The sequence below is a fragment of the Nocardia sp. NPDC050799 genome (genome assembly GCF_040654015.1).
Taxonomy (GTDB): Bacteria; Actinomycetota; Actinomycetes; order Mycobacteriales; family Mycobacteriaceae; genus Nocardia.
The window spans coordinates 1-113,543 of sequence record NZ_JBFAHF010000004.1 but is presented as its reverse complement, the minus strand read 5'-3'; the positions used below and the strand labels follow the sequence as shown (position 1 = coordinate 113,543).

The 113,543-nt window shown below is 68.1% G+C and carries 106 protein-coding genes, 5 pseudogenes and 1 riboswitch (1 of these 112 running past the window's edge); of the genes and pseudogenes, 50 read left to right on the top strand and 61 right to left on the bottom strand.

Annotation, left to right across the window (positions count from 1 at the left end):
• The 5 genes from AB0H42_RS06065 to AB0H42_RS06045 all read right to left on the bottom strand — a co-directional run.
• Positions 1 to 111, bottom strand: partial view of a DUF1990 domain-containing protein gene (locus AB0H42_RS06065; protein WP_357050520.1) — the beginning only. 417 nt of this gene lie to the left of the window's left edge; only the first 111 of its 528 coding nucleotides appear in the window; the start codon lies at positions 109 to 111; its stop codon lies off the left edge, out of view.
• A gap of 70 nt (positions 112 to 181) precedes the next feature.
• Positions 182 to 451, bottom strand: coding sequence for a hypothetical protein (locus AB0H42_RS06060; RefSeq protein WP_357050517.1), 270 nt, complete (start codon positions 449 to 451; stop codon positions 182 to 184).
• The gene (locus AB0H42_RS06055) at positions 448 to 1,341 is read right to left on the bottom strand and encodes a hypothetical protein (RefSeq protein ID WP_357050515.1); all 894 of its coding nucleotides are present in this window, start codon (positions 1,339 to 1,341) and stop codon (positions 448 to 450) included. Before AB0H42_RS06055 ends, AB0H42_RS06060 begins: the two co-directional genes overlap by 4 nt.
• A gap of 421 nt (positions 1,342 to 1,762) precedes the next feature.
• Positions 1,763 to 2,311: a VOC family protein gene (locus AB0H42_RS06050; RefSeq protein ID WP_357050512.1), complete on the bottom strand. Its 549-nt coding sequence runs from the start codon at positions 2,309 to 2,311 to the stop codon at positions 1,763 to 1,765.
• Between the two features lie 112 nt (positions 2,312 to 2,423).
• Positions 2,424 to 3,326: an alpha/beta hydrolase gene (locus tag AB0H42_RS06045; protein ID WP_357050509.1), complete on the bottom strand. Its 903-nt coding sequence runs from the start codon at positions 3,324 to 3,326 to the stop codon at positions 2,424 to 2,426.
• A 53-nt stretch (positions 3,327 to 3,379) separates the two neighbouring features.
• Between AB0H42_RS06045 and AB0H42_RS06040 the strand changes: the two genes are divergently transcribed.
• Together AB0H42_RS06040 and AB0H42_RS06035 are read left to right on the top strand one after the other, a co-directional pair.
• On the top strand, positions 3,380 to 4,066 hold the full coding sequence (locus AB0H42_RS06040; RefSeq protein ID WP_357050506.1) for a TetR/AcrR family transcriptional regulator: 687 nt from the start codon (positions 3,380 to 3,382) through the stop codon (positions 4,064 to 4,066).
• A 211-nt stretch (positions 4,067 to 4,277) separates the two neighbouring features.
• On the top strand, positions 4,278 to 4,838 hold the full coding sequence (locus AB0H42_RS06035; RefSeq protein ID WP_357050503.1) for a GNAT family protein: 561 nt from the start codon (positions 4,278 to 4,280) through the stop codon (positions 4,836 to 4,838).
• Between the two features lie 13 nt (positions 4,839 to 4,851).
• Here AB0H42_RS06035 and cynR read toward each other — a convergent pair.
• Positions 4,852 to 5,490: pseudogene (gene cynR / locus AB0H42_RS06030) on the bottom strand (transcriptional regulator CynR); the annotation flags it as partial.
• On the opposite strand from cynR, the gene AB0H42_RS06025 reads away from it, so the two are divergent.
• From AB0H42_RS06025 to AB0H42_RS06015, 3 genes and pseudogenes are all read left to right on the top strand, one after another.
• On the top strand, positions 5,377 to 5,742 hold the full coding sequence (locus AB0H42_RS06025) for a hypothetical protein (protein WP_357050500.1): 366 nt from the start codon (positions 5,377 to 5,379) through the stop codon (positions 5,740 to 5,742). The pseudogene cynR and the gene AB0H42_RS06025 overlap by 114 nt on opposite strands.
• Positions 5,661 to 5,846, top strand: a pseudogene (locus AB0H42_RS06020) (ankyrin repeat domain-containing protein); the annotation flags it as partial. The gene AB0H42_RS06025 and the pseudogene AB0H42_RS06020, both read left to right, overlap by 82 nt.
• A 250-nt stretch (positions 5,847 to 6,096) precedes the next feature.
• Complete coding sequence (locus AB0H42_RS06015; RefSeq protein WP_357050497.1) at positions 6,097 to 6,522, top strand: DoxX family protein; 426 nt, start codon at positions 6,097 to 6,099, stop codon at positions 6,520 to 6,522.
• A 109-nt stretch (positions 6,523 to 6,631) separates the two neighbouring features.
• Here AB0H42_RS06015 and AB0H42_RS06010 read toward each other — a convergent pair whose 3' ends face one another.
• The 7 genes from AB0H42_RS06010 to AB0H42_RS05980 form a co-directional block, all read right to left on the bottom strand.
• Positions 6,632 to 6,763, bottom strand: a complete 132-nt coding sequence (locus AB0H42_RS06010) for a hypothetical protein (RefSeq protein WP_357050494.1) — start codon at positions 6,761 to 6,763, stop codon at positions 6,632 to 6,634.
• A 383-nt stretch (positions 6,764 to 7,146) separates the two neighbouring features.
• The gene (locus tag AB0H42_RS06005) at positions 7,147 to 7,953 is read right to left on the bottom strand and encodes an ESX secretion-associated protein EspG (protein ID WP_357050491.1); all 807 of its coding nucleotides are present in this window, start codon (positions 7,951 to 7,953) and stop codon (positions 7,147 to 7,149) included.
• Between the two features lie 3 nt (positions 7,954 to 7,956).
• The gene (locus AB0H42_RS06000; protein WP_357050488.1) at positions 7,957 to 9,336 is read right to left on the bottom strand and encodes a hypothetical protein; all 1,380 of its coding nucleotides are present in this window, start codon (positions 9,334 to 9,336) and stop codon (positions 7,957 to 7,959) included.
• An 11-nt stretch (positions 9,337 to 9,347) separates the two neighbouring features.
• The gene (locus tag AB0H42_RS05995) at positions 9,348 to 9,725 is read right to left on the bottom strand and encodes a hypothetical protein (RefSeq protein ID WP_357050486.1); all 378 of its coding nucleotides are present in this window, start codon (positions 9,723 to 9,725) and stop codon (positions 9,348 to 9,350) included.
• 11 nt (positions 9,726 to 9,736) lie between these two features.
• On the bottom strand, positions 9,737 to 10,279 hold the full coding sequence (locus tag AB0H42_RS05990) for a DUF3558 domain-containing protein (RefSeq protein WP_357050483.1): 543 nt from the start codon (positions 10,277 to 10,279) through the stop codon (positions 9,737 to 9,739).
• A gap of 189 nt (positions 10,280 to 10,468) precedes the next feature.
• Positions 10,469 to 10,690 carry a DUF397 domain-containing protein gene (locus AB0H42_RS05985; protein WP_357050480.1) on the bottom strand — a complete coding sequence of 74 codons (222 nt, stop codon included), beginning with the start codon at positions 10,688 to 10,690 and terminating at the stop codon, positions 10,469 to 10,471.
• Positions 10,687 to 11,583: a helix-turn-helix transcriptional regulator gene (locus tag AB0H42_RS05980; protein ID WP_357050477.1), complete on the bottom strand. Its 897-nt coding sequence runs from the start codon at positions 11,581 to 11,583 to the stop codon at positions 10,687 to 10,689. The genes AB0H42_RS05985 and AB0H42_RS05980 overlap by 4 nt, the downstream gene beginning before the upstream one ends.
• Before the next feature lie 318 nt (positions 11,584 to 11,901).
• Between AB0H42_RS05980 and AB0H42_RS05975 the strand changes: the two genes are divergently transcribed.
• Genes AB0H42_RS05975 through AB0H42_RS05965 form a run of 3 tightly spaced genes read left to right on the top strand, consistent with a single transcriptional unit; the run spans position 11,902 to position 13,492 of the window.
• Positions 11,902 to 12,267 (top strand): hypothetical protein, encoded by a 366-nt coding sequence (locus tag AB0H42_RS05975; protein ID WP_357050474.1) that lies wholly within the window; start codon positions 11,902 to 11,904, stop codon positions 12,265 to 12,267.
• Positions 12,264 to 12,605, top strand: coding sequence for a hypothetical protein (locus AB0H42_RS05970; protein WP_357050471.1), 342 nt, complete (start codon positions 12,264 to 12,266; stop codon positions 12,603 to 12,605). Before AB0H42_RS05975 ends, AB0H42_RS05970 begins: the two co-directional genes overlap by 4 nt.
• Positions 12,602 to 13,492: an NAD-dependent epimerase/dehydratase family protein gene (locus AB0H42_RS05965; RefSeq protein ID WP_357050468.1), complete on the top strand. Its 891-nt coding sequence runs from the start codon at positions 12,602 to 12,604 to the stop codon at positions 13,490 to 13,492. Before AB0H42_RS05970 ends, AB0H42_RS05965 begins: the two co-directional genes overlap by 4 nt.
• 120 nt (positions 13,493 to 13,612) lie before the next feature.
• Here the strand turns inward: AB0H42_RS05965 and AB0H42_RS05960 are convergent, their stop codons facing one another.
• From AB0H42_RS05960 to AB0H42_RS05935, 6 genes and pseudogenes are all read right to left on the bottom strand, one after another.
• A complete protein-coding gene (locus AB0H42_RS05960; protein ID WP_357050465.1) occupies positions 13,613 to 14,419 on the bottom strand; it encodes a TspO/MBR family protein in 807 nt (268 codons plus the stop codon).
• A gap of 130 nt (positions 14,420 to 14,549) precedes the next feature.
• Positions 14,550 to 14,657: pseudogene (locus AB0H42_RS05955) on the bottom strand (Txe/YoeB family addiction module toxin); the annotation flags it as partial.
• A gap of 24 nt (positions 14,658 to 14,681) precedes the next feature.
• A complete protein-coding gene (locus tag AB0H42_RS05950; protein WP_357050462.1) occupies positions 14,682 to 15,095 on the bottom strand; it encodes a hypothetical protein in 414 nt (137 codons plus the stop codon).
• Positions 15,092 to 16,423 carry a polymorphic toxin type 24 domain-containing protein gene (locus tag AB0H42_RS05945; RefSeq protein ID WP_357050459.1) on the bottom strand — a complete coding sequence of 444 codons (1,332 nt, stop codon included), beginning with the start codon at positions 16,421 to 16,423 and terminating at the stop codon, positions 15,092 to 15,094. Before AB0H42_RS05945 ends, AB0H42_RS05950 begins: the two co-directional genes overlap by 4 nt.
• A 14-nt stretch (positions 16,424 to 16,437) precedes the next feature.
• Positions 16,438 to 16,743 (bottom strand): WXG100 family type VII secretion target, encoded by a 306-nt coding sequence (locus tag AB0H42_RS05940; RefSeq protein WP_357050456.1) that lies wholly within the window; start codon positions 16,741 to 16,743, stop codon positions 16,438 to 16,440.
• A 20-nt stretch (positions 16,744 to 16,763) separates the two neighbouring features.
• Positions 16,764 to 16,952, bottom strand: a complete 189-nt coding sequence (locus AB0H42_RS05935; protein ID WP_357050453.1) for a WXG100 family type VII secretion target — start codon at positions 16,950 to 16,952, stop codon at positions 16,764 to 16,766.
• 401 nt (positions 16,953 to 17,353) lie between these two features.
• Here AB0H42_RS05935 and AB0H42_RS05930 point away from each other — a divergent pair, with 401 nt between their 5' ends.
• The gene (locus tag AB0H42_RS05930) at positions 17,354 to 17,833 is read left to right on the top strand and encodes a GNAT family N-acetyltransferase (protein ID WP_357050450.1); all 480 of its coding nucleotides are present in this window, start codon (positions 17,354 to 17,356) and stop codon (positions 17,831 to 17,833) included.
• A 58-nt stretch (positions 17,834 to 17,891) separates the two neighbouring features.
• Here AB0H42_RS05930 and AB0H42_RS05925 read toward each other — a convergent pair whose 3' ends face one another.
• From AB0H42_RS05925 to AB0H42_RS05895, 7 genes are read right to left on the bottom strand one after another with little or no spacing between them, the layout of a single operon-like run.
• Positions 17,892 to 18,512: a TetR/AcrR family transcriptional regulator gene (locus AB0H42_RS05925; RefSeq protein ID WP_357050448.1), complete on the bottom strand. Its 621-nt coding sequence runs from the start codon at positions 18,510 to 18,512 to the stop codon at positions 17,892 to 17,894.
• Between the two features lie 6 nt (positions 18,513 to 18,518).
• Positions 18,519 to 19,325 carry an enoyl-CoA hydratase family protein gene (locus tag AB0H42_RS05920; RefSeq protein WP_357050445.1) on the bottom strand — a complete coding sequence of 269 codons (807 nt, stop codon included), beginning with the start codon at positions 19,323 to 19,325 and terminating at the stop codon, positions 18,519 to 18,521.
• Positions 19,326 to 19,378: 53 nt separating this feature from the next.
• Positions 19,379 to 20,539 carry an acyl-CoA dehydrogenase family protein gene (locus tag AB0H42_RS05915; RefSeq protein WP_357050442.1) on the bottom strand — a complete coding sequence of 387 codons (1,161 nt, stop codon included), beginning with the start codon at positions 20,537 to 20,539 and terminating at the stop codon, positions 19,379 to 19,381.
• A gap of 3 nt (positions 20,540 to 20,542) precedes the next feature.
• Complete coding sequence (locus AB0H42_RS05910) at positions 20,543 to 22,579, bottom strand: biotin carboxylase N-terminal domain-containing protein (protein WP_357050439.1); 2,037 nt, start codon at positions 22,577 to 22,579, stop codon at positions 20,543 to 20,545.
• Between the two features lie 8 nt (positions 22,580 to 22,587).
• The gene (locus AB0H42_RS05905; protein ID WP_357050436.1) at positions 22,588 to 24,186 is read right to left on the bottom strand and encodes an acyl-CoA carboxylase subunit beta; all 1,599 of its coding nucleotides are present in this window, start codon (positions 24,184 to 24,186) and stop codon (positions 22,588 to 22,590) included.
• Positions 24,183 to 25,379 carry an acyl-CoA dehydrogenase family protein gene (locus AB0H42_RS05900; protein WP_357050434.1) on the bottom strand — a complete coding sequence of 399 codons (1,197 nt, stop codon included), beginning with the start codon at positions 25,377 to 25,379 and terminating at the stop codon, positions 24,183 to 24,185. The genes AB0H42_RS05905 and AB0H42_RS05900 overlap by 4 nt, the downstream gene beginning before the upstream one ends.
• Positions 25,331 to 27,046: an acyclic terpene utilization AtuA family protein gene (locus AB0H42_RS05895; protein ID WP_357050431.1), complete on the bottom strand. Its 1,716-nt coding sequence runs from the start codon at positions 27,044 to 27,046 to the stop codon at positions 25,331 to 25,333. Before AB0H42_RS05895 ends, AB0H42_RS05900 begins: the two co-directional genes overlap by 49 nt.
• A gap of 178 nt (positions 27,047 to 27,224) precedes the next feature.
• Between AB0H42_RS05895 and AB0H42_RS05890 the strand changes: the two genes are divergently transcribed.
• The gene (locus AB0H42_RS05890; RefSeq protein ID WP_357050429.1) at positions 27,225 to 27,380 is read left to right on the top strand and encodes a hypothetical protein; all 156 of its coding nucleotides are present in this window, start codon (positions 27,225 to 27,227) and stop codon (positions 27,378 to 27,380) included.
• Between the two features lie 480 nt (positions 27,381 to 27,860).
• Here the strand turns inward: AB0H42_RS05890 and AB0H42_RS05885 are convergent, their stop codons facing one another.
• Complete coding sequence (locus AB0H42_RS05885) at positions 27,861 to 28,538, bottom strand: SRPBCC family protein (protein WP_357050426.1); 678 nt, start codon at positions 28,536 to 28,538, stop codon at positions 27,861 to 27,863.
• A gap of 169 nt (positions 28,539 to 28,707) precedes the next feature.
• Between AB0H42_RS05885 and AB0H42_RS05880 the strand changes: the two genes are divergently transcribed.
• Positions 28,708 to 29,373, top strand: a complete 666-nt coding sequence (locus AB0H42_RS05880; RefSeq protein WP_357050423.1) for a TetR/AcrR family transcriptional regulator — start codon at positions 28,708 to 28,710, stop codon at positions 29,371 to 29,373.
• A 35-nt stretch (positions 29,374 to 29,408) separates the two neighbouring features.
• Here AB0H42_RS05880 and thiE read toward each other — a convergent pair whose 3' ends face one another.
• Positions 29,409 to 30,104, bottom strand: a complete 696-nt coding sequence (thiE, locus tag AB0H42_RS05875; RefSeq protein ID WP_357050420.1) for a thiamine phosphate synthase — start codon at positions 30,102 to 30,104, stop codon at positions 29,409 to 29,411.
• A gap of 183 nt (positions 30,105 to 30,287) precedes the next feature.
• Between thiE and thiO the strand changes: the two genes are divergently transcribed.
• Genes thiO through AB0H42_RS05860 form a run of 3 tightly spaced genes read left to right on the top strand, consistent with a single transcriptional unit; the run spans position 30,288 to position 32,381 of the window.
• Positions 30,288 to 31,385 (top strand): glycine oxidase ThiO, encoded by a 1,098-nt coding sequence (gene thiO, locus AB0H42_RS05870; protein WP_357050417.1) that lies wholly within the window; start codon positions 30,288 to 30,290, stop codon positions 31,383 to 31,385.
• Entirely contained in the window at positions 31,382 to 31,630 is a 249-nt protein-coding gene (gene thiS, locus AB0H42_RS05865; RefSeq protein ID WP_357050414.1) for a sulfur carrier protein ThiS, read from the top strand. Before thiO ends, thiS begins: the two co-directional genes overlap by 4 nt.
• On the top strand, positions 31,623 to 32,381 hold the full coding sequence (locus AB0H42_RS05860) for a thiazole synthase (protein WP_357050411.1): 759 nt from the start codon (positions 31,623 to 31,625) through the stop codon (positions 32,379 to 32,381). Before thiS ends, AB0H42_RS05860 begins: the two co-directional genes overlap by 8 nt.
• Positions 32,382 to 32,491: 110 nt before the next feature.
• Here AB0H42_RS05860 and AB0H42_RS05855 read toward each other — a convergent pair whose 3' ends face one another.
• Complete coding sequence (locus AB0H42_RS05855; protein WP_357050408.1) at positions 32,492 to 33,250, bottom strand: helix-turn-helix transcriptional regulator; 759 nt, start codon at positions 33,248 to 33,250, stop codon at positions 32,492 to 32,494.
• A gap of 626 nt (positions 33,251 to 33,876) precedes the next feature.
• Here AB0H42_RS05855 and AB0H42_RS05850 point away from each other — a divergent pair.
• The 4 genes from AB0H42_RS05850 (at position 33,877) to AB0H42_RS05835 (ending at position 38,017) form a co-directional block, all read left to right on the top strand.
• Positions 33,877 to 34,872 carry an ABC transporter ATP-binding protein gene (locus AB0H42_RS05850; RefSeq protein ID WP_357050405.1) on the top strand — a complete coding sequence of 332 codons (996 nt, stop codon included), beginning with the start codon at positions 33,877 to 33,879 and terminating at the stop codon, positions 34,870 to 34,872.
• Positions 34,872 to 35,639 carry an ABC transporter permease gene (locus AB0H42_RS05845; protein WP_030524754.1) on the top strand — a complete coding sequence of 256 codons (768 nt, stop codon included), beginning with the start codon at positions 34,872 to 34,874 and terminating at the stop codon, positions 35,637 to 35,639. Before AB0H42_RS05850 ends, AB0H42_RS05845 begins: the two co-directional genes overlap by 1 nt.
• A 562-nt stretch (positions 35,640 to 36,201) precedes the next feature.
• Positions 36,202 to 36,966: an adenylate/guanylate cyclase domain-containing protein gene (locus AB0H42_RS05840; RefSeq protein WP_357050979.1), complete on the top strand. Its 765-nt coding sequence runs from the start codon at positions 36,202 to 36,204 to the stop codon at positions 36,964 to 36,966.
• A gap of 376 nt (positions 36,967 to 37,342) precedes the next feature.
• Positions 37,343 to 38,017 (top strand): hypothetical protein, encoded by a 675-nt coding sequence (locus AB0H42_RS05835; protein WP_357050402.1) that lies wholly within the window; start codon positions 37,343 to 37,345, stop codon positions 38,015 to 38,017.
• A gap of 217 nt (positions 38,018 to 38,234) precedes the next feature.
• Here the strand turns inward: AB0H42_RS05835 and AB0H42_RS05830 are convergent, their stop codons facing one another.
• Entirely contained in the window at positions 38,235 to 39,221 is a 987-nt protein-coding gene (locus AB0H42_RS05830; RefSeq protein WP_357050399.1) for a LysR family transcriptional regulator, read from the bottom strand.
• 158 nt (positions 39,222 to 39,379) lie between these two features.
• On the opposite strand from AB0H42_RS05830, the gene dnaE reads away from it, so the two are divergent.
• Positions 39,380 to 42,919 carry a DNA polymerase III subunit alpha gene (gene dnaE / locus AB0H42_RS05825; RefSeq protein WP_357050396.1) on the top strand — a complete coding sequence of 1,180 codons (3,540 nt, stop codon included), beginning with the start codon at positions 39,380 to 39,382 and terminating at the stop codon, positions 42,917 to 42,919.
• A gap of 8 nt (positions 42,920 to 42,927) precedes the next feature.
• On the opposite strand, the gene AB0H42_RS05820 is transcribed toward dnaE, so the two are convergent.
• From AB0H42_RS05820 to AB0H42_RS05810, 3 genes are read right to left on the bottom strand one after another with little or no spacing between them, the layout of a single operon-like run.
• Entirely contained in the window at positions 42,928 to 43,542 is a 615-nt protein-coding gene (locus AB0H42_RS05820; protein WP_357050393.1) for a deaminase, read from the bottom strand.
• Between the two features lie 25 nt (positions 43,543 to 43,567).
• Positions 43,568 to 44,272, bottom strand: coding sequence for a dihydrofolate reductase family protein (locus AB0H42_RS05815; RefSeq protein WP_357050389.1), 705 nt, complete (start codon positions 44,270 to 44,272; stop codon positions 43,568 to 43,570).
• Between the two features lies 1 nt (position 44,273).
• Entirely contained in the window at positions 44,274 to 45,029 is a 756-nt protein-coding gene (locus AB0H42_RS05810; protein ID WP_357050386.1) for an NUDIX hydrolase, read from the bottom strand.
• A gap of 185 nt (positions 45,030 to 45,214) precedes the next feature.
• Here AB0H42_RS05810 and AB0H42_RS05805 point away from each other — a divergent pair, with 185 nt between their 5' ends.
• Genes AB0H42_RS05805 through AB0H42_RS05795 form a run of 3 tightly spaced genes read left to right on the top strand, consistent with a single transcriptional unit; the run spans position 45,215 to position 50,516 of the window.
• Positions 45,215 to 46,573 (top strand): hypothetical protein, encoded by a 1,359-nt coding sequence (locus tag AB0H42_RS05805; RefSeq protein WP_357050383.1) that lies wholly within the window; start codon positions 45,215 to 45,217, stop codon positions 46,571 to 46,573.
• Positions 46,570 to 47,592 carry a glutamate ABC transporter substrate-binding protein gene (locus AB0H42_RS05800; RefSeq protein WP_357050380.1) on the top strand — a complete coding sequence of 341 codons (1,023 nt, stop codon included), beginning with the start codon at positions 46,570 to 46,572 and terminating at the stop codon, positions 47,590 to 47,592. Before AB0H42_RS05805 ends, AB0H42_RS05800 begins: the two co-directional genes overlap by 4 nt.
• A gap of 5 nt (positions 47,593 to 47,597) precedes the next feature.
• Positions 47,598 to 50,516, top strand: coding sequence for a tetratricopeptide repeat protein (locus AB0H42_RS05795; protein ID WP_357050377.1), 2,919 nt, complete (start codon positions 47,598 to 47,600; stop codon positions 50,514 to 50,516).
• Positions 50,517 to 50,743: 227 nt separating this feature from the next.
• Here the strand turns inward: AB0H42_RS05795 and AB0H42_RS05790 are convergent, their stop codons facing one another.
• A complete protein-coding gene (locus AB0H42_RS05790; RefSeq protein ID WP_357050374.1) occupies positions 50,744 to 51,844 on the bottom strand; it encodes a CaiB/BaiF CoA-transferase family protein in 1,101 nt (366 codons plus the stop codon).
• A gap of 142 nt (positions 51,845 to 51,986) precedes the next feature.
• On the opposite strand from AB0H42_RS05790, the gene AB0H42_RS05785 reads away from it, so the two are divergent.
• The gene (locus AB0H42_RS05785; RefSeq protein WP_357050371.1) at positions 51,987 to 52,532 is read left to right on the top strand and encodes a methylated-DNA--[protein]-cysteine S-methyltransferase; all 546 of its coding nucleotides are present in this window, start codon (positions 51,987 to 51,989) and stop codon (positions 52,530 to 52,532) included.
• A 42-nt stretch (positions 52,533 to 52,574) separates the two neighbouring features.
• Positions 52,575 to 52,868, top strand: a complete 294-nt coding sequence (locus AB0H42_RS05780) for a hypothetical protein (protein WP_357050368.1) — start codon at positions 52,575 to 52,577, stop codon at positions 52,866 to 52,868.
• Positions 52,869 to 52,929: 61 nt separating this feature from the next.
• On the opposite strand, the gene AB0H42_RS05775 is transcribed toward AB0H42_RS05780, so the two are convergent.
• Entirely contained in the window at positions 52,930 to 54,729 is a 1,800-nt protein-coding gene (locus AB0H42_RS05775) for a cutinase family protein (protein ID WP_357050365.1), read from the bottom strand.
• 759 nt (positions 54,730 to 55,488) lie between these two features.
• Between AB0H42_RS05775 and AB0H42_RS05770 the strand changes: the two genes are divergently transcribed.
• A complete protein-coding gene (locus AB0H42_RS05770; protein ID WP_357050362.1) occupies positions 55,489 to 56,367 on the top strand; it encodes a TIGR03854 family LLM class F420-dependent oxidoreductase in 879 nt (292 codons plus the stop codon).
• 316 nt (positions 56,368 to 56,683) lie between these two features.
• Positions 56,684 to 57,157 carry a hypothetical protein gene (locus AB0H42_RS05765; protein ID WP_357050359.1) on the top strand — a complete coding sequence of 158 codons (474 nt, stop codon included), beginning with the start codon at positions 56,684 to 56,686 and terminating at the stop codon, positions 57,155 to 57,157.
• A gap of 18 nt (positions 57,158 to 57,175) precedes the next feature.
• On the opposite strand, the gene AB0H42_RS05760 is transcribed toward AB0H42_RS05765, so the two are convergent.
• A complete protein-coding gene (locus AB0H42_RS05760; protein ID WP_357050356.1) occupies positions 57,176 to 58,126 on the bottom strand; it encodes a zinc-binding dehydrogenase in 951 nt (316 codons plus the stop codon).
• A 93-nt stretch (positions 58,127 to 58,219) separates the two neighbouring features.
• Here AB0H42_RS05760 and AB0H42_RS05755 point away from each other — a divergent pair, with 93 nt between their 5' ends.
• Positions 58,220 to 58,774, top strand: coding sequence for a TetR/AcrR family transcriptional regulator (locus AB0H42_RS05755; RefSeq protein ID WP_357050353.1), 555 nt, complete (start codon positions 58,220 to 58,222; stop codon positions 58,772 to 58,774).
• 111 nt (positions 58,775 to 58,885) lie between these two features.
• Positions 58,886 to 59,368, top strand: coding sequence for a DUF456 domain-containing protein (locus AB0H42_RS05750; RefSeq protein ID WP_357050350.1), 483 nt, complete (start codon positions 58,886 to 58,888; stop codon positions 59,366 to 59,368).
• Between the two features lie 24 nt (positions 59,369 to 59,392).
• On the opposite strand, the gene AB0H42_RS05745 is transcribed toward AB0H42_RS05750, so the two are convergent.
• Together AB0H42_RS05745 and AB0H42_RS05740 are read right to left on the bottom strand one after the other, a co-directional pair.
• Positions 59,393 to 60,259, bottom strand: a complete 867-nt coding sequence (locus AB0H42_RS05745) for an amidohydrolase family protein (protein WP_357050347.1) — start codon at positions 60,257 to 60,259, stop codon at positions 59,393 to 59,395.
• 71 nt (positions 60,260 to 60,330) lie between these two features.
• Positions 60,331 to 61,719 carry an FAD-dependent oxidoreductase gene (locus tag AB0H42_RS05740; protein WP_357050344.1) on the bottom strand — a complete coding sequence of 463 codons (1,389 nt, stop codon included), beginning with the start codon at positions 61,717 to 61,719 and terminating at the stop codon, positions 60,331 to 60,333.
• 228 nt (positions 61,720 to 61,947) lie between these two features.
• Here AB0H42_RS05740 and AB0H42_RS05735 point away from each other — a divergent pair, with 228 nt between their 5' ends.
• From AB0H42_RS05735 to AB0H42_RS05725, 3 genes are all read left to right on the top strand, one after another.
• Positions 61,948 to 62,418 carry a hypothetical protein gene (locus AB0H42_RS05735; RefSeq protein ID WP_357050341.1) on the top strand — a complete coding sequence of 157 codons (471 nt, stop codon included), beginning with the start codon at positions 61,948 to 61,950 and terminating at the stop codon, positions 62,416 to 62,418.
• Between the two features lie 63 nt (positions 62,419 to 62,481).
• Positions 62,482 to 62,594: riboswitch (SAM riboswitch) on the top strand.
• A gap of 17 nt (positions 62,595 to 62,611) precedes the next feature.
• Positions 62,612 to 63,028, top strand: a complete 417-nt coding sequence (locus AB0H42_RS05730) for a rhodanese-like domain-containing protein (RefSeq protein WP_357050338.1) — start codon at positions 62,612 to 62,614, stop codon at positions 63,026 to 63,028.
• Entirely contained in the window at positions 63,025 to 64,239 is a 1,215-nt protein-coding gene (locus AB0H42_RS05725) for an O-succinylhomoserine sulfhydrylase (protein WP_357050335.1), read from the top strand. The genes AB0H42_RS05730 and AB0H42_RS05725 overlap by 4 nt, the downstream gene beginning before the upstream one ends.
• Positions 64,240 to 64,277: 38 nt before the next feature.
• On the opposite strand, the gene AB0H42_RS05720 is transcribed toward AB0H42_RS05725, so the two are convergent.
• Positions 64,278 to 65,054, bottom strand: a complete 777-nt coding sequence (locus AB0H42_RS05720) for an HAD-IIA family hydrolase (RefSeq protein WP_357050976.1) — start codon at positions 65,052 to 65,054, stop codon at positions 64,278 to 64,280.
• 292 nt (positions 65,055 to 65,346) lie between these two features.
• On the opposite strand from AB0H42_RS05720, the gene fgd reads away from it, so the two are divergent.
• Positions 65,347 to 66,357 (top strand): glucose-6-phosphate dehydrogenase (coenzyme-F420), encoded by a 1,011-nt coding sequence (gene fgd / locus AB0H42_RS05715; protein WP_357050333.1) that lies wholly within the window; start codon positions 65,347 to 65,349, stop codon positions 66,355 to 66,357.
• A gap of 498 nt (positions 66,358 to 66,855) precedes the next feature.
• Here fgd and AB0H42_RS05710 read toward each other — a convergent pair whose 3' ends face one another.
• Positions 66,856 to 67,440 (bottom strand): MspA family porin, encoded by a 585-nt coding sequence (locus AB0H42_RS05710; RefSeq protein ID WP_357050973.1) that lies wholly within the window; start codon positions 67,438 to 67,440, stop codon positions 66,856 to 66,858.
• 750 nt (positions 67,441 to 68,190) lie between these two features.
• Between AB0H42_RS05710 and AB0H42_RS05705 the strand changes: the two genes are divergently transcribed.
• Genes AB0H42_RS05705 through AB0H42_RS05685 form a run of 5 tightly spaced genes read left to right on the top strand, consistent with a single transcriptional unit; the run spans position 68,191 to position 75,665 of the window.
• Positions 68,191 to 69,600, top strand: a complete 1,410-nt coding sequence (locus AB0H42_RS05705; protein WP_357050330.1) for an FAD-binding oxidoreductase — start codon at positions 68,191 to 68,193, stop codon at positions 69,598 to 69,600.
• A complete protein-coding gene (locus tag AB0H42_RS05700; protein ID WP_357050327.1) occupies positions 69,483 to 70,736 on the top strand; it encodes an FAD-dependent monooxygenase in 1,254 nt (417 codons plus the stop codon). Before AB0H42_RS05705 ends, AB0H42_RS05700 begins: the two co-directional genes overlap by 118 nt.
• Positions 70,737 to 70,776: 40 nt before the next feature.
• Positions 70,777 to 72,351 (top strand): DHA2 family efflux MFS transporter permease subunit, encoded by a 1,575-nt coding sequence (locus AB0H42_RS05695; RefSeq protein ID WP_357050325.1) that lies wholly within the window; start codon positions 70,777 to 70,779, stop codon positions 72,349 to 72,351.
• A 9-nt stretch (positions 72,352 to 72,360) separates the two neighbouring features.
• A complete protein-coding gene (gene pta, locus AB0H42_RS05690) occupies positions 72,361 to 74,433 on the top strand; it encodes a phosphate acetyltransferase (protein WP_357050322.1) in 2,073 nt (690 codons plus the stop codon).
• Positions 74,430 to 75,665: an acetate kinase gene (locus AB0H42_RS05685; protein ID WP_357050319.1), complete on the top strand. Its 1,236-nt coding sequence runs from the start codon at positions 74,430 to 74,432 to the stop codon at positions 75,663 to 75,665. The genes pta and AB0H42_RS05685 overlap by 4 nt, the downstream gene beginning before the upstream one ends.
• A gap of 12 nt (positions 75,666 to 75,677) precedes the next feature.
• Here AB0H42_RS05685 and AB0H42_RS05680 read toward each other — a convergent pair whose 3' ends face one another.
• On the bottom strand, positions 75,678 to 77,180 hold the full coding sequence (locus AB0H42_RS05680; protein ID WP_357050316.1) for a PLP-dependent aminotransferase family protein: 1,503 nt from the start codon (positions 77,178 to 77,180) through the stop codon (positions 75,678 to 75,680).
• 61 nt (positions 77,181 to 77,241) lie between these two features.
• Here AB0H42_RS05680 and AB0H42_RS05675 point away from each other — a divergent pair, with 61 nt between their 5' ends.
• Positions 77,242 to 77,451, top strand: coding sequence for a hypothetical protein (locus AB0H42_RS05675; RefSeq protein ID WP_357050313.1), 210 nt, complete (start codon positions 77,242 to 77,244; stop codon positions 77,449 to 77,451).
• Positions 77,452 to 77,518: 67 nt separating this feature from the next.
• Here the strand turns inward: AB0H42_RS05675 and AB0H42_RS05670 are convergent, their stop codons facing one another.
• From AB0H42_RS05670 to AB0H42_RS05660, 3 genes are all read right to left on the bottom strand, one after another.
• A complete protein-coding gene (locus AB0H42_RS05670; protein ID WP_357050311.1) occupies positions 77,519 to 78,076 on the bottom strand; it encodes a hypothetical protein in 558 nt (185 codons plus the stop codon).
• A gap of 70 nt (positions 78,077 to 78,146) precedes the next feature.
• Positions 78,147 to 78,443 carry an excalibur calcium-binding domain-containing protein gene (locus tag AB0H42_RS05665; RefSeq protein WP_357050309.1) on the bottom strand — a complete coding sequence of 99 codons (297 nt, stop codon included), beginning with the start codon at positions 78,441 to 78,443 and terminating at the stop codon, positions 78,147 to 78,149.
• Positions 78,444 to 78,687: 244 nt separating this feature from the next.
• Positions 78,688 to 81,051, bottom strand: a complete 2,364-nt coding sequence (locus AB0H42_RS05660) for a hypothetical protein (RefSeq protein ID WP_357050306.1) — start codon at positions 81,049 to 81,051, stop codon at positions 78,688 to 78,690.
• Positions 81,052 to 81,136: 85 nt separating this feature from the next.
• Between AB0H42_RS05660 and AB0H42_RS05655 the strand changes: the two genes are divergently transcribed.
• Complete coding sequence (locus AB0H42_RS05655; protein WP_357050303.1) at positions 81,137 to 81,580, top strand: DUF3151 domain-containing protein; 444 nt, start codon at positions 81,137 to 81,139, stop codon at positions 81,578 to 81,580.
• 68 nt (positions 81,581 to 81,648) lie between these two features.
• On the top strand, positions 81,649 to 82,764 hold the full coding sequence (locus AB0H42_RS05650) for an FUSC family protein (protein ID WP_357050300.1): 1,116 nt from the start codon (positions 81,649 to 81,651) through the stop codon (positions 82,762 to 82,764).
• Positions 82,765 to 83,081: 317 nt separating this feature from the next.
• Here AB0H42_RS05650 and AB0H42_RS05645 read toward each other — a convergent pair whose 3' ends face one another.
• Together AB0H42_RS05645 and AB0H42_RS05640 are read right to left on the bottom strand one after the other, a co-directional pair.
• Positions 83,082 to 83,861: a site-2 protease family protein gene (locus tag AB0H42_RS05645; RefSeq protein ID WP_357050297.1), complete on the bottom strand. Its 780-nt coding sequence runs from the start codon at positions 83,859 to 83,861 to the stop codon at positions 83,082 to 83,084.
• 130 nt (positions 83,862 to 83,991) lie between these two features.
• On the bottom strand, positions 83,992 to 84,651 hold the full coding sequence (locus AB0H42_RS05640) for a hypothetical protein (RefSeq protein ID WP_357050294.1): 660 nt from the start codon (positions 84,649 to 84,651) through the stop codon (positions 83,992 to 83,994).
• A 200-nt stretch (positions 84,652 to 84,851) separates the two neighbouring features.
• Here AB0H42_RS05640 and AB0H42_RS05635 point away from each other — a divergent pair, with 200 nt between their 5' ends.
• Positions 84,852 to 86,141, top strand: a complete 1,290-nt coding sequence (locus AB0H42_RS05635; RefSeq protein ID WP_357050291.1) for an adenylosuccinate synthase — start codon at positions 84,852 to 84,854, stop codon at positions 86,139 to 86,141.
• A gap of 4 nt (positions 86,142 to 86,145) precedes the next feature.
• Here AB0H42_RS05635 and AB0H42_RS05630 read toward each other — a convergent pair whose 3' ends face one another.
• Both AB0H42_RS05630 and fbaA read right to left on the bottom strand, forming a co-directional pair.
• Complete coding sequence (locus tag AB0H42_RS05630) at positions 86,146 to 87,261, bottom strand: BTAD domain-containing putative transcriptional regulator (protein ID WP_357050288.1); 1,116 nt, start codon at positions 87,259 to 87,261, stop codon at positions 86,146 to 86,148.
• Positions 87,262 to 87,285: 24 nt separating this feature from the next.
• Positions 87,286 to 88,320: a class II fructose-bisphosphate aldolase gene (fbaA, locus tag AB0H42_RS05625; RefSeq protein ID WP_357050285.1), complete on the bottom strand. Its 1,035-nt coding sequence runs from the start codon at positions 88,318 to 88,320 to the stop codon at positions 87,286 to 87,288.
• 208 nt (positions 88,321 to 88,528) lie between these two features.
• On the opposite strand from fbaA, the pseudogene AB0H42_RS05620 reads away from it, so the two are divergent.
• Both AB0H42_RS05620 and AB0H42_RS05615 read left to right on the top strand, forming a co-directional pair.
• Positions 88,529 to 89,083 (top strand): annotated as a pseudogene (locus tag AB0H42_RS05620) (VTT domain-containing protein); the annotation flags it as partial.
• Between the two features lie 216 nt (positions 89,084 to 89,299).
• Positions 89,300 to 89,935 (top strand): annotated as a pseudogene (locus AB0H42_RS05615) (DedA family protein); the annotation flags it as partial.
• 87 nt (positions 89,936 to 90,022) lie between these two features.
• On the opposite strand, the gene AB0H42_RS05610 reads toward AB0H42_RS05615, so the two are convergent.
• Positions 90,023 to 91,213 (bottom strand): glycoside hydrolase family 76 protein, encoded by a 1,191-nt coding sequence (locus AB0H42_RS05610; protein ID WP_357050283.1) that lies wholly within the window; start codon positions 91,211 to 91,213, stop codon positions 90,023 to 90,025.
• 382 nt (positions 91,214 to 91,595) lie between these two features.
• Here AB0H42_RS05610 and AB0H42_RS05605 point away from each other — a divergent pair, with 382 nt between their 5' ends.
• Positions 91,596 to 92,300 carry an RNA methyltransferase gene (locus tag AB0H42_RS05605; protein WP_357050970.1) on the top strand — a complete coding sequence of 235 codons (705 nt, stop codon included), beginning with the start codon at positions 91,596 to 91,598 and terminating at the stop codon, positions 92,298 to 92,300.
• Positions 92,301 to 92,376: 76 nt separating this feature from the next.
• Here the strand turns inward: AB0H42_RS05605 and AB0H42_RS05600 are convergent, their stop codons facing one another.
• The 7 genes from AB0H42_RS05600 to clpB all read right to left on the bottom strand — a co-directional run bounded on the left by AB0H42_RS05600 (position 92,377) and on the right by clpB (position 100,079).
• Positions 92,377 to 92,688, bottom strand: a complete 312-nt coding sequence (locus AB0H42_RS05600) for a DUF4190 domain-containing protein (protein ID WP_357050280.1) — start codon at positions 92,686 to 92,688, stop codon at positions 92,377 to 92,379.
• Positions 92,689 to 92,711: 23 nt separating this feature from the next.
• Positions 92,712 to 93,446, bottom strand: coding sequence for a lysoplasmalogenase (locus tag AB0H42_RS05595; RefSeq protein WP_357050277.1), 735 nt, complete (start codon positions 93,444 to 93,446; stop codon positions 92,712 to 92,714).
• Position 93,447: 1 nt separating this feature from the next.
• Positions 93,448 to 94,506, bottom strand: a complete 1,059-nt coding sequence (locus AB0H42_RS05590) for a beta-ketoacyl-ACP synthase 3 (RefSeq protein ID WP_357050967.1) — start codon at positions 94,504 to 94,506, stop codon at positions 93,448 to 93,450.
• Between the two features lie 93 nt (positions 94,507 to 94,599).
• A complete protein-coding gene (pyrE, locus tag AB0H42_RS05585; RefSeq protein WP_357050274.1) occupies positions 94,600 to 95,148 on the bottom strand; it encodes an orotate phosphoribosyltransferase in 549 nt (182 codons plus the stop codon).
• A gap of 134 nt (positions 95,149 to 95,282) precedes the next feature.
• Complete coding sequence (locus AB0H42_RS05580) at positions 95,283 to 96,299, bottom strand: hypothetical protein (RefSeq protein WP_357050271.1); 1,017 nt, start codon at positions 96,297 to 96,299, stop codon at positions 95,283 to 95,285.
• Positions 96,300 to 96,364: 65 nt separating this feature from the next.
• Positions 96,365 to 97,159, bottom strand: coding sequence for a DUF5666 domain-containing protein (locus tag AB0H42_RS05575; protein ID WP_357050267.1), 795 nt, complete (start codon positions 97,157 to 97,159; stop codon positions 96,365 to 96,367).
• Positions 97,160 to 97,487: 328 nt separating this feature from the next.
• Positions 97,488 to 100,079: an ATP-dependent chaperone ClpB gene (gene clpB / locus AB0H42_RS05570; protein WP_357050264.1), complete on the bottom strand. Its 2,592-nt coding sequence runs from the start codon at positions 100,077 to 100,079 to the stop codon at positions 97,488 to 97,490.
• 334 nt (positions 100,080 to 100,413) lie between these two features.
• Here clpB and AB0H42_RS05565 point away from each other — a divergent pair, with 334 nt between their 5' ends.
• The 3 genes from AB0H42_RS05565 (at position 100,414) to AB0H42_RS05555 (ending at position 103,767) form a co-directional block, all read left to right on the top strand.
• Positions 100,414 to 101,571, top strand: a complete 1,158-nt coding sequence (locus AB0H42_RS05565) for a globin domain-containing protein (protein WP_357050261.1) — start codon at positions 100,414 to 100,416, stop codon at positions 101,569 to 101,571.
• 65 nt (positions 101,572 to 101,636) lie between these two features.
• On the top strand, positions 101,637 to 102,419 hold the full coding sequence (locus tag AB0H42_RS05560; protein ID WP_357050260.1) for an FAD-binding oxidoreductase: 783 nt from the start codon (positions 101,637 to 101,639) through the stop codon (positions 102,417 to 102,419).
• Between the two features lie 238 nt (positions 102,420 to 102,657).
• Complete coding sequence (locus AB0H42_RS05555; RefSeq protein WP_357050257.1) at positions 102,658 to 103,767, top strand: hypothetical protein; 1,110 nt, start codon at positions 102,658 to 102,660, stop codon at positions 103,765 to 103,767.
• Positions 103,768 to 104,055: 288 nt separating this feature from the next.
• Here AB0H42_RS05555 and AB0H42_RS05550 read toward each other — a convergent pair whose 3' ends face one another.
• From AB0H42_RS05550 to dnaK, 5 genes are all read right to left on the bottom strand, one after another.
• Positions 104,056 to 104,259, bottom strand: coding sequence for a helix-turn-helix transcriptional regulator (locus tag AB0H42_RS05550; protein WP_357050254.1), 204 nt, complete (start codon positions 104,257 to 104,259; stop codon positions 104,056 to 104,058).
• Positions 104,260 to 104,312: 53 nt separating this feature from the next.
• Entirely contained in the window at positions 104,313 to 104,744 is a 432-nt protein-coding gene (locus tag AB0H42_RS05545) for a helix-turn-helix transcriptional regulator (RefSeq protein ID WP_357050964.1), read from the bottom strand.
• Positions 104,745 to 104,797: 53 nt separating this feature from the next.
• Positions 104,798 to 105,967 (bottom strand): molecular chaperone DnaJ, encoded by a 1,170-nt coding sequence (gene dnaJ / locus AB0H42_RS05540; RefSeq protein ID WP_357050251.1) that lies wholly within the window; start codon positions 105,965 to 105,967, stop codon positions 104,798 to 104,800.
• 171 nt (positions 105,968 to 106,138) lie between these two features.
• Complete coding sequence (grpE, locus tag AB0H42_RS05535) at positions 106,139 to 106,849, bottom strand: nucleotide exchange factor GrpE (RefSeq protein ID WP_357050248.1); 711 nt, start codon at positions 106,847 to 106,849, stop codon at positions 106,139 to 106,141.
• A complete protein-coding gene (gene dnaK / locus AB0H42_RS05530; RefSeq protein ID WP_357050245.1) occupies positions 106,846 to 108,696 on the bottom strand; it encodes a molecular chaperone DnaK in 1,851 nt (616 codons plus the stop codon). Before dnaK ends, grpE begins: the two co-directional genes overlap by 4 nt.
• Before the next feature lie 500 nt (positions 108,697 to 109,196).
• Here dnaK and AB0H42_RS05525 point away from each other — a divergent pair, with 500 nt between their 5' ends.
• The 3 genes from AB0H42_RS05525 to AB0H42_RS05515 all read left to right on the top strand — a co-directional run bounded on the left by AB0H42_RS05525 (position 109,197) and on the right by AB0H42_RS05515 (position 113,358).
• The gene (locus AB0H42_RS05525; RefSeq protein ID WP_357050242.1) at positions 109,197 to 110,522 is read left to right on the top strand and encodes a hypothetical protein; all 1,326 of its coding nucleotides are present in this window, start codon (positions 109,197 to 109,199) and stop codon (positions 110,520 to 110,522) included.
• 145 nt (positions 110,523 to 110,667) lie between these two features.
• A complete protein-coding gene (locus tag AB0H42_RS05520) occupies positions 110,668 to 112,023 on the top strand; it encodes a S1 family peptidase (RefSeq protein ID WP_357050239.1) in 1,356 nt (451 codons plus the stop codon).
• Positions 112,024 to 112,092: 69 nt separating this feature from the next.
• Positions 112,093 to 113,358 (top strand): S1 family peptidase, encoded by a 1,266-nt coding sequence (locus AB0H42_RS05515; protein ID WP_357050236.1) that lies wholly within the window; start codon positions 112,093 to 112,095, stop codon positions 113,356 to 113,358.
• Positions 113,359 to 113,543: the final 185 nt, after the last annotated feature.

Here is a 113,543-nt window from a genome sequence, read left to right as displayed (position 1 = left end):
GGAAGCTATGGGACGACGCAACCGCAGGTGCTGGTATCCCGGCGGGAACTCACCACTAGTCGCACCGACCTCGGAGTAGGTGAAGGCGGGACCGTCCGGCGATTCGCTCATACCCCGATCCTCGTCGCCGCGAGCCATCGACGCGAGACCGGCAGGCGGACGTCAGGTATCGGTTCGGCAATCATCCGGAACAGTCACGATCGTCCGGATGCAGTTTCGGAAGTATGTCCAAATTTTCGTAATCGATGGGTTCGTAGTCGATAGTGTCGTCGAGCGACTCCGGGCTCTGCTCCCAGCGTGCGATCTCGGCGTCCCAGTCACGGTACGCGGGGTCCTCGGGGCCGATAGTGACCGAGCCGTCGACGTTATCGCCGTCGGGTTCTTGTCCGAAGTAGCGCACAAGGATACGTCCATCGTCGAGACGTCGGGCCAGCGGGTGTTCTTCACTCATCGCGTAATCCCCAATTCTCTCTCCAGAGCCTCGTAAAAGGAAGTCAGATGACGACCCGCAGCGACCGATCCGTAGAACTCTGGTGGCGCGGCGCTGCCGACTCCGTCGGAAATATTTTGCACTGTTTTTTCGCGCCAGGCGATGCCTTCGGCGAACAGCTCCCTTTTCCCGGACTCGCCGGGCCGGGCAAAATATTCAGCGCCCTTCGGGCTCGTGACTTGAATGTGGCGAAGAACCATGGTGTGAAACTGAGAAAACACCGGTTCCTTACTCGGCCTGTCGAGAGCGTCATCGAGGGCGTGGCCGAATTCGTGCGGCGCGGTAGCTTTTCGGGAGTGTTGTGCGTGGCCTACGAGCAACGCCCTGAACCTCTCGCTGTACACGCCGCCGACGTCGTCCCAGGTCGAACCATCGGGCCACGCCGCGGGCTTCTCGTCCCGGGGTCTCGTTGCCGACCAAGCCGCATGGCCGAGGTCGTGCAATCGACCGGAGCCGAGCCAGATCCCCCCATCGGGATATTCCTTCATATGAGCCGCGACAATGCGATGATACCGGTCCGGTAATGATGCCAATGAACGAGCATACTCCTGAGCCCGGGCCGAGCCGTCCACATGATACCGATCGTCGTAAATGCTTCTCAGGTATCGATCGACCGAATCATCTGTCGCATTCGACCTCGCGCCGGAAGCGTCGGCATTTTCAGAACCTCCTTTGCCGAACTGATGACCGCCGTATACATCGGCCTCGGTCTCCAGGTCGACTCCTTGCGTAATACCGCGAAGAAAGGTCTCTCTGTACACTCGGTTTGCGATATGGTCGGACCACTCTTTGAAATTGCCGACCAGTCCTTCGGTAACCCGCGAGGTGGCCCTGGGGATGCTGTTGCTCAATTCGACCTCGCTACCACGATGGGCCCCGGACCGACCCCGGCACCACAGGCGCTCGCAGTTGCGTCTCGGCCTGGGGCGGCCATCGGCGGCCCTGAGCCCGGATATACCGATGATTTCGGCCCCCGGTATCTCCAGGCTTCGATGATGCCTCATGTGGGGGAGTTTTCTGTGGCGAACGAGGGCGGCAGCCGGGCGCGCGCCGCTGTGCCCGAGATCCTGCTCATCGGGTCGGCGTTGCCGGTGACACTCCCGGCGGCGTACTGCGGCCCGAGGCGGCGCCGGCGCGATCGGTGCGAGGACCGCCGGAATCATCTCGGCAATGGCGGATCACGGCCGGCCGGTATCGGGCCTTGCTGGTCGACGCCGACATGACGCACACCGTGGGCCGACGCGTGTACGAGTTCCGTGCGACCGATCCCGGTCAGTCGGCCGCGGGAGCGACGGGCGGGCTGCTGCGCCCGTACCCCCGATCGCTGAGTTCCGCATCGAGGGTCCCCTGCGCCACCCGCATGACCTCGGCATACACCGGTTCCTGCAACCGTCGCCACATCTCGTCGGTGGCGACCTCCTCGACAGGAGCGATCACCCACCAGATATTGCCGAAGGGATCCGCGATCCGGCCGCCGCGCTGCCCGAACGCATCGTTGGCGGGTCGGGTGACGATCCGCCCTCCGGCCGCCGTGGCCCTGCCGATCGCCTCGTCCGCGTCGGGCACGAACACGCGCAGCAGACTCGGCAGCACGGGCCAGTCCTCGTGCCGGTCGAAGGCGAGGACGACGGTGTCGCCGATTCGTATCTCGCCGTGCCCGATCTTTCCGTCCATGGTCGGTACCCGGCCGAGTTCCACGCCGCCGAACACCTGGGCGACGTAATCGAGGAAAGCCCCGGTGTCATCGGTGACGACCCACGGCGCGACGGTGGTGTAGCCCGCGGGCTGGGTGTGTTCCGGCATCTCGATCCTCTCGCTCACTATCGGTACGACAGTGACGGTAAAGGCGATAGCGGTCGGAAACCGTCCTCGATCAGCTACCTCGCGGGCCGGGGCGCGAACGGCGGCCGTGTGAGTGCGCTACGACGATGTCTCAGCGAGCGATTTCGGTACGAAGCTCGGCCAGGGCGCGGGTCAGTTCGTGGATACCGGGGGTTTCGATCGGGTAATGACCGGCGCCGGCCAGCACGGTGAGCTTCTTCGGGGCAGCGATACGTTCGAAGAACTGCGCGCTCAACGACAGTGGCGTCCAGGTGTCGGCGCCGGGATGAACCAGCCACACCGGGCAGGTGGTGAAGTTCTCCGGTTCGACATGTGGCACCGAGGTGAGATAGGTCCGCAGGAAACCCAGCGGCATACGAACTCCTCCGCCCAGGGGATCGGTGGAGACCAATCGGGTCAGCGCCGGGTTGGCGGACATGGCCGGCATATTCGCCATCCACCGGATCGGGACCCCGAGGTTGTCGACGGCGGGGAAGAGCAGCCGCGCACCGTGGCGGCCGAGCCATGGGTGGCGGGCGATCGCGCTGCGAACCTGCGGCATTCGTGGATCGATCAGGCAGGTCGCCACGACCGCGGCGGCCAGACCGGTGCGTGCGGCGGCTTCGTAGGCCAGCATGCCGCCCATGCTGGCGCCCAGGAGCACCAGCGGCCGGGGATCGGCGGCGTGCTCGGCCCGGACCAGGTCGGTGAGGCAGTCCACCCAATCCGGATAACGGATGCGCCGACGCGCGGGAACCCGCGTACGGCCGTAGCCGGGGAGGTCGGGCACCACCACCTCGAAACCCTGTCCGGCCGCCAGCGCCGCGAATGGCCATACCGCCGCGGCGTGCCCGCCGGCGCCGTGCGCCAGCAGCATCCGCGCCGGTGCGTCGGCCCGGACGAGGCGTTCGATGTGCACGCGGTGGTCGCGGTGGTCCCACCAGGTCCGCTCCGGCCGTAGCGCGGGGTCGGGTCGCAGGTCGGCGGGCAGAAAAGCGAGGTAGGAGCTGTGCATGTCACAATAATTCGAGCAATATTCGGTTTTGACAACTCGACTTCGGGACCCCTATGTCCACTCCTCGGAAAACCCCGCGCCAGCAGCGATCACAGTTCACCTTCGATGCGATCCTCGACGCGGCTGCTCGACTTTTCCAACAGCACGGCTACGCGGCGACCACCACCAACAAGGTCGCCGAACTCGCGGGCGTCTCGATCGGCACCCTCTACCACTACGTCCCCAACAAGGACGCTCTCCTCTACGCACTCGCCGACCGCCACCTGCGCGAGGCCACGGCCGCCCTCCTCACCGAGACCACGGCCCTACGCGCCGAGGCGCCGCCCCTGGACGAAACCGTGCACCGCCTGATCACCTCGGTCGCCGACCTACACCGTGCCCAGCCGCGTATGCACCGATTGCTGTTCGAACAGTCACCGCGCACTCCCGAAGGCCTCACCCGGTTGCGCGATCTCGAACAGCGCCTCGCCGCCGAGGTCGCCTACCACCTGCGCCGCCTCGAAGTCGCCGGCGCCGACCCCGATCTCGACGCACTGCTGTTCGTACAAGCTGTCGAAGCACAGGTCCACGGCGCTGTCCTCAACCCGCCGGAAGGCAGAACCGCAGACCGATGCCTCGAGGCAGTGACCGCCTTCTGGACCCGGTCCTTGGCTGATCAGCGGGCCACTACGGCGCCGTGCGCGGCTGGGACGCCATCGACGAGTCCGACACCTTTTCGAACAAGGAGTGGGCCGTACTGAACCCCCCGCCGTGTTGATCCAGCGCTGAGCCCCCGGCGCGCCATTCGGCAGGCGCACCGAGGTGGTCCGCCACGGGTGACCGTCGCCCGAATACCGGCGCTCGGCACCACGACCACACGGTTGCGGCGGGCCGAGGTCGCAGGCGATGCGTCACTCTGTGTGCCGGGAAACCCAGTACTCGGATGGCCGGACTGTGTCATAGCGTCGGAAGGTGAAGCCCATTCCTTTTCCGTACCCCCCGCTGCGTGATGACGAGGTCGAGCTGCGACCGTGGCACGAAAGCGATCTCCCACAGCGGTTCCGAGCCTTCGCCGACCCGCTCTGCCGCCGATTCTCGTGGCCACTGACCGAGCCGCTCACCGAGGCGCACGTACGGAATCGGTTCGCCGAGGAAGAACCGGCGCGGCTGCGGGGCGAAGAACTCTGCCTCGCGGTCACCGATGCCGCCGACCCGGCGGATATCCGGGGCGGGGCCTCCATCTACGACGCCGGCAGATCCGAAGGACGGATGGCGATCGGATACTGGTTGGCACCGCACGCGCGCGGGCGCGGTATCGCCACCCGGACCCTGCGCCTGCTGGCCGGCTGGGCGTTCGACGCGCTCGCAGTCGAACGCCTCGAACTCACCTGTGGTCCGGACAACATCGCATCCCAGCGGGTAGCGCTCCGGTGTGGGTTCGTGCGGGAGGGGCTGCTGCGGTCCCATATCCCGTTCCAGGGAGCACGACGGGACACGGTCGTGTTCGGCTTGCTTCCGGGAGAGTTGACGTAGAACGGCCCGCGCGTCAGGCGATATCCGTGGCCATGGCCGCGAAGGCGCGGGCCGCCGCGGAGTGATAGGCGGTCCGGCGGCGCAGGAGTTCGACTGTGCGGTCGGGCGGGGACGGGGACAGCGTCACCGGATGTAGGTCGGGGTGTGCCCGGGTGATCGCCTCCGGGATGACGGTGGCCAGTGAACCGCGGCGGACGACCTCCAGCAGGGCGCTGATCGAATTCGCCTCCACCACGATATGCGGTGCGATCTCGAATTCGGCCAGATACCTGTCGATGTGCAGACGCGTCGCGAAGTCACCGGTGAGCAGACCCAGTGGCTCGCCGGTGAGCCGGTCGGCCGGCAGTGACCGCGAGGTGGCCGCCAGGTGGTGTCGCGAATCGACGACGAGGACGAGTGCCTCGGTGAACAGCGATGTGTGTTCGATACCGGCGGCATGGTCGCCCGCGAAAGCGATACCGAGGTCGACCCGGTCGGCCATCAGGTCCGCCTCGATCCGGTCCTGAGTGGTTTCTCCGATAGTGATCGTGATTCCCGGGTGAGCGCACCGGAACCGGTGGACGAGGGGCCCGATGAGGTAGCTGGTGAAGGTGGGGGTCATCGCGATCCGCAGCCGGCCGCGGGACAGATCGCGGACATCGTGGACCGCGCGACCCCACTGATCGCCGCCACCAAGAATCGCGCCACCGCCGCCGCGCGGGCCCTCGTCGAGGCGGGCGCCGACGTCGACGCAAAGGACGATCTACAGGACTCGGCCTATCTGTACGCCGGAGCGGAGGGCATCAACGACATCCTCGAACTGACCTCACCCACGGCGCCGACCTGCGCAGCGTCAACCGCTACGACGGCACCGCGCTCATTCCGGCCGCCGAACACGGCCATGTCGGCAAAGTGCGACGGCTGATCGAAGCCGGTGTCGAGGTGGACCACATCAACAACTCCGGCTGGACCGCGCTGCACGAAGCCATCGTGTACGGCGACGGGTCGTCGCGCTATCCGCAGGTCGTCACCGCCTTGCTCGCGGCAGGCGCCGACCCCTCGATCCCGGACAACGCCGGCCGCACCGCGCTGGACAACGCCCGGCGACTCGGCCAGTCGGCCATCGTCCAGATCTTGCGTGATCACCAGACCACCGGGACGAACAACGCTGAGCTCCCCGCGCCGGATCTCCACCAATGCAGGACCCCGCCCGATAGCGACCGCTGCGACCGCGGCCGATGCCGCACTTTCCGATCCTTCTCCGAGAAGGACCCCTGTTATGACCAACCTCCGCAACCTACTGATCCTGCTGGCCAGAGTCGGACTCGGCGTCGTATTCCTCGCCCACGGCTGGCAGAAATTCGTGACCAACGGTATCGACGCGACCCAGCGGGGATTCGAATCGATGGGCGCCCCACTGCCCGGCATTTCCGCGATCCTCGCCGCCGCCATCGAACTCGCCGGAGGCGCGGGCCTGATACTCGGTGTGATCACCCCGGTCTGGGCGGTACTGCTCTTCGCGGATATGGTCGGCGCCTACCTGATCGCGCATATGGGTAACGGCCTGTTCGTGAACAGCGGCGGCAGCGAACTGGTCATCGGGCTCGGCACGGGCGCTCTCCTACTCCTGTGCACCGGCGTGGGCCGTTTCAGCGTGGACAGGCTGCTGGGGGATCGAGCGCCGTGGAACCGCATCAAGTACTGATCCGATCTCCATACGCACCACACCCCTCACTCACCGGCCTCCGCCGACAGTGGAGCCGCACAATGACGGTGGAGTACGACCTCGGACCTGAAGCGCTCGGAACACAGCTTCAGCCGAATCGGAACCCGAAAAGTCCTCCGGTATCGGTCTCGTCGGTCAGGCGAGTGTCGAGAATATAGGGTGCAGAATCGAAAGCGCCTTCACTCTGCGATTCAATACTGGTCAGGAAATCCGAATTCATGGTCACGATGTACTGAAAAGACGAAGCGGATCTCATCGAGGTACTCAATCTCGACGAGGGCGGCCGGAGCACCCGGGAGGAGATCGAGCGGCCGCTGCTGTCTGCGGTGAAGCTACATATCAGTGAGGCGGGCGAAGCTCTGCGGGCCAATGATCTACCCCGCTTGGCATCGTGGTGCTCGCACTGCGATCGCTGCGACCTCGCCGGATTATGTCGCAACCGATCCTGACCGCAATTCCGATTCGACCACCTTCGTGCCATAAATGCGAACCATCGCAGACTCTGAAACCGGGTGGTCGCGTTATCGGGGACTGGTCAGCAGGTCAGGATGAAGTTCGAGTTCAGGCCGGCGGCGGTGGTGTGGCACTCGAGGCGACGCGTGGTCAGAGTTCGTGATCTTCGCGGTAGTCGGTCAGGGTTCGTTCGAGCAGGTTGTGCAGGTGGGCGGACAGTCCGGCGGTATCGGTGGGGACGGCGTGGATTGTGGCGGTGGCACGGACGCGGTAGCGGCCGTCGGGGTAGTCCATGATGTGGAAGTCCCGGGCCGGGGCCGGCCGGTGGTCGTAGGCGCCGCCCGGGTAGACGGCGATATGCGCGACAGTTGAGCGGGGGCGTTCGAAGAAACGGCGAGCCGCGTCGGGCGAAGGCGGGGGTGCGTCATCGAAGAAGGCCGTGAACGGCCGGTCGGCCGGTTCGTCGACTTCCGTGCGGTCCAGCCGGATCTCCGGGCCGCTGCCGCGGGGCACGTCGGAGAAGACGGCGAGGATGCGGCGGGCCAGGGTGTGTGCGGGGACGATCGCGATCTGCACGTCACCGCCACGGTCGGCGTCGGCGGTCGAGTCTTGAGTGAGCAGCACGGCACTTCGGCCGGTGACAGCCGCGTGCAGGCGAACCCGGGCGGCAGGGTCGGCCGTGGCGCGTGGCAATACGGGACGGGCCGCGCCCACGAATCCGGCGATCTCGATACGCGCCTCCGGTTGCACCAGTATCCGCAGCGGGCCGTAGAGGTCTTCGTCGAATACGGCACGTAGCCGGGCGGCCGCGGTCTTGTAGGCGTGTTCGTAGGCGGCGGCGGTCTCCTCGACCGACCGGTATCGCAGCGGATAGGGCAGCACGTCACGGCCGATGGCGTGCCAGAGCACCGTGAATTCGAGCGCCGACAGGTTCCAGGTGCGGCGGGTGGACTCCACTCGCTACTCCCCGAGGACGGGCGGTACGGCTTTCCGGCGGTGTTCCGGATCGAGACCGGTCAGCTCGTCACCGTGCTGCTGGGTGACCAGCGCTTCGGCTATCGCGGACTTCTGCTTCTCTTTGTCGTCCTCGCCTTTACCGCGGGCCCCGGGCGGCATCATCGCACCCGGCGTCGCACCGCGACCCGATGCGGTGCCGGTACTCGTGACCGCCGCACCGGGCCGGCCCACTTCGGAACCGTTGACCGTACGCCCCGGTACCGGTGCGGCCGGAACGCCGGGACCGCCCGGGGAGGTGCCGCCCGGACTGCCGGGAACGGTAGCGACCGGACTGCCCGGGCCGCCGGGGGTGGTGGCCGGGCTACCGAGCGGGCTGCCCGGTCCGGTGGGCACGCTGACGCCGGGGGCTGTGGTGGACGCGGTGGTCGTGTCGAGTCCTGCCGGACTCTCGGTCGTGGCGCCCGGGTCCGCCTGTGTCGAGGACGGGGTCTGGGTTTCGTCCGAGTCCTGTTCGCTGGTTCGGGGTGTGGTCGCGGACGGTTGGGTGCCGTCGCCGGCGGTCGTCACAGGCTGTGCCCCGGTCGAGATGGAGCCGGGCGGGACCGGACCCGGCGGAACCGAACCGGGAGCGTCGGGTTCGTGAACGGGGTTGTAGGCCAGCGGGATACGGGGCTGTCCGGTGTCTCCTTCCCGGATCCCGGGCTGGTAGACGCGTTCGAGCACAGAATAGGTGGCGAGTTCGGCGGCGCTGGTGCGATCGCTGTCCATTTTCCAGCTGGGCCCCGGCACCCAGCTCGCGACGGTGCTGGCCCAGCCGGTATCCGGTGCGGGCTGCACATTCTGTTTGGTCACCTCGACCGCGGATTTCACGACGCCGACCTTATCGGCCACGATTTTGGTCCCGGACACGAGATTCTGTGCCTTCATCACATAATCGGCGATTCCGCCGGCCGCCGCCGCGGCGGAAGCCCCACTCCACGACTCGGCGATGGCTTTGCCGATCGCGGGCCCGAACTCGTTCAGCCCGGTCTCGAGTTTCCCGGCCCGCGCGGTCCACATCTGGTGCAGGGTGTCCATGGCGGAGACGTCGATGGACTGAGCTTTCCGATACAAGTCGTCCAGATCCTCGCTGCGGACATTGCCGAACATCTGTTCCGGGATTCGAGGGTTGTGGAATTCGCCGTCGAAACTATTGTCGGTGAGATCCTGGATACGATTCCGCGCGGCGATCGCCTCGGGACTCTGATCACCATATGCCGCGGCCAGCGCCTGCGCGGCGGCATCCATATCCGCGGAGTCGGCGACCACGGCGCCGAGTGGACCCCGCATCGCCAAGGCCCCCAAATTCACGATCACTTCACCGAACGACGGCAAACCGAACATCTCGCTCCCCCTCAGCCGACCTGGTCGTAATCCTGCGAGTTGCTGGAGTCCTGCTCCTGCACACGATCCAGCGAAACCTGGATGGTATCGGCCATCAGTTTCAAGACCTGTATGTGATCGCGGAGGGAAGTAGCGAGATCGCCGTCACCTGTCGAATCCACTGCTTTCAGTCCGAGTAGCCGGGCCAGTTCTTGGCCGCAGGCGAACTCGCCGAGGCCGCTGACTCGTGCCATCTGCCCAATTCCTTGCAGGCACTCCTGATAGACACCGATCTGGGCTTCGATAGCCGTACGACATCCGACCGCCACCGATTCTTCGAGATACAGTTGCCCGGCCTTCGCCTGATCCGACAAAAATTGCCACTGGGTAATGCTGTCCTCAATACTCATTGCCCCCACCCCTACTTCGCCGGAAATACCGGCACCAGCACTTCCGCCGCCGACAAGGCGATATCACAAGGATCTCTTTCGTCCTCGGTGAGTACCGTTTTGTAGATCGATATCTCTATGGACTGGCCGTTTGCAGGAAAGCTCAAATAGCACATTTCTTCATGACTATCCTCTGCACGTTCGAACCGTACTCCTGACCGGCCGGCAGCCATGACGTCAGCAAAGTCGATGTTGTTCTGATCCTGCTTGGTTTCCTCAATGCTGTGGGTTGTCGCCCAGACTCCGAGCGCATAGTTCCAGCGGACAGCTCTGTCATGCCACGAGCACAACTTCCAGCCCTCGACGTTCTCCACCCCCGAGATCGTGTTGTCCCGAGTCGACGGGTCAACCCCGACCTGCCGCAACACATCGTCACTGATCTGCGTGCACGGGTCCCACAGCGCTTCGGTCGCCACCGAATCCGTGGTCATCGCAGGGGCCGCCGACCCACCGATGGTCGCATCACAGCCACTTACCGCCAGCAGGGCCCCTGCGAGTACCGATACAGTCGTCACTGCCGTCCGTCGTCCCACCACTGCTCCCATCGGCCGCCAGTACTCCGCTCACAGTCTATGACGCGCCCCAGAGCACGGCGGTTCCACCGAACGCCATCGGAAGATGCAGCGCGCACGGTTGCAACCGTGCGCGCGTAACGGAATCATCGGTAGCCTGCGACGGCCTCGCGGGAACCGCCGTCGAAAATCTCAGTGATGGCGCGTCATGAGCGAGACGAATCCACCCGCACGGAGTTCGGTTGCGAAGGCATCCCATGCTCCGGGTGCGAACACCAGGGCAGGTCCGAGGGTGTTCTTCGAATCCCTCACTCCCACCTGACCATCCGTCAACCACGCAACCTCGACACAATCGGTCTGCCCACTACTATGACTGCTCTTGAACCACATCGCTCCGGATAGATCCGTCTTCACGCTTCATACTCCTTCGCAATGTGCCTGAGCAGTTCTCGCGATCGCACTTGATCGTGTGCTGCGCTTCGGATTACCGAAGCAAGCTCATCGTAACGCCGCACATCATCACCGTTCTCGAGATAGAGATCGGGCTTGCCTACACCTTCGAAGTAGACCAGCGGCGGCTCGACTGACCGCCCTCGAGCATCATCGCCGAACGCAAGGATCACGAACGGTCCATGCAACAAACCCTGCGCGCATCCGGCACTGTACGGATGAATCCTGATATCCACGTTCGGACGCTTCCCGACCTCCGCCAGGTAGCGGAGCTGCTCCGCCATCACCTTCGGACCGCCGACCATACGATGTAGCGCCGATTCGTGCAGCAGCAGTTCGAGCCGCACCGGGTCGGCCTTACGGGTCACGATGGACTGGCGCTTCATCCGCAACTCCACCCGGCGTTCGATGTCGTCCGGGATTTCTTCCCGGTAGAAGCTGCTGATCAGCGCACGCGCGTAATCGGGTGTCTGCACCAGGCCGAACACGATTTCCTGATACGAGACGAGTTGTCGCGCTGACGCGGATAGTTCCACGTACATGTTGAACGTGGGATCACTATAGAGCCCCGCGAACGCCGTGTACCACGATGTAACCTTCGCCTGTTCCGCCAGGTCCAGCGCCCGCACCACCTCTTCGCGCGGCACCTCGTACAGCTCGCACAGCGCCCGCACGTCGACCGCGCGAACCTTTTTCGTCTTGGCGGCCTCGATGCGCTGTAGCGCCGCCTGACTCAGCTCCACCAGAGCGGCCGCTTTCGCCAGGCTCAACCCAATGGCCTCCCGGTGTTCCCGTAGAAACCGGCCCAGCTGCCGACGCGGCAGGGTCGATGGTTCCGCCCCCTCGTCACTGGTCATACCGCTACCTCCGTTCGGAAAAACGAATCATTGGGCACCCCGAAATCGAATCATCGCCGGAATCGGATTCGAATCACGTTCTGGGACTACACATCACTTTGGTCCGGACCCGCCGATTCGGCTTGGACCAGCGTATATCCCGTGGTGTGCTGGGGTCCGGAGAACGGGTGACACCGCGGACGGACCCACCGTCACCCGATCCTCGTGAGCTTCACCGAGTTCGGCCGCGACCACCTCCGCGCCCCGCGCGTTCCGTCCGGAAGGTCGCGTACCGACACGTACCCAATCGCCCACGTCTCGAAATACCCGGGAGGACCCGTGCCGTATCCGCATGTCCCAGGCTCATCGGAGCGCCGACCCACCGCCATCGGATTCGTCCGCATCGACATCTCCGCCCACCACGCCCCGCGCCACGCCGACGAAATCCAGCGGCACGCCCGGGAATCCGGCTATCGGTACCTGTACACCGTGCGCCCGCCCCTCGATGAACCGAACCCGCTCACCTATGTTCGCGCGCTCGCCACCGAACTCAAGGCCGAGGTGATCATCGCCTTCGACCTCGGTCAGGTGGATGACCGGCCCGCCTTGATCTGCGATCTCGGATACCGGCTGGAAACCGTCTGCCCGCCCACCGTGTGGGCGGCCGGTACGCCTGTCGCGAGAGCGGAAGGCGGGCGGGTATGAGTGCGTGGGATGCGTTGATCACCACCGCGACCGTGGTGGTCGTGTGCTTTGCGGTGGCCTCCGCGGTGGGCTGCGTATGGCCCGCCGAACCGCCGCGCCCCGCCAACTGTCCCGCACGACGCGTGCGGCACCGGATCTCCGTCACCCCCAAGACGGTGGCGTGGACGTGCGCGCTGCCCGGAACACCGCTGAGCGTCGACGACGCCCACAACGCCATGCGCCACCACCGTGCGCACGACTGCCTCCGGAAACGCGCCGCGTTCGCGACCCTCATCGTGCACGGCTGCGTGACCCCCGACCCCGCCCGCCGGCCGTATCGGCAGAAAGCACTCTTGTGAACCACGTAATCGTCACCGGGGGAGCCGGTTTCCTCGGTTCACATCTGTGCCGCCGTCTCCTCGCCCGCGGCGACCGCGTCACCGCAATCGACAATTTCGGCACCGGGCGGGCCGCGAATATCGCCGATATGACCGGCCACCCGCGCTTCACCCTGCGACCCACCGACACCACGGCCTTCAGCGCATTCACCGGCCTCGACGAGGCCACCCATATCGCGCACCTCGCCTATCCCGGCAGCCCCGTCGCCGTCGCCCGCGACTGGGCGGCAGTCCTGCGCGCGGCCTGCACCGGAACCCTCGCCGCACTCGACCTCGCCGCGGCCCACAATGCCCGCATCGTTCTCGCTTCCGGCCCCGCCCCCGCAAGCGAACCGGTGCGCACACGCCGGGCCGCGGCATTCGCCGCCCACCGGACCGGCCACCACCTGATCGAAACCGCCGCGCACCACGACCGGCGCGCCGATATCGGCATCGCCCGGTTGTTCGAGGTCTACGGGCCGGGCCTGCCGCCGGGCGACGGACGCGTCACCGCGACGATCTGCGCCGCCGCGCTACGTGCCCAGACCCTGTACCTCCCCGACAACCCGATACTGTCGTTCGTCTACATCACCGATGCGGTCGAGGCTCTCGTCACGATGCTCGACACCAATATCCGGGGCCCGATCGATATCGCCGGCCCCATGCTGGAAGTTCGCGAATTCGCCCGCACCGCCATCACGCTCGCGGGCACCGGTTGGCTGGAATGCACCTCGTCCGTTGCCGACCCCGGCACCCCCATCCCGAACCTCGACCGCACCCGCGACAGCCTCGGCTGGCAACCTACCACCGATCCGGCTACCGGCCTGCACCACACACTGGACTGGATGCGCACCTACGTCGGTAAGTGATGTGGCTATTGCGCTGCGGCCGCCCGCGGCACCGGACAGCCGACTCGGCCCCGGTAGCCGGCCACAAAGCTGTGGACCTCATCGTGCGGGTCACTACAACCAAGGCCGGGTGGCCGACGCTCATGAGGTCGGTGACGCCAGGGCGGCATTCCTTCGCCCGAGCCCGGCCGAAACAGTGGCCAGCGCCACCACCGCGGCGGCGGCGACCGCGACACTTCCCACCACGGCCGATTCCGGAACCTCGGCGAAACGGGCGACCCCGATCCATGCAAGTCCCCAGATCATGGCGAGCGCGAACGCGACCCGCCCGCCGCTGCGGAAAGCCAATGCGGTCCCGACCGCGGCCGCGACCACCAGCACCACCACCGCCCACGGCTCCGCGCCGAGACCGAGGCCACCGACGCCCCCGGCTTTCAGCGCTGCGGCGATATTCGCCACCGTCGCGACGATGACCCACCCGAGGTACAGGCCCATCACGCCGTCGAGCAGCACGGCTTCGACGCGGCTCGCGGGACGCGATCGCAGGCAGCGGGCGAAAATCACCGCCAGCGTCGCGAGCAGTGCGAGAATCACCACGACACTGACGTAGATCCAACCGAACTGCACGGTGGCGATCCACACCGCGTTCAGCAGCAGCGACAGGGCGATCAGCCACCACAGGTCCCGTACCCGCGGGTTCCCGCGCTGCGCCGGCAGCGCCTGCCAGACCGCGAGCGCGAGGAACCCGATATACAACAGCGACCAGATGGCGAAGGCCGTCCCGGCGGGAGCGACGAAGGTGGCGTCGGCCGCGAGCGCCCCGTCGGCGGCCTCGGCGATCGGCGTACCGCCCAGCGCGCCCGAACCGATCACCGCGGCGACCACCGCGATCACGGCAGCCGCCACGAGCAGTAGCTGCCTGAAAATATCGGATGTCCGGTCGGTCATGGGGCTCGTATGCCCGTTCGCCGCGTAACCAATCACCGGTGTCGGACATCTGCGAGCTGCTGCGAAGACGTCGTCGCCGAAGAGCTTCCGCGGCGAAGCCATCGACGCGAGCCGGGCCGCGGGCAGTGCGTCAGTAGTGGTACCGGGCCTGGGCGATAAGGATGTTTTCTCCGGCGACTGTATACACCAGACGGTGTTCGTCGTTGATCCGGCGAGACCAGTACCCGGACTTGTCGCCAGGCGAATCAGGACTGGGGCGCTCCTATGCACGCCCGCGTAGCCTCTTCAATTGTTGAAACCCGATAGATCCATTATCTGAAAGGTCGCCGGCAACTGGCTCGATCATTTCCAGTATCTCCACCTCCCCGCTGGCATCCAACTCGTAGAGCCTGTTTGCAATATAATCCGCATCAGGATCGTCACGTCGCCGCCCGATTTCGTCCAGGACGAGAAAAAGTCCCTTCAATCCGCCAAGCCTCGCCAGTACATCGGCAGAATCGACCTGCATCGTGACGACCTCGTCGTCCAGCATCTCGTGCAGACGTCCGACAGCGCTGTCTTCTTGAATGAAGTTTGCGAGCTCATAGATGGCGGCGTCCCTGGTGAGACCATCCGGGCTCCTGGAGTTCGACAACGCGACCTCCAGGCTGACGGCGTTCTTGTCGGGATGGGTCACGGGATCTCCTCGGGCAGAGCGGGGCGCACGGTATCACTGAGCGTCTTGGCGAATATCTCGCCGGTCTTGGGATTCACATTTTTCTGCACTTCGACAATATGTGGCACCGGTATATATTGTCCTGTCTTCTTGTCCAAATGGGGCTTCCCGGTGAGATCGACTCGGCTGGTTGCCACGCCGTCCTCGTCATAATATGAGTAGTTCGTTATGTTCCCGTTGGCGTCCTTCTTAACGATATATCCGTTCGGTGGCCCGTTGATGACCGGAAGGTTCCCATTCGTCCACACCTGTGCGGTTGACAGCTTTTGAGCAAGTGTCGGTTGGGAGCCACTGGCATCGATGGCGTCTTCGATGGTTTCGATGAGGTCGTGGATGCGCTCCAGCTTGGCGCGAGTGTGGCCGGTGGAACGGGTCACGGCGACCACCGTCCGCAACCCGGCCGCGGCGACGATACCGCGCAGCGCTTTGACCAGATCGTTGACCAGATCTACGGCTTTGCCGGCGCGGATTGCCGCCACGGCGCTGCCGCCGATTCCGAAACTGACCACCGAGGCGGCGACGGCGAGTGCGAGGGTGATGGCGATCTGCTTCTTCAGTTCGTCGGCGAACTGGGCGAGCATGTCGCGCAACTGCACCTTCATGTTGTCGTGCGCGATTTTCTGGGCCGCGCACGAGACGGCGATATCGGCGAAAGTGGCCAGCAGGTCTTCGGCGGCGATTTTGATTTCTCGGAGATCCTCGTCGATCGACGCCACCTCTGGCGCCGTGACCTGCTGGAACATCGCCGCTGCCCGCTCCAGTTCCACGGGCAGGTTGGTGGCGCCCGGTGCATGGGTCAGGCTGTTCCAGACGGTGGCGGCGGCGTTGAGTTTGTCGGTGTCGCCGTCGGGAACAGGTAGGTCGACACCAATCTTCTTCGCGAGTTCCAGACCGTCGTCGATCAGACCGCTACCCGGACCTCCTGCCGACGGCGGTGGTTGAGCACAGCTGACATAAGCGAAGTGCGGATCAGCCGGTTTCTGCGGCGCGGGGGTTCCGGAGCTGGGGTCGTGATCGCTACTCGCGTAGACGAACCCGGCCTGATTCAGCACCCGGGGATATTTGTCCAGCGCCAGCATCAGCGTGCTGACGAGATTGTTGGTTTCGCGGACCTGATTGTCGTACGAGGTCGCCCACTCCTTGCCCGGTCCGGCGCTGCCCGCCATCGCGTCGGTACCTTTCAACGCCTGCAAGTGCTGGTCGTAGGCGGTGAAGAAGGCGCTCGCCGCCTTGTTCACGATGGTGGCCGCCTCGTAGTAGACGGCCGGGTCCACATTGATGAAGTTCATCTACCGGGCTCGGGCTACCGGGGGCCGAACATCCGCTGGACGGTCTGGATGGCGGTCGTGTAGCGGGTGTGGGCATCGACCGCGGCCTGGCGCATGGCGTCCACCCCCTCACGGACGTCGGTGGCCCCGGCGGACCACTGCCGGAATGCGTCGGCCTGCGCCAGCGCCGTGTCACCGGACCAGGTCTGGTGCAGGGCGGCCATCCGTTGTTCGAGGCCGGTGAGGCTGTCGTTGAGGAAGCCGATGAAATTCGCCGCGCGCGCGGTGAGGTTGTCGAGTTCGTCGAGATCGACTTGGAAGGCCTCGGACGGCTCGGGCATGGTGGTTCCCCCTGGGTAGTTCAGAGATCGAGCGACGGGTAGCTCTGCGAATTACTGTCGTCCTGCTCGACGAATGTCTGTGTGGTGACGCCGAGCAGTTCGGCGATGGTCGCCAACGCCTCGAGTACCTGAACCGCGCCCTGTTTGGTCTCGTCCCAGCCCGCACGATAGGCGGTGGCGGAGTTGCCCTTCCACCTCGAGCACGGCATCGATATCGGTATCGAGATCCTGGAGGGCTTTCACCAGGCTGTCGGCGGTGAGTTGGACGAACTTGCCGGCATCGAGGACATGGTCCGGTACCACCTGAATCGACGGTGTCGAATCTGCCGAGTCGGCCACAGCCTCCCCCTCGATGATCGAACCGCAGCTGTCCCGACAGTACCGGCGGGCAGCCGCGTATCAAAGAGCCGAATTCCCCGCCCGGGCCCTTCAACACGACCGTGCGGGCCGGTCGGCCGCCGTCACCGGCACGGCCTTGGCCGCGGCGCCGATTCTGCCGCGCGGCGGCCCCCGTACTCGCCGGGTCGCCCGACGTCGTCCGGGCTGTGTACGGGCTCCCCGGGCGGGAATTCGATTGACACTGCCGGCCCGTGGGTGAAGTCTGCGCCGCATGAACAAGGCGCGACTGCTCCCGCTGACCGAGGAGAACCTGCACCTATTGCTTGCGCGTGCGGTGGCGGATGCCGACCCGCTCGAGGTGATGCCACCGGTTCCGGGCTCGATCGGCTGGGATCCCGCGGCCAGGGCCGCGTTCCTGGCGTTCCACCGCTCCCGTTCTGTCGCGACGCAGCGGCCGGTGGAGAGCACCTATGTCATCGTGGTCGAAGAGCAGGTCGTGGGTGCGGCGCGGCTCGCGCTGCTGGACGAGGGCCGGCTCGAAGTCGGCGCCTGGATCGGGCAGTCGCACCGTGGCATCGGGATCGGCACCGCGATCATGGACGAACTGTGGGCGCGGGCCCGCGATTCGGGTGCCCGGCAACTCGTGGCCCACACCACCGCCGACAACGGGGCGGCCTGCCGCCTGCTGGACCGTGCGGGCGCCGAACTCACCACATCCGGCCGCGACGTCGGTGCCGTGGTCGAGCTCTGAGGTCGTAGCCGTCGCTCGGCCCGGGGTGCCGCACGAAGGCAACGCCGAATAGGCCGCTTTACCCCGACCCGTCTCGCCCCGGCCTGGCTTCCAGCGCCTCGTGCAAGGTGACCGCCCACTGGTGCACGATCTGTTTGCGGCGGGCCGAATCGTCGGTGAGGACATCGGCCAGACCGAGTCCGCGCGCCAGGTCGAGGGTGGCCTGGACCAGGTGGTGGGCGACCGGGTCGGTGTCATCGACTCCCAGTGCCCGGACGGCGCGGCGGTGGGCGCCGCGACCGAAACGGGCTTCCAGCGGGACGATGCGTTCGCGGAGTGCCGGGTCGGCGGCGGCGTGGGTCCAGACCTGGAGGGCGGCTTTGAACAGCGTGCTGGTGTAGGACTCGACCAGCCCGGCCACCACGGCTTCGGTGCGGGCCAGGCCGGGTTCGGTGACCACCGCGGATACTGCCTGGTCGGTGCGGGTGTCGAACATGTAGGTGAGGGCGGCGGTGATGAGGTCTTCGCGGGTGGGGAAATGGTGCTGGGCCGCGCCCCGGGACACCCCGGCCCGTTCGGCGACCACCGCCACCGTCGCCGCTGCCCAGCCCTTTTCCGCCAGGCAGTCGATGGTCGCCTCCAGGAGCCGCTGCCGGGTGGCCCGGCTGCGGTCCTGTTTGGGTTCGTGGGGTGTCGCCATAGCGGCCTATTCTGCCGAGCGCGTCTCGACGGCCGGGACGGCCCAGCGGGGCGGACGGCGTTGCAGGAACGCGGTCATTCCCTCGATCACTTCCTCGGTGCCGAAGAAACTGCCCGAGCGGGCCGCCAATTCGTCGGCGGAGCGGTCGAATCCGGCCAGGATCGGCGCGGTGGTGAGACGTTTGCTCGCCGCGAGGCCCTGCGGGGAGGCTTTGCGCAGTTCAGCCAATAGTTCGGCGGTCCGGGCGGCCGGGTCGTTCGTCGCCAGGGTGATCAGGCCGATCCGCTCGGCGGTATCGGCGTCGAACTTCTCGCCGGTCAGGAAATAGCGGTCGGCGGCGCGGGGAGTCATCCGGGGCAGCAGGGTGAGCGAGATGACGAAGGGGGCCAGGCCGAGTCGCGCCTCGGTGAGGGCGAAACTGCTGGATAGGCCGGCGACGACGATATCGCAGGCCGCGAGCAGTCCCATACCGCCGGCGCGCACGTTACCGTCCACCCGCGCGATCACGGGTTTCGGGAGTTCCAGGATGGTGCGCAGCAGCCGCACCATCCATTGAGTGCGGATATCGGCGGCGGCGGCGGGGTCGGCGTCCACCGCTTCCTTCAGATCCGCTCCCGCGCAGAAGGTACTGCCAGTATGTGTCAGGACCACCCCGCGCACTGCCGGGTCGGCGGCTGCGCGGTCGAGACCCGCCAGGAGTTCGGTCACCAGACGCGCGGAGATGGCGTTGCGGTTGTGCGGGGAGTCGAGGGTGAGGGTGGCGAACCCCTCCTCGACGGCATAGTCGACGACCCGGGTCTCGGTGTCGGTCACGGCGGCCCTGCCTTTCTGCGAGCCGGGGCGCGGATGCCCCGGACCGCCGGTGTTCAGTAGGACTTCGGCAGGCCCAGCGAATGCTGGGCGACGAAGTTGAGGATCATTTCCCGGCTCACCGGGGCCACCCGCGCGATCCGGGCCGCGCCGAGCATGGCGGCCAAGCCGTATTCCGAGGTCAGGCCGGAGCCGCCGTGGGTCTGGATGGCCTGGTCGAGGGCCTTGATACTGGCCTCGGCGGCCGCGTATTTGGCCATATTGGCGGCCTCGGCGGCGCCCATCTCGTCACCGGCGTCGTAGAGGGTGGCGGCCTTCAGCATCATCAGCCGGGCCAGCTCCAGTTCGATCTTCACCTGCGCCAGCGGATGCGCGATGCCTTGGTGCGCGCCGATGGGGGTCTTCCAGACCGCGCGCTCCTTGGCGTATTCGACTGCCCGGTCGAGGGCGTAGCGGCCGACGCCGACCGCCATGGCGGCGCCCATGATCCGCTCCGGGTTCAGGCCCGCGAACAGCTGCATGAGGGCGGCGTCCTCTTTACCGACCAGGGCGGTCGAGGGCAGCCGGACGTCATCGAGGAACAGGGTGAACTGGTGGTCCGGTTCGATGATGTCCATATCCTGCGGGGTCTTCTCGAACCCGGGTGCGTCGGTGGGGACGATGAACAGGGCGGGCTTGAGCTTGCCGGTCTTGTGGTCTTCGGTGCGGGCCACGATCAGTACTGCCTCGGCCTGGTCGACGCCGGAGATGAAGATCTTGCGACCGGTGAGCAGCCAGTCGTCACCGTCGCGGCGGGCGGTGGTGGTGATCTGGTGCGAATTGGAACCGGCGTCGGGTTCGGTGATGCCGAAAACCATCTTGGCCGAACCGTCGGAGAGCTTGGGCAGCCATTCGGCCTTCTGCTCGTCGGTGCCGTACTTGGTGATGATGGTGCCGCAGATGGCGGGTGAGACCACCATGAGCAGCAGCCCGGCACCCTGTGCGGACAGCTCCTCCATCACCAGCGCCAGTTCGTACATACCGGCCCCGCCGCCCCCGTACTCCTCCGGCAGGTTCACCCCGAGGAAGCCCAGCTTCCCGGCCTCGGCCCACAGTTCGTCCAGCGGTTCGCTCTTCCGCGCCCGGGGCAGCACGTAATCGCGGTAGTTGTACTTGGCGGCCAGCGCGGCCACGGCGGCGCGCAGTTCTTTGCGTTCGTCGGATTCGATGAAGCTCATTGCCTACTCCTGGTTTTCGGTGGCGGGATCCACCACGGCGAGAACGGCACCCACGTCGACCTGCTGGCCGACTTCGACATTCACGGCACTGAGCACACCGTCGGCGGGCGCGGCGATGGTGTGCTCCATCTTCATGGCCTCCAGCCACAGGATCGGCTGACCGGCGGTCACCGAACTGCCGACCGCGGCGCCCAGCCGGATCACGCTGCCCGGCATGGGCGCCAGCAGGGATCCGGTGGCCACCTGGTCGGCGGGGTCGGTGAACCGCGGCAGGCGGCGCACCGACACCGGACCGAGCGCGGAATCCACGCAGACCAGGTCGGCGTAGCGGGCGACGGCGAATTGCCGCCGGACCGGGCCGTGCGCACCGGGCACCGCCAGCACCACCTGATCGGGAGCGACGGAGATCAATTCCAGGCCGTCGTGCCCGGCGACCTCCACCCCGCCGCGGGTGAACCGGTAATCGATATCGTGCGTACCGGTGGCGCGGCTTTCGTAGGACTTGCGTTGCGCCTGCGACGGCAGATTGCGCCAGCCGCTCGGCACACCCGCGACCACACCGGCCCGCGCTCGGTTGGCGGCCGCTTCGGCGAACGCGGCCGCGACAATCGACAGTTCCTCCTCGTCCGCGCCGGCCAGGGGCGCGGCCAAGGCGTCCAGGCCGTGCGTGGCGAAGAAGGCGGTATCGGTATCGCCGGCCAGGAAGGCGGGGTGGCGCAGCACCCGGACGAGCAGGTCGCGGTTGGTGACCAAACCGTGGATCCGGCCCCGGTGCAGGGCACCGGCCAGCAACCGGGCCGCCTCCGCCCGGGTTCGGCCGTAGGAGATGACCTTGGCGAGCATGGGGTCGTAATGCACCCCGACCACCGAACCGCCGATCACACCGGAATCCAGCCGGACCCCCGGGCGGTCGAGAAGGTCGAATTCCGCCGCGACCCCGGGGATCTCCATCCGGTGCACGGTTCCGCTCTGCGGCTGCCAGTCCTGCGCGGGGTCTTCGGCATAGAGCCGAACCTCGATCGAATGACCGCGCAGGGCAGGCGGTTGCGGAGGCAGCCGATGCCCCTGGGCCACCTCCAACTGCAATTGGACCAGGTCCAGCCCGGTGGTGCATTCGGTGACCGGGTGCTCCACCTGGAGGCGGGTGTTCATCTCCAGGAAGAAGAATTCACCGGCCTCGTCGGCCAGGAATTCGACCGTACCGGCGCCGGCGTAGCCGATGGCGGCGGCGGCCTGGCGGGCCGCCTCGAACAGCCGGTCCCGCATACCGGGCCCCGAATCCGGTCCCCGGCCCGCGTCGATACGTTCCACCAGCGGAGACGGCGCCTCTTCGACGACCTTCTGGTGCCGCCGCTGGATCGAGCACTCCCGTTCGCCGACGGCCCAGATGGTGCCGTGCGTATCGGCCATCACCTGGACTTCGATATGGCGACCGGTCTCCAGATAGCGCTCACAGAAGACGGTGGGGTCGCCGAACGCCGATTCGGCCTCCCGTCGGGCGCCTTCCAACTGCCCGGGGAGTTCGGCAAGGTCGCGCACCACCCGCATACCGCGGCCGCCGCCACCGGCGGAAGCCTTGATCAGGACCGGGAGCTGGGCTGCGGTGACCTCCGCCGGGTCGAGTTCGGCCAGCACCGGCACCCCGGCCGCGTCCATCATCTTCTTGGACGCGACCTTGGAACCCATCTCCTCGATGGCGGCGGCGGGCGGCCCGATCCAGACCAGTCCGGCCGCTTCCACCGCGCGCGCGAATTCCGCGTTCTCGGAGAGGAACCCGTAGCCGGGGTGGACGGCGTCGGCACCGGTGGCCTGAGCGGCCGCGATGATGAGGTCGGCGCGCAGGTAGGTCTGCGCGGGCGTGTTCCCGGGCAGCCGGACCGCGGCGTCGGCCTCGGCGACATGCGGGGATTCGGCGTCGGCGTCGGAATAGACCGCTACCGTGCCCACGCCCATCCGGCGGCAGGTGGCGAAGATCCGGCGGGCGATCTCACCGCGATTGGCGACCAGGACGCTGGTGATCAGCTGCTGCGAATTCGACACGACCGGCCTCACATTCGGAAGACGCCGAAGGATTCGGCGCCCTGGACAGGTGCAGTGTGGATGGCCGAGAGGGCCATACCGAGCACTGTGCGGGTATCGCGCGGGTCGATGACCCCGTCGTCGTAGAGCCGCCCGGACATGAACATCGCCAGCGATTCGGCCTCGATCTGCGCTTCCACCATGGCACGCATCCCGGCATCGGCCTCTTCGTCGAACGCCTGCCCGCGGGCCTCGGCGGCGGCGCGGCCGACGATGGAGATCACCCCGGCCAGTTGCGCCCCGCCCATGACCGCGGATTTGGCGCTGGGCCAAGCGAAGACGAAACGGGGGTCGTAGGCGCGGCCGCACATGCCGTAGTGCCCGGCGCCGTAGGAGGCGCCCATCAGTACCGAGATGTGCGGGACCTTGGAATTGGAGACCGCGTTGATCATCTGGGCACCGTGTTTGATGATGCCCTTCTGCTCGTATTCCTTACCGACCATGTAGCCGGTGGTGTTGTGCAGGAACAGCAGCGGGGTGTTGGTCTTGTTGGCCAGCTGGATGAACTGGGTCGCCTTCTGTGATTCCTCGGAGAACAGCACCCCGCGGGCATTGGCGAGGATGCCGACCGGATACCCGTGCAGTTCGGCCCAGCCGGTGACCAGGCTGGACCCGTAGCGGGGCTTGAACTCGTCGAAATCGGAGTCGTCGACGATCCGGGCGATCACTTCGCGGGGATCGAACGGGATCTTCAGGTCGGGCGGGACGATCCCCAGCAATTCGTCGGGGTCGTAGCGCGGTTCCGGTACCGAGGTCCGCGCCGCCGGCCCCTGCTTCTTCCAGTTCAGCCGTTTGACGATGCGCCGGCCGGTGCGGATGGCGTCCTGTTCGTCGAGCGCGTAGTAATCGGCCAGTCCCGAAACCCGGGCGTGCATATCGGCGCCGCCCAGGGATTCGTCGTCCGACTCCTCACCGGTGGCCATCTTCACCAGCGGCGGTCCACCCAGGAACACCTTGGAGCGTTCCTTGATCATCACCACGTGATCGGACATACCGGGGATGTAGGCGCCGCCCGCGGTGGAGTTGCCGAAGACCAGGGCGATGGTGGGGATACCGGCCGCCGACGCCTGAGTGAGGTCGCGGAACATCCGGCCGCCGGGTACGAAGACCTCTTTCTGCGTGGGCAGATCGGCGCCGCCGGATTCCACCAGCGAGATCACCGGGAGCCGGTTCTCCCGGATGATGTCGTTGACCCGCAATGTCTTGCGCAGCGTCCACGGATTGGAGGTGCCGCCGCGCACGGTGGGATCGGGGGCGACGATCATGCATTCCACACCCTCCACCACGCCGATACCGGCGACGGTGCTGGCACCCACCTGGAATTCGCTGCCCCAGGCCGCGAGCGGGCACAGTTCGAGGAACGGCGAGTCCTCGTCGATGAGCAGTTCGATACGTTCGCGGGCGGTCAGTTTGCCGCGTTTGCGGTGGCGCGCGAGTTTCTCCGGGCCGCCGCCCGCGATGACCTTCTCGAATTCCGCCTCGACCTCGGCGAGTTTGGCGGTCATGGCCGCGGCCGCCGCGGTGTAGTCGCCGGTCGTGGTGTCGAGCGTGCTGCGCAGTGTCGTCATGACTGATATCCCAAACGTTTCGCGGCCAGGCCGGTGAGGATTTCGGTGGTTCCGCCACCGATCCCCAGGATCCGCATATCGCGGTACTGGCGTTCCACCTCGGATTCGCGCATATAGCCGAGTCCGCCGAACAGCTGAACCGCCTGGTTCGCCACCCATTCCCCGGATTCGACGGCGGTGTTCTTGGCGAAGCAGACCTCGGCGATCAGATCGGTCTCCCCGGCCGCGGCGCGGGCGGCCACGTCCCGGGTGTAGACGCGGGCGATATCGACCCGGCGGGCCATCTCGGTGACGGTGTTCTGCACGGCCTGCCTGCTGATGAGCGGGCGGCCGAAGGTTTCCCGGGTGCGCACCCAGTCCAGGGTGAGGTCCAGGCAGCGCTGGGCGCTCGAATACGCCTGCACGGCGAGTCCGACCCGCTCGCTGACGAACGCTGCGGCGATCTGCAGGAAACCGGAATTCTCCGGCCCCACCAGGTTCGATACCGGGACCCGGACATCCTGGTAGGACAGTTCCGCGGTATCGGAAGCGCGCCAGCCCATCTTGTCCAGTTTGCGGCCCACCGTGAAACCGGAGGTGTCCTTCTCGACTACCAGCAGCGAAACCCCGGACGCGCCGGGACCGCCGGTGCGGACGGCGGTCACCACGAAATCGGCGCGGCAGCCGGAGGTGATGTAGGTCTTGGCGCCATTGACGATGTAGTGGTCACCGTCGCGGCGGGCCGAGGTGGTCAGGTGCCCCACATCGGAACCGCCCCCGGGTTCGGTGATCGCCAGCGAACCGATCTTGTCACCGGCCAGTGTCGGCCGTACCCAGCGGTCGAGCTGCGCGGGATCGCCCGCGGCGATCAGGTGCGGTACCGCGATACCGCAGGTGAACAGCGAGGCGAAGACTCCACCGGAGACTCCGGCGTAGTGCAGTTCCTCGCAGACGACGGCGCCGTCGATCCCGTCCCCGCCCGCACCGCCGACGGACTCCGGGAACTGGATACCGAGCAGACCGAGTTCCCCGGCCTTCTTGTGCAGTTCCCGTGGGATTTCCCCGTCGTGTTCCCAATCGTCCTGATAGGGAAGGATTTCCCGCTCGGCGAAAGCGCGCACGGTGGCGCGGAGTTCGCGGCGCTCGGCGGTGTTCCAGACAGTACTCACGGCAGCAGCTCCAACGGTATGTCGAGATGACGGGACCGCAGCCATTCGCCGAGTCCCTTGGCCTGCGGGTCGAATCGGGCCTGGTAGGCCACGCCTTCGCCGAGCAGACCGGAAATGAGGAAGTTGAGCGCCCGCAGATTCGGCAGCACATGCCGGGTGATCGGCAGCGGGGCGGTCTCGGGCAGTAGTTCGCGCAGCCGTTCGACGGTGAGGGTGTGCGCCAGCCAGCGCCACTGCTCCTCGGTGCGCACCCAGACGCCGATATTCGCGTCCCCGCCCTTGTCGCCGCTGCGGGCCAGCGCGATCTCGCCGAGTGGTACCCGTTTCGTGGGTGTGGGTGGAAGCGGCTCGGGCAGTTCGGGTTCCGGGACCTCGGCCAGTTCGCGGGTTTCCGACGGTGCCCCCACCAGGATCTTTCCTCCGGCCGGCGGGTGGGCGGTATGGGCGACCTCGGCGGCGTCGACGAATCCCGGGCGGTAGACGCCGTAGGGCGAACCGTTGCCGGGCGGGGCGGTGAAACTGCAGCCCGGATAGCTGGCCAGCGCGAGTTCGACCGCGACGCCGGAGAACGCGCGCCCCACCTTGTTCGGATCGGGGTCGCGGACCACACAGCGCAACAGGGCGCTGGCCCTCTCCTCGGTGTCGGCGTCGGGGCGGTCGAGCCGGGCCAGGGTCCAGTCCAGTTCGGCCGGACGTTCGGGCAACCAGGATTCCAGCTGCCGCCGCGCCAGATCGGCTTTCGCTTCGATATCGAGACCGGTGAGGATGAACTCCATTTCGTTGCGGAATCCGCCGAGAGTGTTCAGCGAAACCTTCACCGTCGGCGGCGGCGGTTCCCCCACGACGCCGCGGATCGACACCCGGTCCGGGCCGTCGGCGGCGAGTTCGACCGTATCGAGCCGGGCGGTGACATCGGGGCCGGCGTAGCGCGCGCCCTGGATCTCGTACATGAGCTGGGCCGCGACGGTATCCACGGTGACCGCGCCGCCGGTGACCGCGTGTTTGGTGATGACGCTGCTACCGTCCGCGCGGATCTCCGCGAGGGGGAATCCGGGGCGGCCGAGGTCGGGGAGTTCGCGGAAGAACGCGAAGTTGCCGCCGGTGGCCTGGGTACCGCATTCGATCACATGACCGGCCACCACCGCGCCGGCCAGCCGGTCGTAATCGGCGCGTTGCCAACCGAAATGGGCGGCGGCCGGGCCCACCACCACCGATGCGTCGGTGACCCGGCCGGTGACCACCACATCCGAGCCCGCGGCCAGGCATTCGGCGATACCCCAGGCCCCGAGATAGGCGTTGGCGGTGAGCGGGGAGCCGAGGCCGAGTTCGGCGGCGCGGCCGGTGAGATCGTCGCCGTCCACATATCCGACCCGGACCTCGAGGCCGAGCCGGTCCGCCAGCTCGCCCACCTTCTCCGCCAGCGCGGCCGGATTCAGGCCACCGGCATTGGTCACGATCTGCACATTGCGTTCCAGCGCGAGGCCGAGGCATTCCTCGAGCTGGCGCAGGAAGGTTTTGGCATAGCCGAGGCCGGCATCCTTCATCCGGTCGCGGCCCAGGATCAACATGGTGAGTTCGGCGAGATAGTCACCGGTCAGCACATCGAGCTGCCCGCCCTCGAGCATTTCGCGCATCGCGCCGAACCGGTCGCCGTAGAACCCGGAACAGTTGCCGATCCGAATCAGGCCGGGATCGGCCGCCAGACCACCCATCAGCGGTTTCGCCTCCTACCGCGGCACCGGGCGGGGTCGCCGATAGGCGCCCGTGGCTGTCCGCGTACCGCCCCAGCATCACAGGCAGCCGGTAAAAAATCAAGCACGCGTGCTTGTTAATCTCCGGACTCCGGGGCCCGGCCTCGGGCAGCGCCGAGACCAGGCACAATAGGCCTCTGTGTCCACCGATGTCGCCGTAGTTCTGCTGTTCACCCTCGCCGGATTTCTCATCGGCGGCGCCTACACCACCTGGAAGACCGCCCGGCCACTATCGATCAGCCTGGGGGTCTGCGCCGCGCTCGCGGCACTGGGCGCGGTGCTCTGGCTGCTCTGACGCCGCTGCTCTGACGCCGCAGACGACGCCGGACGCTCAACCGGCCCGACCGCACCACCTGTGACCACTCACAACGGGAACCGGCGGCCGGACATGTTTCCGAAGCGCCGTCGGGGTCAACACTCAGGGCACGGCGCGTTGCGCGACAGGCGGGACGTCGCGGTGAACCAGAGCCCGGGGATGCGACCGGGTTCCACCGGACACCTCCCCCTGGCACCGCCGGAACACGCGCCGGCCCTGCCCCTCTGCGCCGGGCACGGCCGGCGCGCTTTCCCTCGGGATCAGTGGCTCGGGCCGCCGGCACAGCCGTCGCGTGCCCCTCACCACCCCCGCCTGCCCATCCGTTCGGCGGCACGTACCGCTTCTGCGCGCGTCTTGGTCGAGTCCGTGGCGAGGGCGGCGGACAGACGGTTGCGCACCGTCCCTTCGGGCAGGTGCAGGCGCTGCGCGATGACCACCGTGACGGCTCGCCGGACGGCTTCATCGCCGGGCTTCCGCGGTGGCTTTCAGTTCGGCCAGCCAGGTTTCGAGACCCGCGCCGAGGAAACCGGTGGACGTGGGTACATCCGCCTCGACCTGCGCGCCGTTCCAGTTCTCCTCGGTGCGCACCAGGACGCCACCCTCGACCTCGGTGAAATTCCAGACGTGAATGCCGTTGTCGATGTGCACTCCCTCGCCCACCGCGGGCCCGGTCCAGCGAATGCACTTCTCCGGCTCGATCTGCCGAACCGAGGATGTGATGGACAGCGTGTCGGCGGGTGTGATCGCGGTGGCCGGCACCGGGGTCGTCCACCGGAATTGCGAGCCTTCCCGCAGCGGGCCGGGGTCCAGACGCTCGATGGTCGCGACGGCCTGCTGCCACTCGGTATAGCGCTCGACGTCGGTGTGCAGATTCCAGACGGTGCTCAGTGGTGCATTGATCACCGTTTCGGCGCGGTAGTGGATCGGGGCGGAACGGTCGATGCTCTCACCCCCGCAGGTCAGCGCGGCCGGGTCGGCGGCCACGGCACTCGTCGCGGGCCGGCTCGTCTCGCTCGTCGCGGTGTCGCCGCTCTCGCCGCCACATGCGGTAGCGGCGGTCAGCACGACCGCGGCGAGCGGGACCAGGAACAGGGTGGCGCGCATACCGGACCGGCGACGGATCTGCGGGTGGGACATGGTCACTCCTTTTTCACGGGCTCGAGTCAGAGGTTCGAGCCGACTACCGAGTTAGTACTTCTCGGATTGGTTAGAGGTTATAACCACTCTTCGGTAATCGTCAATAGCGAAAGTGATAGGGTCTAACCGAATCGGGCGGTTCACCGGACCCGGCAGGAGGCAGCGGACGTTGGCAGCAAAGGGAACGGGTTCGCGGGAGCGTTATCGGACCCAGGTGCGCGAGGAGATCAAGCAGTACGCGTGGGAGCAGATCGCCGCGGCGGGTGTGCCCGCGCTGTCGCTCAACGCGATCGCCAAACACGTGGGTATGAGCGGCCCCGCCCTGTACCGCTATTTCGCGAGCCGTGACGAACTGATCACCGAACTGATCCGTGACGCTTACCGCAGCCTCGCCGACACACTGGAAACCGCACTCGGCAACGGGGCCGATATATCCGAACTGGCCTTCGCGGTGCGGGACTGGGCTTTGCGGGATCCGCAGCGTTACTTCCTCATCTACGGCACACCGGTCCCCGGTTATCGGGCCCCGGCGGACACGACCGCGATCTCGAATCGGGTCATGACCGTACTGATCGCGGCCTTTTCCGCGCTGCCCCCGGCGGAAAAGGAGAGTCCATTCGACTCCCATCTCGCGCGGCACCGCCACTGGGCCGGTGACGCCTCGGTACCGGCCGCGATCCTGCACCGCGCCATATCCTTCTGGACCCGGCTGCACGGCGTGCTCTCACTGGAACTCGCCGGCCATTTCACCGGGATGGAGTTCGACCCCGCACTCCTGTTCACCGAAGAGCTGGGCACGCTCCTCGCCCCGGACCGAATCAGCCCATCGGAGTAGCCGATCGGGCCCGGTCGGGCGTCCGGCGGCGCGGCTCAGGCGGCCAGCAGCGCGGCCTTCAGTGCCCGCGCCGCGGACTCCGGGTCCTGGGCGGCGGTGATGGCGCGCACCACGACCACCCGTTCGGCGCCCACCGCCAGAACTTGGGGAAGAGTCGCGGCGTCGATACCGCCGATGGCGAACCACGGCCGGGTCGGCGCCGCTGCCGCGGTCGCGCGTACCAATTCCAAACCGGCGGGTGTGCGCCCCGGTTTGGTCGGGGTCGCCCACACCGGGCCTGTGCAGAAATAATCGAGGTTCTCGTCACCCGCGGCCAGCCGGGCCTGCTCCCGGTCGTGGGTGGACCGCCCGAGCACCACATCCGGGCCGAGGATCTTGCGGGCGTACCAGGGCGGCAGATCCTGCTGACCCAGATGCAGCACATCGGCGCCCGCCGCCAGCGCGATATCGGCACGATCGTTGACCGCGAGCAGTGCGCCGTGGCGGCGGGTCGCGGCCTTCAGCTCGGCGAGCGCCGCGAGTTCGCCCTTGGCCTCCAGCGGGCCGAACTGCTGCTCCCCGGGCGAACCCTTGTCCCGGAGCTGGATGATGTCCACTCCACCGGCGAGGGCCGCTTCCGCGAACTCGGCGAGGTCCCCCTTCTCCCGGCGGGCGTCGGTGCACAGGTACAGCCGGGCGGTCGCGAGGCGGTCTCGCGGGGGCAGCGGTCGGCGAGCGGAGGACGGTTGCACAGCTGCCACCGTAACCGCGCTAACGTGGAGAAGTTGCAGGAGGTGGAACGTAGTGCGAACATCCGCGCGCGCGGCGCGGGCGGCGAGCCGGACCCGGCCGGCGCGATGTAGCCCGGCGCCGATCCATCGATCCGGCCGTACCGCCGACGCCCTCCACCGTGCTTTCCGGAGGAGGTGGCGCAGGTGAGCGGCCAGGCCACCGATTCGACCCTCGCCGTCGTCGGCGGCGGGGTGATCGGGCTGGCTGTGGCCTGGCGGGCCACCGAGGCGGGCTGGACGGTGACCCTGTTCGATCCGGCGGTGGGCAGCGGCGCCTCCTGGGTGGCCGGCGGGATGCTCGCACCGCTGTCGGAGGGCTGGCCCGGCGAGGACGCGGTACTGGAGTTCGGGGCCGCGGCACTGGCCCACTGGCCGGACTTCGCCGCGCGACTCGAGGCCGTCACCGGCGTAGATGTCTTCGTCGCCGCCGAGACCCTGACCATCGCCCAGGACGCCGCCGATGCCGCCGACCTGCGCACGGTCGCCGAATGGGTCGGCGAGCGCGGCCACGAACTCCGGGTACTGGACCGGGCCGGGGTCCGGGAGCTGGAACCGGCGCTGGCCCGCACGGTGCGGGCCGGGCTGCTGGCGCCCACCGAGCCGGCCCTCGACAACCGCCGGCTGCTGACCGCGCTGCGCAAGGCCGTAGCCGAAGCGGGGGTGACCGTGCACGCGGACCGGGTCCGCGACCTCACCGAACTCGACCAGCGGCAGGTGGTGCTGGCCGCGGGCGCCGCCTCGGCCGAATTGTGGCCGGGTCTGCCGGTCCGCCCGGTGAAGGGCGAGATCCTGCGCCTACGCCACCGCCCCGGCGCGCAACCGCCGCCCACCAGGGTCGTGCGGGCGCGCGTGCACGGGCGGCCTGTGTACTTCGTGCCCCGCGCCGACGGCCTGGTGCTCGGCGCCACCCAGTACGAGGCCGGTTTCGATACCGCCGTTACGGTCGCCGGGGTCCGCGACCTCATCGGGGACGCCGAGACCGTATTGCCCGGAATCGGCGAATACGAACTGCTCGAAGCCGCGGCCGGCGTGCGGCCCGGCAGCCCCGACAATCTCCCCCTCGTCGGGCGGTTGTCCGACCGCGTGATCGCGGCCACCGGGCACGGCCGCAATGGCATGCTGACCAGCGCGCTCACCGCCGAGGCGGTGGTGGCCGAGCTGAACGGCCGACCACTGGCCGAGGTCGCGGCGGCCGATCCGAACCGGTTCACGGCATCCACACCCTCAGGAGGTAGTCGATGACACAGTCGTCCACACCGGGCTCACCGGCGCACGGATCGTCCGTGCCGATCGGGGTCACGGTCAACGGGACCGAGCACGAGTTGACCGAACAGCTCACGGTGCGTCAACTGCTGGAACGCCTTGAACTGCCGTGCCAGGGCGTCGCGCTGGCGGTCGACGGCGCCGTGTTCCCGCGCTCCCGCTGGGACGAGCCGGTGGGTCGCGGCTGGGAGATCGATGTGCTCACGGCGGTTCAGGGTGGCTGACGAAGCACTGCGCATCGCCGACCGCACCTTCGGCTCCCGGCTCATCATGGGCACCGGCGGCGCGGAGAACCTGACCGTGCTCGAGGAGGCTTTGCTGGCCTCGGGTACGGAACTGACCACGGTCGCCATGCGCCGGGTCGACGCCGCGGGCGGTACCGGCGTGCTCGACCTGCTGAAACGGCTCGATATCGCGCCGCTGCCCAATACCGCGGGCTGCCGCACGGCCGCCGAGGCGGTGCTCACCGCCCGGTTGGCGGCCGAGGCGTTGGATACGAACTGGGTCAAACTCGAGGTGGTCGCCGACGACCGGACCCTGCTGCCCGACTCCATCGAACTGATCGACGCAGCCGAACAGCTGGTGGACGCCGGTTTCACCGTGCTGCCCTACACCAACGACGACCCCGCGCTGGCGCGGCGGCTCGAGGACGCGGGGTGCGCGGCGGTGATGCCGCTGGGCGCCCCGATCGGAACCGGTCTGGGTATCGGCAATCCGCACAATATCGAGATGATCGTGAGCCGCGCCCAGGTGCCGGTCATCCTGGACGCCGGTATCGGGACCGCCAGCGACGCCGCGCTCGCCATGGAACTCGGCTGCTCCGCGGTACTGCTGGCCACCGCGGTGACCCGGGCCAGGCATCCGGCCCTGATGGCCGCCGCCATGGCCGACGCGGTACGGGCCGGTTACCGGGCACGGGAGGCGGGCCGGATCCCCAAGCGGTTCTGGGCCCAGGCGTCCTCACCCGGACGGTAGCTCCCCGAGACCGGCCCCTCCGCGAGTGGATGCCGGTGCGGGCTCGGGCCATCCTGGGTGACGCCCTGGTCTGATGGCCGCTCAGCTGGGCACCAGGTGTCACGGTGACATCAGGTGTCCAGCTCTGGGGGTTTGTTGTAGGCGTCGATGGTCGCCTTCGTGGTGGAAGAGTCCTGCAATACCAGTTCCCATGGCCCGGTGTTCACCTCGAAATTCTTCCCGAAACCGACCCACTTCCCGGCCATCCGGCTACCGGTCAACTCGATCAGCAGTTGGACCGAACCGTGGTACCGGGCGCCGCGGTAGTAGCCTTCCTGCGCGGTGATCTCACTCCATGTGCCTGTCGACACATGGCCGTCCACTGTCAAGTCCATCTCCAGTGATGACGGAGACGAGCCGGGCAGACTGCGCACGGTGAGCCGGTCGTCGTGCTGCAACATCACCACGTAATGCGCTGTGGTGAATGTCGCATCCCGGCCGCTGGAGTAGTACTCGTACCGGGACAGCCAGACGCCCGAGTATGAGCCCGGAAGTCGGGCGCGCGAACCGCCCCCCGCCGCGGTCGCCTGGCCGGGATCGACAGCGCCGATGGGCGATTCGACGTTCTGGCTTCCGTCCGGGCCGGACAGGCTCCGGCCGGCCATGACCGCGCCGAACCCGAGCGTTTCGATCGGTAGACCCATGACCTTCTCCAGTGCCCGTGCATGCGAGGGCCGCGGGTTGAGTGTGCGTCCGGCCTCCCAGCGCTGTACGAGTCGTTTGGTAGCGCTGGCGCATCCCGCTTCCCGTAGTGCCCGCGCGAGATCGTCTTGGCTCATCAGGCGAGCGTTACGGGCCGCCCGCAGTGCCGTGTTCGGTTTGGTGACCATGCCGCGACAGTAATGCTTGGACGCCTAAATGTCGCCTAGAATATGTACATATTGACGCCTCAACCGTCGTCGTATCACCCGAGGCAGGACAGCCAATGTGAAGGGAGCCCCGCCGTCGGGTGTGACCCCGACTCCCCGACGGCGGGTGCCTTCCAAAACCGCAGGGGGTCGGGGATGCAGGGGTGCGTAATGGTTGGGGAATGGCTTACCGATTGCCGGACGTTGGGTCGGGTCGCCGCGGGTCTCAGGCGGCTGGATATCTATTCGGCGGCGTGCAGGTGGAAGGACCCGCTGCGCGGCAGGTCTCATGCCCATCACGTCATGGCGATCCATGCCGAGCATCGCTGCCCCCGATACACGATGGCCAGTGACTACCTGGAAAAGACAGGCTGGTCATGACGGGCACCGACCTCGCCCTGGTCCTGCTCTCTGTCGGGCTGGTCGTACTCACCGTCGCGCTGTTTCGAAGCCAGTGACAAGCTGTCACTCTCCACGGTGCTCATGACCGCACTGCCCCGTACGGACTTGTACCCACCAGAACGGTCCGGCCGTCATCCTCCAGGATGAGGGCGGATGGCGACCATCGGGCGACGCGAGCGCTCCCTGGATACGGCATGCTGGTCGGCATGATCGAAGTCCGGGGCTTGACCAAGCACTACGGGCAGACCGTCGCGGTCCAGGACCTGACCTTCACCGTGCAACCCGGTCAGGTCACCGGGTTCCTGGGACCGAACGGCGCCGGTAAATCCACCACTATGCGCATGATCCTCGGCCTGGATCGCCCCACCGCGGGCAGCGCGCTCATCGACGGCAGACCGTACGGGCAGCTGAAGCATCCGTTACGTGAGGTCGGCGCGCTGCTGGACGCGAAATGGGTGCATCCCAACCGGTCGGCGCGAGCCCACCTGGAATGGATGGCGGCCTCCAACGGGCTGCCGAAATCCCGGGTGGAGGAGGTACTGCGACTGGTGGGTCTGTCCGAGGTCGCCGGTAAATCGGCCGGTGGATTCTCCCTGGGCATGTCGCAGCGACTGGGTCTGGCGGGCGCCCTGCTGGGCGATCCGAAAGTCCTGCTCTTCGACGAGCCGGTCAACGGCCTGGACCCGGAGGGCATCCTCTGGATCCGGCGGTTCATGCAGCGACTGGCCGCCGAGGGCCGCACTGTCCTGGTGTCGAGCCATCTGCTCTCGGAGATGTCGCAGACCGCCGATCATCTGGTGGTCATCGGCCGCGGCCGGCTCATCTCCGACTCCACCACCGCGGAATTCATCGAACGGGCGTCGGAGTCGTCGGTGCGGGTACGCAGTCCACAACTCGACGAGCTGCGCAGTCTGCTGACCTCCAACGGGATGACCGTGAAACAGAACGAGGGCAACGCCGACGGCGCGGCACTCGTGGTCAACGGGGTCACCAGCGACGCGGTCGGCGCACTGGCCGGTGAGCACAACATCACCCTCTACGAGCTCGCCCCGCAGCGGGGCTCGCTGGAGGAGGCGTTCATGCGGATGACCGGCGGGGATGTCCAGTATCACGGTGAGGTCGGCCCGCAGGGCGATGTCGCGGCGGCCCCGCCCGGGGCCCCCGGGCCGGTCGAGCCCAAGGTTCTCGGAGGTACCAAGTAATGGGTGTGATCGCCGCGGAACGCATCAAACTCACCTCGACCCGCTCGCCGTGGTGGTGCTCGCTGATCGTGGTGGCCCTCGCGGTCGGGTTCGCCGCACTGTTCGGGCTGATCGGGCGGATCGCCGCCGACGACCCGCAGGCTTCGGGAGCTCCCGCGCTGACCGTGGACACCGCCTTCCTCGGGATCAGCGGGTTCGGGGTGATGGTGCTGGCCATCATGGCCACGCTCACCGTGACCAGCGAGTACCGGTTCGGCATCATCCGGACCACCTTCCAGGCCGTGCCCAACCGCATCCTGGTGATCGGCACCAAGGCGGGCCTGGTCGGGCTCTACGCGGCCGCGCTGACCACGGTGCTCGCCTTCGCCGCCTACGCGGTGGCCAAGGCGGTCGCCGGGGACGCCGGCTCCACCCTGATCCTGGAGGGCAACTGGCGTGCCCTGTACTCGATACCGGTCCTGGCCTTCCTCAATGTGGTGCTGGCCATCGCCATCGGTGTGCTGGTCCGGCAGTCGGCGGCGGCGATCTCGTTGATCGTGCTCTGGCAGCTGATCATCGAACCGCTGGTCGGCGCACTGGGTAAAGTGGGACGTGAGATCAGCGCGTTCCTGCCGTTCCAGAATGCGAGCCGCTTCGCGCTGATGGATGAGTCGATGGCGTCGGGTAACTGGCACTGGGGCGTATGGGGCAGCCTCGTCTACTTCATCGCCTTCGTCGCACTCGTCACCGGCGTCGCCCTGGTGGTTGTCAACCAGCGCGACGCCTGACCGAATCGCCCGAGCCGCTTCCCTCGCCGCTCGGGTATGGGGTAGGCGCGGCCTTGTCGGGAGGATCGCGCGCCCCGCACGCCGGCGGCCACTGCCCGGTCGTCGGAGTGCACTTACCACCGGCCCGGTGCGCAATGCACCGGGCCGGTGGTCGTGATCACACAGGGTGGTTGTTCCCCTGGTCTCCGGCGAGGGCAGGCGACTCTTCGCGACTTGCCAAATATCTGTAACCAAGCGTTCACCGGCAGCCCGCCGGTCGTCGCTACGATCGTGGTCAGGCACCGAACGTTTTCCATCGGCGGACCCAACGGCGTGCCGCACTCCTCCGATAGAGAGGCGACAGGTGACGATTATCAGCGTTCCCCTCGCGTCCGATTCCCTGAGATACCCTCGGGGCGTGAACGAAAAGCCCTCCGGCCGAGCCGTACCGGAGCCGGAGGTCGACAGCGCCGCCGCACCGGGCGCCGATCACGCGTCCACCGACGAGCCGGCGGTCGGGCCGGCCCCCGAGAACGGCGCCGCCGTCGGCGCGGTACGCCGTGTCCATCCGCTGTCGGCCCTGATGAACGCGGCCAACCAGCGACCGGATGTGATCGAGGTCCTGCGGCGGGCCCGTCATCAACTCCCCGGCGATCCCGCCTTCGGTGACCCGCTCTCGGTCACCGGCCCCGGCGGCGCCCGCGCCGTGGCACGAGCCGCGGACCGGCTGGTCGGCGACAACCCCAGCGCGGCCCGCGAGATCGGGTTCGGTGCGCTGCAGGTCTGGCAGGCGATGCTCGAACGCCTCGGTCGCGGGAAGGGCACCCAGGAGATGACGGTGATGTTCACCGATCTGGTGTCGTTCTCCTCCTGGTCGCTCACCGCGGGCGACGAAGCCACCCTGGACCTGCTGCGCAAGGTGGCCAAGGCCATCGAACCCCCCATCGCCGAACGCGGCGGCCAAGTGGTGAAACGGATGGGTGACGGCGTCATGGCGGTGTTCCCCTCCGCCGATCGCGCCGTACAGGCCGCGATCGCCGCGAAACGCAATCTGGCCGAGGTGACCGCGGGCGACTACCGGCCCCGGATGCGGATCGGCCTGCACACCGGTTCACCGCGGGAGATCGGCGGCGACTGGCTGGGTGTGGACGTCACCATCGCCGCCCGGGTGATGGAGGCCGGCGGCAACGGCAAGATGATGGTCTCCCACACCACGCTGACCGCGCTGAGCCCCGAGACCCTGGCCGAACTGGGGCAGACGGCCCGCCCCTACCGCCGCAGTTTCTTCGCCGCCCCCCTGAGCGGGGTACCGGAGGATCTGCGCATCTATCGGATCAGTTCGGCCTGACCGCTCGGGTCCCCGCGTCGCCGCCGCCGAGAGGCGCCGGTGTGGACGGTCGCTGACCGCTCGGACACGTCCTGCACCCTGTCGGTCGCGCGACCGTGCCGGATGCCGCCGGGCGAGAAGCAGCTGCGGGCGGCCGGCTCGGTATAGCACGGCGAGCGCGATAGGGCACAGTGACATTGTGGACCGCGGTCTTGACGAGGTGTGGCGAAGTGTGCGCGAGATGCTCGGTGCGACCGCCAAGGACGGCGGCCCCGCGATCGCCGCGTTCCCGAAGCAAGCCAGCGGTCACGTCACCCGGGCCGCCGAAGGGTTCGAGAGGGCCTCTGCCGCAGGAACACCGGATCGAACCGTCGCATCCGGCGACAGGTTCATCCCCATGGCACGGTCTTCCACCTACGTACGCGGCCGGGGCCTGGTCGACGAGGTGAATTACAGCGAACTACGGCGGACGAGAAGACCCGGGTCCTCGGGGAACTCCCCGGCCTTCGAGGAGATCCAACGGCTACAGGGATTCTGCGGCCCCGTCACCACGGTGACAAGACCCGAGGTCGATGCGGTGATCAGGCCGGGCAGGCCACCGCTGTTCCGCGGGTTCGAGGAGGATCGCTATATCGACGCCTTCATCGAAGGCCCCGTACGACCGGGCGGCGGCCCCTCCGGATCCGGGACGTATGTCACACCGCTGGAGAGCGTCGCCTTCGACTACACCGATCCCACCCGCACTCAGGAACTCGCCACCCGGCGGGCCCGCGTGGTGTTGATGGCACTACGCCCGGAGGCCCGGGTGACCACTCTCGACGCACTCATCACCCAGCGTGATCACGCCCTGACCCGAATCGACGGTGAACTACGGGTCCTGCGCACCACAGCGGACCCCACGGACGAGGAGACGACTCGCCGCATCGCGCTGCAGGACAAGCAGCTGACCTTCGCCGATATCGGCCAATTCGGTGCCCTGTGCGGCTGGGACGCCATCGACGGATCCAGCGCCTTCTCGGACAAACAGTGGGTCATACTCAACCCGACTGCCCTGTTGGTCCATCACCGCTGAGGACCATCGCCGGGAGCGCCCAGATGCCAGCCGGGCGACGACGCGCCATACGCCAGGGAGCGTCGGCCCCTCCGATGCGCTCTCCCGGCCGATCATCCGGTAATGCGCTCCTCCCAGCTCGAGGCGCCGATTCACCGATATGCGAGCGCGCCGGTCGCCGCCGCCGACCCACCCGGGGCCGCGGACGGCGCGAAGGACTGGACGTGCGCCCATCCCGCTACGCGGATACGAACAGGGGCCGGTCGATCTCCGGGACCCAGCAGTCGCGCGCGATATCGCGGTTGTAGTTGTCGCGGAAATAGGCGACCAGATCCGCGATACCCGGATGCGGGTCGGCCCGGTCCCACAACAGCGCGTGCGGGTAGGCGGGGGTCGGGTCGACAATCGGCACCCGGCGGATATGCGGATGCCACGGGGATTCGAAACCTTCCGCGCTGAAGGTCGCGAGGGTGTCCGAATCGGCGATGTGCTCGATCACCATCGCGATCGGCGCGGGCCCGCGGCCGGTGGCGACCTCGGGGAACAGCTCGGACCGGCGACTGCTGTCGATCACGACTCCGCTGTACCGGTTCAATTCACGGTAGTAGTCGGTCCACTCCGATTCCACCGAGGTCCCCGGTACCCACACCGTCACCCCGGCCAGTTCGGCGAGCGAGACCGCCGCACGTCCGGCCAGCGGATGGTCCTTGCCGACCAGCAGATGCAACGGGTCCAACAGGAACGGGATGGCCGCGATGCGCGCCGGCAGCGGCCGGGGCCCGCCCGCGGCGCGGGCGACGGCCGCGTCCACCCGGCCCGCGACCAGGGCGTCGCGGGAGGTGACAAAGGCGTTGGTCAGCACGATTTCGGTGTCGCGGTCCGGGTGGCGGCCGAGGTAGTACCGCATGGCCCGCATCTCGGTCGCCCGCTCACCCAGCACCGCCACCCGCAGCGGCCGCGGGCGGCACATCACCGTGGCCACTGCTTCGTCGGCGACGGCGAGCAGAGAGCGCGCGTGCGGCAGGAACCGCGCGGCAGGCGCGGTGGGTGCCGCGCCGGTGGGGACCCGGTCGAAGAGCTCGAGGCCGAGTTGGTTCTCCAGCCGGGCGATACGTTTGGACACCGCCTGCTGGCTGATGCCGAGCAGCGCCGCGGCCGCACCGAACCGGCCTTCGTCGGCGACCGCGACGAAGGCCCGGACCGTAGCCAGATCGAGCTCGGGCACCCCACCTCCTGATACATCCATCGGTTGTCTCCGCTGTCGTGTCGATTGTTCGACTCAGTGCATTTGAGCTGGTCATATGTAGACGAAATGACCTTATCCGCCCACCGGCTCGACAACCGAACCGGCCACGGGCCCGGTTCTACGGTACGGGGTGATCGATGACGGACGCGTCTTTCGTGCATCTGCACAACCACACCGAGTACTCGATGCTCGACGGTATGGCGAAGGTGAAGCCGCTGTTCGCGGAAGCCGAGCGACTGGGGATGCCGGCGGTCGGGATGACCGATCACGGCAATATGTACGGGGCCGCGGAGTTCTTCCGGCAGTCCCGGGATTCGCCGGTGAAACCGATCATCGGTATCGAGGCGTATATCGCACCGGAATCCAGGTTCTCCGGCAAACGGGTTTTCTGGGGCGAGCCCGGGCAGAAATCCGACGATGTGTCGGGGTCGGGCGCGTATCTGCACATGACACTGTTCGCCCGGAACGCGGTGGGTTTGCGCAATCTGTTCCGGCTGTCCTCGCGCGCGTCGTTCGAGGGACAGTTGGGGAAATGGCCGCGGATGGACGCCGAACTCGTCGCCGAACACGCCGACGGTGTCCTCGCGACCACGGGTTGTCCGTCCGGCGAAGTCCAGACCCGTCTGCGGCTGGGGCAGTTCGACGCCGCCTACGCGGCCGCGGGCCGCTGGCGCGATATCTTCGGCCCGGACAACTTCTTCCTCGAAGTGATGGACCACGGCCTGACGATCGAACGCCGGGTCCGCGACGATCTGCTCGCCGTCGGCCGGAAGGCCGGACTCACCGTACTGGCCACCAACGACTGTCACTACGTACTACGGGAGCAGGCGGCGGCACACGAGGCGATGCTGTGTGTGCAGACCGGGAAGACGCTGACGGATCCGGCGCGGTTCCGGTTCGACGGAGACACTTTCTATCTCAGGTCCGCGGCGGAGATGCGCCACCTGTGGGACGACGAAGTGCCCGGCGCCTGCGATACCACTCTCGCGGTGGCCGACCGCATCGAACCGTATGACGAGGTGTGGGAATTCCGCGACCGGATGCCGGTGTTCCCGGTGCCGGAAGGCCATACCGAGGACAGCTGGCTGCGCCGCGAGGTGGACGCGGGCCTGCGCTGGCGTTTCCCCGCAGGCGTACCCGACAGTTACCGGGGCCGCGCGCAGTTCGAGCTGGACATCATCCGCGACAAGGGCTTTCCCGCCTACTTCCTGGTGGTCGGCGATCTGGTGGCACACGCCCGCCGGGTCGGTATCCGGGTCGGCCCCGGCCGTGGTTCGGCGGCGGGGTCGCTGGTGGCCTACGCGCTGGCGATCACCAATATCGACCCCATCGAGCACGGGCTGCTGTTCGAACGGTTCCTCAACCCCGAGCGCCCGTCGGCACCCGATATCGATATCGATTTCGACGACCGCCGCCGCGGCGAGATGATCCGCTACGCCACCGACCGCTGGGGCGCGGACAAGGTCGCGCAGGTGATCACCTTCGGCACCATCAAGACCAAGGCGGCCATCAAAGATGCCGCCCGCGTCCAGTTCGGGCAGCCCGGATTCGCGCTCGCCGACCGGATCACCAAGGCGCTGCCGCCCGCGGTGGCGGCCAAGGACATCCCGGTGGCGGGGATCACCGATCCCGGGCACGAGCGCTACGGCGAGGCCGCGGAGGTGCGGGCACTCATCGAGGCCGAACCGGATATGCGCCGCATCTACGACACCGCGGTCGGACTCGAGGGGATGGTCCGCGGCGCCGGAGTCCACGCCTGCGCGGTGATCCTGTCCAGCGAACCGCTGCTCGATATCGTGCCGCTGTGGAAGCGCCCGCAGGACGGGGCTATCATCACCGGCTGGGACTACCCGTCGTGTGAGGCCGTCGGCCTGCTGAAAATGGATTTCCTGGGTCTGCGCACCCTCACGGTGATCGGTGACTGCCTCGACAATATCCGCGGCAATCGCGGTATCGAGATCGACCTGGACACCCTCACCCTCGACGACGAACCCACCTACGCCATGCTGGCGCGCGGCGACAATCTCGGGGTGTTCCAGATGGACTCGGCCGGTATGCGCGAACTGCTGCTGCGGATGGCCCCCACCGAGTTCAACGATCTGGTGGCCTCCAACGCCCTCTACCGGCCGGGGCCGATGGGCGTGGGGGCGCACTGGTCCTACGCCGACCGTAAGAACGGGCGGGAAGCGGTGACGCCGATCCATCCCGAACTCGACGAAGCGCTGCGCGCGGTCCTCGCCGAAACCTACGCGCTGATCGTCTACCAGGAGCAGATCATGCAGATCGCGCAGCAGGTCGCCGGATACTCCCTGGGCCAGGCCGATCTGCTGCGCCGGGCGATGGGTAAGAAGAAACCGGAAGTTCTGGCCATGGAGTTCGAGAACTTCCGGGACGGTATGCGCGGCAACGGCTACCGCGACGCGGCGGTGACCGCGCTGTGGGAGGCGGTGCTGCCGTTCGCCGGCTACGCCTACAACAAGTCGCATGCCGCCGGTTACAGCCTGGTGATGTACTGGACCGCCTACCTCAAGGCCAACTATCCGGCGGAGTTCATGGCCGCCCTGCTCACCTCGGTCGGTGACGACAAGGACAAATCGGCGATCTATCTGGCCGACTGCCGCAAACGTGGGATCCAGGTGCTGCCACCGGATGTGAACCAGTCGGCGGCCACGTTCACCAGCGTCGGGCCCGATATCCGCTTCGGCCTGGGCGCGGTCCGCAATGTCGGGGAACCGGTGGTGCGGGCGGTGGTCCGGGCGCGGGAGTCGGCCGGCGCGTTCACCTGCTTCTCCGACTACCTGACGAAAACCGACAGTGTTGCCTGCACCAAAAAGGTGGTCGAATCACTGGTCAAAGCGGGTGCCTTCGAATCCCTCGGCCATCCCCGCAAAGGTCTGTACACGATCCACAGCGATGCGATCGACGCGGTGACGGTCACCAAGAAAGCCGCGGCGCGCGGGCAATTCGACCTCTTCTCCGGTGCTACCGCCGACCCTGCCGCGGACACCTCCGTTTTCGCGATGCCCGTCCCCGACGAGGAATGGGAAACCCGCGAGCGGTTGGGCTACGAACGGGAGATGCTCGGGCTCTATGTCTCCGGGCATCCGCTCGACGATATCGCCGCCGCGCTGGCCGCCGCCGGTGACACCCCGCTCGCCGCCCTGCACGACGGTCGCGTCCCGCACGGCCGCCGGGTGCGGCTGGCCGGCATCATCGCCGCCGTCGACCGGCGGGTCACCAGGAAGGGCGAACCATGGGCGGTCGTGCGCCTGGAGGACCTGGAGGCCGGCGCCGAAATCCTGTTCTTCCCCGCTGCCCACGCCACCGCCGCCGGATATCTCACCGAGGACGCGATCGTGGTGATCACCGCGACAGTCAGCGTCCGCGACGGGCGCCGGTCGCTGCTGGGCGATCAGGTGACCGCACCGGATCTCACCGCCGGTGCCGCCGGGCGGCCGCTCACCCTCACCCTGCCCGTGGCGGCCTGCACCCCGCACACGGTCCGCGCCCTGCGCGAGACCCTGCAGCGGCATCCCGGCCCCACCGACCTGCGAATCGACCTGATCGGCGCCCGGGGTCCCCGGCTGCTCGCCCTGGACCCCCGCTTCCGGATCACCACCTCGTCCGCGCTGATGGGTGAGCTGAAAGCGCTGTTCGGACCGGCTTGTCTGCGCTGACGAGACGATCAGGACAGATCGAGATGGCGGTTCACCGCCATGGCGGCCTCGGCCAGATCCGGGAGTTCGAGTACCCGCACCCCGTGCTCGCGCAGTTTCTCCACTCCCACACAGTTCTCGACGAACGTGGACGGTTCACGCCACGCGATCACCACCACCGGGATACCGGCGGCGAGCACGCGATCGGTACAGGGCAGCCGCGTTTTGGTCGCCCGCTCCGAGCAGGGCTCCAGGGTGCTGTAGAGGGTGGCCTGCCGCAACCGCGGATCGTGCGGGTCCAGTTTGTCCAGGGCGGACTCCTCGGCGTGCACCTTCGGATCGGTTTCCCGCGAATAGCCAATGGCTATTTCGGCGCCGTCGGCGACGAGCACGGCGCCCACCGAGAAAGCACCCGGTGCCCGCGGACTTCGCCGCGAGAGTTCGATCGCCCGGTTCATCCAGTAGTGGTGGTCGGGTTCGGGCACCGGGCCTCCTGAATGGCGCTGTCGGGCGTAACCCATCCGCGGCCCGCGCATGGCCGGAGCGGACGCCGGGGTACGCAGGGAGCGCATGGCCGGAGCGGACGCCGGGGTACGCAGGGAGCGCATGGCCGGAGCGGACGCCGGGGTACGCAGGGAGCGCATGGCCGGAGCGGATGCGGAGGTACGCCTAGGGTCGATACCGCAACACTGCCACATCCCCGAGCCGCTCCACCTCGACCAGGCGCATCCGATGGGTGGAACCGCCGGGAAACCGCGCGGGATGCAGGAAACGCGGGGCGGCGGGATCGCCGACGAGTGTGGGCCCGACCGCGACCAGCAGTTCGTCGGCCAGTCCGGCGGACAGGAACGCGGTGTGGATCCGGCCGCCGCCCTCCACCATCAACCGCCCGATGCCCCGGGCGCCGAGATCGTCCAGCAACGGCCCGAATTCGAGTTCCGGGCCCAGGGCCACGATCTCGGCCGATGCGGTCAACCGGTCGCGCAGCCGCCGGGCGCCCGCGTCGGTGGTGTAGACGAGCGGGGCGTGTTCGGCGGTACCGTACCGCCAGAAACGCGCCTCCGGGTCCAGTTCGCCGCGCGCGGTCACCGTCACCTTGCGGGGGTACTCCGGCCGGCCCGCGGCGATCCGCTGCGCACGCCGCGCCTCATCGCGTACGAGCAACCGCGGATTGTCGCGCCGCAGTGTCTCGGCTCCCACCAGAATCGCGTCCGACCAGGCGCGGATATCGTCCACCCGGTCGAAATCGGCGTCATTGGACAGCAGCAGGCGTTCGGGCTCCATATCGTCGATATAGCCGTCGATACTCATCGCGACCGACAGCAGCACATACGGCCGGGACGGCCGCGCGGCTTCCTCCACGCCGTTTCCCAACTCAGCGCTCCGATCCCAGCACGGCGCTGCGCGGAATCCCCAGCACTCTGGCCTCCGCGTGCGCGGCCGCACCGAGCCCGGCCCCCGGATCGTCCGTCTCGCCCGCCGGATGCGGGAACCCACTCGGTTCCGGATTCTCCGGCGGGTACGGCGGGTTCAGCAGGACCGCACGGTCACCGGGCCCGTCGGGTCCAGCGTGCAACCAGACGAACTCCGCGCCCAGGTCGACCGTGCGCGGCAGGGTCGCGGCCAGCTCCGTCGCGTCCGCCGCCGGGCACTCCCCCGGATCCATCCAGGCGAAAGTGGCCCGCAACCCGGGCCAGGCGTGCGCGAACCCGGCGTGCAGCGGACGCTGATCCACCTCGTCCTCCGGCACCCAGGCCAGTTCCACACTCTCCATGTTCGGGCGCACCGGCAGCGGTTTGCCCGCATCGGCGATCACCGTCGTGTAGGTCCAGCCGCTCGGGGCGGTGGCGGTGACCCGTTCGGCACGCACCCGGATATCCGCGGCCTTGATACCGGCCTCCTCGTCGGCTTCACGGACCGCCGCGTGCACCGCCGACTCGTCGCTGTCGCGGGCCCCGCCGGGCAGCGCCCAGGTCCCGCCCTCGTGACTCCACAGCGCGCGATGCTGCAGCAGCACCGCCGAACCACCACTACCGATCGGGGCGCGCAGCAGCAAACCGGCCGCACCGAACAGGCCCCAGTGCCGCACACCACCGGGGCTTATGGACCACCCGTCACCGTCACCACGCATCTCGCACCGCCCTCGTCGACCGTTGCCTCCATCCTGCCCCACCGGCGGTGGTGGGTGGCGCGTTGTGGAGGTCGGGGCGCGCGCGTGGACAATACCGAATACGCTCATGGCAGCGGTGTGAGCGATCTCGCGCGGCACCGGCGGAGCGATGCAGCGCACACGGCGCCCAGAGTTGGAGGGTGGACATGACGCGGTTGGCGGTGGATCGGGTGGTATCCGAACCCGACCCGGCCCACCCGGAACCGGCGCCCGCCTCCGGGCGGGCGGAGCTCGTCCGCCCCCGGCTCGCGCAGGCCTGGAAGTGGTTGAATCCTGCACGTTTACGCCTGTTCGCCCAATCGTCGCCCGGGCGGCTGCTCGGCGTCGGACTCCTGCTGATCGTGCTGTCCATCGGGTCGGGGGTGATCACCGCGGGCGCCGTGAACGACCGCCAGAACGACCTCGATGTGCTGCTCGCCCACACCGAACCCGATGCGAACGCGGCACATCGGCTCTACACCGCGCTCTCGGTGGCCGACGCCGCCGCGGCCACGGCGTTCATCTCCGGCGGCCTGGAACCCGAGCAGGTGCGGGACCGCTACAGCCAGGCACTGGGGGAAGCGGGCGCCGATCTGGTGACCCTGTCCGGGAACGACCCCCAGGACGTCCTGCAGCGGATGGGTATCGGGTCGGGACTACCCGTGTACTCGGGTCTGGTGGAGACCGCGCGGGCGAACAACCGGGAGGGCCATCCGGTCGGGGCTGCCTATCTGAGCGAGGCGTCCTCGGAGATGCAGACGGTGCTGCTGCCGACCGCCGAACAGCTGTACGTACGGCGCGCGGCCGCGGTCGATACCGCCCAGGACCGGCACGTCCGGCCGCCGTGGTCGGCGATCGTGCTGCTCGTCGTCGCCGTGCTCGCGCTGGTGTGGGCGCAACGGCTGCTGGCCCGGCAGTGGCACCGCACCTTCAACCCGGGCCTGCTACTGGCCTCCGGCGCATTGCTCACGCTGATGCTGTGGACGGTGATCGCCGGATCTGTTTCGTCGGTGGCGATGTCCAGCGGCCGGGCCGACGGGACGGTGCCCGCCGCCCGGCTCACCGAGGGCCGGATCCTGGCGCAGCAGGCGCGTTCGGCGGAAACACTCAAACTGGTACGCCGCGACACCACCGGCGACTACGATCACGCGTTCGACGCCAACATCACCCGGCTCAACGAACTGCTCGCCGGGCACACCGACCGGGCGACCGCCGACGCGCGGGCCGCGCTGCTGCACTGGCTGGCCGCGCACCAGCGGATGAACGAGGCACTCAACCGCGGCGAATTCGCCCGCGCGGCCGCGATCGCCACCGCGCCGGGCACCGAGAACGCTACCGTTCATGTGGAAGCTCTGGACAACGCGCTGGGTAACGGGATCACCGAGACCCGGGACACGCTACGCAGCAATATTTTCCACAGCGCCCGGGTACTCGACTATCTGGCACCAGGTGCGTTGATCCTCGGCTTCGCCGCCGCGGCGTACATCGCCTTCGGCATCTGGCCAAGACTGCGGGAGTATCGATGAGGTTTGCGCGAAACCCGGTCCGACCGGCGGCCCCCCGGCCGTCGCGGCGATCGTGGCCGCTGCGGGTCGGGGTGGCGTGTACCGCGCTGCTCGTGGCCGGGTGCGCCACCGGCCCGGGCCCGCACCACGAGGTAGCGCACAGTGACTACTCCGAACCGCCCCTGCCCGCACAGGCGACGGCGATGGAGGCCGACGGCCCGCTGCCCCTGCCCGACGATCCCACCAACTGCGGCGATCCCACCGCCGGCCTGCGTCCCACCGGCCCCGGCGCGACCGGCCCGGTACTGGACCGGATCCGGGCCCGCGGCCGGCTGGTGGTCGGATTGGACACCGGCAGCAATCTGTTCAGTTTCCGGGATCCCGAGAGCGGGGTGATCGTCGGCTTCGACGCCGATATCGCCCGCGAGGTGGCCCGGGATCTGTTCGGCGATCCCGACAAGATCGAATATCGCAGTCTCGGTTCCGAGGAGCGCGAAGCGGCGCTGATCGAGCACCGGGTGGACATGGTGGTCAAGACCATGACCATCACCTGTGCGCGCCTGGCCAGGGTGTCCTTCTCCACCGTGTATCTGAAGGCGCACCAGCGGGTGCTGGCCGTACAGAATTCGGGAATCCAGAGCTTGCGGGATCTGGCGAACAAGCGGGTGTGCACGATCCGTGGCACCACCTCGCTCGAGCAGATCAGCCGGATCCAGCCGCAGGCATCCATTCTCACCGTCCCCACCTGGGCCGACTGTCTGGTGGTCCTGCAGCAGCGGCAGGTGGACGCGGTCAGCACCGACGACGCGATCCTGGCCGGACTGGCCGAACAGGACCCGTACACCGAGCTGGTCGGTCCGAGTATCAGCGAGGAGCCGTACGGAATCGGCATCCCCAAGGGCGACGAAGACCTGGTGCGCTTCGTGAACGGCACCCTCGACCGGATCCGTGCGGACGGTACCTGGAACCGTCTCTACAGCCAGTGGCTCTCGGCCCTCGGCCCCTCCCCCGGACCCCCGCCGCCGACCTATCGGGACTGATCGCCGTGACGACGGACGAGTCGGTCGACCGGTCCGGCTCCGGGGACGTTCCGGAGCCGCCACCGACCCGTGCCGTCGACGCCGCCCGCCTCCGGCAACCGGACGGGCAGCCCAGTGCGGCCACCCGGCTCGGGGCGGGCCGCGTGCGTGACGGTCACGGTACTTCCGGGTCCGTCACGGGCCCGGGAATCACCGCCGCAGCGGGTACCGCCGCGCACGCGGAAACCGCTGATAGAGCGGGCACGGCCGGGCACGCGGAATCCGTCGCGGGTAAGCCCGATACTTCGGAAACTCTTGCGGAGAACACCGAATATTCGGAAACCGTTGCCGATGCGGGCGCCGGCAGCTATCCGGAAACCGCCGCCGGCACGGATCCCGCTGCGCAATCGAAAACTGCCGGCGTCGCGGATGCGGCCGCACACGCGGAAGCCGCTGCCGAAGCGGGTACGGCCGGACACCCGGAAACCACCGCCGCCATGGCCGGTACGGCCGCATACGCGGAAACTGCTGCCGGCGCGGGTCCGGCCGACGACCCGAACGGGACCCCGGTCGCCCGTTCCGACGTGCACATCGAAACCGTTGCCGCCGCCGATACCGCCTCATCCCCGGGAAGCGCCGCGGTCGCGGAAACCGCCTCCGCGCCGGAAACCGCCGCAGTCGCAGGAACCGCCGCATACCCTGGCACCGCGGCGGCAGTGGCGTCCGCCGGCACCGGTAACCGGACGGGCTCGGGATCCAGCGGAAGTTCCGGCCGCGGCAGCGGTTCCCAGCTGCGTACCGGCCGCAGCAGCCGCACTGTACGGTCCCGTCCCACGGTGCGCACCCTGGTCGCCGGCCTGGTCGAGATACCACCCGTCGAAGCCGCGGACCCGGTCGCCGCGGTCCTGACCGATCCGGTGGTCGCGGAAGGCAAACGGTTCTGCTGGCGCTGCGGCAAACCGGTGGGCCGGGCGAGCGCGAGCGGTCCGGCCACCACCCGCGGTATCTGCCCGAGTTGCGGCGCCGCGTTCGATTTCCGTCCGACGCTGAGTCCCGGGGATATGGTGGCCGGGCAGTACGAGGTCCAGGGCTGCCTCGCGCACGGCGGGCTGGGCTGGATCTATCTCGCCGTGGACCGCAACGTCAGCGATCGCTGGGTGGTGCTCAAGGGTCTGCTGCACGCCGACGATATCGAGGCGCAGGCGGTGGCCGTGGCGGAGCGGGAGTTCCTGGCCGAGGTCGCACATCCGGGCATCGTGAAGATCCACAATTTCGTCGAGCACCTGCCGCCCGGCGGTGAGCCGATCGGCTTCATCGTGATGGAGTATGTGGGCGGCCGCTCCCTGCGCAGCATGCTCGACGACCGCAAACGGCCCGAGCGGATCCCGGTGGCGCAGGCCATCGCCTACATCCTGGAGGTGCTGCCCGCACTGGACTATCTGCACGCGACCGGGCTCACCTACAACGACCTCAAACCCGACAACATCATGGTGACCGAGGATCAGGTCAAACTGCTCGACCTGGGGGCCGTCGCACCGATCGAAGCCTACGGGAACCTGTACGGCACCCGCGGTTTCCAGGCGCCCGAGATCGCCCGCACCGGCCCGACGGTCGCGTCCGATATCTACACGGTGGGCCGCACGCTGGCCGTGCTCACCCTGAACATGCCGACCGAACACGGCGCCTACCGCGACGGTCTGCCCGCGCCGGAGGACGAACCGATCCTGGCCCGGTACGAGTCGTTCCACCGGTTGCTGCTGTGCGCCACCGATACCGACCCGGACCGGCGGTTTCCGTCCGCCGGAGCCATGGCCGACCAGCTGTCCGGAGTGTTGCGGGAGATCCTGGCCTTCGATACCGGGGTGGAGCGGCCGCACCGGTCCACAGTTTTCGGTAAACAGCGCAGCGCGTTCGGCGCCGAGGAACTGATCGGCCAGACCGACGCCTACGCCGACGGAATCGCGCGCGACACCCTGCTCTCGGCCACCGATATCGCCGCCGCGCTGCCGATCCCGCTGCTGCCCCGCACCGACCCGGCCGCCGCCCGGCTGACCGACACCTTGCAATCCGATCCGGACCAGGCGCTGGCGGCGCTGCATGAGGCACGCGAGCAACTCGCCGAGGACCCGGCCGCGGCACCGGAGAACCTGGAACGCGAACTGCGCCTGGCCGAGGCCCGCATCCTGCTGGATCTGGACCGCGTCACCGAGGCCACCGATCTGCTCGACGCCATACCGCATACCGCCCGCCGGGATTGGCGGATCAACTGGTACACGGGCATAGCAGGTTTACGCGAGCAGGATTACGAAAAAGCCTATTCCGCGTTCGATGCGGTATTGCGGGTCCTTCCGGGTGAACTGGCACCGAAACTGGCCCTGGCCGCCACCGCCGAACTCGTGCTCCAGCACTGGGCACCGGACGAGACCCGCGCCTGGCGCGACTACGCCGAGAATTTCTACGCCACCACCTGGCGTACCGATCACGGGTTGGTGAGCGCGGCTTTCGGTTCGGCCCGCCTGCTCACCGCCGCCGGCCGCCACCGGGAGGCCGTCACCGCCCTGGACGAGGTGCCGGGTTCGTCCCGCTATTTCACCACCGCCCGGATGACCGTGGTCCTGTTGCTGCTCACCAGCGCACCCGTGGCGGAACTGCCGGAACACACCCTGCGCGAGGCGGCGGCCCGCGTGGAGGCCCTGCCGCCGGACGAACGCCGGGCCGTCCAACTGCGGGTGATGGTGCTCGGCTGCGCACTGGCCTGGTTGCAGGCCGGTAATACGCCGCGGCGGCCCCGGCCACCGCTCATGGGGGTCGCGTTCACCGAGCACGCGTTGCGTGACGGCACCGAATCGGGGCTGCGCACCCTGGCCCGGTTCGCGCCCGGCCGCCGCCATCGCTACGCCCTGGTGGACCTGGCCAACTACATCCGGCCCAACACCTGGTTCTGAATCGCCGCGCCCGAGGCTTCCCGGACCGCGCGTCCGACCGGGCCGGTGCGATTTCGACCGGTTCGCCGAGCACGAGGTTCCACGATCCGGCCGGCGCGGGACGCCGATGCCCGTGCGGCTGCGGGCCGCCGCTTCGCCTGTACGCACAGCAGCCGACGGCCGCACCGGTTCGACGACCCGCGCGAGCGTGGTGGCGGACCGGCGCGCGAACCGGCCCACCCTCGGGTTCAGTCGGTCCAGATGGTTTCGATCGGGGTCGCCTCGGTGGGCGGCGGGGTGGGCACGCCGTTGGGAGTACGGGAGAACCGGGGCGCCGGGGCGTGCTGGGTGACGTTGTCCAGTTCGATGAGCGAACCGCGCGCGGCGATATGTTCGTTCTCGCCCGCCTCGTCGAAGGTGAGCACCGGGGTCACACAGGCGTCGGTGCCGGTGAAGATCGCGGCCCATTCGTCGCGGGTCTTGCTGCGGAACTTCTCGGTGAACAGTTTCTTCAGCGTGTCCTGCCCGGCCGGGTCCATCTGGAAGGGCAGGCCCTCGGGGTCGATCTCCAGACCGGCCAGCAGCTGGGCATAGAACTGGGGCTCGATCGCGCCGACGGCCATGTATTTGCCGTCGGAGGTCTCGTAGGTGTCGTAGAACGACATACCGGTATCGAGCAGGTTCGTTCCGCGTTCCGAGGACCAGGCACCGGTACCGCGGAAGGCCCAGATCATATTCGACAGCGCCAGCGTCCCGTCGACCATCGCGGCATCGATGACCTGGCCTTTACCGGAGTTCTGGCGTTCCACCAGGGCTGCCAGGATGCCGAACACCAGGAACATGGAGCCGCCGCCGAAATCGCCGACCATGTTCAGCGGGGGCACCGGCCGTTCGCCCTTGCGGCCGATGGCGTGCAGGACGCCGGTGAGGCTGATGTAGTTGATGTCGTGCCCGGCCCGGTCCGACAGGGGACCCTCCTGGCCCCAGCCGGTCATCCGGCCGTAGACCAGGCGCGGGTTGCGTTCGAGCAGGTCGTCCGGTCCCAGTCCCATCCGTTCGGTGACGCCGGGCCGGAAGCCTTCGATGAAGACGTCGGCTTTTTCCACCAGCCCGAGAACCTTCTCGATATCGGCCGGGTCCTTGAGGTTGGCCTCCACGACCGTGCGGCCACGCAGCTGCGGCCGGTCGGCGCCGCCGGGCAGCTGACCGGCGCGCTGGACCCGCACCACATCGGCGCCGAGATCGGCCAGCAGCAACGCGGCATGCGGCCCGGGCCCGATTCCGGCCAGTTCGATCACGCGAATGCCCGCGAGCGGGCCCTGCTTGGTGGCGGTGGATGGTGTACTCACGCCCTACCTCGGTTCGTCGTCGATCCAGTGTCAGCCCCCACGGGGCATATTGACAGTATGACAACAGCGGCTCCGAGTCACGGGGTCGGTGCGGTCCGCCCCGAGGCCGGTGGTTGTCGGGGGGCACGAGCAGACTGGCGGTATGCCGGACAGTACGGTCGCGCCGCTGGACGCGACGAATTTCGACACCGCGATCGGCCGCTGTGCCATCGCCTGGCGGGCGGACGCCGTGGCCCGCTTCTCCCTCCCCGGCCACGATCCCGGCGCCGGGTTCCGCGGCGGCGACGCCCGCCCGGTCCCCGAGCCGAGCACCGGCCCGCGCGGCGAGGCGCTCGCCCGCATCCGCGCCCACCTCGACGGTGATCTCGACGATCTGCGCTGGATACCGCTCGACCTCACGGGGCCGCCGGAGTTCCACCGCGCGGTCTACACGGTCACCCGGGCCATCGACCCCGGGCACACGCTCAGCTACGGGGAGGTCGCGCGCCGCTGCGGCGCGGCCGGGGCCGCGCAGGCGGTCGGTCAGGCGCTCGGCAGCAATCCGATTCCCCTCATCGTGCCCTGCCACCGCGTCCTGGCCGCCGACCATTCCCTGCACGGTTTCTCGGCGCCGGGCGGTATCGATACGAAATCGAAGCTGCTGGCGATCGAACGCACCCCCGGCTTCGGCGAACCGACCCTGTTCTGATCGGCCCGGGCGGCCGCCAGATCGTCGACGTAGAAGTTCACGGTGGTCATTCCGCGGTTGAAGATCGCCGAGAAGAACGCGCCCGTCCCCACCGTCACCATCACCGAGGCCCTCGACGTAGCCCTCCGCTGCGGCTGGATCGACAGCCACCGCCGCGCCCTCGACGCCGACCACTACCTCCAGCGCTACTCGCCGCGCACACCCGGGAGCCCGTGGTCGGCGATCAACCGGGCCAAGACGGACAGCTTGATCGCCGCGGGCCGGGTGCGGGAGGCGGGTTACGCGGCCATCGAATCGGCGAAGGCGGACGGCCGGTGGTCGCCGGACAGATCCTGATTGCGCGGAGTCGCGGGTCGGTGGGTCGGTGGGTCGGTGGGTCGGTGGGTCGGTGGGAAGGCTACGTCCGCTCCCTTACTCGGTGGACGAACTCGGCTGCTCGCTTTCGGCCCTCGTACCAGAGGCCGCGCACCGCGCCCGCCACCCACCGCACACCGTGCGTCCGATGCGCGACCCTGATCGCACCGCACGCGCCCGCCGAGACCACCGCCAGCAGCACCGATCCGAGCAGATACGGAGCGAGGCCGTGCAGCGGTCGTGGTGCCGCGGTCTCGGTCCCCGCGCGCGTCCGAGGTGGCGATTCGGCGCCTACCGCGACATTGCGAATATCGGGCTCGCCGACAGGCGCGGCAGGCTGCGGCGGCGACCGCTGTGGCGCGGGGCCGGGGTCGGCGGGTGCGGGAGCGGCCGGCTGCGCCGGGGACGGTACGGGGATGCGATTGGTGGCGAGGTCTTCGGCGACCGCGGTGAACCATTTCAGCACCAGGTCGGCGGCGGGCCGGCCGTCCGCCGTATAGCCGGCGTGGAAGTAGTCGCCGTGTTTGCGGACCGTATCCGCGTAGCGCAGCCACAGCCCGGGGTCGAGGAGTTCGGCGTTCTCGGCACTCAATTGGCCGAGTGCGTTGAACGACTTGCTGATCAGGTTGAACACGGTGCGCCGCGGCAGCGGGCGGCGGGCGGCGGCGACGACCGCGTCGGTGGCCCGTTCGATACCGGTCAGCGGGTCGGGCGCGGTGGCGATACCGGCGACCTCGGCGGGCTCGAGGGCGATTCCGATGATGGCCAGCAGGGTGTTGAGCGCACTGGTACCCAGTTTCAGCAACGCTTCACGGGCCTGCGGTTCGCTGCCCGAGCGCGGGTCGGCGGCTTCGGCGAGTCGGACGCCGAGCGGTTTCTCCGGTGTCAGCGACAGTGTGCCCAAAGAGTATCCGCGCAGATCGTGGGTGACGACCGCGGTCGCGGTGCGCGAGAGCGTCGAGGAGAAACCGTCGCCGATCGATGCCAGCGCCGCCACCGGGTCCGACGGGAGCAATTCCGCCTGGCCGAGGATGTTGACCACCATATGCAGCAGCGGGGCGTCGGTGGGGGCGTCGCAGGCGAGGTCACCGGGCAGGCACAGCGAGGCGACGCGGCCGGTGAGTTCCCCGAAGTCCGGTGCGATATCACGCAGTGGCCCGATACCGCCGCCCGGCGCGGGATGCCGCGGAAACTCCTGCAGCACCGCCAATCCCGCACCCGTGGTACCGGGTGCCGGTGCCGGACGCCCGGCGTGCGGCAGTCCGGGGAACACCGCCGCCCCGGGGGCACGGGTGGGGTCGGCCAGCAGTGCCACGGCCGCGATCCGGTCGGCCGGCACCGCACCCCCGCCGGTGCCCACCTCGCGCGCGAACATCGAAACGACATGCGCGCCCTGCGAGTAACCGACCAATCCCAGCTGAGAGTTCGGACAGCGCTGGGCGACCTCGGCGGCCATATCGCGCAACCGTTCCAGACCTTCACCCGCCGAGACGGAATACGGTGCCGTGGTGGCACCGGGTAGTGCACCGCCGAAACCGGCCAGGTAGGGAACATAGGCGCGGCCCACGGCCGGCCCGCTCAGCATTTCGGTCAGCGGACCCAGCACCAGCGACAGCAGACCGGCGTCCGCGGCCACCGGGGAATCCGGGGTGGACTCGCCGGTCCCCTGCACACCGAGAACGAAGAGGCCGGGGCAGCCCCCGGCCTCCGCCAACGCCACTTCGACGCCGTCCTGGGCACGGGCGGCCGCGGGTGGTCCGATCGAGGGTGCGGCGACCGATAGGGTCGCCGCGCCGGCGACAGCGCAGACCACTCGCTCGAACACCGTGCGGGCGCGGCTCATTCAGACCTCCGACCTGATCAGAACGGCGCGGCCCCGGGCAGTGCCGCGCGGCAATCGACCTCGCGCGGACCCGCTAGGGAACGAGTAGCGCGATCACGAGATCCAGCACCGTGCCGACGAGCTGTCCGACAACACTCAGAAGCAACTGAACTCCTCACAGCGAACGCAGATGCGCCGGAACGTGTCCGAGATGCCCGGCACGGAAGGGTGGCTACATCGGAAGGCCCGCTCCGGCCGTCACCGCACAGCGATGGGCCGGAGCGGGCACCCCACAACGAATTCGCCCGCACGGAAATGCGCGTCAGGTGCAGTGTTCACGAGCACCTCCGCCGGCGGGGCGCCCACTCAGAAGAGGACGCCGCCGAGGCCACCGACAACAGCGGCGAGGTTCGTGACGACGCTACCGACGAGTTCCAGCAGACCACCGAGCAGTCCCATTTCAATCCTCGTTTCTCTGGTTTCGTTGTCCGCCCGGGCGGGCGCCCGGACTCTCAGGGTTGCGCTCTCACCCAAGCCCCCGACAGCCGATGGACGAGACCGAACATAGCGCCCTAGCAGCAGTTATGGCTTGTAGCTATGAGACATACCATCTAATATTCGACGCCGTTTCGCAAATGGATGGGCAGCATCTGTAACGAATTTCGCACTCCGAGCGATCGGCCCGCCCCTGCCGGGCACAAAGAGCAGGTCCTGGGCCGTCTCGGATCCGACGCCGTAGGGTCGCGGTACGGGCAATTCGTCCAGACCAGGAGTGGCGTGATGAAGATTCGATTCGGCGTCGGTACCGGCTCCGGCAGCGATCCGGAGGACCTGCCGGAGCTCGTGGATCGGCTGGAGGCCGAAGGGATCGATTCCCTGTGGTTCTCCGAATTGATCTACGCACCGGCCGTGGACCCCACCGTCGGGATGGCGTTCGCGCTGTCGCGCACCGATCATCTGAAGGTCGGGACCTCGGTGGCCATCCTGCCCGGACGCCACCCCGTTCTGGTCGCCGAACAGCTCACCTCGCTGGCGGCGCTCGCGCCCGAACGGGTGCTGCCGGTATTCGGCTTGCAGCCGGCCACCCCGCAGGAACGCGATCTGTTCCCGGTGGCCGGGCGGCGCGGCGACGTCTTCGACGAATCCCTGCGGCTACTGCGCGCGGTACTGCGGGAAGACGATGTCGACTTCGACGGCGACTACTTCACCGTGCGGGCGGCACGGGTGGGCAGACGCCCGGCCCGCCCCCTGGACATCTGGCTCGGTGGGCGCGCACCCGCCGCGTTCCGGCGCATCGGCCGGTACGGCGACGGCTGGCTGGGCAGTTTCCTCACCCCCGCCGAGGCGGCCGCCGGGGTGGCGGCGATCAACACCGAGGCCGCCGCGGCCGGGCGGGAGATCGAAGCCGACCATTTCGGGATCACATTGCTGCTGGCACCGGACGGTATCCCGGCCGACCTGGCGGCGGGGATCGCGCACCAACGTCCCGGAACCGACCCGGCCGACCTGGTCGCGGGCAGCTGGCCGGACCTGCACCGGCTGATCGACGGCTACCTCGACGCCGGGCTGAGCAAGTTCGTGGTGGTCCCGGCGGCCGGCAAACCGCTCGACGGCTTCCTGGATCGTTTCGTCACCGAACTCCTGCCACGCCAGAACTGAGATCGAGGCCCGGGCGCGAGCCGACTCGTCCGACGCCGAGCAGCGATCGCCGGTCGGCAGCCGCGGCCGGGCCCGTACCCCGCGGCCGTCACGCGGCCGCGACCAGCGCGGCGGCGGCGACCACCTCCGAAACGTGCTGCCACCCTCCGCTGCGGCCACAGCCGGACGGCCACCGTCCCGACATGCTTCGCACAGCCGCGAACACAGGTCGAGGCGGAATCGCTGCCACCGCTCAACCCGACGCCGCGACCCGTTCCTCACGGCCGCCCCCGGCACCCGCGAGCCGATCGGGAACGCCCACGGTCAACGTGCGGTCATGAGCGGCACCCTCGACCGCCTCCGCGTAGGCACCCGCGACCTCCGACAACAGATATGGCATCGCGACGCCCTCGCCGATCCGGCACGCGGCCATATCGATCCTTATCGCCCCAACGGCGAACGGGATCTACTCAGGGACAACCGCCACTACGAGGTCGTGCCCCTGACCTTCCCGAGAGACGGCGCCGCGGTCTTCGTCGAACAGCGCGGGTGGGCGGATTGCTATGTCGTCGGCGCGCTGAACGCGCGTGCTGTCAATATCGTCCCGCCCGAGCGGCCGAACGATATCCCGGCGAATCTCGAGGAGTTCGACCTCAACCCCAAGCACGTCTGGGCGCCGGTCACCCTGGACCCCGGCGGAGCCCTCGAGATGCGTAATCCGGTGATCGCCAGAGGCGACTCCGAAGGCCTGCGGCTGGAAGACCTGCACAAGATGAACGCCGGCCTGCACTGGGTGGACGACGAGGTCTAGCAGCAGAGACCGGCCGGCTCAGGGGATGAGGATGGTCTTACCGAGCGCGGTACGGGCCTCGAAGGCGCGGTGGGCCGCCGCGGCTTCCGCCAAGGGCAGGACCGTGCCGATCACCGGATCGAGTTCGCCACGCACGACCAGCTCCTCGGCTCTCCGGACCAGTTCCGGCCAGCGCTGCGGACGGTAGCCGAGACTGAACGGGATGAGCGCGGCGCCGACCCGGAGGAGCTGATCCGAACCGATCTCCACCGGATTGCCACTGGCCGAACCGAAGACGACCATCCGGGCGCCCGGCACGGTGAGCAGACCGTAGGCCTCGCGCGCGGTCTGCCCGCCGACGGTTTCCAGCACCACCGATACCGGCCCCACCTCCTCGGTCCAGCCGGGTCGTGAGTAGTCCACAGTTGTGTCGGCGCCCAGGTCGGCGGCCAGACGCCGTTTTGCTTCCGCGCTCGCGCCGGCCACGACCCGGGCACCGGCCCTTTTGGCCAACTGCACCAGCAGGGTTCCGATGCCGCCACCGGCCGCCTCCACCAGGACTGTGTCATCGGGTCCGATCCCGGCGGTTTCGAACACCCCCACGGCCGTCGCACCCTGCCCGAGCAGCGCGAGCGCGCGATGCTCGCCGAGCCGGTCGTCGAGCGGCGTGGCATCCGCCGCGGGTACGACCACCAATTCGGCATAACTTCCGGCGGCGACCTTCCCGACCACCCGCTCGCCGATCCGATGTGCCGCGACACCGGGACCGACGGCGACCACCGTGCCGGCCACTTCGATCCCCGGGATATGCGGCAACGGCGAGCCGAGCGGGTCGGGTACCACCCCGGCCCGGACCTGCACTTCGAAGTAGTTGACGCCGGTGGCCGCGGCGCGGACCAAGAGTTCGCCAGCCCCCGGCACTGGGTCCTCGACCTCTTCGACGCGCAGTACCTCCGGCGCTCCGTATTCGTGATACCGAACCGCGCGCATAGCACACCACCTCTCCATGCGGACTATCAGTCCGCTTACCTATCCGGTATCATACGGACCAATAGTCCGCTTTTGTCAACACGAGGAGTCCCGGTGCGTGCCGATGCCGAACGCAATCGCGCCGCGATCCTGGCCGCCGCCGGGCGGCTGATCTGCGACGAAAGACGCGACAACGTCTCCATGGACGACATCGCGGCGGCCACCGGAGTCGGCAAGGGCACGCTGTTCCGCAGGTTCACCGACCGTGACGGACTGGTCCGCGCACTGGTCGAGGAGCGCACCGGCCGGGGCTGGGACACCGTGCGCGCCCTCGCGGCGGATACGGCAGTGCCCGTGCGCGATCGGATCGCGGCGGTCGTCGCCGCGGTGTTCGACCTCACCGCGATCGAGCTCACCCCGCTGATGCGCGCCCTGCCCGACGTCTGTGAATCCGACACCTGGGCGCCCTGGCGCACCCTGCTGGCCGATCTGATCGCGCAGGTCGCTCCCGATGCCGACACCGAATTCCTGGCGTCGGCGATCTTCGCGAGCATGCGTCCGGAGATCACCGATGTGATCGGCGCCCGCCGCCACCGCGCCGGCGTGCTGGATCTGACCGCGCGCATGCTGGCCACAGGGGTTCCGTCCGGAGCGACATTCGGCCGGTGACATGCGCGAATTCGTACCGGCCGGCGGCAATCCCGTCCGGTACAGAACGGACGGTGCTCATACCCGTTCACCGGACCGGCGACCGCGTCCGTTCCAAGCTACTTTGGTGCTGTGAGCGCTTGGGGAGAAATCGTTGTCGGCCTGGTGATCCTGGTCGGTCTCATCGGCATCGTGGTGCCGATTCTGCCGGGGGTGATCCTGATCTTCGGGGCGATCGCCGTCTGGGCCTTCGTCACCGGCGGGACCACCGCGTGGGCGGTACTGGCGATCAGCACCGTCCTGCTGGTCATCTCCGGAGTCGTGAAGTACACCTGGCCGGGTCGCAAGCTGAAAGAAGCGGGAGTGCCGAACCGGACGCTGCTGCTGGGCGGCCTCGCCGGGATCGCCGGGTTCTTCGTGATCCCGGTGGTCGGCTTGTTCGTGGGTTTCGTGGTCGGCGTATATGTCTCGGAGCTGCAGCGACTCCCCGATAACCGGCAGGCCTGGGTGTCCAGCAAACACGCGATCAAGGGTGTCGGGCTCTCGATTCTGGTGGAATTGCTGGGCGCGCTACTGGCGAGCGGGGTGTGGGTGATCGGCGCGATCGCCGCCTGAGCCGCCGACCCCGAAGGGACCGAGTCAGCTCGGGCCGGAACGCTTTTCGATGATGGGCAGCGGCCGTGTCGTCCCGTCGTGAGCCGACGGTCGGTCCTGGCGCGGCGGCACGAACAACGGCAGGGTGGGGGTGGGGTCCTCGGTGGTGCGGTCGATCGCGGGCAGTCCGTAGAACGCGCGGGCATTGTCCTCCAGCACCGCGTTCATATCGGTGCCGACCACATCGCAGATCAGCTCCACATCCGATTCGCGGAACGGCCGGCCCGCGCGGGTGCCGGGCAGATCGCTGCCGAACATCAGCGCCGCCGGATCGACCGCGTGGATCCGGCGCAACGCCGTCGCGACATCCATGTCGACCCGTCCGAAACCGGTTGCCTTCACCCGCGCACCCCGGTCGACCAGGTCCAGCAGGTACGACAGACCCTCCGCCGACATCCCGAGATGGTCGATGGACACCTTCGGCAGTTTCAGGATCACCGGTTGCAGCGAGGCCAGCATCTGGCCGTCGACGTAGATCTCCACATGCCAGCCCGCCAATTCGTAGGCCCGCAACGCCTGCCGGGTCATACTCGCGATATCGGCGGCCGCGCGTTTGAGATTGAACCGGACCGCGCGCACGCCGGCCTCGTGCAGGTCGAGGATCTCGGAGTCGGAGGCATCGAGATCCAGACGGGTCACGCCGACCCAACCGGGTCCGAGTTCGGCCAGGGCAGCGCGCAGATAGCTCTGGTCGTTGCTCTGGAACGAGGCGCTCACCACCGCACCACCGGAAGGCCGGAACCGGGACATCCGCCGCCGGTAGTCGGCGACGGTGTAGGGCTCCGGTAGGTAGCCTTCGTTCTCGATCAGCGGAAAACGCGGATCGATGATGTGTACATGGGCGTCGAACACTGCTACAGCATGCCTGATAGATCGGGGCGCCCGCTGCTCTCGACCATGGACCGGGAGCAGCGGACGGTGGATCAAACCTTGTGAGGTTCGCTCGCGCGCAACATATCTTCGCGCTCGACGACCTTGACCCGCTCGCGGCCCTCGGGCTCGCCCAGCGAGCGCTCGTGCGCGTCGAGCCGGTACCAGCCGGCCCAGGTGGTGAACGGGATACCCCGGCCCTCGAGGAACTCCAGCACGGCCTCGGGCTCCGGGTTCTCGGCCGGCACGAACTTCGTGCTGTCATCCACGAGGCAGGCGACCGTCTCGTTCGCGTCACCCTTGGTGTGGCCGATGAGCCCGACCGGACCGCGCTTGATCCAGCCGGTCACATAGGTGCCGGGCAGGTAGCGGGCGGCGCCGTCGGCATCCTCGTCGACCAGGACCCGGCCGGCCTCGTTCGGGATGACCCCGGCCTGATCGTCGAAGGGCAGCTCCGAGATGTTCTGGGACAGGTATCCGACGGCCCGGTAGACGGCCTGCACCTCCCATTCCTTGAAGGTGCCGGTGCCCTTCACATTGCCGGTGCCGTCGAGCTGGGTGCGTTCGGTGCGCAGGCCCACGACCCGGCCGTCCTCGCCGAGGATCTCGGCGGGGGACTCGAAGAAGTGCAGGAACAGCTTGTGCGGGCGATCACCCTGGTCGCGGATGGCCCACTGCTCCAGAGTGTTGGCCACCATATCGACCTGCTTGGAATGACGCCGGGCCGCTTCCGAACCCTCGTCGTAGTCGATGTCCTCCGGATCGACGATCACCTCGATCGTCGGGGAGTGGTCGAGTTCGCGCAGCTCCAGCGGGGTGAACTTGGCCTGCGCCGGGCCGCGGCGGCCGAACACGTGCACCTCGACGGCCTTGTTGTTCTTCAAGCCCGTGTACACGTTCGGCGGGATCTCGGTCGGCAGCAGTTCGTCACCGGTCTTGGCCAGCACCCGCGCCACATCGAGGGCGACATTGCCGACACCGAGCACCGCGACCTTCTCCGCGTCCAGCGGCCAGGTGCGCGGCACGTCCGGGTGCCCGTCGTACCAGGACACGAAGTCGGCCGCGCCGTAGGAACCGTCCAGGTCGATACCCGGGACGGGCAGCGCCCGGTCGGCGTTGGCACCGGTGGAGAAGATCACCGCGTCGTAGAAGCGACGCAGGTCCGACAGCGTGATATCGGTGCCGTAGTCGATATTGCCGAGCAGGCGCACCTGCTCCTTGTCCAGCACCTTGTGCAGGGCGGTGACAATGCCCTTGATCCGCGGATGGTCCGGCGCCACGCCGTAGCGGATCAGTCCGAACGGGGCGGGCATCCGCTCGAACAGATCGATCGAGACGTCCACATCGGATTTCATCAACGCGTCGGCGGCATAGATACCGGCCGGCCCGGCCCCGACGATCGCGATCCGAAGCGGGCGGTTCGCTTCCTTCTGCTCGGTCATCTGTTACGCGCACCCTTATCGGTCGAAAGAATCACTGGCGTTGTTGTTAGCTTAGGCTAACTTGACGCGCGGCTCGTATGCACCTACATCGCGCCGTCCGTGGGTGGCTGTTCACCGTTCGTCGTCCCACGTCTCCGCGGGTAGCGCTGTGCTGCGGTACCCGCCGCACCCGCGATTCTATCGGGGTGCGGGCACGGTGCGATCCGGGGACCAGGGATGATCGTCGGTATGAGCGATTCCGGAGCGGCCGACGAGCAGCGGGCCACCGAAGCGGGCGACGACGAGCGACCGCGCTCGATCACCCCTTTCGTCGTGGCCGCGGTGGTGGCGGCCCTGGTCCTGGCGGGTGTACTCATCGCCGGCCTGGTGGCGCCCGCTGAGAAAAATGTCACAGATTCCGACCGGATCGCGGGCGCGGTCCGGGAGTTCGCCGAAGTGAGCAACCGCTACGGGACCGAACCGCCCCGCCAGGCGGTCTGCCCCGGTTTCGTACCCGCCCGCTCCCCGCTGGCCGGACAGCTGAAACCCGGCGAAACCGGAAAAGATATCGAGATCACGAGATTCGGCCCCGTCCACATCACCGGCGATACCGCGAACATCGAAGTGACCAGCCGGGTCGAAGGCGCGGAGCGGACCGCGACCTGGTGGCTGTTCCAGTCCGACGGCGACTGGCTGGTGTGCAACCAGCCGGCCGGCTGAGCCCGCCGAAGACGTCAACCGATGTTTGACACGGCCGACCTCGCCGGGCAATCTTTTCGGCTAGGTCATGAGTGCCAGTGCCAAGCCCCGGCTCGCTGGTCGGCAACCCTCCTCCGCGGTGGGGTGCTCCGGGTGACGACCTGGCGCGCATCGATCGGATGCGGCAAGTGCGGATTCGCAGGAGGTGCCACATATGAGTTACGCAGGGGATATCGGCCCGGAGCAGGCATGGGACCTGCTGACCGAAAACCCGGACGCAGTCCTGGTGGACGTGCGGACCGAAGCCGAATGGAAGTTCGTCGGAGTACCCGACACCAGCTCCATCGCCAAACCGACGCTGCTGGTGGAGTGGGTCGACGGCACCGGCACCCGCAATGCCGAATTCCTGGACCAGCTGCGTAGCGCACTGTCCGACCGCCCCGCGGACGCGCCCGTGCTCTTCCTGTGTCGCTCCGGCCAGCGTTCGGCGCATGCGGCCGACGCCGCGACCGCCGCGGGTATCGCACCCTCCTACAACATCAGCGACGGCTTCGAGGGCCCGCTCGACGAACTCGGGCACCGCGGTGGCTCCGGCTGGCGGGCCCACGGATTACCCTGGCGGCAGTCGTGATCGGCGGCGGTTCGTTCGAACGGCCGTTACCCGAAGGAGTCGGTCCGGCGACACTGGGAGTGCGCGGCGGCCTGAGCCGCTCGGGGTTCGACGAAACCTCCGAGGCCCTGTACCTGAACTCCGGGTTCGTCTACGCCAGCGCCGAAGCGGCCGAGGCCGCGTTCACCGGGGACAACCCGCACTACGTGTACTCCCGCTACGGCAACCCGACGGTGACCACCTTCCAGGAGCGGATGCGCCTGCTCGACGGCGCCGAAGCCTGTTTCGCGACCGCCAGCGGTATGGCCGCCGTTTTCGTCGCCCTCGGCGCGCTGCTGAAGGCAGGCGACCGGCTGGTGGCCGCGCGCAGCCTGTTCGGCTCCTGTTTCGTGGTGTGCAACGAGATCCTGCCCCGCTGGGGTGTCGAGACCGTGTTCGTCGACGGCGAAGATCTCGACCAGTGGGAAGCGGCGCTGTCCGTACCCACCACCGCGGTGTTCTTCGAGACTCCGGCCAACCCGATGCAGACCCTGGTCGACGTGCGCAAGGTCTGCGAACTCGCGCACGCCGCGGGCGCGCAGGTGGTCCTGGACAATGTGTTCGCCACCCCGCTGCTGCAGCGTGGTTTCGAACTCGGCGCCGACGTGGTGGTCTACTCGGGCACCAAACACATCGACGGTCAGGGCCGGGTACTGGGCGGCGCGATCCTCGGTACCTCCGAGTACATCGAAGGCCCGGTCAAGACGCTCATGCGCCACACCGGCCCGGCCCTGAGCCCGTTCAACGCCTGGACGCTGCTCAAAGGTCTGGAAACCATGCCGCTGCGGGTCCGCCAGTCCACCGATTCGGCGCTGCGGATCGCGCGCTACCTCGACGAGCATCCGGCCGTGAGCTGGGTCCGGTACCCGTTCCTGGAATCGCACCCGCAGTACGCGCTGGCGGCCGCGCAGATGCGCGGCGGCGGCACCGTGGTGACCTTCGAACTCGCGTCCGCCGCGGACCTCGCGAAGAAGCGGGCCTTCGAGGTGCTGAACCGGCTACGGATCATCGATATCTCCAACAACCTGGGCGACGCGAAAAGCCTCATCACCCACCCGGCGACCACCACCCACCGGGCCATGGGCCCGGAGGGCCGCGCGAGCATCGGACTCTCGGACGGGGTCGTCCGGGTCTCGATCGGCCTGGAGGACATCGAAGACCTCCTCGGCGACCTGGACCACGCGTTGAGCTGACCGCCGTGTGACACCGAAGGCGGCGCGCCGAGAACGCTTCAGATCGGCGGAGTCGACACTTCGGTGAACGGGGTGCGGACCCGCCCGACCAGGTCGGCGACCGAGCTCAGCACAGTGGTCGGCCGGTACGGATACTGCTCGACCGATACCTTCGTCGAGATACCGGAGGTCACCAGGATGGTGCGCATACCGGCTTCCATCCCGGAGATCACATCGGTGTCCATCCGGTCGCCGACCATCACACTGGTCTGGGAGTGGGCACCGATGCGGCGCAGCGCCGAGCGCATCATCAGCGGATTCGGTTTGCCGATGTAGTAGGGGTCGCGGCCGGTGGCCCGGGTGATCAGGGCCGCCACCGAACCGGTCGCGGGCAGTACGCCGTCCCGGGAGGGGCCGGTCGGGTCGGGGTTGGTGGCGATGAACCGCGCCCCGCGCTCGACCAGCCGGATGGCCGTGGTGATCGCCTCGAACGAGTAGGTGCGGGTCTCGCCCAGCACCACGTAGTCGGGGTTTATCTCGGTCAGCACGTAGCCGATCTCGTGCAGTGCGGTCGTGAGTCCGGACTCGCCCACCACATAGGCGGTGCCGCCGGGTCGCTGCTCGTTGAGGAAACTGGCGGTGGCCAGCGCCGAGGTCCAGATCGAATGTTCCGGGATCTCCAGCCCGGTCTGGCGTAATCGGGCCTGGAGGTCGCGGGGTGTGCGGATCGAGTTGTTCGTCAGGACCAGGAACGGGATCTCCTCGGCCCGTAATTCGGCGAGGAACTCGTCGGCGCCGGGCACCATATGGTCCTCGCGCACCAGCACCCCGTCCATATCGGTGAGGTAGGACAAAATCCGGTCATCTGGGCTCACCCCGTCGATTCTGCCCTTGGTGGCGCGTGGGCCGGATATGCCGCGCCCGGGGCGGGGAACACGCGACGGAAACGCGCCCGCCGGTGACGCCCGCACCCGCATACCGAAGCGCCCGTCCGAGGCGGGTCCAGGCGCGCTCCCGCCTTCGCCCCGGCCGTCCGTGGGTTGCGGGTGGGCTCGGCCCAACTGCGCCTATTAATGTCGAATCCGGGCCGGAGACGGTCCGACCACAACGCGACAGGAGTGGGCGCACATGGGTGAACTGAAGCTCGGATACAAAGCATCGGCGGAACAATTCGGACCCCGGGAACTGGTAGAGCTGGCGGTACTGGTCGAGGAACACGGCCTCGACAGCGCCACGGTCAGCGATCATTTCCAGCCGTGGCGGCACAAGGGCGGCCACGCGCCGTTCTCCCTGGCCTGGCTGGCCGCGGCGGGTGAGCGCACCGAGCGGATCCTGCTCGGTACCTCGGTGCTCACCCCCACCTTCCGGTACAACCCCGCCGTGATCGCGCAGGCGTTCGCGACGCTGGGCTGCCTGTACCCGGGCCGGGTGATGCTGGGTGTGGGCACCGGTGAGGCGCTCAACGAGATCGCCACCGGCTACTCCGGGGAATGGCCGGAGTTCAAGGAGCGCTTCGCGCGGTTGCGCGAAGCGGTGGACCTGATGCGCGCCCTGTGGACCGGCGCCCGCACCGATTTCGACGGCACCTATTACAAGACGGTCGGCGCCTCCATCTACGACGTCCCCGAAGGCGGGATCCCGGTCTATATCGCCGCCGGCGGCCCGGTGGTGGCCCGGTACGCGGGCCGCGCCGGCGACGGGTTCATCTGCACCTCCGGTAAAGGCATGGAGCTGTACACGGAGAAGCTGATGCCGGCGGTGGCCGAAGGCGCGGCGAAGGTGGACCGCGAGGTCGGCACGATCGACCGGATGATCGAAATCAAGATCTCCTACGACACCGACCCCGAACTCGCGCTGGAGAACACCCGCTTCTGGGCGCCGCTGTCGCTGACCCCCGAACAGAAGCACAGCATTCACGACCCGATCGAAATGGAAGAAGCGGCCGACGCACTGCCGATCGAGCAGATCGCCAAACGCTGGATCGTCGCCAGCGACCCGGACCAGGCGGTCGAATTGGTCAAGCCCTACGTCGACGCCGGACTGAACCATCTGGTCTTCCACGCACCCGGACACGATCAGAAGCGCTTCCTGGACCTGTTCCAGCGCGACCTGGCCCCGCGGCTGCGCGAATTGGGGTAGGTCGGGTACCCCGGGTGAGTTCCACCCTGAGCCACTATGGCCGGCTCCGCGGCCCGCGGCCGGATGTCGTACCACGGGTGCCCGGATGATCGATCGGTGTCGAAGTATGTTGTCCCGGAACAGGAAGGATTCCGAAGCCTCACGATACTCCCACAATGGGATGTTCGGTGCCGTGGCCCGTCGGCGGTGGAATCAACGCTGATGCCGCCGGCCTGGGTGGGCAGGCCGAGGGCGGTGGCCTGTTATTGGTGGCGCGTTGCGCGGCCTGCGCCAACGTTGTCGTGCCAGGTCCAGACGGAAGGGGGGCGCTGCCCCGGTCCGGACGCTCAGGCGGGTCGGACCGTGAGATCACGCAGTGCGGCTTGGTACCGGTATTCGGCCCTGTGACACATGGCGCGCCCGGCGCCGCGACGACCGGGCCCGCGTGCGCCACGACGCTGACACCTGCCCACATCGCAGCGGCCGCCAATAACATTGTGACCGCACGGTCCATCGTCATCACAGCCAGGCCGGTTCGCTGTAGGCCGCGATCGAGTTGTCTGCCGTGGCCGTGGATATCGCCGCAATCGCGTACGAGCGCACACTGACCGGCCCCGCACAGGCATCCACCTTGATTTGTACCTGTTCGACGTTGATGGAGCCATGAGCTCCGGTCAGTGGTTTCGTCCCGAAGGGCAGGCTGGTGATCGTTCCCGGTTTCGGGTTCACCGAGACCGAGGGCATCATCAGCGCGCTACCGCCGACATTGATCCCCGGGGCCGGCGCCACCGTAACCCCGATATTCGGGCCGACCAACGCCGATATGCCGACGGACATTCCGTTCGACACATCGATCTGGCAGCCCACCTGGTATCCGAGGGTCAGGCTGCCCGAGCCGACCGCCTGTCGCCCGGACCCGGAGATATCGGCGATCGCGGTGAGGCTCACAAAACCCTCTCGAGTGAACGGCGTCGCCGCCAGGTTCGGAACTCGGTCGAGATTTGCCTCGGTCATGGCCACCCGTAGGCGCCAGCCGTCTTCCGTTGTGGTTTCTCGTGACGTATCCGGTATCGGTGCTGCGTAGGCGATACCAGCAAGGCACACACTCAGAAGGGCGGCGGTCGCCGAACTGATCGGAACTGTAAACGAACGCATTATCGGCGGCCTCCGGACGTTATGCTGATGTGCTTCCGCGGAGAACGCCACCCTGGTCTGCACATGAAGCACCAGTTCTGTGTGCGCAGTGCTCGATCGCGGTGGGCGAAATCGGTGAAACTGTCGCCGTTCACGGGGATCCTTCGATCGGAGTCGTTTGTGGTTCCACCGGAAAGTCACGGATCAACTCACCGACAGCACCACCACTCAGGTTATTTCCGGTAATCCAGGTCGGACAGTAGGGAATCCCCTACATCGGATGACGTACTCGATCGAGTCGTGGCGGAGTGCCCTGTCGCAGTCCGTCCGGCTGGACAGTCGTGGCGCATTCGCCGGTGGTCCGATGCGTTCGGTTCCGGCAGGGTGCGGCCGGTTCGGTCCGTGAAGAGACGCCGAGTTCGGTGGACTGGCGGGTGCGATGGGCTTGCGCTGTGCTTCGTTCACATACAGCTCTTCGGAAATCTGCCGGTTCGTATGCCCCAGCGGTTGGTTGTAGGGAATTCCCTACTGTCGATCCCTACGGGCAGTGGACACACTTGGACCTCTAGCCCATTCGGCAATATCGAATTCGATATCAGAACGCAGGTGAGAAGTGTTCCCTCACGACCCCGGCATCGCCGATGCCGTTATGGATGACCGGCGGAATCCACAATCGCGCGTATGGAGCGAAAGATCGCGGCTGTCACAGGTGTCGCAGCGATGACCGGTGCGCAGCATACCCAGGGCCGGCATTCGGCCGATCTCGGTGAACACCGCCCGCGACAAATCCTGGGGACCTGTTACCCGGAGTCCACCGAGGAGGTTCGGCAGACAGTCGTCTCGGCGGCGCGGACGGGTATCCCGGTTTTCCCGCTGAGCACGGGCCGTAACTGGGGCATGGGGTCAAGGTCGCCGGTATACGACGACTGTTCGGTCCTGGACGCCAGCCGGATGACTGCGGTCCGGACACTGGATCTGGATATCGGCTACGCCGTGGTCGAACCAGGTGTGACCCAGCGACAACTTACTCAACTTCTCGACGGCACACCATGGATGCTGAACGTGACCGCGGGCTGCGCCGATGCGAGCATCGTCGGAAATACGCTCGAGCGCGGCGACGGTACGATCCGGCCCCGGATCGACGATCTCCTCGGACTCGAAGTAGTGCTCGGTACCGGCCGGGTGATGACCACCGGTGGCCTGGACCGCAACGGCCGACGCCCGGGAGCTGTGGCGGGTCCCGATCTGACCCGCGCCTTCGTACAGAGCAACCTCGGTGTGATCACCGCCATGGCGATCAGCCTCGTACCGCGCCCGCAGACAACCATTTTGGTGCACGCCACCTTCACCAAGTCGTCCCTCCTCGAGGTGGCGGATGCGATGATCCGCGTCGGCCGATCGCGCAACGCGAGCGACGGAATGCTGCGTTTGAAGGACCTCTTCGTGGTACCCGAAGCCGGCCGCGCCGCGATCCCTGCTACCGCCGACGTAGATGCTGTGACCGTCCAGGTGCCTCTGCTCGGCTCTCGTGCGGCCGTCGAGCACACCGAGACGATCATCCGCGAAACCTTCTCCCGCGTCCACGGCCTGCTGTCCTATCGGTCGCTGGATACCGCGGAGACGGCCACAGACGACCCGCTCTATACCCGCACTCTGTTCGCGTGCGGCATTCCGTCCTGTACGAACGTCCTGGACGGACTGGGCGTCACCTCCTGTTCACAGGTAGACCGATCACGGATCGGACGGTTGATGTTTCTGCCCGTGGTGCCGTTCCGCGGGACCGATCTGGGTAAGGCGATCGAACTGTTCGAAGTCGAGGCCGAGCGGTACGGCACCGCGGGCATGCTCGAGTTCAACGTGATTTCGCAGCACTCCACCAATATGGTTACCCAAATCCCTTTTTTGCGGGATCCGAGTGGTATCGAGCGGGCACACGAACTGCGCCGGGCGGCGCGTCGCTCGTTCTTGCGCGCGGGATTTCTGCCGTACCGCTCCGATATCGATCACGAGCCATGGGAGCTGTCGGATCGTTCAGCAGACTACGACGACGAGCCCTTACGCATGCTCAAACGACTGTACGACCCTGCCGCGATCATCGCCCCCGGTCGATTCCTGGTGTCGGATCGATGAGTACGGCCCGAATCTCGACAGCCCCCACAACCCCGGTGCTGGATTGCGTTATCCTCGGCGCCGGAGTCGGCGGTGCGCTCCTGGCTTTGCTGCTGGGCCGCAGCGGGCGGCGCGTGCTGTTGATCGAACCCGGTGCCGGGATGCCCCGACGCGGTGCCGATATACTCAAGCCGCGTGGCATCCGGATTCTCGACGAACACGGCCTGCTCGATCGATTGATGCTCCGGGATGCGTTGAAGCGCGATGTCATCGACTTCTATCACGATGGATCTTTGCTGCTCTCATACAATTTCGCCGAGCACACCGATATCGGCTACTTTCTGACCGTGCCGTACGCCGAGACGCTAAGTACGATTCTCTCGGCATGTGGCAAACTGTCGAATATCGATATCCGTTTCGGCAGGCGGCTGGTCGATATTCACACCGCAGATTCTCGGGTCACCGGGGCAACGCTGGATGACGGTACGTCGGTGCGGGCACATATGTTCGTCGATTCCGGCGGATCCCCCTCGCCCCTCAGCGACTTCGTCGCCGCGACTCGCCATATGAGCCGGCACGATCACGTCCTATGGATGGCAACGGTCCCGGTCACGCCCAGTGTCCTCGCACGTAACCGGCTCTATTTCGACTCCAGCGGCTGGTTCGCCTACTTCTACCCGGTGGACACCGAACTGGCCAGGGTTTTCGTCGGCCTCCCGGAGGCTTTGGATGTGCCGGTGTTCCACGATTACCGCATCGACCTGAACACGCGGCTGGCCGGCTTCGTCACCCACAGTCCGGACGTGCTCGCGCAGCTCGACCCGCGCCGGTTCTCCCGCGCACCGGTATCCGTCTATCACAGCACGCCCTATCACCGCGGCAACGTGATCCTGCTCGGTAGCGCCGTGTTCTCGCCACATCCGATGACCGGCCAGGGCATGAGCTACACCATGGAAGACGCGACGGTGCTGGCCGAGATCCTCACCGAGTCGCGCGATGGCTACAGCTCGGAGCAGTTGATCCGGCAGCGCTACCAGCTTCGGAGTGCAACGCACTCCGAGCTGATCGCTTATGGCGATGCCCTCGCCGGCTCCTACTGCGATCGTGACGCCTACCTCCGGGCGCACCGCCCCGCCCTCCATGGTGGTGACCGTTGATGTCGTGGAGCCCGATACCTGTGGGGAGAAGGAACGTCCGATGACCGGACACAACCCCTGGCTCGCGCACTCGGCGCTGGTTGTCGGCTTCTTCATGGTTCTGGTGGATATGACGATCGTCGCGGTCGCCAATCCGGCCATCATGCGCAGCCTGGGCGCGGATATCCCGAACATGCTGTGGGTGACCAGTGCCTACCTACTGACCTATTCCGCGCCGCAGCTGATCACCGGACGGCTCGGTGACCGTTTCGGGCCCAAGAATATCTACCTGCTCGGCCTGACGGTGTTCACCGCCGCCTCGCTGTGGTGCGGGCTGGCCGGGACCATCGGAATGCTCATCGCGGCCCGCTCCATTCAAGGATTGGGGGCGGCACTGCTGATGCCGCAGACGATGGCGGTGATCACCCGCATGTTCCCGCCCGAGCGCCGTGGGGCGGCCATGGGCGTGTGGGGAGGGTGCGCGGGCCTGGCTACGCTGATCGGCCCACTGCTGGGCGGCGTGCTCGTGGACAGCCTGGGCTGGGAATGGATCTTCTTCGTCAATGTCCCGGTCGGTATCGCGGCGCTGGCGCTGGCCGCGCGACTGGTTCCGGCCCTACCCACCAGATCGCGTACCTTCGACATCCCCGGTGCGGTTCTGAGCTCTATCGGTATGTTCGCCCTGATTTTCGGAATCCAGGAGGGCTATCACCAGGACTGGTCGGGGTGGATTCGGCTTTTGATCGGCGCGGGTGTCCTGCTGCTCGTGGCGTTCATCATGGTCGAGGCCCGTGGCGTCGACGAGCCGCTGCTCCCACTGGGTTTGTTCCGCAATCGCAATTTCGCCCTGTCCACTGTGGCCATCGCAGCCATGAATGCTGCGACAACCGCATTCCTTGTGTCGATCTACTTCTGTCTACAGTCGGTGTGGGAGATGTCGCCCACCGACTCCGCCCTGGCGATCGCTCCTATGGCGATCGTCACCGCGATCAGTGCACCGCTCATCGGCCGGCTCGCCGACCGGCTGCATCCCCGCATCGTTCCCACGTTCGGCTTCGGCCTCTTCGCGCTGTCGGTGGCATGGTTCGCGGTGCTGATGCAGAATCCGCAGGCCTCGACAGCCGCTCTCCTGATCGCCTCGGCAGTGGCCGGCGTGTCCAACTCCTGTATCTGGGCTCCGCTGGCGACCAATGCCACCCACCACCTGCCCACCCAGCAGGCGGGCGCGGGCGCGGGTATCTACAACACCACCCGGCAACTCGGCGGTGTCCTGGGTAGCGCCGCCATCAGCGCACTGGTCGCCGCTCGGATGAGTGCCCACGGCGTCGGCGACGTACCGATGGTCGAGCGGCTCGACACCGCCCCGATCCAGGACTCGGTGCGGCACGCGCTCGGTTCGGCGCTCGGCGAGTCCACCTGTCTGCCCATCGCAGTCCTGGTTGTCGGCACGGCCACCGCGGCATTGTTCACCCGGCATACCGGCCCGGCCCTCGCCGGGGAGTCGGCAAAAGCGGATGTTGGACGGCACCTCACCGAGCCGGACCCGACATCCGGCACACAGTGGAGGGGTCCCCGACCGGTATCGGTGCTGCTACGCAGCAGCGGGTGGGTTCGAGGACCCGATGAACACCGCTAGGCTCTGGCTATGGCCGAGGTTGCTGCGTCCAGTGTGTACATCGCGTCGCCGGAGGGCGATACCGGGAAGTCGACCGTGGCGCTCGGCGTACTGCAGATGCTGTGCGCGACCACCGCGCGGGTGGGGGTGTTCCGGCCGATCACCCGTTCGGCCACCGAACCGGATTACATTCTCGAGCTGCTGCTCGAGCACAGCACCGCCGATATCGAGTACCGGCAGGCGGTGGGTGTCGGCTACGAGCAGGTGCACGCCGACCCGGATGCCGCGATCTCCGAGATCGTCATGCGGTATCACGAGGTGGCCGCGGTCTGTGATGCCGTGGTCATCGTGGGCAGCGACTACACCGATGTGGCCAGCCCGAGCGAGCTGCGGTTCAATGCCCGGATCGCGGTGAATCTGGGGGCGCCGGTGCTGCTGGTGGTGCGGGGGGCGCGGCGGTCGGCCGAGGAGGTCGAGCAGCTGGTGGAGCTGTGCACCGCCGAGCTGAAGTCCGAGCACGCGCAGCTGGTGGCCGTTGTCGCCAACCGCTGCGCGCCCGGCGAGCTCGAGGTGGTCCGGGACGCGCTGGCGCCCTTCGGGGTGCCGTCGTGGAGCCTGCCCGAGGTGCCGCTGTTGATCTCGCCCACCATGGCCGAGCTGTGCGAGGCGCTGGACGGCGAGATGTACAGCGGCGACCCCGAACTGCTGGACCGGGAGGCACTGGGGGTAATGGTGGGCGGGATGACCGCGGAGCACATTCTGGAGCGTCTCTTCGACGGCGCGGTGGTGATCGCTCCCGGCGATCGCTCCGATGTGCTGCTCAGCGTGGTCAACGCCCACGAGGCCGAGAGTTTCCCCTCGCTGGCCGGGATCATCATGAACGGCGGGTTGCTCCCACATCCGGCGGTCGCCCGGCTGATCACCGGGCTCAAACCGCGATTACCCATCCTGACCACGGATCTGGGCACCTACGAGACCGCCGGAGTGGCGCATCGCACCCGCGGCCGGATGTCGGCGCACAACCCGCGCAAGGTGGATACGGCGCTGGCGCTCATGGAAACCCATGTGGACGCCGCGGATTTTCTGCGCCGGCTGGAGGTTCCACTGTCCAGCGTGGTGACCCCGCAGATGTTCGAATACCAGCTCATCGAACGTGCCCGGGCCGACCGTAAGACGATCGTGCTGCCCGAGGGCGACGACGACCGGGTACTGCGCGCGGCGGGCCGGGTGCTGCAGCGCAAGATCGCGGATCTGATCATCCTCGGTGACGAGACGGCGATCCGGGCCCGGGCCACGGAGCTGGGCGTCGATATCGCCGGCGCGCAGGTGCTCGACCCGCGGACCTCCGAACATCTCGACGATTTCGCCCGCGAGTACACCGAATTGCGCAAACACAAGGGGATGACCCTGGAGCGGGCGCGGGAGACCGTCACCGACATCTCCTATTTCGGCACCATGATGGTGCATCGGGGGATCGCCGACGGCATGGTGTCCGGGGCGGCGCACACCACCGCGCATACGATCCGGCCCTCGTTCGAGATCATCAAAACGGTGCCCGGGGTCTCGACGGTGTCGAGTGTGTTCCTCATGTGCCTGGCCGACCGGGTGCTGGCCTACGGTGACTGCGCGGTGGTCCCCGATCCGAGTTCCGAACAGCTCGCCGATATCGCCGTCTCCTCGGCCGCGACCGCGACCAGGTTCGGGATCGACGCCCGGGTGGCCATGCTCTCCTATTCGACCGGTGAATCCGGTAGCGGCGCGGATGTGGACAAGGTGCGGGTGGCGACGGGTCTGGTCCGGGAGCGGGCGCCCGAACTTCTCGTCGAGGGCCCCATCCAGTACGACGCGGCCATCGAACCCACCGTCGCCGATGCCAAACTTCCCGGCTCCGAGGTGGCCGGCCGGGCCACGGTTTTCATCTTTCCCGACCTCAATACCGGCAACAACACCTATAAGGCGGTGCAGCGCAGCGCGGGTGCGGTCGCGATCGGCCCGGTGCTGCAGGGGTTGCGCAAACCGGTGAACGACCTATCCCGCGGCGCACTGGTCACCGATATCGTGAACACGGTGGCCATCACCGCTATCCAGGCGCAGCAGCAGTGACGGCGCCGCGGTCCGGGGAGAAGGAGACGGCGGTGGGCGGCAATCTGGTGCTGGTGGTCAATTCCGGTTCGTCCTCGATCAAATATCAACTGGTCGCGCCGGAATCGGGCACCGTGGTGGCGGCCGGACTGGTGGAGCGGATCGGTGAGGACGGCGGGGCGATCGAGCACACCACCGACGGCCGGACCCTTACCGACCAGGTCACCATTGCCGACCACACGGCCGGCCTGCGGCTCGCGTTCGAGAAGTTCGCCGAAACGGGGCACGATCTGGCCGGGGCGGGCGTCACCGCGGTCGGGCACCGGGTCGTCCACGGCGGTGAGGTGTTCTACCGGCCCACGCTCGTCGACGACCGGGTGCTGGCCACCATCGACGAGTTGTCGGCGCTGGCGCCGCTGCACAATCCGGCGAACGTCCGCGGGATCGAGGCGGTACGCACCCTGCTGCCCGAGGTCCCGCAGGTCGCGGTGTTCGATACCGCGTTCTTCCACGGGTTGCCCGACGCCGCCAAGACCTACGCGATCGACGCGCAGGTCGCGGCCGCGCGCGGTATCCGCCGGTACGGCTTCCACGGCACCTCACATGAGTACGTATCGGGTTGTGTCGCCGAATTCCTGGGCCGGCCGGCCGAATCGCTGAAACAGATCGTGTTCCATCTCGGCAACGGCGCGTCCGTCTCGGCGCTGCGGGGCGGACGCCCGGTGGACACCAGCATGGGACTGACGCCGCTGGAGGGCCTGGTGATGGGGACGCGCCCCGGCGACCTGGATCCCGGCATCATCCTGCATCTCATGCGCACCGCGCAGCTGGACGTCAACGGTGTCGACCGCCTGCTCAACCGTCGCTCGGGCCTGCGGGGTATGGCGGGGGTGAATGATTTCCGGGAGTTGCGGCGGCTCATCGGCGACGGCGACGAGGCGGCCCGGCTGGCCTACGACGTCTATCTGCACCGCCTCCGCCACTACCTCGGCGCCTATCTGATCGAACTCGGTGGAGTCGACGCGATCACGTTCACGGCCGGCGTCGGCGAGAACAACCCGGACGTGCGCGCCGACGCGCTGGCCGGCCTGTCCGCGTTCGGGATCGCGGTGGACCGCGACCGCAATACGGCGCCGGAGCGGACCGCACGGCGGATCTCCCCGCCGGACGCGAAGGTGGATGTCCTGGTGGTGCCGACGAACGAGGAACTCGCCATCGCCCGTGCCGCCGCCGCGCTGACCGAAAAGCTGTGAACCAGCCGGGTTTCAGTAGCAGGTGAGCGGCTGGAGCGAATCGCCGGCCTGCGGTCCCAGCGTCGCGTAGGCCGTCGCGATGGCGGTCACCGCGCGCCGCAGCTCGGGTTCGGGGCTTGTGTAGGGCAATCGCAGGAAACGTTCGAAGGCCCCATGGACCCCGAATCTCGGGCCCGCCGCCAGCAGCACTCCGTGATTCGGCGCGGTGGCGGCCAGCGCCGTCGACACCGGCGTGGGCAGCTGCGCCCACACCGACATCCCGCCGACTCCCGGAAGCACGTACCAGCCGGGTAGTTCCTCGGCCATGGCGGCGAGCAACGTCTCCCGCCGGCTGCGCAACTGCCCGCGCCGGCGCTCGAGAATCGGGGCGGCGTGCTCCAGCAGATGGACCGCGGCCAGCTGATCCATCACCGGGGTGCCCAGGTCGACTGTCGAGCGGATACCGAGCAACCGGGTGATCAGCGATTCCGAGGTCCGGATCCAGCCCACGCGCAGACCACCCCAGAAGGATTTGGAGGCCGAGCCGATGGTGACGACCTCCGATCCCTTCGCGAACGCGGCGACCGGTGATACCGGCGCCTGCGCGCCCAGGGACAGATCGGCCATGGACTCGTCGATGATCAGCGTCATCCGGGTGTCCCGGGCGATGGCGGCCAGTTCGGCGCGGGCCGTGTCGTCCATCAGGAAGCCGGTGGGATTGTTGTGGTCGGGTACGAGATAGGCCAGCGAGGCGGCGGTCTGCCGGGCGGCGCTACGTAGTCCGTCGAGGTCCCAGGCGGCCGCCGGATCCTCCAGGCGCAGCGGAACCGGGACCGGGCGCGCGCCCACATCGCGAATGGCTTCGATGGCGTTGGGGTAGGTGGGGTGGTCGATGAGGACCCGGCCCGCGGTCGGGGCCAGCACGTTCAGCAGCAGCCGGAGCCCGTGCTGGGCGCCGAGGGTCACCAGGATCTGGTCGGCGCCGGTGGGCAGACCGCGTTCGGTGTAGCGGCGGGCCAGGGCTTTTCGCAACGGCAGGATGCCCACCGGATCCATGCCGTGGGTACTCAGATACGACGGGATGCCCTGCAGCGCGACGGAGTACGCCTCTTCCATCTCCGGGGGCGCGGTCATCGCCGCGTAGGTCAGGTCCACGGCCGGTGCGGCGCCGGTGGACATGGTGGCGATGATGCCGCGGGCGGCCCGGGTGCCGTCGTGCGCGACGGCCGGCGGTAGGGCGACGGTGCTGCGCGAGCCCTGGCGGGTGATGAGATAGCCGTGTTCGCGCAGCAGCGCGTAGGTGGAGGTGACCGTGGTCCGGCTGACACCGAGGGTGGCGGCCAGATCGCGTTCGCTGGGCAGGGCGATCCCGAGTGGGGCGCGTCCGTCGTGGATCAGCAGCCGGATCCCCTCGGCCAGCGCCAGGTAGGCGGGCCGGGCCGTTTTCCGGGCGCCGCCGTCGGCCGCCGCATCGGCACTACGCCAGTACCCCAGATCGCGAGCCAGACCTGTCGCGCCGATCACCCGTGTCGCCATAGGGTCCAGTATTAAGCAATTGGCTCTTTCGTGGCAAGTCCAGTTATCGGATGCTGAACGTATGACACTCTTTGTGGCACTCGTGGGAGTGGGAACTTTCAGCTTCATCGCATACGACTACGTCGTACACGAATCCCGAATCGCCGAACTACTGGATCGGTACCGACCACTCGGTTCCGTCACCGAGGATGCGGCGAACCGCTACGAATTCGAGCGGTTGTATCGCGACCTCGACGCCGTCCGCTCGTACCGGGAACGGGACGCGGCCTGACGCCGGGCCGATCGCGATAGTCGCCGCGGATCGACCAGTCCAGTTACACAACTGGACTGGTTGGTTTTCAATTCAGCGGATGTGTGCGGTAGAACTCGCACGCCTGCCCGGAGAGCAGCCCGTCCGCGCAGGCGAAATAGGTCTGGATACAGGAATTGGTATTGCAGCCCAGCCGGACCAGTTCGTCGCGCACCCGGAGGTTGCGGTCCTGCGGGCTCTCCGGCCGCGACGACGCGGCGGCCGGGGCCACGGGAACCGCGGTGCCCTCGTTGTCCGCACACGCCCCGAGCAGCAGCATTCCGATGCACAGCGCCGCCACCGCGGTGAATCGACCAGCGGATTTCGTAACCATGCGCACCTCCACATACCCCGGAGTGTTCGACGAGCGGCCAGCGTAACCGATACCCGGGCCGATGGGTACCGGGTGATTCGGCCACCCGGGTCCGTCACAGGTCGGCAGGTACCGGGCGAATCGCAGGTAGCAGGCCGCAGTACTACCGTCAGGTAGCGGGTTTCCGCCCAGGAAAGCCGCCGTGGCGCCGGGGCCGGTGAGCGCCGCGTAGATCGCCGCGTAGATCGCCGCGAACCCGGCTGCCCGTTCGCTCGTCGGCCAGTTCCGAGACATAGTTCTACTGTCAAGCCCGCATTACCCGCCGGATCCGCGAAAGCCGCACGCCGGTACCGGTTTCGCGGTATCAGTACTCTCCCACCTCGCAGGCCACGCCGTCACCGTCGGCGTCGAGTTGCCGCGAGTAACCGGGCTGACCACCCAGCAACGGGGTGTCGGATTCCCGGCGGGCATGCGCGCAATCGATGTAGTAGGGCCGGCCGTCCTTTTCGGGTTCGGCTTCGGCCCGGTCGGCGGGCAGTGGATGGGAATCCTGGCTCCGATTCGACGACTGCGGGAAGTCGGCGGTGGCCGGGGCGGCGGCGAGCACCGACAGCGCGCATCCGGCGATCACGAGGCGGGCCAGTGTTCTTCGAGTTCTCATGGCGAAAGTCCTTGCAGCGAGGTGTACCACCATCCTCACGCGGAGCCGCCGATTGCGAAAGACCTGTGTTTCGTCCACTCACCCGTTCGCGCGGCGATCCAGGACCGGCCGCACGAACGGGTGCCGGTCGAACGCGCAGGTGACCGGCCCGGGCGGGAAGGGCAGTTCCCCGCCCCGGCTCGCCGCTGCCGCCGGCCCGGCGACCGTCCCGCCCGGTACGCCGGTCACCGCATAGCGCAGCCGGTTACGGAGTGCCCGCCGGCGGATCGCAGACCTTCCAGCCGTCGTCGGTCTCCTGCAGATCGAAGGTCCGGGTGGTCTGCTCCGAATCCGCTTCGGTCTGCACGGTCACCTGGGCCAGTGCGGTCCGATCGGTGATCTGCACGGCGTCGACGCCGGTCACGTCGGGAATACTGCCCCCGTCGACGGCCTGCTGGTGCACTGCGGCGAACTGCTCCTCCGACAATCCCTGGTAGTAGTCGTGCAGACCGCCGCAGGTGATACCGCGCAGACCGGCCAGATCGCCGCTCTCCAGCGCGCTGGTGTAATCACCGATAGCCGTACGGATCCGGGCCTGCGGGGAATCGTCACCGGAACCGATACCGGCCACGAGCGCGATCAGCGCGATCACGACCACCACGGCCGCACCCGCGGCGATCAGCCACTTCCGGTTACCCGCGGACCCCGCCGGCGCGGCCGTCGGCTCCACCCGCTGCGGTTGCGCGATCTGCCCGGGGGCACCGTACTGCGGCGACTGCGCGACCCGGTGTTCGGCCACAGTCGGTTTTATATCGGCCGGTGACGGCGCACCGGCCGGACGCGGCGCCCCGGCCTGCGGCCGACCGGACCCCCCGGCCGGACGCGGCGCGCTCTGCGGCCCACCGGCACCCTGCGGTGCGGACGCCGGTCCGCCCGGCCGCTGCGGTGCCGACTGGTCCGGGCGGTTCAGCGCCTGCGGGCCGGGCCGTTTCGGGCCGGACTGCGGACGCGGTGTGGTCGGCGGTTTCGACAGCGGCCCCGCCGTACCCGACCCGACCCGGTCGGTGCGGGCCGGGCCCTGGGGGCCGCCCGGTTGCTTCGTGCCCGGGCGGCCGGGGCTGCGCACCTGACTCATATCGATGCGCTCGGTGGCATTCGGATCCGGTGTGCGCACCGATATGGATTCGGTCGGCGCTTCCTCCGGCCGCTGCGGCCGGGGGATCACCACTGTCTTCGCCTCGGTGCCGGCCGGCGCCTCCAGTTCGACCGTGGGGTCGGCGGTCGCGGCGTCGTCGTCGGTCGCGGCGTCGGTATCCGCGGCGGTGGCGGCCCCGTCCGGGCCGGCTTCGGCCACCTCGTCCGCGGTCTCTCCCGCCGCATCGGAGTCGGGCTCGGTGCCGCTCGCGGTGATCTCGGCGGTGGGATCCTCTCCGGGGCCGGTCGCGGCATCGGACGCGGCGGTCTTCTCCGTGTCACCGGCCGGCGCGGCCGCGTCCTCCGCAATACCGGCCGATTCGGCAGTCCCGGCGGCAGCTGCCTCGACGTCGGCAGTCCCAACGGTGACCGTCTCGGCGTCACCAGCCGATTCGACGGTCCCAGCGGCAACCGTCTCGGCGGCACCAGCCGATTCGACGGTTCCAGCGGTGACCGTCTCGGCGGCACCAGCCGAGGCGGCAGTCTCCTGCGCATCTCCGGCGGGTGCGGGCGATGCCTCCGCCGCGTTACCGCCGGATTCGGCGAAACCGGCGCCGGTATCCGGAGACGTGGACGTACCACCGGCCGAATCCGCGCTCTCTGCAGCGGTTTCCGTGGCCGCTGCCCCCGCTGCTCCGGCTTGCGCCGCTGTGGTCTGCTCGGCCTCGCCGGCGGAAGCGTCCGCACCGGCGGGTACGTCACCGCCCGCCTCGGACACCCTCGCCGCCGCGCCGGACACCCCTTCCGCATCCGCCTCGGCCGATGCCGCCGGATCCTCGGCGGTCACATCGTCGGGAGAGCCGGCGCCGGTGCGCCCGGAATCGCCGCCGGAGCCGCTGTCGGCCGCGGCCTGCTCCGGTTCCGTCACGGCCGAAGGTGCCCGCGCGCCGGTTTCCTCGGCGGAAGCCGCTTCGGTGGGCGGACCGTCCGCGGCGCGCGCCGGCCCGCTCGATCCGGCCTCCGCACCCGGTGCGGTCTCCGCGGCGGGCCCGGCCCCGCTTTCCGCGCCCGGCACCGCGGCCTCCGTATCCGCATCCGAGCCCCGAGTCGCCGCTTCCGCGGGCTCACCGTCCGAGCCGTCCGAGGCCCCGACCTGCTCCGCCACCGGAACACCGGACTCCGAGGCCGCCACCGGCGAGGTGTCCTCGGCCTGCGCGTCACCGTCCGCCGATTCCCCGCCCGAGTCCTGAGAGGTACGTTCCAGCGCCTCGGTCGGCGCACCGGCCTTCTCGTCCGGGCCCGCTGCACCGGTCGACGCCGTTTCTCCGGTCGCCTCCCGGCCGGTCGCCGAGGTCGCCGCATCCGCTGCCCGCGCCGGCTGCGATCCGGTGTCGGACGTCTGCGGGTTCGCCGCGGCGGAAGAACCCGCGCGGGACTCGCCGCCGGTGTCGGATTCGGAGCGGATCGGTTCCTTGTCGTCGGTCGGGTGCGACACCTATACCCCTCGTTGCTGGCTAACAGAATGTGACGTAGATGGCCAGCCTATCGAGCATTCCCGATACCCGTGCACAATGAAGCTCATGACCTCGTTCGGTGATCTGCTCGGCCCGCAACCGGTACTCCTTCCTGAACTACACGAGGCGGAGGACGCGCTCGACGCCGGCACCGATCCGGTGCGCGTCGCGGCCGATAATCCCGCCGCCTCGATCGCCTGGGCGGCCCTGGCCGAAGCCGCGCTGGAGCGCGCGGCCGACGCCACGGAGCCGGTCAACCACGATGTCGTCGCCGCCTACGCGTTCGCCCGTACCGGCTACCACCGTGGGTTGGACCTGCTGCGCCGCAACGGCTGGAAGGGCTTCGGCCCGGTCCCGTGGGAGCACGAACCGAACCGCGGCTTCCTGCGCAGTGTCGCGGCCCTGGCCAAGGCGGCCAAGGCCGTCGGGGAATCCGACGAGTACGCCCGCTGCCTGGACCTGCTCGAGGACTGCGATCCGCGAGCGGCCGGCGAACTGGGTCTGGGCTGAACGAACCCGGAGCATTGATCGACCCGAAATCCCCGGTGGGCCGAGCCCGGACCAGGGGTGCCGACCGGATGCGGCGTTCCTGGAAGCGGCTCCGCCTCTCGGCGATCCCGATTCTGCAGTGTTCGCTGGCGGCGGCGCTGGCCTGGTTCCTGGCCAAGGACGTGGTCGGCCACGCGCTGCCCTTCTTCGCGCCGACCGCCGCGGTGGTGTCCATCGGCACCGCCTTCGGCGCCCGGCTGCGCCGCTCGCTGGAACTGGTGGTCGGGGTCGCGGTCGGTATCGGCGTCGGCGATCTGTTCATCTCGCGGGTGGGCACCGGAGTCTGGCAGATCGCCCTGGTGGTGGCGGTGGCCATGGCCTTGGCGGTGTTCCTCGACGGCGGCGCCATCATCGGTATCCAGGCCTCGGGTTCGGCCGTGCTGGTGGCCACCCTGATGCCGCCGGACACCGGGGCCGGCCTGTCGCGCATGGTGGACGCACTGATCGGGGGGCTGGTCGGCGTGGTGGTCGTCGCCGCGCTGCCGTTGCATCCGGTGCGCCGGGCCCGGGAGCAGGCGGCGGCGATTCTGGGCGTGATGGCGAAATCACTCACCGACGGCGCGCACGGACTGCTCGAACAGGATCCCGGCAAGGTGCACACCGCGCTCACCGCGGTCCGGGCCACCCAGGCACAGCTGGATTCGCTGCGCAAATCGCTCGAGGGCGGCCGCGAGGTGAGCCGCATTTCTCCGCTGTACTGGAATTCGCGCGGCCGCTTGGAGCGCTTGCGCGCCGCGGCCGATCCACTGGACAACGCGGTCCGCAACACCCGGGTGCTGCTGCGCCGCTCGTTGACCCTGGTGCGCGACGACGAGATCCTCAATCCGGGCCTGATCGAGGAAGTGGAGCAGCTGGCCGCCGCTGTCGAGGTGGTCCGGCGCATGATCCTCACCGATCCGGGCGAACAACCCGACCGCGCGGAGGCCGCCCGCGTGCTGCGCTCGGTGGCCAAACAGGCGCGCCCGGAACTGGTTGCGGGAGCCGGTCTGTCGGCACATGTGGTCTTCGCCCAAATCCGGTCCACGCTGGTAGACCTGTTGCAGGTCTGCGGGGTGCAGCGCGTTTCCGCCCTGGCACTACTCCCGCCCACCGTGCCCAATCCCTATGTGACACCGACGAACCGGCCCGCCGATTCAGGCGGTTAGGTTCCGAATTCGCGGTGTCGTTCGCTACCGGGTTGCCGGTACCGGCCGGGCCCGCGATCGCGGGCCGCACGCGCCTCATCGCCCGGCCACGGCCGGTATTCGAGTAGTCGACTACCTGTGCCGCGGCGGCCGGTCTCCACTAATGTGAAACGTGACCGCACCGGCCCACAGCCGGTTCGGTCGGACCCCTCTCGTGCGCCGCGTCGCCGGCGGACGGCGCGTCGGCGCCGAACGTTTCGGATACCCGGACGCCGGCCCGGGCGGGGAATCCGGGCCCGTCCGGCCGGCGCCGCGCCGGGCGGGCCCTCTCGGATCGGCTACGCCCAGAACCTGGTCAGATATCCGCCGTAGCGCGACCACTGCTCCGATACCCCGGACAGGTCGTAGAGCGCGTACACGGCGTCGAAGAAGACCTGATTGATCGCCGGGGTGAACAGCAGGGCGAACAGGATGAGCATGCCGAAGGGTTTGAACTGTTCCAGCCCGCGCCGGGTCTGGTAGCTCAGGGACGGCTCCACCACGCCGTAGCCGTCCAGGCCCGGGATGGGCAGCAGGTTCAGCAGGGTCGCGGTCACCTGCAGGAAGGCCAGGAAGCTGAGCCCGAACCAGAACGCCGGATGCTCCTGCGCGCTGCCGAAGAAACGCACGATCAGCAGCAGCACCAGCGCGCACACCGCATTCACGGCCGGGCCCGCCACACTGATCAACCGCTGTGTACGGGCTGGCAACTGATGCGTGTGCACATAGACCGCACCGCCCGGCAGCCCGATACCGCCGAGCGCGATGAAAACCATCGGCAGCACGATCGACAGCAGCGGATGGCTGTATTTGAGCGGATTGAGGGTCAGGTAGCCGCGTAGTTCCACCTCGCGGTCCCCGGCCCGCCAGGCGATATAAGCATGAGCGAACTCGTGCAGGCACAGGCTCACCACCCAGCCGGACACCACCAATACGAAAACGCCGGCCTTTGCCCGGACCGAATCCAGATCCGCATCCCAGGCGAGCACGCCACCGGCCACGGCGAGCGCCACGACCAGCAGAAACACCGGGCTGGGACGGATGGCACCGCGCCGCAGGGCCGGGACGCCGGGGGTCACGGCCGCCCGCCCACGGGCACTCCGGGACCGATCCGCCGCCGGCGAAGGTATCGTCCCCCGACCACCGCAACCGGCCCGGACCGGCCGACCCTTGGACGGCGAAGGCCGAAGCGCCGGCGGAGATATGGCATCAGCGGACCAGCAGCCAGGGTTCGTGATGCCGGTAGAACGTCGACCGCGGCACCACCCGGTCGCTCTGGATACCGTCGCGGTTGATCACCGCACCCGGCGTGCCGAGTTGCGCGGCGCGCCCGGGGGTCCAGCGCCGGCGCCGGAACCGGCGCGGAAAACTCGCCCGGACTCCGGGCAACTCCAGTGTGGGGGCGACGAACATGGCCCGGATCGTGCCGGAGAACAGGCGGGTGTCGTCGACATAGGCCTCCCCGGTCAGCGGGCCGCCCTCCGGCCCGGTGATCTTGGCGCGGCCCACCAGGACGGTGCCGGTGTCGTCACGCACCAGCGGGGTCTCGGTGGCCGAACCCTCGAGCGCCCGTTTCGCCGCGGCATTTCCGGTGTCGAGGTCATAGGCCTGGGCGCCGTAGGTCCGCTCCAGGGGTACGTAGCCGACTTCCACGTGCAACCGCTCGGTGCGCATCAGATGGGTGAGTACAGCGGCCAGCGCCGCATCGCCGCCCAGCACGATCAGACGCGGCAGGCTGTCGGCCGCCAGCACCGGCAGGAGCTCGTCGATCAGCCCGGTACCCGGTATTGCCCCGGTCTGCGCGGTGGGCTGCGCGGCGAGGGCGATGGGTACCGGTGCATCGGCACAGCGGAGAACCTGGGTACTCAAACGCCCAACACCCTCCCTCGGACCGGTCACCCATGAGTGTAAAGGGTGCCCGGTGGCGACCCGCGCAACGGCCCGGCCCCGGCGACCGTTCCCCGGCGCCCGCGCGGTCTCGGCTAGACTGTGATCCCGGCTTCCTCCGCATTACGGCAGGCAGCTGCAGCACGTTGCGTGTTGCGCGTCGAATCGTAGGAGACACGACCATGCCGGCAATCGTCCTCATCGGAGCCCAGTGGGGTGACGAGGGCAAGGGCAAAGCCACCGATCTACTCGGGGGCCGCGTGCAGTGGGTAGTGCGGTACCAGGGCGGTAACAACGCCGGCCATACCGTGGTGCTACCCAACGGCGACAACTTCGCGCTGCACCTCATTCCGTCCGGCATCCTGACCCCCGGCGTCAAGAACGTCATCGGCAACGGCGTGGTCGTCGACCCCGGCGTATTGCTCGATGAGCTCGCCGGGCTGGAGGATCGCGCCGTCGACACCTCGGGTCTGCTGCTCTCCGCCGACGCGCATCTGATCATGCCGTACCACGTGGCCATCGATAAGGTCACCGAACGGTTCCTCGGCAACAACAAGATCGGCACCACGGGTCGCGGTATCGGTCCCTGCTACCAGGACAAGGTCGCGCGGGTCGGGGTCCGGGTCGCCGATGTACTGGACGAGAAGATCCTCACGCAGAAGGTCGAGGCCGCACTCGAGTTCAAGAACCAGGTGCTGGTGAAGATCTACAACCGGCGCGCCCTGGACCCCCAGCAGGTGGTCGAGGAGGTGCTCGGCCAGGCCGAACGGTTCGCGCACCGCATCAGCGATACCCGGCTGGAACTGAACCTGGCCCTGGAACGCGGTGAGACCGTGCTCCTGGAGGGGTCGCAGGGCACCCTGCTGGACGTGGACCACGGGACCTACCCCTACGTCACCTCGTCCAACCCGACCGCCGGCGGCGCCGCGGTGGGCGCGGGAATCGGGCCCAACCAGATCGGTACGGTGCTGGGCATCCTGAAGTGCTACACCACCCGGGTCGGCTCCGGCCCGTTCCCGACCGAACTGTTCGACGAATCGGGGGCCTACCTGGCCAAGACCGGCGGCGAAGTCGGCGTCACCACCGGCCGGGCGCGCCGCTGCGGCTGGTTCGACGCGGTCATCGCCCGCTACGCGACCCGGGTCAACGGCATCACCGACTACTTCCTCACCAAACTCGACGTGCTGTCGAGCCTGGACCGGGTGCCGATCTGTGTCGCCTACGAGGTGGACGGCGAACGGGTCGAGCAGATGCCGACCACCCAGACCGGCTTCCATCACGCCAAGCCGATCTTCGAGGAGATGCCCGGCTGGTGGGAGGACATCTCCGGCGCGCGGACCTTCGCGGAACTGCCCGCCAACGCCCAGGCCTATGTCCTGCGGCTGGAGGAGCTCTCGGGCGCCCGGATCTCCTGTATCGGGGTCGGGCCGGGTCGCGAGGAGACCATCGTCCGCCACGACGTGCTGGGCTGAGGCCTCAGCGGACGGCCTCGAAGGCCAGCACGGTATTGCCGATCCGGATCGAATCGCCGTCGGCCAGCAGCGCGGAATCGATCGGCTGCTCGTTGACGAACACCCCGTTGGCCGAGCCGAGGTCCTCGATCAGCAGGCCGGCCCGGCCCAGTTTGATCTGGGCGTGGTACCGGCTGGCCTTCGGATCGTCGAGGATCAGATCGTTGTCGGTCATCCGGCCGACCCGGAAACCGCCGTGCGCGACCGGCACCGTCCGCCCGTCCGGTAACCGCAGCTGACCGCTGCGCACGGTACGTGGCACCTCGGTGACCGTATCGGTCATCGCCGCGGCCATCCGCTCGACGCTCTTCGGCTCGACGGTGCTCAGCGGTTCCTGCCGTAGCACCCGCCGCTCCAGCTCCACCAGCGCGGGCCCGGGGTCGATACCGAGTTCCTCGGCCAGTACCGCCCGCACCCGCCGGCATGCCTCCAGCGCGTCGGCATGGCGTTCGGACAGATAGAGCGCGGTGATGAGCTGACCCCACAGCGGTTCCCGCAGCGGATGCTCGCTGGTGAGCGCGACCAGCTCGCCGATCACGGCGGCGGCCCGGCCGCACGCGATCTCCGCGTCGAACCGTGCCGATACCGCCAGCAGCCGCTCCTCCTCCATGGCGGTGGCGAAACTGTCGGCGAAACCGAGACCCGCGAGATCGGACAGCGCCCGGCCGTTCCATTCGCGCAGGGCGGTGCCGAACAGCCGGGACGCCGCGGCGTGATCGCCGGCCCCCGACGCCCGGGTGCCCGCGTCCCGGGCGGCTTCGAACCGGCCCAGGTCGCAGGCGTCGTCGGCGATCTCGAGCCGATAGCCCGAGGACTCCGTGCGCAGGACACCCGCCGGGTCGACACCGGAATTGCGCAGCGCCTTCCGGATATTCGACACGAACACCTGCAGGCTGGCCGCGTACGCATCCGGCGGCTCCTCGTTCCAGACCATATCGGCCAGGGTCGAGGAGGACACGGCCCGGCGCCGGTTCACCGCGAGTGCGGCCAGCAGCGCTCGGGGTTTGGGCCCGCCGACCGGCACCGGCTCACCGCCGACCAGTAGACGCACGGGCCCCAGCACGCGGAGATCGAGTGTCATCCGGCTACGGACGGTGCGCAGAGATCAGGCACTGATGGAACGCCCGGCGGACTGCAGGTCGTTGCACGCCCGCACCACCCGCTGGGCCATCGACAGCTCGGCCTTCTTCAGGTAGCTGCGCGGATCGTAGGCCTTCTTGTTGCCGACCTCGCCGTCGATCTTCAGCACACCGTCGTAGTTGCCGAACATATGGGCGGCGATCGGCCGGGTGAACGCGTACTGGGTGTCGGTGTCGACGTTCATCTTCACCACGCCGTAGCGCAGCGAATCGTCGATCTCGGACTTCAGCGATCCGGAACCGCCGTGGAACACGAAATCGAACGGTTGGGCGTCATTGGCCAGGCCCAGCTTGGCCGCGGCCACCCGCTGGCCCTCGGCCAGCACCTCGGGCTTGAGCACCACATTGCCCGGCTTGTACACACCGTGCACATTGCCGAAGGTGGCGGCGAGCAGGTATTTGCCCTTCTCGCCGGCGCCGAGCGCGTCGATGGTCTTCTCGAAGTCGGCGGGCGAGGTGTAGAGCTTCTCGTTGATCTCGGCCTCGACACCGTCCTCTTCACCGCCGACGACACCGATCTCGACCTCGAGGATGATCTTCGCGGCGGCAGCGGCGGACAGCAGCTCCTGCGCGATGGAGAGGTTCTCGTCGATCGGCACGGCCGAACCGTCCCACATATGCGATTGGAACAGCGGATTCTGCCCGGCGTCCACCCGCTCCTGCGAGATGGCCAGCAGCGGCCGGACGAACCCGTCCAGCTTGTCCTTGGGGCAGTGGTCGGTGTGCAGCGCGATGGTGATGTCGTACTTCGCGGCCACCACATGGGCGAATTCGGCCAGCGCGACCGCACCGGTGACCATATCCTTCACCCCTTGGCCGGAACCGAATTCCGCGCCACCGGTGGAGAACTGGATGATCCCGTCACTACCCGCCTCGGCGAAACCCTTGATCGCCGCGTTGATCGTCTCCGACGATGTGCAGTTGATGGCCGGGAAGGCAAAAGAGTTCGCCTTGGCCTGACCGAGCATCTCGGCGTAGACCTCCGGAGTCGCGATCGGCACTGTGAAGACCTCCGTGTTGTGCGGCAGACGTGGGATTGTGTTTCTGCACATACCCTAAGGCAGGCAGGTTTCATCCGGTATAAGGGGATTGTTTGCGCCGCCGCGCCCTACGGCCGTCGAGGTAACCGGTACTGTGGGCCGGGTGATTGCGCTGGCAGCTACCGACGCGGTGACGAGCAATCTGGCTCTGACCGAACTGCTCGACCCGATGCACCTGTTGACCGAGACCTGGCTGAAGAACGCGGTGCTACCGGCCATTCTGGTGATCGTCTTCATCGAGACCGGTCTGCTGTTCCCACTGCTCCCCGGTGATTCGCTGCTGTTTACCGGTGGTCTGCTGGCCGCGCAACCCAATCCTCCGGTATCGATCTGGGTGCTGGTCCCTGCCGTCGTCTTCATCGCTTTCGCCGGTGATCAATGCGGGTATTGGATCGGCCGGGCCATCGGTCCCGCGCTGTTCAACAAAGAGGACACGCGCTTCTTCAAGAAGAGCTACGTCACCGAAACGCACGAATTCTTCGAGAAGCACGGCCCCAAAACGATCATCCTGGCCCGTTTCGTCCCGATCGTCCGGACTTTCATGCCGGTGCTGGCCGGGGTCTCCAAGATGAGCTACCAGCGCTATGTCGCCTTCGATATCGTCGGCGCCGTCGCCTGGGGTGGCGGGGTGACCGTGGTCGGGTACTTCCTCGGCAATGTCGCCTTCATCCGCGACCACGTCGAGGCCATTTTCCTGCTCATCGTGTTCATCTCGATTCTGCCGGGCATCAGCGCGGTCGCCAAGAAGCTGCTCGGCCGCAAAACGGACAAAGCCGTCGCCAACGGCACCCTGACCTCGACCGCGGAGCTTCCGGCCATGGAACTGCCCGGCCAATTCGACAACACCATGCCCCTGCCGGTGGTGCATCACGCCGGACCGGTCGGCGCAAACGATTCTCCCGTTCGGTAAGTGGTGAGCGTCCAGGCCGTGCCCCATGCGATGGGCAGCTTCGAACCCCTGATCTCCGCGGGACCGGCACTCGTCTGGACCGTGGTCCTGACCTTCGTCTTCCTGGAATGCGCGTTCATTCTCGGGCTGTTCCTGCCCGGCGATTCGATGCTGCTGACCGCGGGCATCGTGATGGCCTCGCACGCCACCGGCGAAACCCAGGTCTGGCTGCTCGCGATCGGCGCGATGGTCGCCGCCATCGCCGGCAACCAGGTGGGTTACATGGTCGGGCGAAGAACCGGTCACCGGCTCGTCGCCCGCAAGAACGGGCGCTATATCAACACGCGCAACCTGTCCCGGGTCGCCGAGCTGCTGCAGCGGCACGGTTTCGTGGCGGTCCTGATCGCCCGCTGGATCCCCTGGGTGCGCACCCTGTGCCCGATGGTGGCCGGCGCGGCCGGAATGGACCATCGCCGCTACACCGTGGCCAGCACCATCGGCGCCATCATCTGGGCCCCGGTCCTACTGCTCATGGGGTACTACGCCGGCGGTTTCATCCAGCGGATCTCCTGGCTCATGCCCATCGTGATCGGCTCGCTGGTGGTGTGCCTGATCGTGGGCACCGTCATCGGCATCAGGCAGTACCGGCAGGAGATGTCCCAGCCGATCGAGGACTTCGACCTCGATTCCGCATCCGCCGAGGCCGACACCATGCCGCTGCCCGGCCTCGGACGGGCGGGCCACCACCCCGGCCACGGTGACGACCCACGTGAACTACAGACCGGCCGCGGTGACCATATGGGCGGCTTCCATGAGCATCCATCCCGCCAGCTGTACCGATAGGTCCCGTTCGGGAACCCGGGAGGAGCTGACCGCCCCGTTGGAAGTGAGCCCGCCGGCGCCGCGGCTACCGCTGGGCAGCTGAGCGGATACCGTCCAGTCGTGGCCGAAGAGTGGCTCGCCCTCCACATCGAGCCGGTTCTCCCAGGCCGCGGCCGCCGATTCCTTCACGATGCGCGCGGCCACGCGCCGGTCGGCGAGTTGTTCGTGTTCGTTGCCGGGCAGCATCAGCGCGACCTGGGCGAGATAGCGCACGAGAATGCCGTTGAACAGCCCGCCGTCGCCACCGGTACCGCCGCGCACCACGCAGTCGACGGTGAGATGGTCCTCCACGGCGTCCAAGAGGCGGTGCACCCGGTGGAGATGCGCATGATCGCCGGTGTGTACCGCGAGCTCGGTTTCCAGGCCGAGCACGACACCCTGGCAGTAGGTGTAGACCGGGCGTTCCAGCTCGCGGGCGGGGAGGTGGATACCGTCGAAGATCAGACCGGACTCCGGATCGCGCAGCGTCTCGTCGATCCAGTCCGCTATTTCCGCTGCCCGTTCATAGCGGCCGAGCCGGGCCAGCGCGATACCGGCGGGACCGTTGGCCGGGGCGTTGTAGAAATCCGCCCCCACCCGCCAGGGGATGCCGCCGCCCACCGCGGGGTTCCACGCCGTGTACAGCTTCTGTTCCAGCGGGCCGAGCGCGCCGACGGCCTCCTGGTTGTCGTGGATCCGGGCGGCGCGTTCCAGGGCGATGGCCAGCCAGGCCATATCGTCGTAGTAGCGGTTGGTCCATCCGGAGATATTGCGGAGCCGGTGCGACCGGACCAGGGTGGCCACCCGTTTGCGGCGTTCGATGGTCGGCGCCCGGTTGGCGGCGTCGACGGCGCAATCGATGAGATGGGCCTGCCACCAGTAGTGCCAGGTGAAGAAGAATCGCTCGCGCCGGATCGACGGCCAGCCCACCACGCCGAGCGCGGTGCCCGGCAGCAGCCACACCGGCCGCAGATGACGGGACAGAATCGCGGCCTCGGCCCGGTCGGCCCGCTCGGACCAGCGTGTCGCGGGGTCGCCCAGCGGCCTGCGCTGTTGCCCGGCCGAGCGCCGGGGAACGTCGAGATCGTCGCTGGGCGGGGTCATGAAACCCATATTGCCAGGCGAATCGGCTTTTCCGCCGCTCAATTGTTACCGACTCGACGCGCAACCGTTCGACTCCGCCCGGATTCGGTCCGGACCTCGTGGAATTACTGCCGGACAAGAGACGGAACGGGCGGCCGGATGTCGTAAACCGGGGTTTACGGCCGGGCGTGTCGCGCCGGCTGCCGCGTGCTCCGAAGCGGCGGGCGGACGGGCCGCCCGCAGAACCCACCGGCGCACAACGCGTTTCGCTCGGTCCGGACCGAGCCGGAGGACCCTGCCCCGCCCGCACTACGATCATGCCGTGACCAACCCAGCGCTAGGGGCCGATCCGGGCCCCGCCCGGCTCCGGACATCCGGGGTCGCGACAGCGCGTACACCGGACCTGGAACCGGCAGCGCGACAGGAATCCGACGATCCCGACCCGGACCCCGAACCCGGGCTCGGTCCGACCGAATGGGGAGAGAACCCGAACGGGGTCGGGCCGTGGACGGCCGAGCACGACGGGCCACCGCCGGAGGACGACCGGCTCGACCCGGTCCTGCTCACCGAAGGCGACCGCCGCAATGTCGTCGACGCGTACCGCTACTGGACCCGGGAAGCGATCGTGGCCGATATCGACCGCCGCCGCCACCCGTTCCATATCGCCATCGAGAACTTCGGGCACGACGCAAATATCGGCACGGTCGTACGTACCGCCAACGCCTTCGCCGCCGGCGCGGTGCACATAGTCGGCCGCCGCCGCTGGAACCGGCGTGGCGCCATGGTCACCGACCGCTACCAGCACATCACCCACCATCCGGATATCGAGGCTCTGCTCGAATTCGCCCGGTCCGAGGACCTGAGCGTGGTCGCGGTGGACAATGTCCCGGGTTCGGTACCGCTGGAAACCGTCCGGCTGCCGCGGCGCTGCCTGCTGCTCTTCGGGCAGGAGGGTCCAGGGGTCACCCAAAGCGCCCGGGACGCAGCGGTACTCACGGTGTCCATCGCCCAGTTCGGTTCCACCCGCAGTATCAACGCGGGAGTCGCGGCGGGGATCGCCATGCACACCTGGATCCGCCAGCACGCGGACCTCACCGCCGCCTGGTGAGTGGGCCGTACATAGAGCGGCAACCATCGAGCACTGGTCACGAAGGCCCCGGCCGTGGGCGCCGAAGGCGACGCGATCAGGCAGAGTTGATCAGCACGACCATGAAGACGATGTAGGCGATGGCCGCGAGCACTCCCAGGATCAGCAGCACCGAGCCGATGATGCCCAGGATGTAACCCACCATCACATTGCTGCGGCCGCCGACGGTGCCGCCGGAGGCGTCGATCTCATTGAGCGTCCGGCGTCCCATCACCCACGCGAACGGGGCGCAGACCTGGCAGAACATCATTCCGACGATGCCGAGGATCAGTACGGTGGTCGCTTGCGGGTGGTCGGGCGGCGGGTAGCCGTACGCCGGGTAGCCGTACGCGGGCGGCGGGTAGCTCATGCGTGGATGGTATCGGGCAGCACCTAGGCACTACCAGCGGAAATCCGTTCGGGCTCAGCGGCGCCGAGCGGTGTGCGCTCGTGTGCGGCCGGGTCGGCGAGCAGGAACTGTGCGGCGCCGTAGGTCGCCAGGATGACCGCTTCGATCACCCGCCGCGACCGTTCGCCGCGCGCGAACAGCCGCCGCAGCACGATGAGGCCGTCCGAGACCGTGAACAGCAGCGCCCCCACCCCGAGCCGACTGCGTGGGTCGGCGTTCGGAATGTTCAGCCCCGCAATGCTGTCCGCGGCCGCGGCCAGGGCCGGGTCGGAGGCGAGTACGGCCGCGGTGCCCAACGTCGCACCGTACGCGCTCAGCGGCGCGGCGAGTGCCGGCGCCTTCGCGCGCAGCAATGCGGCGGCACCGGCCCAGGCCAGCACCCTGGGTACCACGACAGCGGGGGACGGCCGGGCACCGTAGCGCCACCACAGTGCGGCATATCCGGTCTGCATCACGGCGAAGGAGGACGCCCCGGCAATGAGCCGGCGATCGTCGTCGGGGTCGATGAGCAATACGTCCCCGACGGTCGCGGCGCCCAGCGAACTCAGCAGCAGGGTCCGGTCGGCCGGGGCGATATCGGCGCGGCTGGTGGCGATATCGGCCGCGAGCAGCGGCATCATCAGCGGTTTGGCCGCCCACTGCCAGCGGTGTCGACCGGTGAGCGCACCCGCCACGGTCACCGCGGTGGCGGCGAGGAACCCGGCCCGTAGCGGGCGCATATCAGAGACTCGACTCGGCGGGCGCCGGCGGCAGGATGACGACCTGACCCGCGTAGCTGAGCCCCGCCCCGAAACCGAGCAGCAGGGCCAGCTGACCGCCCTTGGCCTTACCGGTGGCCAGCATCTCCTCCATGGCCAGTGGGATGGAGGCCGCGGACGTATTGCCGGTGTTCTCGATATCGCCCGCCATGGGGATATCGTCGGCCAGGCCGAGATTCTTCTTCATCAACTCGTTGATCCGGGCGTTGGCCTGATGCGGGATGAAGACCTCGATATCGTCCTTGGACACCCCGGCCACATCCAGCGCGGTGGACAGTGCCCGCGGCAATGTGACGGCAGCCCAGCGGAACACCCGCGGCCCCTCCATCCGCAGCGCCATCCGGCCCACCGGCTCCACCTTGGGATCGGTGCCCTGCAGGTCCTGGGCTCGCTGCATGTAGTCGACGAAATTGATGTCCTGTCTGATCGCTTCGGCGTTCTCGCCGTCGCTGCCCCAGACCGTCGGAGAGATCCCGTTCTCCTCGCTCGGGCCGATCACCACCGCGCCGGCGCCGTCACCGAAGATGAATGCCGTACCGCGGTCGGTCGGGTCGATGCCGATGGTCATGGTTTCGGCCCCGATGAGCAGCACGTATTCGGCCGAACCGGCGCGGATCATATCGCCGGCGACCCCGAGCCCGTAGCCGAAGCCGCCGCACCCGGAAGTCAGGTCGAAGGCGGCGATACCGTTCATGCCCAGGTCACTGGCGACGATCGGGGCACCGTGCGGAGTGAGCATCGGCCAGCTGGAGGTGGCCAGGATGAGGGCGCCGATCCGCGAAGGGTCCACACCGCTGTTGCGCAGCGCCCGGCGGCCCGCGGCCACCGAGATGGACCGCAGCGATTCGTCGCCGCTGATCCAGCGGCGGTTACGGATACCGCTGCGTTCGAAGATCCATTCATCCGTGGAATCCAGGACCTCGCACACCTCGTCATTGCTGACCACGCGCGTCGGCCGGTAGGCACCGATGCCGAGCATTGCTACGTTGTCGTGCCCCTTCTTGCCGGCAATGCTCACCACGACTCCACGACCCTTCACTTGCAGTACTGTCGGATTTCAGGCTAACCGAGCGGGACGGACCGGTGCACAGCCGCCGTGATTCGGCAGCGGTGTTCAGTTGAGCTCGAGGTCCCCGAGACTCAGGATGGAGCGGTACTCGAGGCCCTCGTCGGCGATGACCCGGTCGGCGCCGGTCTCCCGGTCCACCACGGTGGCCACCCCGACCACTGTCGCGCCCGCGTCGCGCAACGCGCGTACCGCGGTCAGCGGAGAATTACCGGTGGTTGTCGTGTCCTCGACCACCAGGACGCGCCTGCCCACCACATCGGGGCCCTCGATCTGCCGCTGCATCCCGTGGGTTTTCGCCGCCTTGCGCACCACGAACGCATCGATCGGCCGGCCAGGGGCGTGCATCACCGCGAGCGCGACCGGATCGGCGCCCATGGTGAGGCCGCCGACGGCGTGGAAGTCCCAGTCGGCGACGAGGTCGCGCAGCAGTTTGCCGATCAGCGGACCGGCCCGGTGGTGCAGGGTCGCCCGGCGCAGGTCGACGTAGTAGTCGGCCTCCTTACCCGAGGACAGCGTCACCTTGCCGTGCACGACGGCTAAATCGCGCACCAGTCCGGCCAAAACGTCCCGGTCGGTCGTTGTCTGGTCGATCATCGGTGTCCTTCCGCCCACGTAGGCGAGTCACGGCAGTAATGTCCCGGCGCCCGCTGCGGCGCCCTGCGAAGCAGGATACGGGGACGCTCCGCGCGGAGTTGTCGCAGGTCGCGCGGAGTGCGTATCGGGGAAATCTACTGCGGGACCGGACCCTGGTAGGGGCGGAATCCCGGGTGGAACGGTCCCCCGGGCCGAGGCGGCTCCTGATCGTCGCCGGGAGCCGGTTCCCGGCGCTCCCCCGGTCCGGAGTCACGGTCCGCCTCCGCACGGGCGGGCCGGTTCGCCGGGCGGGCGTCGGGCACCACCGCCAGGCTCGGCCGCCGCGGCGCGTCACCGGAATCGGAGTCGCGCCGGCCCGGTTCGTCGAGATCCTCCGGATCGTCCTGGCGGTACCGGACATTGGGGGCCGGCCGCCCGTAGCGACCGTCTTCGCGGTCGTCGGCGAAATCGTCGTAGTCTTCGTCCCGGTCGTCGTATTCCGCCGAGCGGATCCGGGCGCGCGGTCGCGACGCCCCGGGTTCGGGATCGTCGGAGCGGGGTTCGGTGACCGGCGGCAGCACATGCAGCAGGCCCGACAGCCGCAGGACGGCGTCGATGCCGGTCTCCCAGTCCTTGGCCGCGGTGCCCACCGGAAGCATGCCGAGGGTCCAGTTGCCCTCGCTCCACAGCATCTGCACGGTATCGGCCAGCGATTCGATGAACGCGACCATCCGCTGATCGACCGCATGTCGCGCGATCTCGGGATTGGTCGCGAACACGACGCGGTCGCCGATGGCGCCGAGCAGTTCGAGATCGGCGTCCTTGGGCGGATTCATCGTCTTCAGCCGCATATCGACATCGATATCCGAACCGATCTGCCGGCGGACCGCGACCAGGGTCGCGGAATCCTCCAGATCCAGCAGCACGAATTTCTCGCCCTTGCGGATACCGGTCACCACGTCCACCGCGGTCAGGTACCCGAGCTTGGCCAGCGCACCGCGCCGCCACGTCGAAGCGAGCGCCGGTTCCACCGACACATAGGTGTATCCCTGGGCTTTCGCCCACACCTGGCGCGCGTGACCGGTCCGCTGTCGCTGGCGCCGGTCGAAGTAGAGCAGCACTATCGCACCCGCGAGGGTGATTGCCGCCAGCCCGAACCACATTGCCGTCATCGTCGCCTAGCCTATCGACCCGCCCGGCGTAATGCCGGGCACCCACACTGCGCGCCGCGGTTTTCTCATCGCGCGCCCCCTTCGAGGGCGGTGCTGATGATGACATCGGCCTGAATGGATCCGTCCGGACTCTTCTGACCCTGCACGATAACCAGGTCGCCGGTCGGCAGCGCGTCCACGGTGGCCCCGGCCAGCGAGATCACCTGAGTGGACGGGCTGGTGTGCACCGTGACCTCGGCTCCGGTGAGTGTACTGATCGTGAGCGTACCGCCGGAATTGGCGCTGATGGTGCCCATGGTGGTGCCACCGGCTTCGGGATCGCCGGTATCCGGCATATCCGGCATATCCGGCATATCCGGCAAGCCGGGCAGACTGGGCAGCGCGGGACCCGAATCGCCCGGATCGGCCGGTAGTCCACGACTCGTCGGACGACTGCTGGTCGTGGTGTCGCTCGCCGTCGTGCCGGAGTCACCGCCGAAAAGCATCCCGGCGGCGATACCGGCGAGCCCGATCAGCACGATGACCGCCAGCGCGATACCGACCCACATCCCGGTCTTCCTCGGCGGCCGCGGCGGTTCGGACGGCATCCGACCCGGCGGTACCTGGCCCGGCGGACCGTACCCACCCCACTGGTTCTGGTAGGGCTCGCCCGGATAGAGCGGCATCTCCCGGGTCGGGTTCGGACCCGCCCCCCAGCCGCCATAAGGATCGTTGCCCGGATAGGCCGTGGTCGACTCCCCGTAACCCGCCGGGCCGTAACCCGCGGACAGCTTCTCGGTGGCCGATTCCCCCGGCTGACCCAGGTGCTGGGTCGGATCGTCGTCCGGCCGCCTCGCCCAGGGATCGTTCGGGTTGGTCATGGCAACCAGACTAGGCGTACCTCCGCATTCGCTCCGGCCATGCGCGTCAACAGGCGCACAATCCACCCCCGAACACCCACCGGAGCCGACCTCGGCGTACCTCCGCATTCGCTCCGGCCATGCGCGTCAACAGGCGCACAATCCACCCCCGAACACCCACCGGAGCCGACCTCGGCGTACCCCCGCATTCGCTCCGGCCATGTGCGTCGATACGGCGGTTCCACGCCACGACGCCGACCGAACCGGTCCCGGACGAGCGCGGTCGTCCGGGACCGTTGGTGGTTTGCGGCGCCGACGGCGGGGCCGGCGCCGCATACGCGGTGTGGGGTTACGGGCTCGCGGTGACCGCGGCGGGGTCGCGATCGCGCCGTCCGACGACGAGCCCGTCGCCGTCCGGGGTGACGCCCACATCGACCGTATCGCCGTCGGTGACCTTCCCGGCCAGCAGTTCTTTGGCCAATGTGTCGCCGATGGACTGCTGGATGAGGCGTCGCAGCGGGCGGGCGCCGTAGACCGGGTCGTATCCGCGTACCGCCAGCCAGAACCGGGCCGAATCGCTCACCTCCAGGGTCAGCCGCCGCTGCGCGAGCCGCCGCTGCAACTGATCGAGCTGGATATCCACTACATGGGCGAGCTGGTCCTCGTCGAGGGCCTGGAACATGACCACATCGTCGAGCCGGTTCAGGAATTCCGGTTTGAAGGCGGCCCGCACCGCGTTCATCACGAATTCGGCGTCGGCTCCGGCGCCGAGGTTGGAGGTCAGGATGAGGATGGTGTTGCGGAAGTCCACCGTCCGGCCCTGTCCGTCGGTGAGCCGGCCCTCGTCGAGTACGGCGAGCAGGATATCGAAGACATCCGGATGCGCCTTCTCGATCTCGTCGAACAGCACCACCGTGTACGGCCGCCGCCGTACCGCCTCGGTGAGCTGACCGCCCTGGTCGTAGCCGACGTATCCGGGCGGGGCGCCGACCAGGCGGGCGACCGCGTGCTTCTCGCTGTACTCGCTCATATCGATGCGGACCATCGCGCGTTCGTCGTCGAACAGGAAGTCCGCGAGCGCCTTGGCCAGCTCGGTTTTACCGACACCGGTGGGGCCGACGAACAGGAACGAGCCGGTCGGCCGGTTGGGGTCGGCGACGCCGGCCCGCGCCCGTCGCACCGCGTCGGAGACCGCGCGCACGGCGTCGTGCTGCCCGACCACACGACGACCGAGTTCGGATTCCATCCGCAGCAGCTTCTCGGTCTCCCCCTCGAGCAGCCGGCCCACCGGAATACCGGTCCACGCCGAGATCACCTCGGCGATATCGTCCGGCCCGACCTCTTCTTTGAGCATGACCTCGCCATCGGCCGCCGCACCGGAGGTCTTCTCGGCCTCGGCGAGTTCCTTCTCCAGCGTCGGGATCCGGCCGTACCGCAGCTCTGCGGCCTTGCCCAGGTCACCGTCGCGTTCGGCACGCTCGGATTCGCCGCGCAGGGTCTCCAGCTGCTCTTTGAGCACCCGTACCTGGTCGATCGCGGTTTTCTCGTTCTGCCAGCGAGTGGTGAGCTGGTTGAGCTTCTCGCGATCGTCGGCGAGTTCGGCGCGCAACCGTTCCAGCCGCTGCTTGGACGCCTCGTCGGTCTCCTTCGTCAGCGCCACCTCTTCGATCTCGAGCCGCCGGACCGCGCGTTCGACCTCGTCGATCTCCACCGGCCGGGAATCGATCTCCATCCGCAGCCGCGACGCCGCCTCGTCCACCAGGTCGATCGCCTTGTCGGGCAGGAAGCGGGAGGTGATGTAGCGGTCCGACAGCGCGGCCGCCGACACCAGGGCGGAGTCGGTGATCCGCACACCGTGGTGCACCTCGTAGCGTTCCTTGATGCCGCGCAGGATGCCGACGGTGTCCTCCACCGAGGGTTCGCCGACGATCACCTGCTGGAAGCGGCGTTCGAGCGCGGCGTCCTTCTCGATGTGTTGCCGATACTCGTCGAGTGTGGTCGCGCCGACGAGCCGCAGTTCGCCGCGGGCCAGCATCGGCTTGATCATGTTTCCGGCGTCCATCGCCGATTCGCCGGTCGCGCCGGCACCGACGATGGTGTGCAGTTCGTCGATGAAGGTGATGATCTGCCCGGCACTGGATTTGATCTCCTCGAGGACGGCCTTGAGCCGTTCCTCGAATTCGCCGCGATACTTCGCGCCCGCGACCATCGCGGCCAGGTCGAGGGAGACGACGGTCTTACCGCGGAGCGATTCCGGGACGTCGCCGGCGATGATGCGCTGGGCCAGGCCCTCCACGATCGCGGTTTTGCCGACGCCCGGCTCGCCGATGAGCACCGGATTGTTCTTGGTGCGCCGGGACAGCACCTGCACCACCCGGCGGATCTCGGTATCGCGACCGATCACCGGATCGAGTTTTCCGGCGCGCGCGGCGTCGGTGAGGTCGGTGGAGTACTTCTCCAGCGCCTGGTAGCTGCCTTCCGGATCCGGGCTGCTCACGCGGGTGTTACCGCGCACGGTGGTGAATGCCTCGCGCAGTGCGGCGGCGCCGGCGCCGTACTTGTCCAGCAGCATGGTGACATCGGAGTCGCCGGAGGCCAGACCGACCATCACGTGTTCGGTGGAGACGTACTCGTCGCCGAGTTCGGTGGCCAGATGCTGGGCCGCGGTGATCGCGGCCAGCGCTTCGCGGCCCAGCTGCGGGGCCGTGGTGGCGCCGGTGGCGCGCGGGAGCCGGTCGACGATGTCCTGGGCCTCACGCCGCACTGTCGCCGGGTCGGTGCCCACCGCTTTCAGCAGGGGCGCGGCGATACCGTCGGTCTGGTCCAGCAGCGCCACCAGCAGATGAGCCGGCCGGATCTCCGGGTTACCGGCGGACGAGGCCGCCTGCAAGGCGGCGGTCAACGCGGCCTGGGTCTTGGTGGTGGGATTGAACGAGTCCACGAAGCACCTTCCTGCTAGTCGATATCTCATCCGGCATCCGCACCGATCCCGGTGTCTCGTGCCGTCCTGCCCGATTCAACGTTCGAAAGGTTGAGTCTGTTCCGCTCAACTTTGATTTTTTCTGCGACTGCTGACGGCCACCGGGTTGCCAGAAAAGTGCTGGGTCACGGCTCATAACGACGCGTCGTTACCCGCGAACAAGATCAGCCAAACCCGGTAACCGTATTTCACACCCACCATCATCTCTTTTTTCGGGGATACTGGTCGGGTGAAGGACCGCCGGTAACGGCTAGGTCTCTCCGGGTCGGAATTCAGGGAAAGGAAGCTCCACGCCGTGGATGCGCGTTCGGCAGCGCTGGTCCGCGCCAATTTCCAGTCGGTGATCGATGCGCCGAGTGGTTCCGAGCGGTTGGTCAGCGCGTTTTACGGTCACCTGTTCGCGGCGAATCCGCGACTGCGGGAGTTGTTCCCGCCCGCCATGGATATGCAGGCGAAGCGGGTCGTCACCGCGGTCCAGTACATGCTCGACCATCTCGAGGACTGGGATCGCGCCCAGAAGTTCCTCGAGCAACTGGCACGCGATCACCGCAAATACGGGGTCGAAGCCGAGCACTACGATCTGGCCGGCCCCGCTCTGTACGCCGCTTTCCAGACCTATAACGGCCCGTACTGGACCAGAGAGCTCGCCGAGGGCTGGCGCGATGTCTGCCTGCTCATCTCCGCCGCCATGGCCATCGGGGCCAACTCCGACGATTCGCCGCCCTACTGGGAGGCCACCGTCGTCGGGCACCGGCACGTCCTCGACGATCTCGCCATCGTCCGGTTGCAGTCCGACGACCCGATCCCCTACCTGGCCGGGCAGTACGTTCCCGTCTCCGTCCCGCAGCGGCCACGGATGTGGCGCTACCTCTCACCCGCCATCCCGTCGAACCCCTACGGCGAGATCGAATTCCACGTCCGTAAGGTCCGCGGCGGCTGGGTGAGCCCCTCCATCGTCAACGAGACCAAGGTCGGCGACCGCTGGCTCATCGGCGGACCGCTCGGCGGCCTGCAGGTCGACCAGGAGAGCGGTCGCGATGTCCTGATGATCGGATCGGGCACCGGTGTCGCGCCGCTGCGCGCCCAGCTGATCGAGATGGGCCGGCGCGGTATCAACCCTCGCGTGCACTTCTTCATCGGCGGGGTCTACCCCTGCGACCTGTACGACGTGGAGAACATGTGGCAGCTCTCGCAGAGCAACCCGTGGCTCACCATCGTCCCGGTCTGCGAGCACAAGACGAACCCGTGGTGGTACCCGCATCCCACCGAGGACGCGCCCTACGGAATGCACCGGCGCCTGGTCGGCAACCTCGGCGCCGTGGTGGCCAGTTTCGGCGCATGGGAGGATCGGCAGATCCAGATCGCCGGTTCGGCGAAGATGATCGCCGACACCCGGCGCGCGCTGCTCGCGGTCGGCACCCCGGAGGAGATCATCAGTACCGATCCGGTCTGATCGGTATCGGCACATCGAGCACCGGGCGTTATTCCGCCCGGCCCGGCCTGTCAGCGGAGTGAGGTATGACGAACGACCCGAGCGCGTCCCCCGCCCATTCGTCCCAGCGGTCGTACTGGCTGGCCGACGTCGTCGAACATCACCGGCTGCGCCACGATCTGGCAGTTGTCCGCTTGATCGGCGAGTACGTACCGTTCCATGCGGGCCAGTCGGTGCAGGTCGAGGTCCCGCAGTTCCCGGGCATGCGCCGCCGGTTCTCCCCCGCGCTGCCGCCGTCGCTGGACGGCAAGCTCGAATTCCATGTGAAAACCGTGGCGGGCGGCTGGTGCAGCGGCGGCATCGTCGCCGACACCGCAGTCGGGGACCGGTGGAAACTGTCCGCCCCCGAGGGACTCTTCACCGTCGACCCCGACGGCGACGAGGTGGTGATGATCGCCGGCGGCACCGGCCTCGCCCCGCTGCGCGCCCAGATCCTGGAACTGGCCCGGCACCAGGACCCGCCCACCACCTATCTGTTCTTCGGCGGCTCCGCCCCGCGCGACCTGTACGCCGCCGATATGCTCGTCCTGCTCGCCGCCGATCTGCCCTGGCTCACCGTGGTGCCGGTGGTGGAACGGCTAGAGGATCCATCCTGGCCCGACAGGTGGCACGAAAGTCACCGGGTGGACATAGGTTTCGACGAGGACGACCTACTGCAGGGCACCCTCGCCGACGTGGTCGGCTCCTACGGTTCGTTCGACCGGCACCAGGTGCTGGTCTGTGGGTCGCCCGCGATGACCAGGTCCACCGTGGAACGGCTACTCGACGCGGGTACCCCGGCCGAACGCATCCAGTTCGAAGGAGCCTGAGCCGGCGGCGGTCCCCGCCTAGAGGTGATGGAGCGGTCGCCTGGGCCAGTGGCTTTCGCACCGCTGCCGCACTTGATCTCGGTCTGAAGGCAGCAGACGCGTTCGCTGTCACAGCATTCCCAGCAGTGGCGAACTTTCGGCTATTGATCGGCCTATTCTGTTGGGCGGTCGTCGGGTCACGGTCCCGAGCCGCAGGCGAGCACCTGATCCGTTTCGAGGACTGCATGTAGGACAGGCGATGACGCGATTCGTGCACTTCGTGGGCAGCTTGCCCGCACCATTGACAACCGAGGACAGTGCCGTGCTGGAATGGTTCGTCCAGCGCAGCCGAGGCCACCGGCTCACCGGTGTGCCGCGGGATCTGGATCCCCACTGGGTCGTGGAGTATCTGCGCGGTCGGGAGAAACACGGCGACGTCTTCGAATTGATGCGCAGCGGTGACTTCGCCGACTACGCCGACATGCGCGTCTACGGCATTCGCCGGGGCGCCACGCTCGAACCACGGCACGTGGCGATGGACCGCGTCGACCGCATCGGCGCGGCCGTCGCTGCTTTTCGGGTCCTGCGGGATCGACACCCCGAACTCGCCGACACGAGATTGCAGGTAAGTCAACCGAATCCGCTGGACCTGGCGTTATTCGTGTTCGGCGGCGCGGCGGTTGCCGACGGACTTCCGCTCGGGCATGCGCTACGCCACCTTCGGACGGTGACACCGGCGCTGCGAAACCTGCCGGTTTTCGTCGAGGCCGCGCTGGCCGAAATGGCCCAGGTACAGGCCGATCACGGCGATCTGATCACCTGGCAGGTGGAGTCGCCGATCGCTCAGCTCGCACTGGTGAAGGCGGCGCGATTCGGTGCGCAGGCTCCGGCCGGTCGCCTGGTCGCGCGACAGTTGGCCGGTTTCCTCGCGCGGGCGCACCACATCGGCGCACAGACCCTCCTGCATCTTTGCTACGGCGATTACCAGCACAAAGAGCTTCTCGCCCCCCGTAGTCTCGCACCGGCGGTAAACCTGTTGAACGCCGTCGCACGAAATCTGCGCGCTCGCGCGGTGCCGTTGCCACCCGCGCACATCCCCTGCGCTTACGGTGCTCATCCTGCTCCGGTGGACCCGGCGTTCTACCGGCCGCTGCGCCGGCTGGACCCGGACTGGCGCGTCATCGCCGGGGTCGTGTCCTCGGCGGGAGCGCATGACAGTATCCGGAGCCTGGCCTTGTTCGAAGCAGCCTCGGGCCGGGCCGCATACGGTGTGGCGACGGCATGCGGCCTCGGCCGGTGCACCGTCGAGGAGGCCGAGCGGGCCGCCGCGGCCACCGTCGCGACCGCCCAGGGCGCACCGAACCAGTAGTACTTTGTCAGGTCGGTCGCGCAGGGCGTCCGAGGCGATCGATGTGGACGTGTGGCTTGTCGACGACACCGGGTTCTCCGAGGACAGCGACTGGTCTCCCGGGTGGCCCGGCAGTACTCGTTCGGTGGTACCGGGTTGCGAAATCCGAGACCACTGAGCCATCTCGTGGCACCGCTTCCCAGTCGAAGAAGAAGTCACGGAGGAAGCGTCGACCGAGTGACTGCGCGTGAAATTGGAGTGCGCGCTGAGCAATGTCTTCTACCAACGGTGACGCCTGGTGAGGTGGGATCAGCAGGATCGGGATCGGGTCACCACTGCCGAGGTGCCGGTGAGTTGGAGCGCGGCGAGTTCCGTGCGTGCGGTGATGCCCAATTTGGGGAACGCCTTGTAGAGGTGGTAGCCCACAGTGCGTGGACTGAGGAACAATTGGGCGGCGATATCCCGGTTGGCGCTGCCAGGGCACCGGCTGCGGTGGAATGTATACGTCTCCAACTTCCCCAACTCGGTGCCGCTGCAGCCGCTGCTCAACGAGTCCGCACCCCAGGCTAGTGCCGCCGGTTCCGCGGCTGCCACACCACCAGGGCGGTATTGCGCTGCGGCGGAATCAGTTCCGGCCGATAATCCGGCCGCGCCCGCTCCCGTTCCAGTGCCGCGGTCAGCTCGACCACCCGCTGCTGGAGTTCGGTCACCTGATTGGTGAGTTCGATGATCCGTTTGATACCGGCGAGATTGACGCCCTCGTCCTGGGAAAGCCGCTGCACCTCGCGCAGCAGCTCCACATCCCGTTCCGAATAGCGCCGACCGCCACCCGACGTGCGCTGCGGTGTCACCAGACCCAGCCGGTCGTAGGTGCGCAGGGTCTGCGCATGCATACCGGCCAGTTGGGCGGCCACCGAGATCACAAAATATTCAGTGCTCGATTGGCGCCCCTCCCGGGGCCCTACGTGGTTACGCTGCGCTGCCGCCTCCGGGCCCATCGCTCGGGCCGCCGGGCGGGCCGATTTTGCCTCGGGTCCTCGTTTCGGCTCCATCACGCACCTGCCCATCCCGCTCTCGGATCGAAGCCGCTGGCCTTCTCCGCCTCCTGCAGCGCGCGCAGCGCCGCAACGGCATCGTCGTCCAGCTTCGGCGGCACGGCGACCTTCACGGTGACCAGCAGATCACCGGCTCCGCCACCACGTTTGGGTACTCCGCGGCCGCGCACCCGCAGGATGCGGCCGTCCGCGGTACCCGGCGGCACTTTCACGCCGACCCGGCCCTCCAGAGTGGGCACCGATACGGTCGTACCGAGCACCAATTCACTGTAGCTGACCGGCAGTGCCAGGGTCAGGTCGTCGCCGGCCCGGCCGAAAACCTTGTCCTGGCCGACATGCACCGTGACGAACAGGTCGCCCGAAGGCGCGCCCCGCAGGCCCGCCTCGCCCTGTCCGGCGAGCCGGATCCGTTGCCCGTCCGCGATCCCCGGGGGGATGCGGACATTGATGGTGCGGGTGCGGTTCTGGATACCGCTGCCGTGGCAGTCCACGCACGGATCGTCGATGATCGACCCGGTGCCGCGGCACTCGTCACACGGTTCGCTGAATCCGAACGCGCCCTGATTTCGGCTCACCACACCGCTGCCGTTGCAGATCGGGCACACCCGCGGGCTGGTGCCCGGCTTGGCCCCGCTGCCGTGACAGGTGGTGCAGGGCGACGGACTGGTCAGATGCAACGGCACCGTGACGCCCTTGGCCGCCTCGCGGAACCCGAGGGTCGTCTCGGCCTCCACATCGGCGCCCCGGCGGGGCCGGCCGCCGGTGCGCGTCGCACCGCCGCCCCGGTTGAACAGGCCACCGAACAGATCACCGAGCCCGCCGTCGGCGCCACCGCCGGCCTGGCCGAAGATATCGCCCAGATCGAAGCTCTGGGAGAACCCGCCACCGGCACCCGGGGTGAAACCGCCGCCCCGAGGGTACCCACCGCCGGAGAACAGCCGGCGGGTCTCGTCGTATTCCGCGCGTTTGGCGGAATCCGACAGGACCGTGTGCGCCTCGCTGACCGCCTTGAACCGTTCCTCGGCCTTGGCATCGCCGGGGTTGGCGTCCGGATGCAGATCACGGGCCAGTTTGCGGTAGGCCTTCTTGATCTCTTCGGTGGTGGCGCCGGTGGAGACACCCAGCTCCTTGTAGAAGTCCTTCTCGATCCACTCCCGCTGGCTCACCGGGCATCTCCTCCTCTCGATACTGTTCCGCGGCCCGCGCGGGGCCCTGCGTGGTCGTACTTTCCTACCGCCTCCGGGCCCGTCGCGCGCGGCGTGATGGGGGCGCGGCGCGCGCGGATCGCTCCGTGCGCATGCCGCGCCGCCCGATCCGTGGCTTTCGCCGCGGAGTCGTTACTTATCCGAGCCGGCATCAGCATCCGATGCCTCCGCCCGAGCGGGTTCCGCGGTGTCCGCGGCGCCCTGGTCCGCCCCGAGATCGCCGACACCATCGGTGACGCCGACCAACGCGTGCCGCAGCACCCGCTCACCGAAGCGATACCCCTTGCGCATCACCACGCCGATCACCGGATCGTGTCCGGAGCCCTCGTGCTGGACCGCCTCGTGCAGGTTCGGGTCGAAAGACTCGCCCTCGGACCCGAACTCCTCGAGCCCCTGTTTGCGGAGGGCCTCGATCAACTTGTCGGCCACCGAGCGCAGCGGCCCGGATTCCAGGTCACCGTGCGCCTTGGCACGGTCCAGGTCGTCGAGGACACCGAGCAGTTCGGTGACCACGGCGGCCTTGGCGGAATCGATCGCGGTCTTGCGATCGCGTTCGACCCGGCGCCGGTAGTTGGTGTACTCGGCCGTCAGCCGCTGCAGATCGGCGGTGCGCTCGGCGAGTTCGTCCGATGCCGGTGCCCCGGCGGGCGCGGCGTCGACACCGTCACCTTCGAGGCCGGCCTGGGGCGCCTGGGGGGCTACGCCCTCCTCGGCCCCGGCCGGGGCGGCGCCGTTGGCCGCCCCGGCCTGTTCGCGGACCTCACCGGTCTCCGGGTCGATCTTGCGCTTGTCGACGAAGCTGACCGGCTCCTCGGATTTCCCTGTGTTTCCCGAATTCGTCACTTCTTCTCCGTGTCGACCGGTTCGTCCACGACCTCGGCATCGACCACCTGGTCGTCGCCGGCGTCCGCGCCCGCGGCGCCGTTACCGGAGGCCGCGCTCTCGGAGGCCTGGGCCTCGTAGATCGCCTGACCGAGTGCCTGCGATTCGGTGGCCAGCTTCTCCACCGCGGCTTTCACCGCGGCGGTGTCGGTGCCCTCGAGCGCAGTCTTCGCCTCGGCGATCGCCGCCTCGACCTTGGACTTCACCTCCGCCGGAACCTTGTCCTCGTTGTCCTTGATGAACTTCTCGGTCTGGTGTACCAGCGATTCGGCCTGGTTGCGGGTCTCCGCTTCCTCCCGGCGCGCCTTGTCCTCGGCAGCGTGCGCCTCGGCGTCCTTGACCATCCGGTCGATCTCTTCCTTGGACAGACCGGAGCCGTCCTGGATCTTGATCGTGTTCTCTTTACCGGTGCCCTTGTCCTTCGCGGTCACGTGCACGATGCCGTTGGCATCGATATCGAAGGTGACCTCGATCTGCGGCACCCCGCGCGGGGCCGGCGGGATACCGGTCAGCTCGAAGGAGCCGAGCAGCTTGTTGTGCGCGGCGATCTCGCGCTCACCCTGGAACACCTGGATCTGCACCGACGGCTGGTTGTCGTTGGCCGTGGTGAAGGTTTCCGAACGCTTGGTCGGAATGGTGGTGTTGCGCTCGATAAGGTTGGTCATCACGCCGCCCTTGGTCTCGATACCCAGCGACAGCGGGGTCACATCGAGCAGCAGGACGTCCTTGACCTCACCCTTGAGCACACCGGCCTGCAGGGCGGCGCCGACGGCGACGACCTCGTCCGGGTTCACGCCCTTGTTGGGCTCCTTGCCACCGGTCAGTTCCTTGACCAGCTCGGATACCGCGGGCATGCGGGTGGAGCCACCGACGAGCACGACATGGTCGATATCGGCGACCTTGATCCCGGCGTCCTTGACCACAGACTGGAACGGCGCGCGGGTGCGGTCGAGCAGGTCCGAGGTGATCTTCTGGAATTCGGCGCGGGTCAGCTGCTCGTCGAGGAACAGCGGGTTCTTGTCCGCGTCGACGGTGATGTAGGGCAGGTTGATCGAGGTGCTCTGCGAGGAGCTCAGCTCGATCTTGGCCTTCTCGGCGGCCTCACGCAGCCGCTGCATGGCCATCTTGTCCTTGGTCAGGTCGATGCCCGAGCTGGACTTGAACTTGTCGACCAGCCACTTCACGACCCGCTCGTCCCAGTCGTCACCACCGAGGTGGTTGTCACCGGAGGTGGCACGGACTTCGACGACACCTTCACCGATCTCCAGCAGCGAGACGTCGAAGGTACCGCCACCGAGGTCGAAGACCAGGATGGTCTGTTCCTTGTCGCCCTTGTCCAGGCCGTAGGCCAGGGCGGCGGCGGTGGGTTCGTTGACGATGCGCAGCACATTCAGGCCGGCGATCTGGCCGGCTTCCTTGGTGGCCTGGCGCTGGGCGTCCTCGAAGTAGGCGGGCACGGTGATCACCGCGTCGGTGATCTCCTCACCCAGGTAGGACTCGGCGTCGCGCTTCAGCTTCATCAGCGTGCGCGCGCTGATCTCCTGCGAGGTGTACTTCTTGCCGTCGATCTCCACGGTCCAGTCGGTGCCGATATGCCGTTTCACCGAGCGGATCGTGCGGTCGACGTTGGTCACGGCCTGGTTCTTGGCCGGCTGACCGACCAGTACTTCACCGTTCTTCGCGAACGCGACGACAGAGGGCGTAGTGCGCGAACCCTCGGAGTTGGCGACGACGACCGGCTCACCACCTTCGAGAACGGCGACGACCGAGTTCGTGGTCCCGAGGTCGATTCCGACCGCACGAGCCATTTGTTTCCTCCTCATTTTCGACTGCTGGTGTCTGTCCGGGCACTATGCCCATTGCGCCGTGGGTCCGTGGGACCCACCGCGTGGACCAGCCCCAGGCAGAACATAGAGCACGGTCCCAGCAATACTGAGCGTGGTCGGCTCAATCCTGCCCCGCTTCCGAGAGGCCGTCAAGTCAAACTTGAGCCGGTATCACTCAACATTGTCGATCAGCTCAACCCCCCGCCCCGGCGATGTATTCCCGCCCCCGCGCATCGCGCCGGCGCCGGCGCCATTCTCCCTCGCCCCGGCACCCCGACCCGGCGCGGCGCGACATCGTGACCCAGCTGTATCGCGCCGGCACCCCACCGCGGCCCGCGCCCCGGTCCCCACGACCCGCTCGTCGGCGCTATTGTCGAAGCTCCGCCCATGGTGACCGCGGCGTCCCGCGTCGTGGTACGGCGACGTGCGGGTGAACCCGTACCGTGGTTTTTGGATGAGGAAGTCGAAGCGAGGATCCGAGAATGGCCACTGGGGTGGGCCTGCACATCGCCGAGTACGCGTGCACCGCGGCGGTCGTCGACGACGACGGAGATCCGCACTTCATCCTCCGTGATCCGGTTCTGTACATGTCCGAGGACGGGGACGCGGCCCTCGGCGGCGTTGTCGCCCCGCCCGGGCACAGCCATATGATCACCGGTTTCGTGGGGGCGGTGGGCGATCCGGCGGGCGTCGTCGTGGACGACGGCGAGGCCTACCGCGGCGAAGACCTGCTCGCCACCGCCCTGTTCTGCCTGATCAACCTCACTGCCGAACACCTCAACGGTCCCGCCGAGTTCTATGCCGCCCATCCCGCCGGATGGGACGCCGGACAGGTGATGGCCCTGCGCGGCGCACTCGACTATCTGGGCCTGAAATCGGTGGCTCTGGTCGGCGAGGACGAACTACCGGCCGGGCCGGCCCATCTCACCCCCGCGGATACAGGCCGGTACTTCGCCGAGAGCGCGGGCCGAGCGGCGCTCGCGGTCGTCCTGGAGACCCCGGCCGGCGCCACTCCGCCCGACCCCTCCACCGCCCAGAACTCCGCGCTGGACACCATCGTCATGCCGAAACTGGGCGACGGCCACACCCCGGCCAAGGCGTACTCCGCGCTGGTCCCCGCCCTGGATCCCGAAGCAACCTACGGCGGCCCGAGTCTGGCGGCCATAGCCGCCGGAGTGGCGCCCGCCACCGGATCGCGCCCGGCCACCGGATCGGTGCCCGCGGCCGGTCCCCGGCCCGCGACCGGTACCGCGGCCGCGGTTTCCACCGCCGCCCCGGCGAAGCCCGCGGCCGAAGCGGCGGCCACCGACGGGAATCGCGGCCCTCGGCGTACCGCCGCACTGGTGGCGGCCGCGGCGTTCGGCGGCCTGTTGATCGGCGCCCTCGGCGTCACCGCGATTCTGCGGCCCGGCGCGGCGGAGCCGGGTGAACCCACCACCTCGGTGATCGAGGCGCCTCCGCCTCCCCCACCGATACAGCCCCAGCCGGTCGCCCCGGCTCCCGAGATCCCGTCCTACACACCCGAGCCGACCTACGAACCGGAACCGGCCTACACCGAGGAACCGCTCCCCGCCCCGCCTCCGGTCACCGTCACCGAGACGACTCCGGTGCCCACCACGGCCCCCTCGGCGACCACCCCGGAACCCAGCGGCCCGACCCTCACCGAGCCGACCACCGAGACCGAGACCACGACCACGCGGACCCGGCCGAGGATCTTCCCCTTCCCCGTTCCGTTCCGCACCGAGGATCCGGAAATGGACCTTCCCGACACCGGATCCAAGGAAGGTCGTCAAGAAGAGGCCAGATAACGATTTGTGCCTTAGAGTGATCCGCTGACCGGTGTTATTCCGGCCACCCCGGCAACTCGGTCGTAGCTCGAGCAAACCTGTGCGCCAACGGATTCGATCTCGTGGCCACGGATTATCTGGCACACAGTGCCGACGAAGGGACTTCATGCGCAAGTCGGTGGCGCGTCGCGCCGCGGTCAAGGCTGCCGTTATCGGCTCGACCGTTCTCCTGGCTCCCCTGTTCGGCGCGTCCGCGGCGATCGCCGCCCCCGAACCGGAACAACTCAGAGCCGAGGACCTGCCGGCCGAACTGGTCCAAGCGCTGTCCCGCGATCTCAATATGACCCCGACCGAATATCTGGACCGTGCCGCGCGCGCCCAGCAGCTGCAGACCTACGCGGCCGAATTCCGCGCCGAGCGCCCGGAGGTGTTCGCCGGCGCGTGGATAACCCCGGAGGGCAAGCCCACCGTCGCCGTGACTTCGCCGGACGCCGCCAAGGTGGCCAGCGACGACGGATATTCCACCCGCCTCGCCCCGGTCTCGGCGGCCGCGCTGGAAACCTCGCTCACGCAGATGAACCAATGGGTCGCCGCGCAGCCCCGGGATATTTCGCAACTGATCAATTCCATCGCCATCGACTTCCTCAACAGTCAACTGGTCGTCAATGTCGCGAATACGCCACTGGCACATATGCTCAACCTGCCGACCCTCATCGCCAACATCAAGGTGGTCCTTTCCCCGGACGGCGGCGGCCCGGTGGAACACCACCCGATGGGCGGTGACACCTATATCAGCGCCCCCGGCCCGCTCGACGACGCGGAGCTGAAGAGCGTCGATGTCTGCTCGTTCGGCTTCAACAGCGTCGATTCCGCCGGTAATGCGCTGAATATCAGTGCCGGACATTGCAATCCGAATATCGACAAAGGCGATGGACAGGCCGCGGTATACAGTCCGAATATCCGTAATATTCCGGCGAGCCCGCAGCTGGGCACCTTCGTACGGGCGGAACTCGGTGGCCCCAGCACGCTGGACTACTCGGTTATCCAGTTGAACGAGCGGGCGGTGGGCGCGGGCATGGATCAGCCGTCGGTGCGCGGCGCCAACGGCACCACCCTGACCATCACCGGCACCGCCGATCCGGTGGTCGGCGCCCCGGTGTGCAAATCCGGACAGTCCTCCACCTTCACCTGCGGTTTCGTCGTCGCCGACCGGGTGGAGACCCAGCTGTTCACCACCGAGGGCGACTCGAAGATCATCCGCGGCTTCGCCAGCTCGGCCTGCACGCTGGGCGGCGACAGCGGCGGCGCCATCGTCACCGGCACCCTCGCACTGGGTATCACCAGCGGCTCCAATGCCGCCGACGCGCCTGATTGCGAGAAAGCCAATATCGCCCTCGCTCAGTACGGCGGTACCGCTACGCTGGGCATTCCCATCCGCAGCATCCTCTCGCACGCCGACGCGACGGCCGGTGGCGGCCTCGGCAGCGGTATCACGGTACGAACCAGGCCGAATGCCGGGTGAGCCCGATATAGTCTTCGCATGCTCATGCCACGCATAGGTAAACGAAGGTCGGCGCCGGCCAGAAAACGCATGCAACGTGCCGCGGTCGCCGCCTCGGCGGCCGTCCTGTTGTTCGGCCCGACCGCGGCGCTCTCTTCGGCCGCCCCCGACCCGGGTATCGGCCTGCCGGCCGACCTGGTGGCGGCGCTGAACCGAGATCTGCACATCTCCCCCGAGGAGTACTTGGCGCGCGCCGATACCGCGCAGCAGGTGGCGGCCTTCGCCACCACCGCCCAGCGTCAGTTCCCCCAGGTGTTCGGCGGCGCCTGGCTCGACGAGCAGGGCCGCGGAGTCGTGGCCCTGTCCAACGGCCCTGGCGGCGACGAAGCCCGCGGTGCGGCCGAATCGAGCGGATTCGTGGTCCGCAATGTCGCCAAGAGCGAAACGACGCTGCGTGGCGAGAAGAGCGCCTTCGAACGCTGGCTCGACGGCCAGCCCGAAGCGGTGTCCTCCCTGGTTCGCGGTGTCGTCATCGATACCGTGAACAACAGCATCGCGGTGCGGGTCGACAAGGTCGGTCTGCCCATGCCGAACTTCATCGATCCGGCCCGGGTCATCGTCATGGCCCCGCCGATCGCGGCCGAAACGCTGCCCCAGGCGGCCGCGGTCGCCGAGGCGGGCGCCGCCACGGTCGGCGGCGGCGACGGCTTCGCCGCTATCGCCGGTGACAGCTCGCTGCGCTGCTCCTTCGGTTTCAACGGAATCGGCCCGGCCGGTAACACCGTCAACATCACCGCCGGCCACTGCAACCCGAACCTGGACGACATCGGTGCCGCCACCGTGCACGAATCCCTCGGCGGCAACAAGGTGGGCCCGCAGATCGCCACCTACCAGAAGTCGGTACTCGGCTCCCAGGACTACTCGATCATGAGTATCGCCGACGGTGCCGCGGGCCGCTTCCAGAACAACCAGGTCAAGGTGCCCGGCGCGGCCCCGATCGCGGTCGACGGTGTGGCCACCCCGGTGGTCGGCGCCCCGGTCTGCAAATCCGGTTCCCGAACCGGTTTCAGCTGTGGTGTGGTGAACGCCGTGGACCAGACCGTCCAGGTCGGTGACCGGCAACTCACCCAGAGTTTCTCCGCCAATATCTGCGCCCTCCCCGGCGACAGCGGCGGCCCCATCGTGACCGGACGGCAGGCCCTGGGCATCTCGAGCGCCTCCTCGGTCGCCGATTACCCCATCTGCGAGATCCCCAACATCCTCGGCGTGCTCACCGGTAACGCCCCGCAGCTGTTCGCGCAGCCGGTGAGCGTCGTGCTCTCCGACAACCCGGGCCTGCGCATCCGCACGAGCTAGAGGTCGTCCCGCTCTCCGCACCGGCCGCACCCGGACCGGAGCGGAGAGCGCAGGACATCGGCACCGCACCCGCGGGTGCGACTCGCACCGAGCATCGAGCAACGAGAGGGCCGGCAGCGTTACGCTGCCGGCCTCATTGGCGTGGTGACGCTTTCGGTAAGGCCGCGTGGTCCGCTTCTTGCGGG

What these genes read in the sequence shown, in the direction of transcription:
- AB0H42_RS06060 (WP_357050517.1), bottom strand. Translation starts at nt 451, where the DNA reads ATGAGTGAAGAACACCCGCTGGCCCGACGTCTCGACGATGGACGTATC.
- AB0H42_RS06045 (WP_357050509.1), bottom strand. Translation starts at nt 3,326, where the DNA reads ATGCACAGCTCCTACCTCGCTTTTCTGCCCGCCGACCTGCGACCCGAC.
- AB0H42_RS06040 (WP_357050506.1), top strand. Translation starts at nt 3,380, where the DNA reads ATGTCCACTCCTCGGAAAACCCCGCGCCAGCAGCGATCACAGTTCACC.
- AB0H42_RS06015 (WP_357050497.1), top strand. Translation starts at nt 6,097, where the DNA reads ATGACCAACCTCCGCAACCTACTGATCCTGCTGGCCAGAGTCGGACTC.
- AB0H42_RS06010 (WP_357050494.1), bottom strand. Translation starts at nt 6,763, where the DNA reads ATGAATTCGGATTTCCTGACCAGTATTGAATCGCAGAGTGAAGGCGCT.
- AB0H42_RS06000 (WP_357050488.1), bottom strand. Translation starts at nt 9,336, where the DNA reads ATGTTCGGTTTGCCGTCGTTCGGTGAAGTGATCGTGAATTTGGGGGCC.
- AB0H42_RS05995 (WP_357050486.1), bottom strand. Translation starts at nt 9,725, where the DNA reads ATGAGTATTGAGGACAGCATTACCCAGTGGCAATTTTTGTCGGATCAG.
- AB0H42_RS05980 (WP_357050477.1), bottom strand. Translation starts at nt 11,583, where the DNA reads ATGACCAGTGACGAGGGGGCGGAACCATCGACCCTGCCGCGTCGGCAG.
- AB0H42_RS05970 (WP_357050471.1), top strand. Translation starts at nt 12,264, where the DNA reads ATGAGTGCGTGGGATGCGTTGATCACCACCGCGACCGTGGTGGTCGTG.
- AB0H42_RS05960 (WP_357050465.1), bottom strand. Translation starts at nt 14,419, where the DNA reads ATGACCGACCGGACATCCGATATTTTCAGGCAGCTACTGCTCGTGGCG.
- AB0H42_RS05945 (WP_357050459.1), bottom strand. Translation starts at nt 16,423, where the DNA reads ATGAACTTCATCAATGTGGACCCGGCCGTCTACTACGAGGCGGCCACC.
- AB0H42_RS05940 (WP_357050456.1), bottom strand. Translation starts at nt 16,743, where the DNA reads ATGCCCGAGCCGTCCGAGGCCTTCCAAGTCGATCTCGACGAACTCGAC.
- AB0H42_RS05935 (WP_357050453.1), bottom strand. Translation starts at nt 16,952, where the DNA reads ATGCCGTGCTCGAGGTGGAAGGGCAACTCCGCCACCGCCTATCGTGCG.
- AB0H42_RS05930 (WP_357050450.1), top strand. Translation starts at nt 17,354, where the DNA reads ATGAACAAGGCGCGACTGCTCCCGCTGACCGAGGAGAACCTGCACCTA.
- AB0H42_RS05925 (WP_357050448.1), bottom strand. Translation starts at nt 18,512, where the DNA reads ATGGCGACACCCCACGAACCCAAACAGGACCGCAGCCGGGCCACCCGG.
- AB0H42_RS05915 (WP_357050442.1), bottom strand. Translation starts at nt 20,539, where the DNA reads ATGAGCTTCATCGAATCCGACGAACGCAAAGAACTGCGCGCCGCCGTG.
- AB0H42_RS05905 (WP_357050436.1), bottom strand. Translation starts at nt 24,186, where the DNA reads ATGACGACACTGCGCAGCACGCTCGACACCACGACCGGCGACTACACC.
- AB0H42_RS05900 (WP_357050434.1), bottom strand. Translation starts at nt 25,379, where the DNA reads ATGGCTGCGGTCCCGTCATCTCGACATACCGTTGGAGCTGCTGCCGTG.
- AB0H42_RS05895 (WP_357050431.1), bottom strand. Translation starts at nt 27,046, where the DNA reads ATGGGTGGTCTGGCGGCCGATCCCGGCCTGATTCGGATCGGCAACTGT.
- AB0H42_RS05885 (WP_357050426.1), bottom strand. Translation starts at nt 28,538, where the DNA reads ATGTCCCACCCGCAGATCCGTCGCCGGTCCGGTATGCGCGCCACCCTG.
- thiS (WP_357050414.1), top strand. Translation starts at nt 31,382, where the DNA reads ATGACACAGTCGTCCACACCGGGCTCACCGGCGCACGGATCGTCCGTG.
- AB0H42_RS05855 (WP_357050408.1), bottom strand. Translation starts at nt 33,250, where the DNA reads ATGGTCACCAAACCGAACACGGCACTGCGGGCGGCCCGTAACGCTCGC.
- AB0H42_RS05850 (WP_357050405.1), top strand. Translation starts at nt 33,877, where the DNA reads ATGATCGAAGTCCGGGGCTTGACCAAGCACTACGGGCAGACCGTCGCG.
- AB0H42_RS05845 (WP_030524754.1), top strand. Translation starts at nt 34,872, where the DNA reads ATGGGTGTGATCGCCGCGGAACGCATCAAACTCACCTCGACCCGCTCG.
- AB0H42_RS05840 (WP_357050979.1), top strand. Translation starts at nt 36,202, where the DNA reads ATGAACGCGGCCAACCAGCGACCGGATGTGATCGAGGTCCTGCGGCGG.
- AB0H42_RS05835 (WP_357050402.1), top strand. Translation starts at nt 37,343, where the DNA reads ATGGCACGGTCTTCCACCTACGTACGCGGCCGGGGCCTGGTCGACGAG.
- dnaE (WP_357050396.1), top strand. Translation starts at nt 39,380, where the DNA reads ATGACGGACGCGTCTTTCGTGCATCTGCACAACCACACCGAGTACTCG.
- AB0H42_RS05820 (WP_357050393.1), bottom strand. Translation starts at nt 43,542, where the DNA reads ATGCGCTCCCTGCGTACCCCGGCGTCCGCTCCGGCCATGCGCTCCCTG.
- AB0H42_RS05810 (WP_357050386.1), bottom strand. Translation starts at nt 45,029, where the DNA reads ATGCGTGGTGACGGTGACGGGTGGTCCATAAGCCCCGGTGGTGTGCGG.
- AB0H42_RS05805 (WP_357050383.1), top strand. Translation starts at nt 45,215, where the DNA reads ATGACGCGGTTGGCGGTGGATCGGGTGGTATCCGAACCCGACCCGGCC.
- AB0H42_RS05800 (WP_357050380.1), top strand. Translation starts at nt 46,570, where the DNA reads ATGAGGTTTGCGCGAAACCCGGTCCGACCGGCGGCCCCCCGGCCGTCG.
- AB0H42_RS05785 (WP_357050371.1), top strand. Translation starts at nt 51,987, where the DNA reads ATGCCGGACAGTACGGTCGCGCCGCTGGACGCGACGAATTTCGACACC.
- AB0H42_RS05775 (WP_357050365.1), bottom strand. Translation starts at nt 54,729, where the DNA reads ATGAGCCGCGCCCGCACGGTGTTCGAGCGAGTGGTCTGCGCTGTCGCC.
- AB0H42_RS05770 (WP_357050362.1), top strand. Translation starts at nt 55,489, where the DNA reads ATGAAGATTCGATTCGGCGTCGGTACCGGCTCCGGCAGCGATCCGGAG.
- AB0H42_RS05765 (WP_357050359.1), top strand. Translation starts at nt 56,684, where the DNA reads ATGAGCGGCACCCTCGACCGCCTCCGCGTAGGCACCCGCGACCTCCGA.
- AB0H42_RS05760 (WP_357050356.1), bottom strand. Translation starts at nt 58,126, where the DNA reads ATGCGCGCGGTTCGGTATCACGAATACGGAGCGCCGGAGGTACTGCGC.
- AB0H42_RS05740 (WP_357050344.1), bottom strand. Translation starts at nt 61,719, where the DNA reads ATGACCGAGCAGAAGGAAGCGAACCGCCCGCTTCGGATCGCGATCGTC.
- AB0H42_RS05735 (WP_357050341.1), top strand. Translation starts at nt 61,948, where the DNA reads ATGAGCGATTCCGGAGCGGCCGACGAGCAGCGGGCCACCGAAGCGGGC.
- AB0H42_RS05730 (WP_357050338.1), top strand. Translation starts at nt 62,612, where the DNA reads ATGAGTTACGCAGGGGATATCGGCCCGGAGCAGGCATGGGACCTGCTG.
- AB0H42_RS05720 (WP_357050976.1), bottom strand. Translation starts at nt 65,054, where the DNA reads ATGGACGGGGTGCTGGTGCGCGAGGACCATATGGTGCCCGGCGCCGAC.
- fgd (WP_357050333.1), top strand. Translation starts at nt 65,347, where the DNA reads ATGGGTGAACTGAAGCTCGGATACAAAGCATCGGCGGAACAATTCGGA.
- AB0H42_RS05705 (WP_357050330.1), top strand. Translation starts at nt 68,191, where the DNA reads ATGACCGGTGCGCAGCATACCCAGGGCCGGCATTCGGCCGATCTCGGT.
- AB0H42_RS05700 (WP_357050327.1), top strand. Translation starts at nt 69,483, where the DNA reads ATGGGAGCTGTCGGATCGTTCAGCAGACTACGACGACGAGCCCTTACG.
- AB0H42_RS05695 (WP_357050325.1), top strand. Translation starts at nt 70,777, where the DNA reads ATGACCGGACACAACCCCTGGCTCGCGCACTCGGCGCTGGTTGTCGGC.
- pta (WP_357050322.1), top strand. Translation starts at nt 72,361, where the DNA reads ATGGCCGAGGTTGCTGCGTCCAGTGTGTACATCGCGTCGCCGGAGGGC.
- AB0H42_RS05680 (WP_357050316.1), bottom strand. Translation starts at nt 77,180, where the DNA reads ATGGCGACACGGGTGATCGGCGCGACAGGTCTGGCTCGCGATCTGGGG.
- AB0H42_RS05675 (WP_357050313.1), top strand. Translation starts at nt 77,242, where the DNA reads ATGACACTCTTTGTGGCACTCGTGGGAGTGGGAACTTTCAGCTTCATC.
- AB0H42_RS05670 (WP_357050311.1), bottom strand. Translation starts at nt 78,076, where the DNA reads ATGTCTCGGAACTGGCCGACGAGCGAACGGGCAGCCGGGTTCGCGGCG.
- AB0H42_RS05665 (WP_357050309.1), bottom strand. Translation starts at nt 78,443, where the DNA reads ATGAGAACTCGAAGAACACTGGCCCGCCTCGTGATCGCCGGATGCGCG.
- AB0H42_RS05655 (WP_357050303.1), top strand. Translation starts at nt 81,137, where the DNA reads ATGACCTCGTTCGGTGATCTGCTCGGCCCGCAACCGGTACTCCTTCCT.
- AB0H42_RS05650 (WP_357050300.1), top strand. Translation starts at nt 81,649, where the DNA reads ATGCGGCGTTCCTGGAAGCGGCTCCGCCTCTCGGCGATCCCGATTCTG.
- AB0H42_RS05635 (WP_357050291.1), top strand. Translation starts at nt 84,852, where the DNA reads ATGCCGGCAATCGTCCTCATCGGAGCCCAGTGGGGTGACGAGGGCAAG.
- AB0H42_RS05630 (WP_357050288.1), bottom strand. Translation starts at nt 87,261, where the DNA reads ATGACACTCGATCTCCGCGTGCTGGGGCCCGTGCGTCTACTGGTCGGC.
- AB0H42_RS05610 (WP_357050283.1), bottom strand. Translation starts at nt 91,213, where the DNA reads ATGACCCCGCCCAGCGACGATCTCGACGTTCCCCGGCGCTCGGCCGGG.
- AB0H42_RS05600 (WP_357050280.1), bottom strand. Translation starts at nt 92,688, where the DNA reads ATGAGCTACCCGCCGCCCGCGTACGGCTACCCGGCGTACGGCTACCCG.
- AB0H42_RS05595 (WP_357050277.1), bottom strand. Translation starts at nt 93,446, where the DNA reads ATGCGCCCGCTACGGGCCGGGTTCCTCGCCGCCACCGCGGTGACCGTG.
- pyrE (WP_357050274.1), bottom strand. Translation starts at nt 95,148, where the DNA reads ATGATCGACCAGACAACGACCGACCGGGACGTTTTGGCCGGACTGGTG.
- AB0H42_RS05580 (WP_357050271.1), bottom strand. Translation starts at nt 96,299, where the DNA reads ATGACGGCAATGTGGTTCGGGCTGGCGGCAATCACCCTCGCGGGTGCG.
- AB0H42_RS05575 (WP_357050267.1), bottom strand. Translation starts at nt 97,159, where the DNA reads ATGACCAACCCGAACGATCCCTGGGCGAGGCGGCCGGACGACGATCCG.
- AB0H42_RS05560 (WP_357050260.1), top strand. Translation starts at nt 101,637, where the DNA reads ATGACGAACGACCCGAGCGCGTCCCCCGCCCATTCGTCCCAGCGGTCG.
- AB0H42_RS05555 (WP_357050257.1), top strand. Translation starts at nt 102,658, where the DNA reads ATGACGCGATTCGTGCACTTCGTGGGCAGCTTGCCCGCACCATTGACA.
- AB0H42_RS05545 (WP_357050964.1), bottom strand. Translation starts at nt 104,744, where the DNA reads ATGGGCCCGGAGGCGGCAGCGCAGCGTAACCACGTAGGGCCCCGGGAG.
- dnaK (WP_357050245.1), bottom strand. Translation starts at nt 108,696, where the DNA reads ATGGCTCGTGCGGTCGGAATCGACCTCGGGACCACGAACTCGGTCGTC.
- AB0H42_RS05525 (WP_357050242.1), top strand. Translation starts at nt 109,197, where the DNA reads ATGGCCACTGGGGTGGGCCTGCACATCGCCGAGTACGCGTGCACCGCG.
- AB0H42_RS05520 (WP_357050239.1), top strand. Translation starts at nt 110,668, where the DNA reads ATGCGCAAGTCGGTGGCGCGTCGCGCCGCGGTCAAGGCTGCCGTTATC.
- AB0H42_RS05515 (WP_357050236.1), top strand. Translation starts at nt 112,093, where the DNA reads ATGCAACGTGCCGCGGTCGCCGCCTCGGCGGCCGTCCTGTTGTTCGGC.